The organism is Streptomyces sp. NPDC006512 (assembly GCF_040611935.1).
Lineage (GTDB): Bacteria > Actinomycetota > Actinomycetes > Streptomycetales > Streptomycetaceae > Streptomyces.
Genome location: NZ_JBEXPG010000006.1, coordinates 112,607 through 218,202, shown reverse-complemented (window position 1 = coordinate 218,202; position 105,596 = coordinate 112,607). Strand labels below are relative to the sequence as shown.

Annotated in this window: 102 protein-coding genes, 1 tRNA gene and 2 pseudogenes (1 of these 105 cut by a window edge); 54 read left to right on the top strand and 51 right to left on the bottom strand. The window is 72.4% G+C overall.

What is annotated here, in order from left to right; genetic code table 11:
• Window positions 1-407: 407 nt before the first annotated feature.
• Window positions 408-1,139 carry an SLATT domain-containing protein gene (locus tag ABZZ17_RS07025; protein WP_356872854.1) on the bottom strand — a complete coding sequence of 244 codons (732 nt, stop codon included), beginning with the start codon at window positions 1,137-1,139 and terminating at the stop codon, window positions 408-410.
• Window positions 1,140-1,395: 256 nt separating this feature from the next.
• On the opposite strand from ABZZ17_RS07025, the gene ABZZ17_RS07020 reads away from it, so the two are divergent.
• The 7 genes from ABZZ17_RS07020 to ABZZ17_RS06990 all read left to right on the top strand — a co-directional run bounded on the left by ABZZ17_RS07020 (window position 1,396) and on the right by ABZZ17_RS06990 (window position 7,579).
• Window positions 1,396-1,740, top strand: a complete 345-nt coding sequence (locus ABZZ17_RS07020) for a YbaB/EbfC family nucleoid-associated protein (protein WP_356872852.1) — start codon at window positions 1,396-1,398, stop codon at window positions 1,738-1,740.
• 63 nt (window positions 1,741-1,803) lie between these two features.
• Window positions 1,804-2,403, top strand: coding sequence for a recombination mediator RecR (recR, locus tag ABZZ17_RS07015; RefSeq protein ID WP_356872850.1), 600 nt, complete (start codon window positions 1,804-1,806; stop codon window positions 2,401-2,403).
• A complete protein-coding gene (locus ABZZ17_RS07010) occupies window positions 2,396-3,043 on the top strand; it encodes a DUF5063 domain-containing protein (protein ID WP_356872848.1) in 648 nt (215 codons plus the stop codon). The genes recR and ABZZ17_RS07010 overlap by 8 nt, the downstream gene beginning before the upstream one ends.
• A 133-nt stretch (window positions 3,044-3,176) precedes the next feature.
• On the top strand, window positions 3,177-4,451 hold the full coding sequence (locus ABZZ17_RS07005; protein ID WP_356872846.1) for an aspartate kinase: 1,275 nt from the start codon (window positions 3,177-3,179) through the stop codon (window positions 4,449-4,451).
• Entirely contained in the window at window positions 4,448-5,521 is a 1,074-nt protein-coding gene (locus ABZZ17_RS07000) for an aspartate-semialdehyde dehydrogenase (RefSeq protein WP_356872844.1), read from the top strand. Before ABZZ17_RS07005 ends, ABZZ17_RS07000 begins: the two co-directional genes overlap by 4 nt.
• Window positions 5,522-5,690: 169 nt before the next feature.
• A complete protein-coding gene (locus ABZZ17_RS06995; protein WP_356872842.1) occupies window positions 5,691-6,437 on the top strand; it encodes a SigE family RNA polymerase sigma factor in 747 nt (248 codons plus the stop codon).
• Window positions 6,434-7,579 (top strand): hypothetical protein, encoded by a 1,146-nt coding sequence (locus tag ABZZ17_RS06990; RefSeq protein ID WP_356872840.1) that lies wholly within the window; start codon window positions 6,434-6,436, stop codon window positions 7,577-7,579. Before ABZZ17_RS06995 ends, ABZZ17_RS06990 begins: the two co-directional genes overlap by 4 nt.
• On the opposite strand, the gene ABZZ17_RS06985 is transcribed toward ABZZ17_RS06990, so the two are convergent.
• A complete protein-coding gene (locus ABZZ17_RS06985) occupies window positions 7,557-8,384 on the bottom strand; it encodes an SURF1 family protein (protein WP_356872838.1) in 828 nt (275 codons plus the stop codon). The two genes, ABZZ17_RS06990 and ABZZ17_RS06985, sit on opposite strands and share 23 nt — an antisense overlap.
• A gap of 102 nt (window positions 8,385-8,486) precedes the next feature.
• Window positions 8,487-10,310 (bottom strand): prolyl oligopeptidase family serine peptidase, encoded by a 1,824-nt coding sequence (locus ABZZ17_RS06980; protein ID WP_356872836.1) that lies wholly within the window; start codon window positions 10,308-10,310, stop codon window positions 8,487-8,489.
• A 109-nt stretch (window positions 10,311-10,419) separates the two neighbouring features.
• Here ABZZ17_RS06980 and ABZZ17_RS06975 point away from each other — a divergent pair, with 109 nt between their 5' ends.
• The 3 genes from ABZZ17_RS06975 (at window position 10,420) to ABZZ17_RS06965 (ending at window position 12,624) form a co-directional block, all read left to right on the top strand.
• Complete coding sequence (locus ABZZ17_RS06975) at window positions 10,420-10,587, top strand: hypothetical protein (protein ID WP_356872835.1); 168 nt, start codon at window positions 10,420-10,422, stop codon at window positions 10,585-10,587.
• Window positions 10,588-10,650: 63 nt separating this feature from the next.
• Complete coding sequence (gene codA, locus ABZZ17_RS06970; protein WP_356872833.1) at window positions 10,651-11,994, top strand: cytosine deaminase; 1,344 nt, start codon at window positions 10,651-10,653, stop codon at window positions 11,992-11,994.
• Window positions 11,995-12,030: 36 nt separating this feature from the next.
• Window positions 12,031-12,624 carry an HD domain-containing protein gene (locus ABZZ17_RS06965; protein ID WP_356872831.1) on the top strand — a complete coding sequence of 198 codons (594 nt, stop codon included), beginning with the start codon at window positions 12,031-12,033 and terminating at the stop codon, window positions 12,622-12,624.
• A gap of 171 nt (window positions 12,625-12,795) precedes the next feature.
• Here ABZZ17_RS06965 and ABZZ17_RS06960 read toward each other — a convergent pair whose 3' ends face one another.
• From ABZZ17_RS06960 to ABZZ17_RS06945, 4 genes are read right to left on the bottom strand one after another with little or no spacing between them, the layout of a single operon-like run.
• Window positions 12,796-14,076, bottom strand: coding sequence for an aspartate kinase (locus tag ABZZ17_RS06960; protein ID WP_356872829.1), 1,281 nt, complete (start codon window positions 14,074-14,076; stop codon window positions 12,796-12,798).
• Window positions 14,077-14,090: 14 nt separating this feature from the next.
• Window positions 14,091-15,239, bottom strand: a complete 1,149-nt coding sequence (locus ABZZ17_RS06955) for a DMT family transporter (protein ID WP_356872827.1) — start codon at window positions 15,237-15,239, stop codon at window positions 14,091-14,093.
• Window positions 15,236-16,225, bottom strand: a complete 990-nt coding sequence (locus ABZZ17_RS06950) for a transketolase C-terminal domain-containing protein (protein ID WP_356872825.1) — start codon at window positions 16,223-16,225, stop codon at window positions 15,236-15,238. Before ABZZ17_RS06950 ends, ABZZ17_RS06955 begins: the two co-directional genes overlap by 4 nt.
• Window positions 16,222-17,052: a transketolase gene (locus ABZZ17_RS06945; protein ID WP_356872823.1), complete on the bottom strand. Its 831-nt coding sequence runs from the start codon at window positions 17,050-17,052 to the stop codon at window positions 16,222-16,224. Before ABZZ17_RS06945 ends, ABZZ17_RS06950 begins: the two co-directional genes overlap by 4 nt.
• A 771-nt stretch (window positions 17,053-17,823) precedes the next feature.
• On the opposite strand from ABZZ17_RS06945, the gene ABZZ17_RS06940 reads away from it, so the two are divergent.
• From ABZZ17_RS06940 to ABZZ17_RS06920, 5 genes are all read left to right on the top strand, one after another.
• Complete coding sequence (locus ABZZ17_RS06940; RefSeq protein WP_356872821.1) at window positions 17,824-19,173, top strand: ATP-grasp domain-containing protein; 1,350 nt, start codon at window positions 17,824-17,826, stop codon at window positions 19,171-19,173.
• Window positions 19,173-20,450 (top strand): MFS transporter, encoded by a 1,278-nt coding sequence (locus ABZZ17_RS06935; protein WP_356872819.1) that lies wholly within the window; start codon window positions 19,173-19,175, stop codon window positions 20,448-20,450. Before ABZZ17_RS06940 ends, ABZZ17_RS06935 begins: the two co-directional genes overlap by 1 nt.
• Before the next feature lie 175 nt (window positions 20,451-20,625).
• Window positions 20,626-22,149: a lyase family protein gene (locus ABZZ17_RS06930; RefSeq protein ID WP_356872817.1), complete on the top strand. Its 1,524-nt coding sequence runs from the start codon at window positions 20,626-20,628 to the stop codon at window positions 22,147-22,149.
• Window positions 22,118-23,113, top strand: a complete 996-nt coding sequence (locus ABZZ17_RS06925) for a kinase (RefSeq protein ID WP_356872815.1) — start codon at window positions 22,118-22,120, stop codon at window positions 23,111-23,113. Before ABZZ17_RS06930 ends, ABZZ17_RS06925 begins: the two co-directional genes overlap by 32 nt.
• A gap of 12 nt (window positions 23,114-23,125) precedes the next feature.
• The gene (locus tag ABZZ17_RS06920; protein WP_356872813.1) at window positions 23,126-25,393 is read left to right on the top strand and encodes a pyridoxal-phosphate dependent enzyme; all 2,268 of its coding nucleotides are present in this window, start codon (window positions 23,126-23,128) and stop codon (window positions 25,391-25,393) included.
• A 140-nt stretch (window positions 25,394-25,533) separates the two neighbouring features.
• Here the strand turns inward: ABZZ17_RS06920 and ABZZ17_RS06915 are convergent.
• A tRNA-Pro gene (locus ABZZ17_RS06915) sits at window positions 25,534-25,607 on the bottom strand.
• Window positions 25,608-25,723: 116 nt separating this feature from the next.
• On the bottom strand, window positions 25,724-26,662 hold the full coding sequence (locus tag ABZZ17_RS06910) for a metallophosphoesterase (protein ID WP_356872811.1): 939 nt from the start codon (window positions 26,660-26,662) through the stop codon (window positions 25,724-25,726).
• A gap of 69 nt (window positions 26,663-26,731) precedes the next feature.
• Here ABZZ17_RS06910 and ABZZ17_RS06905 point away from each other — a divergent pair, with 69 nt between their 5' ends.
• Window positions 26,732-27,193 (top strand): GatB/YqeY domain-containing protein, encoded by a 462-nt coding sequence (locus ABZZ17_RS06905; protein WP_356872809.1) that lies wholly within the window; start codon window positions 26,732-26,734, stop codon window positions 27,191-27,193.
• 69 nt (window positions 27,194-27,262) lie between these two features.
• Here ABZZ17_RS06905 and ABZZ17_RS06900 read toward each other — a convergent pair whose 3' ends face one another.
• On the bottom strand, window positions 27,263-29,623 hold the full coding sequence (locus ABZZ17_RS06900; protein WP_356872807.1) for a transglycosylase domain-containing protein: 2,361 nt from the start codon (window positions 29,621-29,623) through the stop codon (window positions 27,263-27,265).
• 396 nt (window positions 29,624-30,019) lie between these two features.
• Here ABZZ17_RS06900 and ABZZ17_RS06895 point away from each other — a divergent pair, with 396 nt between their 5' ends.
• Window positions 30,020-30,370 (top strand): WhiB family transcriptional regulator, encoded by a 351-nt coding sequence (locus tag ABZZ17_RS06895; RefSeq protein WP_030299276.1) that lies wholly within the window; start codon window positions 30,020-30,022, stop codon window positions 30,368-30,370.
• Between the two features lie 35 nt (window positions 30,371-30,405).
• Here ABZZ17_RS06895 and ABZZ17_RS06890 read toward each other — a convergent pair whose 3' ends face one another.
• Both ABZZ17_RS06890 and ABZZ17_RS06885 read right to left on the bottom strand, forming a co-directional pair.
• Window positions 30,406-31,638, bottom strand: a complete 1,233-nt coding sequence (locus tag ABZZ17_RS06890; protein ID WP_356872805.1) for an ArsA family ATPase — start codon at window positions 31,636-31,638, stop codon at window positions 30,406-30,408.
• On the bottom strand, window positions 31,635-32,621 hold the full coding sequence (locus ABZZ17_RS06885) for an ArsA-related P-loop ATPase (protein ID WP_356872803.1): 987 nt from the start codon (window positions 32,619-32,621) through the stop codon (window positions 31,635-31,637). Before ABZZ17_RS06885 ends, ABZZ17_RS06890 begins: the two co-directional genes overlap by 4 nt.
• Window positions 32,622-32,693: 72 nt before the next feature.
• Here ABZZ17_RS06885 and ABZZ17_RS06880 point away from each other — a divergent pair, with 72 nt between their 5' ends.
• From ABZZ17_RS06880 to ABZZ17_RS06860, 5 genes are all read left to right on the top strand, one after another.
• Window positions 32,694-32,855, top strand: a complete 162-nt coding sequence (locus ABZZ17_RS06880; RefSeq protein WP_007264966.1) for a DUF4177 domain-containing protein — start codon at window positions 32,694-32,696, stop codon at window positions 32,853-32,855.
• Complete coding sequence (locus ABZZ17_RS06875; protein WP_356872801.1) at window positions 32,852-33,325, top strand: RidA family protein; 474 nt, start codon at window positions 32,852-32,854, stop codon at window positions 33,323-33,325. Before ABZZ17_RS06880 ends, ABZZ17_RS06875 begins: the two co-directional genes overlap by 4 nt.
• A 191-nt stretch (window positions 33,326-33,516) precedes the next feature.
• The gene (locus ABZZ17_RS06870) at window positions 33,517-34,431 is read left to right on the top strand and encodes an NUDIX hydrolase (protein ID WP_356872799.1); all 915 of its coding nucleotides are present in this window, start codon (window positions 33,517-33,519) and stop codon (window positions 34,429-34,431) included.
• On the top strand, window positions 34,428-35,273 hold the full coding sequence (locus ABZZ17_RS06865; RefSeq protein ID WP_356872797.1) for an MBL fold metallo-hydrolase: 846 nt from the start codon (window positions 34,428-34,430) through the stop codon (window positions 35,271-35,273). Before ABZZ17_RS06870 ends, ABZZ17_RS06865 begins: the two co-directional genes overlap by 4 nt.
• Window positions 35,270-35,566, top strand: a complete 297-nt coding sequence (locus ABZZ17_RS06860) for a hypothetical protein (RefSeq protein ID WP_356872795.1) — start codon at window positions 35,270-35,272, stop codon at window positions 35,564-35,566. Before ABZZ17_RS06865 ends, ABZZ17_RS06860 begins: the two co-directional genes overlap by 4 nt.
• Window positions 35,567-35,792: 226 nt before the next feature.
• On the opposite strand, the gene ABZZ17_RS06855 is transcribed toward ABZZ17_RS06860, so the two are convergent.
• From ABZZ17_RS06855 to ABZZ17_RS06845, 3 genes are read right to left on the bottom strand one after another with little or no spacing between them, the layout of a single operon-like run.
• Window positions 35,793-35,987, bottom strand: a complete 195-nt coding sequence (locus ABZZ17_RS06855; RefSeq protein ID WP_356872793.1) for a DUF397 domain-containing protein — start codon at window positions 35,985-35,987, stop codon at window positions 35,793-35,795.
• A gap of 34 nt (window positions 35,988-36,021) precedes the next feature.
• Window positions 36,022-36,216, bottom strand: a complete 195-nt coding sequence (locus ABZZ17_RS06850; RefSeq protein WP_356872791.1) for a DUF397 domain-containing protein — start codon at window positions 36,214-36,216, stop codon at window positions 36,022-36,024.
• A complete protein-coding gene (locus tag ABZZ17_RS06845) occupies window positions 36,213-37,049 on the bottom strand; it encodes a helix-turn-helix transcriptional regulator (RefSeq protein ID WP_356872789.1) in 837 nt (278 codons plus the stop codon). Before ABZZ17_RS06845 ends, ABZZ17_RS06850 begins: the two co-directional genes overlap by 4 nt.
• A 106-nt stretch (window positions 37,050-37,155) precedes the next feature.
• Here ABZZ17_RS06845 and ABZZ17_RS06840 point away from each other — a divergent pair, with 106 nt between their 5' ends.
• From ABZZ17_RS06840 to ABZZ17_RS06830, 3 genes are read left to right on the top strand one after another with little or no spacing between them, the layout of a single operon-like run.
• Window positions 37,156-37,395 (top strand): hypothetical protein, encoded by a 240-nt coding sequence (locus tag ABZZ17_RS06840; protein WP_356872787.1) that lies wholly within the window; start codon window positions 37,156-37,158, stop codon window positions 37,393-37,395.
• Entirely contained in the window at window positions 37,392-37,700 is a 309-nt protein-coding gene (locus ABZZ17_RS06835; protein ID WP_356872785.1) for a hypothetical protein, read from the top strand. Before ABZZ17_RS06840 ends, ABZZ17_RS06835 begins: the two co-directional genes overlap by 4 nt.
• Window positions 37,697-38,080 carry a hypothetical protein gene (locus tag ABZZ17_RS06830; RefSeq protein WP_356872783.1) on the top strand — a complete coding sequence of 128 codons (384 nt, stop codon included), beginning with the start codon at window positions 37,697-37,699 and terminating at the stop codon, window positions 38,078-38,080. The genes ABZZ17_RS06835 and ABZZ17_RS06830 overlap by 4 nt, the downstream gene beginning before the upstream one ends.
• Before the next feature lie 50 nt (window positions 38,081-38,130).
• Here the strand turns inward: ABZZ17_RS06830 and ABZZ17_RS06825 are convergent, their stop codons facing one another.
• Entirely contained in the window at window positions 38,131-38,937 is an 807-nt protein-coding gene (locus ABZZ17_RS06825) for an HAD family hydrolase (protein WP_356872781.1), read from the bottom strand.
• Between the two features lie 141 nt (window positions 38,938-39,078).
• Between ABZZ17_RS06825 and fahA the strand changes: the two genes are divergently transcribed.
• The 9 genes and pseudogenes from fahA (at window position 39,079) to ABZZ17_RS06780 (ending at window position 49,076) form a co-directional block, all read left to right on the top strand.
• Complete coding sequence (gene fahA / locus ABZZ17_RS06820) at window positions 39,079-40,302, top strand: fumarylacetoacetase (RefSeq protein ID WP_356872779.1); 1,224 nt, start codon at window positions 39,079-39,081, stop codon at window positions 40,300-40,302.
• 266 nt (window positions 40,303-40,568) lie between these two features.
• Complete coding sequence (locus ABZZ17_RS06815) at window positions 40,569-41,339, top strand: GntR family transcriptional regulator (protein WP_356872777.1); 771 nt, start codon at window positions 40,569-40,571, stop codon at window positions 41,337-41,339.
• Window positions 41,340-41,382: 43 nt separating this feature from the next.
• The gene (locus ABZZ17_RS06810; protein WP_030710222.1) at window positions 41,383-41,610 is read left to right on the top strand and encodes a ferredoxin family protein; all 228 of its coding nucleotides are present in this window, start codon (window positions 41,383-41,385) and stop codon (window positions 41,608-41,610) included.
• Window positions 41,611-41,624: 14 nt separating this feature from the next.
• Window positions 41,625-42,977 carry an ABC transporter substrate-binding protein gene (locus tag ABZZ17_RS06805; RefSeq protein ID WP_356872775.1) on the top strand — a complete coding sequence of 451 codons (1,353 nt, stop codon included), beginning with the start codon at window positions 41,625-41,627 and terminating at the stop codon, window positions 42,975-42,977.
• A pseudogene (locus tag ABZZ17_RS06800) lies at window positions 42,974-43,729 on the top strand (ABC transporter permease); the annotation flags it as partial. The gene ABZZ17_RS06805 and the pseudogene ABZZ17_RS06800, both read left to right, overlap by 4 nt.
• 290 nt (window positions 43,730-44,019) lie before the next feature.
• The gene (locus ABZZ17_RS06795) at window positions 44,020-44,883 is read left to right on the top strand and encodes an ABC transporter ATP-binding protein (protein ID WP_356872773.1); all 864 of its coding nucleotides are present in this window, start codon (window positions 44,020-44,022) and stop codon (window positions 44,881-44,883) included.
• 33 nt (window positions 44,884-44,916) lie between these two features.
• Window positions 44,917-47,670, top strand: coding sequence for a fumarate reductase/succinate dehydrogenase flavoprotein subunit (locus ABZZ17_RS06790; RefSeq protein ID WP_356872771.1), 2,754 nt, complete (start codon window positions 44,917-44,919; stop codon window positions 47,668-47,670).
• 94 nt (window positions 47,671-47,764) lie between these two features.
• Window positions 47,765-48,367 carry a hypothetical protein gene (locus tag ABZZ17_RS06785; protein ID WP_356872769.1) on the top strand — a complete coding sequence of 201 codons (603 nt, stop codon included), beginning with the start codon at window positions 47,765-47,767 and terminating at the stop codon, window positions 48,365-48,367.
• A 109-nt stretch (window positions 48,368-48,476) separates the two neighbouring features.
• The gene (locus tag ABZZ17_RS06780; protein ID WP_356872767.1) at window positions 48,477-49,076 is read left to right on the top strand and encodes a Uma2 family endonuclease; all 600 of its coding nucleotides are present in this window, start codon (window positions 48,477-48,479) and stop codon (window positions 49,074-49,076) included.
• 67 nt (window positions 49,077-49,143) lie between these two features.
• On the opposite strand, the gene nuoN is transcribed toward ABZZ17_RS06780, so the two are convergent.
• The 14 genes from nuoN to ABZZ17_RS06710 are packed head-to-tail and all read right to left on the bottom strand — an operon-like array spanning window position 49,144 to window position 64,955.
• On the bottom strand, window positions 49,144-50,790 hold the full coding sequence (gene nuoN, locus ABZZ17_RS06775; RefSeq protein ID WP_356872764.1) for an NADH-quinone oxidoreductase subunit NuoN: 1,647 nt from the start codon (window positions 50,788-50,790) through the stop codon (window positions 49,144-49,146).
• The gene (locus ABZZ17_RS06770; protein WP_356872762.1) at window positions 50,787-52,382 is read right to left on the bottom strand and encodes an NADH-quinone oxidoreductase subunit M; all 1,596 of its coding nucleotides are present in this window, start codon (window positions 52,380-52,382) and stop codon (window positions 50,787-50,789) included. The genes nuoN and ABZZ17_RS06770 overlap by 4 nt, the downstream gene beginning before the upstream one ends.
• A 1-nt stretch (window position 52,383) precedes the next feature.
• A complete protein-coding gene (nuoL, locus tag ABZZ17_RS06765; protein WP_356872760.1) occupies window positions 52,384-54,279 on the bottom strand; it encodes an NADH-quinone oxidoreductase subunit L in 1,896 nt (631 codons plus the stop codon).
• Between the two features lie 12 nt (window positions 54,280-54,291).
• Window positions 54,292-54,591, bottom strand: a complete 300-nt coding sequence (gene nuoK / locus ABZZ17_RS06760) for an NADH-quinone oxidoreductase subunit NuoK (protein WP_030864698.1) — start codon at window positions 54,589-54,591, stop codon at window positions 54,292-54,294.
• The gene (locus tag ABZZ17_RS06755; RefSeq protein ID WP_356872758.1) at window positions 54,588-55,412 is read right to left on the bottom strand and encodes an NADH-quinone oxidoreductase subunit J; all 825 of its coding nucleotides are present in this window, start codon (window positions 55,410-55,412) and stop codon (window positions 54,588-54,590) included. The genes nuoK and ABZZ17_RS06755 overlap by 4 nt, the downstream gene beginning before the upstream one ends.
• Complete coding sequence (nuoI, locus tag ABZZ17_RS06750; protein ID WP_356872756.1) at window positions 55,409-55,996, bottom strand: NADH-quinone oxidoreductase subunit NuoI; 588 nt, start codon at window positions 55,994-55,996, stop codon at window positions 55,409-55,411. The genes ABZZ17_RS06755 and nuoI overlap by 4 nt, the downstream gene beginning before the upstream one ends.
• Entirely contained in the window at window positions 55,989-57,374 is a 1,386-nt protein-coding gene (gene nuoH / locus ABZZ17_RS06745) for an NADH-quinone oxidoreductase subunit NuoH (RefSeq protein ID WP_356872754.1), read from the bottom strand. The genes nuoI and nuoH overlap by 8 nt, the downstream gene beginning before the upstream one ends.
• Entirely contained in the window at window positions 57,371-59,878 is a 2,508-nt protein-coding gene (locus ABZZ17_RS06740) for an NADH-quinone oxidoreductase subunit G (protein WP_356872752.1), read from the bottom strand. The genes nuoH and ABZZ17_RS06740 overlap by 4 nt, the downstream gene beginning before the upstream one ends.
• A complete protein-coding gene (gene nuoF, locus ABZZ17_RS06735) occupies window positions 59,875-61,221 on the bottom strand; it encodes an NADH-quinone oxidoreductase subunit NuoF (RefSeq protein ID WP_356872750.1) in 1,347 nt (448 codons plus the stop codon). Before nuoF ends, ABZZ17_RS06740 begins: the two co-directional genes overlap by 4 nt.
• On the bottom strand, window positions 61,221-61,970 hold the full coding sequence (gene nuoE, locus ABZZ17_RS06730) for an NADH-quinone oxidoreductase subunit NuoE (protein ID WP_356872748.1): 750 nt from the start codon (window positions 61,968-61,970) through the stop codon (window positions 61,221-61,223). Before nuoE ends, nuoF begins: the two co-directional genes overlap by 1 nt.
• The gene (locus ABZZ17_RS06725; RefSeq protein ID WP_356872746.1) at window positions 61,967-63,307 is read right to left on the bottom strand and encodes an NADH-quinone oxidoreductase subunit D; all 1,341 of its coding nucleotides are present in this window, start codon (window positions 63,305-63,307) and stop codon (window positions 61,967-61,969) included. Before ABZZ17_RS06725 ends, nuoE begins: the two co-directional genes overlap by 4 nt.
• Complete coding sequence (locus tag ABZZ17_RS06720) at window positions 63,307-64,029, bottom strand: NADH-quinone oxidoreductase subunit C (RefSeq protein ID WP_356872744.1); 723 nt, start codon at window positions 64,027-64,029, stop codon at window positions 63,307-63,309. Before ABZZ17_RS06720 ends, ABZZ17_RS06725 begins: the two co-directional genes overlap by 1 nt.
• A complete protein-coding gene (locus ABZZ17_RS06715) occupies window positions 64,026-64,580 on the bottom strand; it encodes an NADH-quinone oxidoreductase subunit B (protein WP_007265818.1) in 555 nt (184 codons plus the stop codon). Before ABZZ17_RS06715 ends, ABZZ17_RS06720 begins: the two co-directional genes overlap by 4 nt.
• 15 nt (window positions 64,581-64,595) lie before the next feature.
• Window positions 64,596-64,955 carry an NADH-quinone oxidoreductase subunit A gene (locus ABZZ17_RS06710; RefSeq protein ID WP_030773548.1) on the bottom strand — a complete coding sequence of 120 codons (360 nt, stop codon included), beginning with the start codon at window positions 64,953-64,955 and terminating at the stop codon, window positions 64,596-64,598.
• 833 nt (window positions 64,956-65,788) lie between these two features.
• Here ABZZ17_RS06710 and ABZZ17_RS06705 point away from each other — a divergent pair.
• Window positions 65,789-66,688: a C40 family peptidase gene (locus tag ABZZ17_RS06705; protein ID WP_356872741.1), complete on the top strand. Its 900-nt coding sequence runs from the start codon at window positions 65,789-65,791 to the stop codon at window positions 66,686-66,688.
• A gap of 292 nt (window positions 66,689-66,980) precedes the next feature.
• Complete coding sequence (locus ABZZ17_RS06700; protein WP_356872739.1) at window positions 66,981-67,277, top strand: hypothetical protein; 297 nt, start codon at window positions 66,981-66,983, stop codon at window positions 67,275-67,277.
• Window positions 67,278-67,288: 11 nt separating this feature from the next.
• Here ABZZ17_RS06700 and ABZZ17_RS06695 read toward each other — a convergent pair whose 3' ends face one another.
• Window positions 67,289-68,572 carry a geranylgeranyl reductase family protein gene (locus tag ABZZ17_RS06695; protein ID WP_356872737.1) on the bottom strand — a complete coding sequence of 428 codons (1,284 nt, stop codon included), beginning with the start codon at window positions 68,570-68,572 and terminating at the stop codon, window positions 67,289-67,291.
• Window positions 68,573-68,669: 97 nt separating this feature from the next.
• On the opposite strand from ABZZ17_RS06695, the gene ABZZ17_RS06690 reads away from it, so the two are divergent.
• Window positions 68,670-69,200 (top strand): GNAT family N-acetyltransferase, encoded by a 531-nt coding sequence (locus ABZZ17_RS06690; RefSeq protein WP_356872735.1) that lies wholly within the window; start codon window positions 68,670-68,672, stop codon window positions 69,198-69,200.
• Between the two features lie 234 nt (window positions 69,201-69,434).
• Here the strand turns inward: ABZZ17_RS06690 and ABZZ17_RS06685 are convergent, their stop codons facing one another.
• Together ABZZ17_RS06685 and ABZZ17_RS06680 are read right to left on the bottom strand one after the other, a co-directional pair.
• Window positions 69,435-70,367, bottom strand: a complete 933-nt coding sequence (locus ABZZ17_RS06685; protein ID WP_356872733.1) for a glutaminase — start codon at window positions 70,365-70,367, stop codon at window positions 69,435-69,437.
• Window positions 70,368-70,372: 5 nt separating this feature from the next.
• Complete coding sequence (locus tag ABZZ17_RS06680) at window positions 70,373-71,065, bottom strand: demethylmenaquinone methyltransferase (RefSeq protein ID WP_356872731.1); 693 nt, start codon at window positions 71,063-71,065, stop codon at window positions 70,373-70,375.
• Window positions 71,066-71,267: 202 nt separating this feature from the next.
• Between ABZZ17_RS06680 and ABZZ17_RS06675 the strand changes: the two genes are divergently transcribed.
• Together ABZZ17_RS06675 and ABZZ17_RS06670 are read left to right on the top strand one after the other, a co-directional pair.
• Window positions 71,268-72,197: a DUF3152 domain-containing protein gene (locus ABZZ17_RS06675; RefSeq protein WP_356872729.1), complete on the top strand. Its 930-nt coding sequence runs from the start codon at window positions 71,268-71,270 to the stop codon at window positions 72,195-72,197.
• Window positions 72,198-72,229: 32 nt separating this feature from the next.
• Entirely contained in the window at window positions 72,230-72,523 is a 294-nt protein-coding gene (locus ABZZ17_RS06670; protein WP_356872727.1) for a helix-turn-helix transcriptional regulator, read from the top strand.
• Here ABZZ17_RS06670 and ABZZ17_RS06665 read toward each other — a convergent pair.
• The 3 genes from ABZZ17_RS06665 to ABZZ17_RS06655 all read right to left on the bottom strand — a co-directional run bounded on the left by ABZZ17_RS06665 (window position 72,489) and on the right by ABZZ17_RS06655 (window position 76,194).
• Window positions 72,489-73,133: a hypothetical protein gene (locus tag ABZZ17_RS06665; protein WP_356872725.1), complete on the bottom strand. Its 645-nt coding sequence runs from the start codon at window positions 73,131-73,133 to the stop codon at window positions 72,489-72,491. The two genes, ABZZ17_RS06670 and ABZZ17_RS06665, sit on opposite strands and share 35 nt — an antisense overlap.
• On the bottom strand, window positions 73,133-74,332 hold the full coding sequence (gene mqnC, locus ABZZ17_RS06660; protein ID WP_356872723.1) for a cyclic dehypoxanthinyl futalosine synthase: 1,200 nt from the start codon (window positions 74,330-74,332) through the stop codon (window positions 73,133-73,135). The genes ABZZ17_RS06665 and mqnC overlap by 1 nt, the downstream gene beginning before the upstream one ends.
• A gap of 95 nt (window positions 74,333-74,427) precedes the next feature.
• Complete coding sequence (locus ABZZ17_RS06655) at window positions 74,428-76,194, bottom strand: serine/threonine-protein kinase (RefSeq protein WP_356872870.1); 1,767 nt, start codon at window positions 76,192-76,194, stop codon at window positions 74,428-74,430.
• 100 nt (window positions 76,195-76,294) lie between these two features.
• Between ABZZ17_RS06655 and ABZZ17_RS06650 the strand changes: the two genes are divergently transcribed.
• A complete protein-coding gene (locus tag ABZZ17_RS06650) occupies window positions 76,295-76,645 on the top strand; it encodes a DUF4190 domain-containing protein (RefSeq protein ID WP_356872721.1) in 351 nt (116 codons plus the stop codon).
• Window positions 76,646-76,771: 126 nt separating this feature from the next.
• Here ABZZ17_RS06650 and ABZZ17_RS06645 read toward each other — a convergent pair whose 3' ends face one another.
• Window positions 76,772-77,635: a menaquinone biosynthesis protein gene (locus ABZZ17_RS06645; protein WP_356872719.1), complete on the bottom strand. Its 864-nt coding sequence runs from the start codon at window positions 77,633-77,635 to the stop codon at window positions 76,772-76,774.
• 237 nt (window positions 77,636-77,872) lie between these two features.
• Between ABZZ17_RS06645 and ABZZ17_RS06640 the strand changes: the two genes are divergently transcribed.
• Window positions 77,873-78,076: a cold-shock protein gene (locus ABZZ17_RS06640; protein ID WP_250977180.1), complete on the top strand. Its 204-nt coding sequence runs from the start codon at window positions 77,873-77,875 to the stop codon at window positions 78,074-78,076.
• Window positions 78,077-78,345: 269 nt separating this feature from the next.
• Here the strand turns inward: ABZZ17_RS06640 and ABZZ17_RS06635 are convergent, their stop codons facing one another.
• Window positions 78,346-80,112: a lytic transglycosylase domain-containing protein gene (locus ABZZ17_RS06635; RefSeq protein ID WP_356872717.1), complete on the bottom strand. Its 1,767-nt coding sequence runs from the start codon at window positions 80,110-80,112 to the stop codon at window positions 78,346-78,348.
• Window positions 80,113-80,515: 403 nt separating this feature from the next.
• Between ABZZ17_RS06635 and ABZZ17_RS06630 the strand changes: the two genes are divergently transcribed.
• Window positions 80,516-81,298 (top strand): SDR family oxidoreductase, encoded by a 783-nt coding sequence (locus tag ABZZ17_RS06630; protein WP_356872715.1) that lies wholly within the window; start codon window positions 80,516-80,518, stop codon window positions 81,296-81,298.
• Between the two features lie 40 nt (window positions 81,299-81,338).
• Complete coding sequence (locus ABZZ17_RS06625; RefSeq protein ID WP_356872713.1) at window positions 81,339-83,930, top strand: bifunctional FO biosynthesis protein CofGH; 2,592 nt, start codon at window positions 81,339-81,341, stop codon at window positions 83,928-83,930.
• Window positions 83,931-83,999: 69 nt separating this feature from the next.
• Here the strand turns inward: ABZZ17_RS06625 and ABZZ17_RS06620 are convergent, their stop codons facing one another.
• On the bottom strand, window positions 84,000-85,079 hold the full coding sequence (locus tag ABZZ17_RS06620) for a tyrosine-protein phosphatase (RefSeq protein WP_356872711.1): 1,080 nt from the start codon (window positions 85,077-85,079) through the stop codon (window positions 84,000-84,002).
• A gap of 415 nt (window positions 85,080-85,494) precedes the next feature.
• Between ABZZ17_RS06620 and ABZZ17_RS06615 the strand changes: the two genes are divergently transcribed.
• A complete protein-coding gene (locus tag ABZZ17_RS06615) occupies window positions 85,495-86,607 on the top strand; it encodes an ADP-ribosylglycohydrolase family protein (RefSeq protein ID WP_356872709.1) in 1,113 nt (370 codons plus the stop codon).
• Between the two features lie 4 nt (window positions 86,608-86,611).
• On the opposite strand, the gene ABZZ17_RS06610 is transcribed toward ABZZ17_RS06615, so the two are convergent.
• Window positions 86,612-88,054 carry a RodZ domain-containing protein gene (locus ABZZ17_RS06610; protein WP_356872706.1) on the bottom strand — a complete coding sequence of 481 codons (1,443 nt, stop codon included), beginning with the start codon at window positions 88,052-88,054 and terminating at the stop codon, window positions 86,612-86,614.
• A gap of 96 nt (window positions 88,055-88,150) precedes the next feature.
• Window positions 88,151-88,897 carry a hypothetical protein gene (locus ABZZ17_RS06605; RefSeq protein WP_356872704.1) on the bottom strand — a complete coding sequence of 249 codons (747 nt, stop codon included), beginning with the start codon at window positions 88,895-88,897 and terminating at the stop codon, window positions 88,151-88,153.
• A 93-nt stretch (window positions 88,898-88,990) separates the two neighbouring features.
• On the opposite strand from ABZZ17_RS06605, the gene ABZZ17_RS06600 reads away from it, so the two are divergent.
• Both ABZZ17_RS06600 and ABZZ17_RS06595 read left to right on the top strand, forming a co-directional pair.
• Window positions 88,991-89,851 (top strand): TIGR03619 family F420-dependent LLM class oxidoreductase, encoded by an 861-nt coding sequence (locus ABZZ17_RS06600; RefSeq protein WP_356872702.1) that lies wholly within the window; start codon window positions 88,991-88,993, stop codon window positions 89,849-89,851.
• A gap of 117 nt (window positions 89,852-89,968) precedes the next feature.
• Window positions 89,969-90,433, top strand: a complete 465-nt coding sequence (locus ABZZ17_RS06595) for a hypothetical protein (protein ID WP_356872700.1) — start codon at window positions 89,969-89,971, stop codon at window positions 90,431-90,433.
• A 163-nt stretch (window positions 90,434-90,596) separates the two neighbouring features.
• Here ABZZ17_RS06595 and ABZZ17_RS06590 read toward each other — a convergent pair whose 3' ends face one another.
• Both ABZZ17_RS06590 and ABZZ17_RS06585 read right to left on the bottom strand, forming a co-directional pair.
• Window positions 90,597-90,761 carry a hypothetical protein gene (locus tag ABZZ17_RS06590; protein ID WP_356872696.1) on the bottom strand — a complete coding sequence of 55 codons (165 nt, stop codon included), beginning with the start codon at window positions 90,759-90,761 and terminating at the stop codon, window positions 90,597-90,599.
• A gap of 198 nt (window positions 90,762-90,959) precedes the next feature.
• Window positions 90,960-91,298 carry a hypothetical protein gene (locus tag ABZZ17_RS06585; protein ID WP_356872694.1) on the bottom strand — a complete coding sequence of 113 codons (339 nt, stop codon included), beginning with the start codon at window positions 91,296-91,298 and terminating at the stop codon, window positions 90,960-90,962.
• Window positions 91,299-91,893: 595 nt separating this feature from the next.
• Between ABZZ17_RS06585 and ABZZ17_RS06580 the strand changes: the two genes are divergently transcribed.
• Entirely contained in the window at window positions 91,894-92,475 is a 582-nt protein-coding gene (locus tag ABZZ17_RS06580; protein WP_356872692.1) for a dihydrofolate reductase family protein, read from the top strand.
• Here the strand turns inward: ABZZ17_RS06580 and ABZZ17_RS06575 are convergent.
• On the bottom strand, window positions 92,472-92,843 hold the full coding sequence (locus ABZZ17_RS06575) for a VOC family protein (RefSeq protein ID WP_356872690.1): 372 nt from the start codon (window positions 92,841-92,843) through the stop codon (window positions 92,472-92,474). The genes ABZZ17_RS06580 and ABZZ17_RS06575 overlap by 4 nt on opposite strands.
• A gap of 682 nt (window positions 92,844-93,525) precedes the next feature.
• Between ABZZ17_RS06575 and ABZZ17_RS06570 the strand changes: the two genes are divergently transcribed.
• From ABZZ17_RS06570 to ABZZ17_RS06560, 3 genes are all read left to right on the top strand, one after another.
• Entirely contained in the window at window positions 93,526-93,897 is a 372-nt protein-coding gene (locus ABZZ17_RS06570; protein ID WP_356872868.1) for an SgcJ/EcaC family oxidoreductase, read from the top strand.
• Window positions 93,898-93,924: 27 nt separating this feature from the next.
• On the top strand, window positions 93,925-94,488 hold the full coding sequence (locus ABZZ17_RS06565) for a GNAT family N-acetyltransferase (protein WP_356872687.1): 564 nt from the start codon (window positions 93,925-93,927) through the stop codon (window positions 94,486-94,488).
• Window positions 94,489-94,688: 200 nt separating this feature from the next.
• Window positions 94,689-95,057 (top strand): hypothetical protein, encoded by a 369-nt coding sequence (locus tag ABZZ17_RS06560; RefSeq protein WP_356872685.1) that lies wholly within the window; start codon window positions 94,689-94,691, stop codon window positions 95,055-95,057.
• Between the two features lie 62 nt (window positions 95,058-95,119).
• On the opposite strand, the gene ABZZ17_RS06555 is transcribed toward ABZZ17_RS06560, so the two are convergent.
• The gene (locus tag ABZZ17_RS06555; protein ID WP_356872683.1) at window positions 95,120-95,587 is read right to left on the bottom strand and encodes a nitroreductase/quinone reductase family protein; all 468 of its coding nucleotides are present in this window, start codon (window positions 95,585-95,587) and stop codon (window positions 95,120-95,122) included.
• A 108-nt stretch (window positions 95,588-95,695) separates the two neighbouring features.
• On the opposite strand from ABZZ17_RS06555, the pseudogene ABZZ17_RS06550 reads away from it, so the two are divergent.
• Window positions 95,696-96,601, top strand: a pseudogene (locus ABZZ17_RS06550) (LysR family transcriptional regulator); the annotation flags it as partial.
• Between the two features lie 80 nt (window positions 96,602-96,681).
• Here ABZZ17_RS06550 and ABZZ17_RS06545 read toward each other — a convergent pair.
• A complete protein-coding gene (locus ABZZ17_RS06545; protein WP_356872681.1) occupies window positions 96,682-97,182 on the bottom strand; it encodes a peptidylprolyl isomerase in 501 nt (166 codons plus the stop codon).
• Between the two features lie 154 nt (window positions 97,183-97,336).
• Window positions 97,337-97,522: a hypothetical protein gene (locus ABZZ17_RS06540; RefSeq protein ID WP_356872679.1), complete on the bottom strand. Its 186-nt coding sequence runs from the start codon at window positions 97,520-97,522 to the stop codon at window positions 97,337-97,339.
• A gap of 178 nt (window positions 97,523-97,700) precedes the next feature.
• Here ABZZ17_RS06540 and ABZZ17_RS06535 point away from each other — a divergent pair, with 178 nt between their 5' ends.
• Complete coding sequence (locus ABZZ17_RS06535) at window positions 97,701-99,059, top strand: carbohydrate-binding protein (RefSeq protein WP_356872677.1); 1,359 nt, start codon at window positions 97,701-97,703, stop codon at window positions 99,057-99,059.
• A gap of 87 nt (window positions 99,060-99,146) precedes the next feature.
• Here the strand turns inward: ABZZ17_RS06535 and ABZZ17_RS06530 are convergent, their stop codons facing one another.
• The 3 genes from ABZZ17_RS06530 to ABZZ17_RS06520 are packed head-to-tail and all read right to left on the bottom strand — an operon-like array spanning window position 99,147 to window position 103,054.
• On the bottom strand, window positions 99,147-100,166 hold the full coding sequence (locus tag ABZZ17_RS06530; RefSeq protein ID WP_356872675.1) for a YdcF family protein: 1,020 nt from the start codon (window positions 100,164-100,166) through the stop codon (window positions 99,147-99,149).
• Window positions 100,167-100,183: 17 nt separating this feature from the next.
• Window positions 100,184-101,764: a D-aminoacylase gene (locus ABZZ17_RS06525; RefSeq protein WP_356872673.1), complete on the bottom strand. Its 1,581-nt coding sequence runs from the start codon at window positions 101,762-101,764 to the stop codon at window positions 100,184-100,186.
• A 9-nt stretch (window positions 101,765-101,773) separates the two neighbouring features.
• Complete coding sequence (locus tag ABZZ17_RS06520) at window positions 101,774-103,054, bottom strand: amino acid deaminase (RefSeq protein WP_356872671.1); 1,281 nt, start codon at window positions 103,052-103,054, stop codon at window positions 101,774-101,776.
• A gap of 159 nt (window positions 103,055-103,213) precedes the next feature.
• Between ABZZ17_RS06520 and ABZZ17_RS06515 the strand changes: the two genes are divergently transcribed.
• Both ABZZ17_RS06515 and ABZZ17_RS06510 read left to right on the top strand, forming a co-directional pair.
• The gene (locus ABZZ17_RS06515) at window positions 103,214-103,975 is read left to right on the top strand and encodes an IclR family transcriptional regulator (RefSeq protein WP_356872669.1); all 762 of its coding nucleotides are present in this window, start codon (window positions 103,214-103,216) and stop codon (window positions 103,973-103,975) included.
• Entirely contained in the window at window positions 103,972-104,382 is a 411-nt protein-coding gene (locus ABZZ17_RS06510) for a RidA family protein (RefSeq protein WP_356872667.1), read from the top strand. The genes ABZZ17_RS06515 and ABZZ17_RS06510 overlap by 4 nt, the downstream gene beginning before the upstream one ends.
• Window positions 104,383-104,462: 80 nt before the next feature.
• On the opposite strand, the gene ABZZ17_RS06505 is transcribed toward ABZZ17_RS06510, so the two are convergent.
• Window positions 104,463-105,596: the 3' portion of a M14 family metallopeptidase gene (locus tag ABZZ17_RS06505; protein WP_356872665.1), read on the bottom strand. It continues 201 nt past the right edge of the window; 1,134 of the gene's 1,335 nt are visible here — the last part of the coding sequence; the start codon falls outside the window, past its right edge; it ends in the stop codon at window positions 104,463-104,465.

Sequence of the window (105,596 nt, the reverse complement as noted above, 5' to 3'; positions counted from 1 at the left end):
GCGCGTGCGGCGCCGCTGCCGGGGGCTCCGCCCCCGGACCCCCGCGCCTCAAACGCCGGCGAGGCTGGGATGGGGCGGCGAGCCCGGGGCCCGCCTGTACCGGCGAGGCTGGGGTCGGCGGCGAAGCCGCAGCCCGCGCGCCGGCGGGGCCTGCGGTGGCTGGCGAGCCCGGCCCGCCTGCACCGGCGGGGCTGGGGTGGGAGCGAGCCCGGAGTACGCGCGCCGGCGGGCGAGGCCGGAGTGGCAAGGCAGGCCGGAGCACGCACGTGCCGGCACCGGTGGGGGTGGGCGGCGAGCCCGGGGCACGCATGTGCCGGCGGGGCAGGGCAGGCCGGAGCCGCCCGTACCGGCAGTGGTGGGGCGGGGCAGGCCAGAGCCCGCTCGTACCGGTAGTGGTGGGGCGGGGTTCAGCGGGGTTGTTCCGGGGGGCGTTGGCGGGGCATGTTCGGGCGGGTGCCCGGGGGGAGGGGGAAGCGGGTCGGGGGGATGCCGGGGTCGGGGCGGCCCGGGGAGCCGGCCAGGGACTGCATCACCAGCGGGGCCGGGCCCGCGCGGAACTCGACCATCCAGTCCGCGGTCTCCGAGCGCACGAGCTCCGTCACGTCCTCCGAGAAGCGCCGCAGCACGGTCAGGCAGCGCTCGGCGGCCTCGCTCGCGGTGCCCTCGGTCGGGCCCAGGACCTCCCGTACGTTCTCGGAGGCCCAGTCGAACTGGAGCGTCTGGAGGCGCCTCTGCACCGCCTGCGCCGTCGCCACGTCCCGCATCCACCCCGAGGTGAGCCCGAAGAACCGGTCGCAGGCCAGGCAGGCGGCCGCGAGCAGCAGGCACAGGTACCCGTAGGAGGCCGCGCCCGGGGTCGAGCCCGTCAGCTCCAGCAGCGGCATCGCGGCGCCCGTGACGGCGCCCGCGGCCGCGCCCGCGCGCAGGGCCCGCGCGCCCCGGCGCTTCCACGCCCGGTCGGACAGGTACCACTCGGCGGTGCGCAGCGCGTCCGCCTCCACCCGCCGGTAGAGCTCGTCGAGCCGCTCCGCGGGTTCGCCCCAGTCCCCGAGCGGGAACGGCCGGCCGGTCAGGTCGCCGTCGCCGTCCTCTGCGGGATCCCGGGGTGGCCCCTCGGGCTGCATCTCCGGCTGACTCACCCGGCACTCCCTCTGCCTGCGCTGACGTGTGGTGGTGCGCGTGTGCGTAATGGTGCGCATGCTCTTCCTACCTTCGAATGACACGCGATGGACGACGAATCCCCGGTTTTCCGCCCGCAAGGAGGGCCCCATCAGGTCCGTGCACGTCCCGTCTCTCACTCGAAAGAGTTGGTCCTCCCGGCGTAGGGCGCGGCGCGCGGGGAGCACGTAGGCTCGGATTGACCAAGCGTTCCGACGGTGACGGAGTGAGTGCCCAGTGATTCCCGGTGGTGGCCAGCCCGACATGCAGCAGCTGCTCCAGCAAGCCCAGAAGATGCAGCAGGACCTCGCCGCGGCCCAGGAGGAGCTGGCCCGGGCCGAGGTCGAGGGCCAGTCCGGCGGCGGGCTGGTCAAGGCGACCGTCACCGGTTCCGGTGAACTGCTGGCCCTGGTGATCGACCCGAAGGCCGTGGACCCGGAGGACACCGAGACCCTGGCCGACCTGGTCGTCGCCGCGGTGCAGGCGGCCAACGAGAACGCGCAGGCGCTCCAGGAGCAGAGGATGGGCCCGCTCGCCCAGATGCTGGGCGGCGGCAGCGGCATCCCCGGCCTGCCGTTCTAGCCGTTCCTTCGCAGTCCGGCACATCCCCCATACCGAGAAACCCGACCGAGAGAAGGCAGTCCGTTGTACGAAGGCGTGGTCCAGGAGCTGATCGACGAACTGGGCAGGCTGCCCGGCGTCGGGCCCAAGAGCGCGCAGCGGATCGCCTTCCACATCCTGCAGGCCGAGCCCACCGACGTCCGCCGCCTCGCGCACGCGCTGCTGGAGGTCAAGGACAAGGTCCGGTTCTGCGCGGTGTGCGGGAACGTGGCGCAGGAGGAGCGGTGCGGCATCTGCCGCGATCCGCGCCGCGACACCACGGTCATCTGCGTGGTCGAGGAGCCGAAGGACGTCGTCGCGATCGAGCGGACCCGTGAGTTCCGGGGCAAGTACCACGTCCTCGGCGGCGCGATCAGCCCGATCGAGGGCGTCGGCCCGGACGACCTGCGGATCCGCGAGCTGCTGACGCGCCTGGCGGACGGCACGGTCACCGAGCTGATCCTGGCGACCGACCCGAACCTGGAGGGCGAGGCGACCGCCACCTACCTCGCCCGCATGATCAAGCCCATGGGCCTCAAGGTCACCCGCCTGGCCAGCGGGCTCCCCGTCGGGGGAGATCTGGAGTACGCGGACGAGGTCACGCTGGGGCGGGCCTTTGAAGGAAGGCGACTTCTCGATGTCTGACGCAACGCTGCACGCCCTGGGTCAGGACCCGGACGACTTCGCCGCCTCGATCGCGGACCAGATCGAGTCGTTCATCGTCGCGGTCACCGAGGTGGCCAAGGGCGAGGACCCGGACAGCGCCGTTCCCTTCCTCCTGCTGGAGGTGTCCCAGCTGCTGCTGGCGGGCGGCCGGCTGGGCGCGTACCAGGACGTCCTGCCCGAAGAGCGCTACGAGCCCGACCTGGGCCCGGAGCCGGACGTGGACGACCTGCGCGAGCGGTTCGCGATCATGCTGGAGCCGGTCGACGTCTACTCCGAGGTGTTCGACCCGTACGAGCCGCGCAAGGCCCCGGTCCCGCACCGGATCTCCGACGACCTGGCGGACGTGGTCGCCGATCTGCGGCACGGCCTCATCCACCACCAGGCGGGCCGGATCACCGAGGCGCTGTGGTGGTGGCAGTTCTCGTACTTCACCAACTGGGGTCCGACGGCCTCGGCCACGCTCCGGGCCCTCCAGTCGCTGATCTCGCACGTCCGGCTCGACCAGCCGCTGGCCGCCCTGGACGGCCTGGACACGGACGAGGACCTGACCGAGGACGACCTCGCGGAGCAGGCCGGGCGGGTCATGGCGGAGGAACTCGGCGGGCTGGGACGTACCTGAGAGGGTGCCCCGCGGCGCCCGCGGGGCAACCGGTCCGATGATCTTTTCGTCTCATGATGTGGCACGGAGCGGTCGTATCCCGGCCGCTCGTTAGACTGCACCGGAAATGAGACGGACCGAGCGAGGAGCGCACGTGGGCCTTGTCGTGCAGAAGTACGGAGGCTCCTCCGTAGCCGATGCCGAGGGCATCAAGCGCGTCGCCAAGCGGATCGTGGATGCCAAGAAGAACGGCCACCAGGTGGTCGTCGTGGTTTCCGCGATGGGCGACACTACGGACGAGCTGATCGATCTCGCCGAGCAGGTATCACCGATGCCTGCCGGGCGTGAGTTCGACATGCTGCTGACCGCCGGAGAGCGGATCTCCATGGCCCTGCTGGCCATGGCGATCAAAAACCTGGGCCACGAGGCCCAGTCGTTCACCGGCAGCCAGGCGGGCGTGATCACCGACTCGGTCCACAACAAAGCGCGCATCATCGATGTGACGCCGGGCCGTATCCGCACCGCGCTGGACGAGGGCAACATCGCCATCGTCGCCGGTTTCCAGGGCGTGTCCGCGGACTCCAAGGACATCACCACCCTGGGCCGCGGCGGCTCGGACACCACCGCCGTGGCGCTGGCCGCGGCGCTGGACGCCGAGGTCTGCGAGATCTACACCGACGTCGACGGCGTCTTCACCGCGGACCCCCGCGTCGTGAAGAAGGCCAAGAAGATCGACTGGATCTCCTCCGAGGACATGCTGGAGCTCGCGGCCTCCGGCTCCAAGGTGCTGCTGCACCGCTGCGTCGAGTACGCGCGCCGCTACAACATCCCGATCCACGTCCGCTCGTCCTTCTCCGGACTGCCGGGCACCTGGGTCAGCAACGAGAATCCGCAAGGGGACGCGCAGGTGGAGCACGCCATCATCTCCGGAGTCGCGCACGACGTCTCCGAAGCCAAGATCACGGTCGTCGGGGTCCCGGACAAGCCGGGCGAGGCCGCGGCGATCTTCCGCGCCATCGCGGACGCCGAGATCAACATCGACATGATCGTCCAGAACGTGTCGGCGGCCTCCACGGGCCTCACGGACATCTCCTTCACCCTCCCCAAGGCCGAGGGCCACAAGGCCATCGACGCCCTGGAGAAGGCGAAGGGCCAGATCGGCTTCGACTCGCTGCGCTACGACGACCAGATCGGCAAGATCTCGCTGGTCGGCGCGGGCATGAAGACGAACCCGGGCGTCACCGCGTCGTTCTTCCAGGCGCTGTCCGACGCGGGCGTCAACATCGAGCTGATCTCCACCTCCGAGATCCGCATCTCGGTCGTGACCCGCCAGGACGACGTCAACGAGGCCGTCCGCGCCGTGCACACGGCCTTCGGACTCGACTCCGACAGCGACGAAGCCGTCGTCTACGGCGGCACCGGACGATGAACCAGCCCCGGTCCTCCGGCCCGGCGCTCGCCGTGGTCGGGGCGACCGGAGCGGTCGGTTCGGTCCTGCTCCAGATCCTGTCCCAGCGGGCGGACGTCTGGGGCGACATACGCCTGATCGCCTCCTCCCGCTCGGCCGGCCGCGTGCTGGCCGTGCGCGGGGAGGAGACCGAGGTGATCGCCCTCACCGAGGACGCCTTCGACGGCCTCGGGCCGGGCGACGTCGTGCTCTTCCTGACCCCGGACGAGGTCTCGGCGCGCTGGGCCCCCGTGGTGACCGCGCGCGGCGCCGTCGTGGTGGACCAGTCCGCCGCCTTCCGGGACGACCCCGAGGTGCCCCTGGTGGTGCCCGAGGTGAACGGCCGCGCCGTACGGATCCGGCCGCGCGGCATCGTCGCCGGCCCCGACTGCGTGACCGCCGCGATGATCGCCGCGCTGGGCGCGCTGCACGCCGAGTACGGGCTGGCCGACCTGGCCGTCTCCTCGTACCAGGCCGCCAGCGCGGCCGGCCGGGCCGGCACCGAGGCCCTGCGCCGTCAGCTGGCGCTCGTCGCCGGAAGCTCCCTCGGGGAGCAGCCCGGGGACGTCCGCCGGGCCGTCGGTGAGGACACCGGCCCCTTCGCGGCCCCGCTCGCGCTGAACGTCGTGCCCTGGTCCGGTGAGCTGCGCGAGGACGGCTGGTCCTCGCACGAGCTGGCCGTACGGGCGGAGACCCGGCGGATCCTGGACCTTGAGGCGCTGCCGGTCGCGGTGACCTGCGTACAGGTTCCCGTCGTCACCGCGCATTCCCTGACCGTACGGGCCCGCTTCGAGCGGGAGGTGGACGCGGTGCACGCCCGGGAGATCCTGGAGGCCGCGCCCGGGGTGGTCCTCGTCGACGAGCCGGCGGCGGGGGAGTTCCCGACCCCGGCGGACGCGGCCGGGACGGATCCGGCCTGGGTGGGACGGGTGCGGCGCTCGCTCGACGACACCCGCTCGCTGGAGTTCTTCGTGTGCGCCGACAACCTGCGCAAGGGCGCCGCCCTGAACGCCGCCCAGATCTCGGAACTGATCGCAGGTGAATTCGCGTAAATCGCTTTGTAGGATCGGTGGCGATCCCTTGATCAAGGTGATGGCCCGACTGCCGCCTGGACAAACGGGGCAACCGGGAAGAGCGGGTACGCATGAGGGCAACGGGAAAATCGCGAAGGACTCTGCCCCACGCGTACAACCCTGACGGGGGGACGCGTGTCATACGGGCGTGGCAGAGGCATTGCTCGACTTCGCCGTCGTACCCGCACGCACCGGTATCGTCCCGTCGCGGCGGCGCACCGGCACACCCGGCGGCTTCCCCGTGATCGTTCCCGTCCCGCCGGCCGGCGCCCCGCCCGCCACGCCCTCCGCCCTGCCGACCCCGGGCGGCCGCGTGCCCTCGCCGCGTGACGGCGCGGCGGACACGGCTGCCGCGGGAGCCGCGGGAGCCGAGGCGGCCGCCGCGCAGCCGGTCGTAGCCGGGACCACGGTCGACCACCTCACCGAGACCTACCAGGCCCACTACCGCTCGCTCCTCGGCCTGGCGGCCCTGCTCCTCGACGACACGGCCTCCTGCGAGGACGTGGTCCAGGAGGCCTTTATCCGCGTGCACTCGGCCCGCAACAGGGTCCGGGATCGGGACAAGACCCTGGCCTATCTCCGCCAGACCGTCGTGAACCTCTCGCGCTCCGCGCTGCGCCGCCGCATCCTCGGGCTGAAGCTGCTGTCGAAGCCCATGCCGGACATGGCGAGCGCGGAGGAGGGCGCGTACGACCAGCTGGAGCGCGACGACCTGATCAAGTCGATGCGCGGACTCCAGCGCCGCCAGCGCGAGGTCCTGGTGCTGCGCTACTTCGCGGACATGACGGAGGTCCAGGTGGCCGAGACGCTCGGCATATCGCTCGGCTCGGTCAAGGCGTACGGTTCGCGGGGCATTGCCGCGCTGAGGGTGGCGATGGAGGCTGCGCAGTCATGACGGACGACCGGAACAATCGCACGGACCCGGCCGGGCAGGCCGGGCCGGCCGGTGAGGAACAGGCGCTACGCAGCCTGCTGGCCGGGGCCGTACAGGGCCTGGAACCCGCCGAGGGCGCGCTGGAGCGGCTGCGCCACGCCGTGCCGGCCCGCCGGGCCCGCAAACGGCAGGCCCTCGTCGCGGCGGCCGCGGCGGCCCTGCTGGCCGGGACCGCGATCCCGGCGGCCCTGCACCTCGGCGGCGAGCAGGGAACCACCACCGACCGCCCGGCCATGGCCGGGCACGGCGAGGCGCAGAAGGGCAAGAGCGGAGACCCCTCGGAGCCGCGCCACAACGGCGCCGGAGCCGGGGCCCAGCCTGAGTCGACCCGGTCCGTCGGCCAGGCCCCGCAGGACGGCACCGGAGACCGGCCGGCCCCCCAGGCAGGCGGCTCCCCGTCCGGTGGCGTCACGGCCGGCCCGGACGGTACCGGAGCCACCGCCGGCGCGACGACGGGCACCGGCCCGGGCCCGGCCCAGCAGCCCCCGGTGGCGGCTCCCGGCGCGCCCGCCTGCACCGGCGAGCAACTGGGTGTGCGGGGCAGCGCCCGCGCCCCCGAGAGCGACGGCAAGGTGTACGGCAGCTTCCAGGTCACCAACGTCTCGGCGCGCGGGTGCACGGTCACCGGCCCGGACACGGTGACGGCGGCCTCGCTGGCCACGACCCCGCCGGCGCAGGGGCCCGCGGTGGCGGTGACGTCCCACACGGAGGGGGACCCGGCGAGCGGACTGCTCCCCGACCCGTCGGCCGAGACGCCGATGGTGGTGCTCCAGCCGAACGCCGCCTACGAGGTGCGCTTCGCCTGGGTGCCCTCGGCGCAGTCCTGCCCGGCCGCGACTCCCGGCCCCTCCGCCAAGCCCGCAGAACAAGGCGGCCCGGCGCAGGCCCCGGCGGGCGCCGCGGACCAGGAGCGGGCAGCGGCCGGTACGGACGCGGCGGTGGACCCGCTGAGCGGTACGACGGCACCGGACCCGGCCGGTGTGGAGGTGTCCCACACGCCCGGCACGCCGGTGGCGGGGGCCCCGGTCACGCAGACCACGATCCCGGCGGCCTGCGGCGGGACGGTCTACCGGACGGGCATCATTCCGCAGGCCGCGCCGTAGCGGAGGCGGCGGCCGGTACGTCGTCGTCGGCGGCGTCCGAGGCCGCGGCTTCCTGCGGCAGCAGGCCGGCCTCGGCGTCCCGCAGGGTCTCCACCTCGCGGCGGTACAGCCGGAACCACATGAAGAGCACGAAGGCGACGAAGACGAACCACTCGCCGGTGTAGCCGAGGTTCTGGAAGGCCTTCAGGTCCAGTCCGGTGTTGTTCGGCGCCTTCGCGGGCACCGGCGCCATCCCGTCCGCGGGTGTCTGCACCGTCAGCCAGGCGTCGTAGAGGGGGTCGGACACCAGGTTGACCAGCGTGGCCGACCCGATCACCCCGAGCTGCCCTTCCGGCAGCCCGCCCTGGGAGTGCACGCCCTTGGTCCCGGAGTTCTCCGAGGACTGCAGGGCGCCGGTCACCTCGACCCGGCCGGCCGGCGGTGCGGGGGCCTTCGCCGGGTCCGCGGCCCCCGGCAGCCAGCCCCGTACGACCGGGACGCTCTTGCCGGAGTCGGTGCGCAGCAGGGTCAGCACGTAGAAGCCGTCGCGGCCGTCGAGCCTGCGCTCGGGGACCAGGAGCTGGCGGCCGTACTCCCCGGCGGTGGACGCCAGGCGTCCGGAGGTCTCCGTGTCCACCGGCAGCAGCGAGTCCAGCGGGGCGGGCGCCTGGTCGGCGGGCCGCTCCGCGGTCGCCTCCCGGTGGCTGCCGACGCGGTCCTCGAAGCGGCCGAGCTGCCAGGACCCCATGAACAGGCAGAAGGGGATGGCGAGCGCGACGAAGACGTTGATCCCCCACCAGCGCGGGGTCAGGAGAAACCGGTGCACGCCACCACGGTACGGGGGGCCGGGTCCCGCCCGGCCCCCGGGGCTCGGGCCGGACCCGGTCCCGGCGGCCCCGGGGGCGGGGAGCCCCTCAGGCGGAGCTCCTCACCCGAGGTGCTTCAGGGCGAACTCCAGGTCCATGCGGACCTGCTTGATGCGCTCCTCGACGACCAGCGAGCCGTGTCCCGCGTCGTAGCGGTACACCTCGTGGACCGCGCCGCGGGCGGCGAGGCGGTCGACGTAGTTGTCGATCTGGCGGATCGGGCAGCGCGGGTCGTTGACCCCGGCGGCGATGTGGACGGGAGCCTTGACGGCGTCGACGTACGTCAGCGGGGAGGAGGCCTCGAAACGCTCGGGGACTTCCTCCGGGGTGCCGCCGAAGAGGGTGCGGTCGAGGGACTTCAGGGCTTCCATCTCGTCGTGGTAGGCCGTGACGTAGTCCGCGACGGGTACGCCCGCCAGGCCCACGGCCCAGGCGTCGGGCTGGGTGCCGAGCCCGAGCAGGGTCAGGTACCCGCCCCAGGAACCGCCGGACAGGACGAGGCGGGCCGGGTCGGCGAGGCCGGAGGTCACGGCCCATTCCCGGACGGCGGCGATGTCCTCCAGCTCGATCAGGCCGACGCGGTGCTTGAGGGCGTCGGTCCATTCCCGGCCGTAGCCGGTGGAGCCGCGGTAGTTGACGCGGACCACCGCGAAGCCGTGGTCCAGCCAGGCGGCCGGGGTGGCGAGGAAGGAGTCGCTGTCGTGCCAGGTGGGCCCGCCGTGGATCTCGAACACGGTGGGGAAGGGTCCGTCGCCGTGGCCGACGGGGCGCTGGGCGAGGGCGTGGATGCGCCCGCCGGGACCCTCCACCCACACGTCCTCCACCGCCACCGAGCCGGGCGGCCGGAAGCCGGGCGGGTCGAGGACGACGCCGCCCGCGGTGGAGCGTACGGAGGCCGGTTCGGCGGCCGAGGACCACTGGTACTCGACGGTGCCGTCCGGGCGGGCCGTCGCTCCGGACACCGATCCCGGGGGCGTGTCCACCCGGACGAGTTCCCGCGCGGCCAGGTCGTAGCGCCACAGCTCGCTGCGCGCCTCGAAGCTGTGCGCGATGAGCAGGGCGGACCCGTCCGGGTACCACTCGGCGCTGACGTCGCCAGGCAGATCGATCGCGAGGTCCTCCTGGGTGCCGGTGGTCACGTTCCAGACCATCGGTTCCCAGCGGCCGCGCCGCTGGTGGCCGACGAGGAGGCGGGTGTCCCCGGCGACGGGTGCGAAGCCGAGGACCTCCAGGCCCAGCTCCTGCGTGCCGTCCCGCGAGTCGTCGAGCTCGGCGACGGTGGCTCCGTCGAGGGTGACCACGCGCAGCGCCGAGTGCATGGCGTCGCCGTGCTCGGTGTGCTCGATGGCGATCAGGGTGCCGTCGCGGGAGAGGTCGCCGACGCCGGCCGATTCGCGGTGCCGGTAGATGACGGCGGGGGCGCTGCCGTCGGGCCGTACGACGTGGATCGTCGATCCGTCCTCGTCCGTGGACCGGCCGACCACGGCGGTGCCGTCCCGGCCGATGGCGAGGCCCGCGGGATAGGAGGGCTCCAGGCCGGGGGTGGCGGGTTCGTCGGGGCCGCCCGCGAAGGGCTGCCGGACCCAGGTGCCGAACTCGTCGCCGTCGGTGTCGGAGAACCACCAGATCCACTCGCCGTCGGGGGAGAGGGTGCCGTCGGTGGTGCCGTTGGGCCGGTCCGTGGCCTGCCGCTGGGAGCCGGTGGCGCGGTCCCAGGCGTAGAGCTCGTAGGTGCCGGTCGCGTTCGAGACGAAGAGCGAGCGGTCCGGGGCGTCCTCGGCCCAGTCGGGCAGGCCGACGCGCGGGGCCCGGAACCGCTTCTCCCAGTCGGGCATCTCTCGCGTTCCGTGGGCGTCGCCGGGGGTCAGGTCGCTGTCGCTGGTCATGCCCTCCATTCTTGCCGTACCGGCGGTGGTGACGCGTCGAGATGCCGACCGGCTGGAACGGGCGCAAGGTGGTGGGCGTACGCCGATCGCTTTCGAGAGGGTGTTGATCATGGCGAAGAAGGCGCGCACCGGTCACCACGGCCACCAGGATTCCGAGCGTGCGATGGCGAAGAACACGGCGGCCGAGGCACGTGCCAAGGCGGCGGTCAGGGACGTCCAGTCGATCGCCGCGAAGACGCGGGGCATGCAGCAGAAGGCCCAGGCGAAGCGTGGCTGAAGCCCTCCGCTCCCGCATGCTTGTTTCACGTGAAACACGACGACGCGTGCGTACGCTGGCCGCATGCGGATGATCGTCCGGGGTGCCCGGCTGCTCCACACACCAGGTGACGGCCTCTCCGACGTGGAGGTCGGTGAGGACGGCCGGATCGCGCGCGTGGTCCCGTACGACGACCAGAAGGAACCGCCCGCGACCGGCGTGCTGATCGAGGCGCACGGCGGTCTGCTCACCGCCCCCTTCGTCGAGCCCCACATCCACCTGGACACCGCCCTGACGGCCGGGCAGCCGCGCGCGAACGCCTCCGGCACCCTCTGGGAGGGCATCGCCTGCTGGAGCGAGCGCAAGAAGACCCTGAGCCGCGAGGACGTGATCGGCCGGGCGACCGAGGTGCTGCGCTGGCAGGCCGCCAACGGCGTGCTGCACGTACGCACCCACTGCGACGTCACCGACCCCTCCCTCACCGCGCTCGACGCGCTGCTGGAGGTCCGCGACCGGGTCCGGGACGTCATGACCGTGCAGATCGTCGCCTTCCCCCAGGAGGGCATCGTCTCCTTCCCGGGCGGTGCGGCGCTGTTGCGCGAGGCGGTGGCCCGCGGCGCGGACGTGGTCGGCGCGATCCCGCACTTCGAGGACACCCGCGAGGACGGGATCGCCTCGCTGCGGACCGCCTTCTCGCTGGCCGAGGAACACGGGTTGCGCGTCGACGTCCACTGCGACGAGATCGACGACGAGCAGTCCCGTTTCGTGGAGACGCTGGCGACCCTGGCCCTGCGCTCGGGCCTGCGCGACCGCGCGACCGCCTCGCACACGACCGCCATGGGCTCCTACAACGGCGCCTACGCCTTCAAGCTCCAGCGGCTGCTGTCGCGTTCGGGCATCAGCCTCGTCGCCAACCCGTTCGCCAACCTCAACCTCCAGGGCCGGTTCGACGCCTATCCCAAGCGGCGCGGCCTCACCCAGGTCAAGGAGATGCTGGCGGCCGGGGTCAACGTCGCCTTCGGCCACGACGACGTGATGGACCCCTGGAACGCGCTGGGCACGGCCAACCCGCTCCAGACCGCCCTCGTCGGCGTCTACGCCGCCCAGCTGACCGGCGCGGACGAGATCCCGCTCGCCTTCTCGATGGTGACGGACCGTGCGGCGCGGGTCCTGGGGCTCGACGCCTCCGAGTACGGGATCCGGGAGGGCGCCCCCGCGTCCTTCGTGCTGCTTCCCGCCCCGACGCCCGAGGAAGCCGTCCGCCGTCAGGTCCGGCCCCGGTACGTTGTCTCGCGCGGCAGCGTCCTCGCCGAGACCCGGCCGCAGCCGGCCCGGCTGAACTGGCCGGGGGAGCCCCCGTCGGAAGTGGACTTCACCCGGGCACCCCAGGCACCCCGGACACCCCAGGCACCCCGGGCGCACGGGTGACGACACGACGTCGACGACACCGCCTAGGGTGCGGCCATGACGTGGACCCTTCACAACCTTGACTCCGGCCCGGCCCGTTCCGCCTTCGAGATCGCCTCGGAGTACGCGGACGCGGCCCTGCTCAACCACTCCGTCCGCTCCTACGCCTTCGCCGCCGAGCACGCGCGCGTGCACGGCATCGCGTACGACGCGGAACTCCTCTACGTCAGCGCCCTGCTGCACGACCTGGGCCTGACCGCGCCGTTCGACAGCCACACCTTGCCCTTCGAGGAGGCGGGCGGGCACGTGGCCCGGATGTTCACGGCCGGGCTGGGCTGGGCGCCGGCCCGGCGGGCACGGGCGGAAGAGGTGATCGTCCTGCACATGCGGGACGACGTCGACGCCGCCGAGGACGCCGAGAGCCACCTCCTCCAGGTGGGCACCAGCGCCGACGTCTCGGGGCTGCGCGTCACCGACTTCGACCCGGAGTTCACGGCCGGGCTGCTGGCCGCGTACCCGCGCCTCGGTTTCGGCGCGGCCTTCCTCGGGCTGGTCGAGGACCAGGCCGTGCGCAAGCCGCAGTGCGCCGCCGCGGCCTACGTCGCGGGCGGCGCGGCGAAGCGCATCGCGGCGAATCCCCTGGACCACTGAGGCCCCGGCCGGACCCGATCCGGCCCGGCCCCGGCCCGTCGCGAAGGCCCGGGGCGAAGGCCCAGGGCGAAAACCCGTCGCGACGGCCCATGGCGAAGGCCCAGGTCACCGACCTGGGCCTTCATCGTGCGGTGTCGGAGCGCCGGGAGGAGGTCACCGCGGCCGCCCGGGCTACACGGCTACGGCGTGCTCGACCGCTTCCAGGGGCCGGTCCAGCTGGAACTCGCGGTGCAGCAGGTCCACGGCCCGCCCGCAGTGGGCCTTGGCCAGCGTGAACGACGTACGGACCTGGGAGGTCGACACCGAGTAGGCCTCGATGCCCGCCTCGCCCAGCGCGGCCAGCATGCGGCCCGTGGTCCGGGGCTGGCTCAGCAGGCCGGCTCCGACGAGGGACACCTTCGCGACGCGCTCGTGGATGTCGGCCTCGCACTCCAGCCGGGCGAGCACCTCGCGGAGCGCCTCCACGTGGCCGCGCGCGATGGTGAAGTCCCATCCGTAGCCGATGTCCCGGTCGCCGACGCGGGCGACGAGGTCCACGGCGACGGAGGCCTCGGCGAGGGCGGCGAAGAGCTCCAGCCCGCGGTGGGCCAGGCTGCCCGGGTGGATCACCACGCGGGCCACGTCGGTGTCATGGGCGATGCCGGTGACGGGCTGGGCGTTCTCGAGCACTTCTCCTCCAGTTTCATCGGAAATGACGGTGGTGCCGGGCGCGTCGGAGAACGCCGAACGCACGTGGATGCTCACGCCCGCCCGCGCCGCGAGTTCGACGGACCGCGGGTGGAGCACGCGCGCCCCGGAGTAGGCCATCTCGGCCATGACGCCGCTGCCGATCGTGCGCAGCAGCCGGGCGTCCGGGGCGATCCGCGGATCGGCGTTGTAGACGCCGTCCACGTCGGTGTAGATCTCGCAGGTCGTCGCCCCGAGCGCGGCGGCGAGCGCGACGGCCGTCGTGTCGGATCCGCCGCGGCCGAGGGTGACCACGTTGCCCGAGGCGTCGACGGCCTGGAAGCCGGCGACGACCGCGACCGTGCCGCTGCGGAGCACGTCACGGAGCCGGGTGCACTCGATGTCGGAGATGCGGCCGTCCCCGTGGTGGCCGAAGGCGGCGATCCCGGCCTGTGCGCCCGTCAGGGAGGTGGCGGGTACGTCCATGCCGTGCAGGGCGATGGCGAGGAGGGCCGCCGAGGCGACCTCGCCGGTGGAGAGCAGTTGGTCCATCTCCCGGGCCGCCGGCGCGGTCGAGGTCGACCGTGCGTCCGCCACGAGTTCGTCGGTGGTGGAGCCGCGTGCCGAGACCACGACGACGACCGGGTGTCCCGCGGCGTGGATGCGGGCGATCCGCTCGGCCACCGTCCGCATGCGCGCGGGTGTGGTGCCCATCGAGGTGCCGCCGAACTTCAGGACGCGGATCGTCTGCTCGGGCGCGGGTACGGGTGCTACTGGGCTGTGCACCGGGCTTCTCCTTCTCAGGCCGTCGAGGCGACACCGCTGGGCTGCGCCGCGGCGTCGTCGGGGAGCTGGGGACGTTCGCGCTGTACGGGAAGGCCGGCCGGAGGCGCCGCGGCCGCTGGCGCGGGTTCCGGCGCGGGCTCCGGCGCGGGCGGGGCGTCCGGCGCCGCCGCGGGAGCCGTGGTCCGGGCGGCCCCGGCGCCGCGCCGTGCGCGCCGGGTACGCGCTCCGCGTGCGGACGGGCCCCCGCTGCCCCGGGTCGCCATCAGAACCCCGGCCAGCAGGATCGCGACGCCGACGAGCTGCTCGGCGGAGGGGTCCTCACCGAAGACGGCCGCGCCGAGCGCGACCGCGCCGACGGGCTGGACGAGGAGCAGGGTGCTGGTCAGCGCCGCGGGCAGGGCGGACAGGGAACGGGAGATCAGCAGCCAGCCGACCACCTGGGAGGACAGGGCCAGCAGGAGCAGCCAGCCCAGGGACGGCCACGGTGACTCGATGTGGGCGTCGCCGATGAGGAGGGAGACGACCCCGGCGCCGACGGCCGCGCCGAGGGTCGCTTCGTAGAGGGGCGCGATGATGCCGACGTCGCCGCTCTTCGCGGTGGTCTTCCCGGCGGCACGCAGGATCAGGATGTAGCCGGCGTAGAAGAGGGACGTGCCGGTGCCGAGGAGCACTCCGAGGGCCGGGCTGGCACCGTAGGTGTCGCTGCCGAACACTCCGGCGATGAGCGCCACGCCCACCAGCATCGGCGGCAGGGCGATCATCAGGGACCGGGCGGGCCGTTCGCCGAGCACCGCCCAGGCGATGAGGGCGACGAACAGCACCTGGAGGTTGCCGAGGACGGTGGCCAGGCCGGCGCCGACGGCGTTGATGGTGTGGCTCCACATCATGAGGTCGCCCGCGAGCGCGAGGCCCGCGAGACGGGCGAGCCAGCGCGCCTTGCGGGGGAGCGGCCGGCGGCCGGCCCGCTTGCGGTCGGCGACCATCAGGGCCCAGAGGACCGGTACGGCGAGGGCGCAGCGAAAGAAGGCCGCCATGCCCGCGGTCGTGTCGGCGAGCCGGACCATGGGCGCGGACGCGGCGATGAAGCCGGCTCCGGCCAGTACGGCGAGCATGGGACGCCGGGACGCGGCCGATGCGGGAACGTGCGCGTCGGCGTTCGTCATGCCAGGACGTCCAGTGCCTGGGTGATCGCGTTGCTGACGTTGATCCCGGCGTGGTCCAGCAGGTACTGCTCGCCGCCGACGAGGTCGTAGTGGATGTCGGGGACGCCGATCCGCCGCACGGGCGGGCCGCCGATCTCGGCGACGACCTCGCAGACGGCCCCGCCGAGGCCGCCGACGGCGCGGTGGTCCTCGATGGTGACGACGACCTCCGCGACGGCGCTCGCGTCGAGGAGGGCTGCCCGGTCGAGGGGCTTGACCGTGTGCATGTTCAGGTGTCCGGCGCTGATGCCCTTGGTGGCGAGTTCGCGCGCGGCCTCGGCGGCGACGAGGTTCGGGTAGGGGCCGGTGGCGACGAACAGGACCCGGCCGGGCTCCCGCAGGACGCGGGCCTTGCCGAGGACGAACTCGGTGGGCTCGTCGTAGAGGGTGGGGGTGGCCATCCGGCCGAGCCGCATGTAGGCGGGGCCGGGGTCGTGGGCCAGGGCCACCGTCGCCTGGACGGTCTCCCAGGCGTCGGCGGGCGCCACCACCGTCATGTTCGGCAGCATCCGGGTGACGCCGATGTCCTCCAGCGAGTGGTGGGTCGGGCCGTAGTGGCCGGAGGCGAGACCGGCGTGCGTGCCGACGATCTTCACGGGGAGGTTCGCCCCGGCCACGTCGATCTTGATCTGTTCGAAGGCGCGGGCGATGGCGAACGGGCTCATCCCGTTGGCGAACACGGGCCGCGCGGCCACCGTCATGCCGGCGGCGACGCCGATCATGTTCTGTTCGGCGATGCCGAGGTCCACGTACTGGCGTGGCAGTTCCTTCGCGAAGTGGTCCTCGTAGTCCATGTCGGTGGCGAGGCAGGCCAGGAGCGGGTTCTCGCGGCCGAGGGCGAGCAGCATCATGGCGTAGGCGTCGCGGCTCTGGATCGTCGAACGGTTCTCCCAGACGTGGTCGAAGACCTCCGCCACGGAGCGGTGGGTGGCGATGTCCGTGCTCATTCCTGCTCACTCTCCAGTGCCGCGAGCGCCATCCGCCGTGCGTCCTGGCCGAGGGTCGCGGAATGGCTCTTCTTGGTGTCCTGGAGGCCGGGGACGCCCCGGGCCTTGACGGTGGTGGCGATGACGGCCGTCGGCCGGCCCGGTTCCACGGGCCCGTCCAGGGCCTTCCTGATCTGCTCGTGGTCGTGTCCGTCGATGGTGAGGACGCGCCAGCCGAAGCTCGCCCACTTGTCGGTCAGGGGCTCCAGCGCCATGGTGTCCTCGGTGCGGCCGCTGATCTGCCAGCTGTTGCGGTCCACGATCGCGATGAGGTTGTCGGCCCCGAGGTGGGCCGCGGCCATGGCCGCCTCCCAGTTGGAGCCCTCCTGCAGTTCCCCGTCGCCGAGGATCACGAAGGCCCGCTTGTCGTACCCGTAGCGGCGTCCGGCGAGGGCGACGCCCAGGCCCAGCGAGAGCCCGTGGCCCAGCGCGCCCGTCGAGAACTCGACGCCGGGCAGGCGCTTCATCGGGTGGCCGCCGAGCCGGCTGCCCTCCTCGGCGTAGGTCGCGCACTCCGACTCCGGGATCACGCCCGTCGCGGCGAGCGCCGCGTACAGCCCGGCGGACGCCTGTCCCTTGCTCAGGATCAGGTAGTCGCGGTCGCCCGGGGACGCTTCGCCGGCCGGCTGCCGCAGCACCTCGCCGTAGAGGACGGCGAGCAGGTCGGCGATCGACATGCTGCCGCCGATGTGGACGCCGTTGGGCGAAGCGCTCATCTCGATGACCAATCGCCGGATGTCCACGGCGAGTCGTGTGGCCACGTCGTTCGGTGGCGCCTGTGTGAGCATGGTTGATCCTTCCGAAGCCGTCTGCTTCCGGTTCATCGCCCGCTCAGCGAGTCACATCCCGGTCCGTTGAGCAGGAGTCCGCGCAGTTGCCGTCGCGGCGTTCCGCGACCAGACGACCGCTATAACAAACCAACTGGGCTGTTTTGTCAATCGGCCTTTCGGTGGCGTGGCCGGATCCCATAAGTCTTTTGTTTCAGGCATGTGTTGGCGGACTTCCCGCACCCCTCGGATGACCTGGCCCTTCCCGTCCGCCGGGTCAGGCGGAATCCCTCCGCGGCCCTGTCCGGCTTTCGCCCCCACTGTCCACCAGGTGGACGATCAACCCCCAACAGGCAAGGTGATAACGCGCGTTCACCTGCGATGTGGATCGGAGAGTGACTGGAGAACCGCTCTTTCGCAGCTGCCCGAAAGTGCCATCCGGAGGGCACTTCGAGCAACGCGGTGCTGCCCGGCGCGTACGTACCCGGCCACGCCGGCGCCGGACCCGCCGGGGGCACTCCTTGCCCTTGGCGTGCGGGTTCCTCCAATTTCCCTTTCCAGGCTGGGAGTTGGAATCCGGCCAGCGCCTCGCGGACCGGTCCGGAATTGCCGCTCCGGGCCCCCGGATTCCCGGTCTGGAACCGTCTTGACAAAACCAAATGGTTGGTTTTTTCTTCGTGTGGCTGGTCGTTCGCCCCACGGTGCCGAAGCCCGGTATCCGCTCGGCCGGCGTCGCCAACTGTTGGTCATCTGCCGATCCAAGGGATCGATCCAAAGGATTGTGAGGACCTGATGAGTGAACTGTCCGAAGGCGTGCGGTCCGAGCCGTGGAACCCCTCCGGCGAAGCGGCGGCCGGGGCCGGCGAGCGCCCCGTGGGCGTCCTGGTCGACGCGTACGGCACCGGCAACTACCTGCCGGCCGCCTTCAACAAGTACGGGATCGACGTGGTCCACCTCCAGGGCTCGCCCGAGAAGATCGCCCGCATGCAGACCTGGGAGCGGTCGAGCTACGTCGACGGCCTCACCTACTACCCGGACGGAAGCACCGAGCTCGCGCTCAAGGAGCTCCAGCCCGCGTTCGTCATCCCCGGCCAGGAGCCGGGCGTCCGCCTCGCGGACCAGCTCAGCGAGGCCCTGGGCCTGCGCACCAACGGCACCGGGCTCTCCGAGGCCCGCCGCAACAAGTACAAGATGATCGAGACGGTGTCCGCCGCCGGACTGCGCACCGCGGCCCAGCTGGTCACCCGCGACGCCGACGAGGCCGTCGCCTGGGCCGCGGACAGCGGCTTCTGGCCCTGCGTCGCCAAACCGCTGTCCTCCGCGTCCACGGACGGGGTCTTCATCTGCCGCGACGCCGACGCGCTGCGCGCCGCGTTCCCCTCGATCCTCGGCAGCACCACCGTGTTCAACGGCACGAACACCGAGGTCCTCGTCCAGAGCTTCCTGGAGGGCACGGAGTACATCGTCGACACCGTGAGCGTCGACGGCCGCGCCTACGCCTGCGGCGTCTGGCAGTACGAGAAGCGCGTGCTGCCCAACGGAAAGCCCATCTACAACCGCGACATCCTCATCGACCCGGCCGACCCGGTCGCCGTCGCACTGATCGACTACACCCGCGCCATGCTGAAGGTCCTGCGCATCGACAACGGCCCGGCCCACACCGAGGTGATCATCACCGCGGACGGACCCGCCCTCGTCGAGGTCGGCGCCCGCGTCAACGGCCACCTGCACCCCGCCTTCCACGACGCCTGCCTCGGCACCAACAGCGCCGACCTCACCGCGATGGCCTACGCCCGCCCCGACCGCTTCCTCGCCCAGTACGCCGACCGCGTCTACCGCAAGCACCAGCCCGCGGTCGTGTACAACGCCCCCACGGTCCTCCACGGCGAGGTCCTCTCCGTCAACCGGTCCCTCGTCGAGGAGATCCGCCGCCTGCCCTCCGTCGTGGACCTCGTCGTCAAGCGCCGGCCCGGCGACGTCATCGTCCCGACCGAGGACCTGCTCACCAGCCCGCTGCGCGTCTTCCTGACCGCTCCCGACCAGGCCACGGTCGACGCCGACTACCGGTTCATCGAGTCCGTCCGCGAGTCGCTGTACGAGGTCCGGCCGGTCCGCTCCCGGGTCGCCTGCGGAGTGGTGTGATGTCCGCTCCGCAGACCGCCGCGCCGCACAAGCCCGGACTGCGCGAGAACATCGCGGGCCTGCGGCCGATCGCCGGCCTCCTGGCGACGGTGGCCCTCTCGCGCAGCGCCGTCGTCCTGTACCCCTTCTACGGGGTCTACCTCGCCACCGAGCGGCACGGCCTGTCCGTCGAGGTGATCGGCCTCGTCGTCGGCATGTTCGGCGTCGGCGCCCTGATCGCCGGCGTCGCCAGCGGCGCCCTCGCGGCCCGGGTCCGCGAACAGCGGCTCGCGGTCATGGGCCTCGCCGGCGTGGCCGTGATCGTCCTGGTCATCGCGATGACCACCGAGCTGTGGATGCTCGCCGTACTGACCGCCCTCTGGGGCTTCTGCTACGAGCTGGTCAACCCGATCGCCTACACCCTGGTCGCCCGGGTCATGCCGGAGGCCCAGCGCCGGTTCGCCTTCTCCGCGGTCCGCCTCGCCATCAACCTGGGCATGGGCATCGGCCCGGTCATCGCCGGCATCCTCTTCAACGTCAGCCCGGGCCTGCTGCCCTGGGGAACCGCCATCGGCTACGTGGTCTCCGCGTTCATCCTGGCCCGCGCCCGCATCACCGCGGGCTCCGCCGCCGACGCCACCGAGGACACCACCGCCACCGGCGTCGCCGACGCCGGGCCGGGCCGGGACGGCGTGCGCTTCTGGAGCTTCATCGCGGTGACGACCCCGATCCACCTCGCCTACGCCCTGCCGTCCACCGTCGCCAGCGTCTACGTCATCCACGTCCTCGGCGAGTCCGCCGCCTGGGCGAGCGCGATCTTCGCGGTGAACGCCTTCCTGGTCCTCACCGTCGAGATCGCCCTCAACCACGCGATGCTCGACCTCACCCGCCGCACCAGCCTCCTCATCGGCTACGCCTGCGCGATCGTCGGCTTCGTCCTGATGGGCTTCGGCTCGTACCAGACCTGGCTGCTGCTCGTCGCGACGGCCGTCTGGACGGTCGGCGAGATGATCGTCTACCCGGTGATGCCCGACCACATCAGCGCCATCACCCCCGACCGCCTCCGGGTCCGCAACATGGGCTTCTACACGGCCCACTTCAACCTCGGCGTCGTCCTCGCCCCGCTGATCTTCCTGCCGCTCGTCAGCGGCATCGGCCCGGTCGCCTCCTGGTCGCTCGTCGGCGGCGTCCTGCTGACCGGCCTGATCGCCACCGCCGCGATCAGCAACTCGCCCCGGATCTGGGGCCACGAGAAGACCCCCAAGCCGGCCCCCGTCCCCGTCCCGGCCGGCACGTAACCGCGCACCGACCCGCCCCCCACGTCACCCCCACGCCCCCACGACGCACCCCACCGGCCGGGGCCCCACCCGAAGCCGGCCCCTCCCCCCACCCGGACGCGGCCCGAACCGCGCGGCACGGCACGACAGCGGCGCTCTGCCGATCCCCGCCCCCGACGAGAGAAACGGATTCCAGGTGCACCCCGACCACGACACCGGTGCGAGCGACGCGCTCCCGCTGAGCGGACGCATCGGCCGAGGGCCGAGCGAACTGCTGCGGGAGGAAGTCCTCGACCCCCAGTTCCGATACGAGGCGGACCACCTCCTCCCGCACTACATCGCCATCGAGCAGGCCCTGGTCGCCGAGTACCTGCGCATGGGTCTCGTCACCGCCGACCAGGCCGCCGAACTGGACGGCCTGCTCGGCTCGGCGACCCGCGAGGAACTCCTGGCCGGCCGGGAGGCGAGCATGTCCGACATCGCCTTCTCCCTGGAACGCCACGTCGAGGCGCGGCTCGCCGAGCCCATCGCCGCCTGGCACGTGGACCGCAGCCGCAACGACCTCCAGTCCTGTGCCCAGCTGATGAACGGCCGCGCCCGCCTCGTCGAAGCCGCCGGCACGCTCCTGGAATTCGGCCGCGCCGCACACCGCCTGGCCGCCCGCCACGCCGACGACCCCATGCCCGGCTACACCCACCTCCAGGCCGCGCAGATCATCTCGCCGGGCTTCTACCTCGCGGCCCTTTCGGAGCAGGTGCTGCACACCGCGCGCCGACTGCTCGCCACGTACGACGGCATCGACGCCTGCCCCCTCGGCGCCGGCGCCATGGCGGGCCAGGAACTCCCCTGGGACCGCGACCGGCTCGCCGCCCTCCTCGGCTTCGGCCGGGTCCAGCCCCTCGCCCTCACCTCGGTCGCCTACCGCGGCTGGGCCCTGGAGATCACCGCCGAGTTCGGCGTCTTCGGGGTGGCGCTCAGCCGCTTCACCACCGACCTGATGGCCTGGGGCAGCAGCGCCTACGGCTACCTGGACCTGCCCGACGAGCTCTCCGGCATCTCCTCGGCCATGCCGCAGAAGAAGAACTACCCCGTCCTCGAACGGATCCGCGGCAGGTCCGCCCACCTGGCCTCGTGTCACCTGGACGCCGTCCTCGGCCAGCGCAACACGGCCTTCTCCAACTCCGTCGAGGTCTCCAAGGAAGCCGGCTCACAGCTCTCCGTCGCCTTCGACACCTTCGGGAGCGTCCTGCGCCTCGCCACGGCGGTACTCGACCACGTTCGCTTCGACACCGAGCGCATGGCCGCGGCCTGCGAGAAGGAGTTCCTCGGCGGCTTCAGCCTGGCCAACGCCCTCACCCTCACCGAAGGCGTGCCCTGGCGCCGCGCCCAGGTGATCGCCGGCCGGTACGTCGTCGCAGCCACCGGCGCCGGCCTCGCCCCGGCCCAGACCGACCCGGCCCTGCTGAAGCGGGCCGCGGCAGAGCTCGGCTTCGACCTGAAGGCGCCGGAATCGGTGCTGGCGGGCGTCTTCGACGTACGACGCGCCCTGCACGCACCGCGATCCGAGGGCTCGGCCCGCCCGGACGCGGTCGAGACCGTGCTGCGCGCACAGGACAAGGAATTCGAACGACTGGGCGCCGCATGGGCGGCCCACGACCGGACCACGCGTGGCGGAGAAGGAGGAAACGGTGACCGTGCAGGCGTACACACAGGAGCTTGAGGGACTGGCCGGGGAGACGGGTGCGCTGCTCACGCGCAGCGCCGGCGTCGGCAGGGCCTTCGGTACGTTCGGAGAGCTCCTCCAGGGCGTACTGCCCGGCACCGGGGAGCACTTCATGGTGACCTCGCCGGTGGCGGCCTGGTCCACCGCGACCTTCGCCCACCAGCCGGACGCCACGTCCATCCACGTGGCCCCCGCCCACAAGCGCAAGGCGGCCCGGCTGGCCGAACGGGCCCTGCGCGCCGCCGGCCACACCGGCGGCGGCCAGCTCCGCATCGGCAGCGAACTGCCCGAGGGCAAGGGCATGGCGAGCTCGTCGGCCGACCTCGTCGCCACGGCCCGCGCGGTCGCCGACGCCGTGGGCGTCCGCTTCACCCCGGCCGACATCGAGACGCTGCTGCGGGACATCGAGCCCACCGACGGCGTCATGTACGACGAGATCGTGGCGTTCAGCCACCGCGAGGTCCGGCTCCGCGAACGGCTGGGCACCGTACCCTCCATGACCGTCATCGCCTACGACGAGGGCGGCCAGGTCGACACCATCAGCCACAACCACGCGGCCACCGCCCGCAGCGCCGAGGAGCAGCAGGAGTACGCGCGCCTCCTCGACCGGGCGCGCGAGGCGATCCGCGACGGGGACCTGCCCTCCCTGGGCCGCGTCGCCACCCGCAGCGCCGAGCTGAACGCGCGCCACATGCCGCGCCCCTCCCTGCCCGCCCTCCAACGCATCTGCCGCGACATCGACGGCCTCGGCATCGCCTGCGCCCACAGCGGCACCGTGCTCGGCATCCTCCTGCCGCACGACGATCCCGACAGCGCCCTGAAGGCCGAGGTCGCCCTCGCCGCCTGCGCCTCGCTCCCCGGAACCACCATGCTCTACCGCTCCCTTGGCCACGGCGACGACTGGTCCTACGGACGCCTGCGTCCCCGCCCGCTCGCCGCCCCCGCCCACACCACAGCCTGAGGAAGTGTGAAGATGCTCTTTCAAACCGTCTACGACATGGTCGGGCACACTCCGCTCGTACGGCTCCGGCTGGACGTGCCGGAGGGCACCGAGGTGTACGCGAAGCTGGAGCTCGCCAACCCCTTCGGCATGAAGGACCGCGTCGCGAAGAGCGCCATCGAGGAAGCACGGCGCATCGGCACGCTCCTGCCCGGCGCCCCGATCGTGGAGAGTTCGTCCGGCACGATGGCCCTCGGCGCCGCCCTCGTGGGCCGCTCCCTGGGACACCCGGTGCACATCGTCACCGACCCCCGCATCGACCCCATGACCCTGGCGAAGCTGAAGTCCCTCGGCGCCGAGGTCCACATCGTCCCCAAGATGACCGACCAGGGCTGGCAGGGCGCCCGCCTGGAGCGCCTCTACGAGCTGATGCGCGAACTCCCCGGCGCGTTCTGGCCGCGGCAGTACACCAACCCCGACAACCCGCGCGCCTACCGGATCCTCGCCGACGAACTGCTCCGCGACCTCGGCACCGTGGACGTGCTGGTCGGCGCGGTGGGCAGCGGCGGCTCCCTCTGCGGAAGCACCCGGGCCCTGCGCCGGCACCTGCCGCGGCTGCGGGCGGTCGGCGTGGACTGCGTCGGCAGTGCCCTCTTCGACCAGCCGGACGTACCCAAGCGCCTCCAGAGCGGCCTCGGCAACAGCCTGTTCCCGCACAACCTCGACCGCTCCGTCATCGACGAGGTGCACTGGCTGAACGACCGCGAGGCGTTCGTGGCCGCCCGGGACCTCGCCGCCGACCAGCAGATCTTCGCCGGCAACACCTCCGGATCGGTCTACCGGGTCCTCGCCGACGTGGCCCGCCGCGCCGAGCCGGGCAGCCGCATCGTCGGCATCTTCCCGGACCGCGGCGACCGCTACACCGACACCGTGTACAGCGACGAGTACTGGGCCGAACACCGCGTCGCCGACCTCCCGCTGGCCTCGCGGCCGACCCCCGTCGTCTACGGGACCCCGGTCAGCCAGTGGTCCCGCAGCGAGGTCCGGCAGCCCGCCGAACGGCCCCGCCGGCTGCTGTTCGTCGAGTCCAACACCACCGGCACCGGCATGATCGCGCTGTCCACGGCGCGCGAGCTCGGCTTCGTCCCGGTCCTGCTGACCGGCAAGCCGGAACGCTACGCGGGCCTCGACGAGACCGGCGCCGAGATCCTGGTCTGCGACACCAACTCCCTCTCCGAACTGCGGTCCGTCATCCAGCAGCGCTACCCGCGCGAAGAACTGGCCGGCGTGACCACGACCAGCGACTTCTACGTCCCCGCGGTGGCCGAACTGGCCGACTGGCTGGGCCTGCCGGGCAACCCGGCGTCCGCCGTCGCCGCCTGCCGCAACAAGGCCACGATGCGCGGGGTGTTGCGCGACGCGGGCGTTCCGCAGCCCCGGTACGCGGTCCTCACCGACCCGGCGGACCTCGCGGACGCGGTCCGCGCCGTGGGCCTGCCGTGCGTGGTGAAGCCCGCCGACGACTCGGGCTCGAACAACGTGCTGCTGTGCGCCACCGCCGAGGAGGCCGCCGCGCACGCCCGGGGCATCCTCGCGGTGGAGACGAACGTACGGGGCCTGCCGACCGCGCGGACCGTCCTGCTGGAGGAGTACCTCGACGGGCCCGAGTACAGCGTCGAGGTGTTCAGCCACGACGGCGTCGCCACCACGGTCGGCGTCACCGCCAAGCAGGTCACGGCCGGCCCGTACTTCGTGGAGACCGGGCACCTCTTCCCCGCCCCCCTCAGCGCGGCGGCGGCCGGCGAGATCGCCGGGGTGGTGAGCAGCGCCCTCAAGGCCATCGGATGGGAGCTCGGCCCGACCCACACGGAGGTCAAGGTGACCGAGGGCGGCGGTGTCGCCGTGGTGGAGATCAACCCGCGCCTCGCGGGCGGCATGATCCCGGAGGCGATCCGCCGGGCCACCGGCACCGACCTGCTGGAACAGCAGCTGCGGGCCGCGACCGGCACCCCGCTCGACCTGGAACCGCGCCACACCGCCTCGGCCGGCATCCGCTTCCTGCTCGCCGAGGCCCGGGGAACGCTGCGGGCCGTCGAGGGCACGGAGGCCGCCCGCGCGGTCGCGGGCGTCACCCGCGTCACGGTCACCGCCGCGGACGGCGCCCCCGTACGGCCGGCCGAGAACGCCTACGACCGGCTGGGCCACGTGATCGCCACCGGCCCCGACACCACCGCCGTGACCGCGTCCCTGGACGCGGCCCTGACCGCCCTCGCCATCCGGATCACCCCCACGGAGGCCTGACCCCACCGACCAGGGGCCTGGTCCCTCCCCCGCACCAGGCCCCTGCCCCCAGGGCAGTTAACCCCCGCACCCCTGGGGCCAACGAAAACAGGTCAGGCCACCTACTTCGAAAGTAGGTGGCCTGACCTGGTACTACAGCGTCGGGGTGGCGGGATTTGAACCCACGACCTCTTCGTCCCGAACGAAGCGCGCTGCCAAGCTGCGCTACACCCCGATCGTCGCTTCGGGCGGCTTTCCTCCGTGGCGACATCGATTACTTTAGCGGACCCTCGCGCTGAGGCGAAATCCGGTTTCGCGGGGGCCGGGGCCAGGCGCGGGCGGAGGGTGCTCCTACGCCTTCGGCGTCAGGGTCAGGAGGGTCGCCTCCGGCGGGCAGGCGAAGCGGACCGGGGTGAAGCGGTTGGTGCCGCAGCCCGCCGAGACGTGCAGGTAGGAGCGCTCGCCGTCCGTCTCGTACGTCGACAGGCCCTTCACCCGCTTCGTGTCCAGGTCGCAGTTGGTGACCAGGGCCCCGTAGAAGGGGATGCACAGCTGTCCGCCGTGCGTGTGGCCGGCGAGGATCAGCGGGTACCGGTCGGCGGTGAAGGATTCGAGCACCCGCAGGTACGGGGCGTGCACGACGGCCATCGAGAAGTCCGCGTCCGTCTCGGGCCCGCCCGCGACCCGCTCGTAGCGGTCCCGCTTGATGTGCGGGTCGTCGAGGCCGGTGAAGGCGAGCTCCAGCCCGTCCAGCTTCAGCCGGGCCCGGGTGTTGGTGAGGTTCAGCCAGCCCGCCGCGTCGAAGGCGTCCCGCATCTCCTCCCACGGGTTGTGGACCGCGCCGACGACCGGCTTGTTGCCGTTGAGCCCGTGCCGGCCCTGCGCCTTCTCGATCAGGTAGCGGCCGGGGTTGCGCAGCCGCGGCCCGTAGTAGTCGTTCGACCCGAAGACGTACACGCCGGGGAAGTCCATCAGCGGGCCCAGCGCGTCGAGCACCTCGGGCACGCCCTCCGTGTCGGAGAGGTTGTCTCCGGTGTTCACGACGAAGTCGGGGCGCAGGCCGGCCAGGGACTGAAGCCAGGCGCGCTTCTTGCGCTGCCCGCCGACCATGTGGATGTCGGAGACCTGGAGGACGCGCAACGGCCGCATCCCCTGCGGGAGCACGGGCACGGTGACCCGGCGCAGCCGGAAGGAACGGGCCTCGAATCCGGCGGCATAGGCCACTCCGGCGGCCCCCACCGCGGCGATCGAGGCAGTGACCTTCAGGGGGACTCCGTAACGCGCGCGCATGCCCCCTATCGTCGCAGACGCGATAAACCGGCGGGCGCCACCGCCCCCGCACCTGGCAGACTCATGGGCATGACCACGCTCAAGGCCAAGCTCCAGGAAGACCTCACCAACGCCATCCGGGCACGCGACGAGCTCGCTTCGTCGACGCTGCGCCTGACCCTTTCCGCCATCACCAACCAGGAGGTCGCGGGCAAGGAAGCGCGCGTGCTCTCCGACGACGAAGTCCTCAAGGTGATCGCGAAGGAGGCGAAGAAGCGCCGCGAGGCCGCGGAGGCCTTCGCGCAGGGCGGCCGCGCCGAGCAGGCCGCGCGGGAGACCGCGGAGGGCGAGTTCCTCGACGCGTACCTGCCCAAGCAGCTGGGCGACGACGAGCTCGACGCGATCGTGGCGCAGGCGGTCGAGGAGGCCAAGGCGGCGGGTGCCGAGGGGCCGCGGGCCATGGGCGCCGTCATGAAGATCGTGAACCCGAAGGTGGCGGGCCTGGCGGAGGGCGGCCGCGTGGCCGCCGCCGTGAAGCGCCGGCTCTCGTAACCGTCGGAGCAAAGGGGAGGGCCCCGGCCGGATGATCCGGCCGGGGCCCTCCCCTTCTTCGTGCGCGTCCTACTGGTCGTCCCGGCCGCCGATCAGGCCGGGCTCCCCGGTGATCCCGCCGAACGGCGGGGTGGGCGTGTCGCCCGTGCCGCCGGTGCCGCCCGTGGCGGCCGCGCCGCCGGTGGCTCCTGCGGCCGTCGTGCCGCCGGGCCGCCCGCCGGGCTTGCCGTCACCGCCGGGCTTGTTCGGCTTGCCGGGCTTGTTCGGGACGGGCGGGTTGGGGTTGCCCCCGTTGCCGCCGTTCGCGTTGCCCCGGCCGCCGTTGTTGCCGTTGCCGCCGCTCGGAACCTGCGGCTCCGGGATGCTGACCGTGGTGAAGCCGGGGGCCTCGCGGCCGGACAGGGCGCCGGACACCGCGTCCCGCCAGATCGGGCCGGGCAGTCCGCCACCGAAGACCTTCGGGTAGTACTGACCGCCGATGGTGATGTCCTCCATCGAGATCTTCTTCGCGCCGCCCGAGCCGACCCACACCGCGCCGGACATGTTCGGGGTGTAGCCGACGAACCAGGCGTTGTAGCGGGAGTCCGTCGTACCGGTCTTGCCCGCGTTGTCGCGGTCGCTCAGACCGGCCTTCTCACCGGTACCCGAGTCGACCACGCCGCGCAGCAGGGTGTTGATCGTGTCGGCGGTGTCCTGGCTCATCGCCCGCTCGCACTTGGTCTTCGGCACCGCGAGGGCCTTGCCGTGGGCGTCGGTGATCGACTCCAGGGCGATCGGGGTGCAGTACGTGCCCCGGTTGGCGAAGGTCGCGTACGCGTTGGCCATCGTCAGCGGCGACAGTTCGGCGGAGCCGAGCGCGATGGAGGGGGCCTCGGGCAGCTTCGAACCGTCGGCCGGGACCACGCCGAGCTTCTGCGTCATCTCGGTCACCGGGCAGAGCCCGATCTCGCCGATCATCTGCACGAAGTACGTGTTGATGGACTTCTCCATCGCCGTCCTCAGCGCGTACGGACCGACCTCGTCCTCGGTCTCGTTCTCGGCGGTCGCGAGCTTCTTCTTGCCCTCGGGCAGGTTCACCCACTGGCTGCCGTCGCACTTGGGGATCGGGCTCGGGTAGTCGATCTTGTTGGGTGCGGAGTAGACCTTGGTGGGCGCCATGCCCTGCTCGATGGCCGCGGCCGCGATGAACGGCTTGAACGTGGAGCCGACCTGGAAGCCGAAGTTGGAGCCGCCCATCCGCTTGTCCACGGAGTAGTTGATCTGCGTCTCGTTCTTCCCGAAGCCGTACGGCTTCGACTGGCCCATCGCCAGGACCCGGCCGGTGCCCGGCTGGATCATGGTGACGGCCGTGGCGATCGTGTCGTCCTCGTTGACGTGGTCCTTGATCGAGGCGTTCGCGGACTCCTGCGACTGCGGGTCCAGGGTCGTGCGGACGGTCAGACCGCCCTGGTTCCAGATCTTCGCCCGCTCCTCGCGCGTCTTGCCGAACACCGGGTCTGACAGGAAGGTGTTGCGCACGTAGTCGCAGAAGAAGCCCGCGCCCTTGACCGCGGTGATGCAGCCGTTCTTCGGCCGGGTCACCTTCAGCTGGACCGGCTTCTTCTTCGCCTCCTCCGCCTCGGCCTGCGAGATGTCCTTCATGTCGGCCATCCGCTGGAGGACGGTGTTGCGGCGCTTCATCGCCTCCTGCGCGTCGTTGACCGGGTCGTACCGGCTCGGCGACTGCACCAGGCCGGCCAGCAGCGCCGACTCGTCCATGGTGAGGTCCTTGGCGGGCTTGCTGAAGTAGCGCTGCGCCGCCGATTCGATGCCGTAGGCCTGCTGGCCGAAGTAGGTGATGTTGAGGTAGTTCTCGAGGATCTTCTTCTTCCCGAGCTCCTCCTCGACCTGGATCGAGTACTTGAGCTCGCGGATCTTGCGGCCGAGGCTCTTCTCCTGGGCCTCGCGCACCTTCGTCTCGTCGTCGCCGGCTTCCTCGACGAACACGTTCTTCACGTACTGCTGCGTCAGCGTCGAGGCGCCCTGCGCCGCTCCGCCCTCCTGCGCGTTGCGGTTCACCGCGCGCAGGATGCCCTTGAGGTCGACCGCGCCGTGCTCGTAGAAGCGCGAGTCCTCGATGGCGACGATCGCCTTCTGCATGTACGGGGAGATCGACGTCAGGGGGACGACCTGCCGGTCACGTGAATAGACGGTGGCGATCAGGCCACCCTCCGAGTCCAGAATCGTGGTGCGCTGGCTCAGCGGAGGTGTCTTGAGATTGGCCGGGATCTCGTCGAAACCCTCGACCGTGCCCTTGGCCGCGAGTCCCAGCGCGCCGGCGCCCGGGATCGCGATGCCGGCGAGTACGACTCCCGAGAGAACGGACACCCCGAGGAACTTGGCGGCCTGCTGTGGCCCGGTGAGCCCGCCGCCCGAGCGCTTCTTTCCCATGAGGGGCAGCCTACGTTCTCATTCGCCGGACACGCGCGAATGCCTTGGCCTAAGCTGACCCCAACTGTCACAGCAGTGTGGTGCGACATCAACCCCTCGGCTTGAATTTCACCCTTCCCGAATGGGGTGGACACATGTCCGAATCTCGCCCTTCCCTCTGACGGCCGCTTACCGGCAGCCCCCGATTTCACCCGAATCGCCGGAATGGCCGGGCATGTCGCCGGATCACTCCGTCGGGTGATCTGCCGCTTACCCATAGTCCGTTCGGACCATTCAAGATTGGGCCCGTCGGGGGTGTTGCACTGTGCTCGCCTTCCGTAACGTCCTCAACTGGCAGCGGTGAATATGCCGCTACCGCCGTGGGGGAGCCTCGATTCGGGAGAGGACGGCGCCGGGATGGGCTGGGTTACCGACTGGAGTGCGCAGGCAGCCTGCCGCACTACCGATCCGGATGAACTGTTCGTTCAAGGAGCGGCACAGAACAGGGCCAAGGCGGTGTGCACCGGATGTCCGGTGCGGACCGAGTGCCTGGCCGACGCGCTCGACAATCGTGTCGAGTTCGGAGTGTGGGGCGGAATGACCGAGCGGGAACGACGTGCGCTGCTGCGCCGGCGTCCCACCGTCACCTCGTGGCGACGGCTGCTCGAAACGGCCCGCACGGAGTACGAACGCAGTACGGGCATCCTCACCGTGGATGTCGACGCGGAGATCGACGTTCCGTACGAGACGTACGCGGCAGCCGGGTAGATCACCCGGGCGCCACGTCGTACGCACGCCGACGCCTACGCTCCGGCCGGCACCCCGGCCGCGAGGCGCTCTCCGATGGCCCGCAGCCCGGCGAGGTCGTGCACATCGCCGGGCAGGGCGGCCACTTCGGTCACCGCCACTTCGGGGTGCAGCGAGGTGAAGCGATCGCGTGTGCGTCGTTCGCGCGCGATCACCTGCATCCGTTCGGCATGCAGGCGCAACAGTCCTGCCGTGATCTCGTCCACGTCGGGGGAGCCGTCGTCGGCGGCGTCACGAAGTCGAGCTTTCCCGGACTCCTGATCGACAATGCCGCCTTCTTCAAGATTCTCTGCGGCGGCCAGGGCCCGTTCCGCGGAGAGCCGGCCGGCCCCGCTGCCGTGGACCCGGTTCAGCACCAGACCGGCCAGCGGCATCCGTTCGGCCGCGAGCCGCTCCACGAAGTACGCCGCCTCGCGCAGGGCGTCCGGCTCCGGGGCGGCGACCACGAGGAAGGCCGTACCGGGCGCCTGGAGCAGCCGGAACGTCGCGTCCGCCCGCGTGCGGAACCCGCCGAACATCGTGTCCATCGCGGCCACGAAGGTCTGTACGTCCTTCAGCAGCGAGGCGCCCATCAGCTTGCTCAGCGTGCCCGTCATCAGCGACATGCCGACGTTGAGGAACTTCATGCCGGCGCGGCCGCCGACCTTCGCCGGAGCCATCAGCACCCGGATGAACTTCCCGTCCAGGAAGGACCCGAGGCGCTTCGGCGCGTCGAGGAAGTCCAGCGCGGACCGGCTCGGCGGGGTGTCCACGATGATCAGGTCCCAGTCGTCCTGCGCCCGCAGCTGGCCCAGCTTCTCCATCGCCATGTACTCCTGCGTGCCCGCGAACCCGGCCGACAGGGACTGGTAGAAGGGGTTCGCCAGGATCGCCCGCGCCCGCTCGCCGTCCGCGTGCGCCTCGACGATCTCGTCGAAGGTCCGCTTCATGTCCAGCATCATGGCGTGCAGTTCGCCCGTCCCCCCGTCCACGGGGACCCGGCGCGGGGTGTTGTCCAGCGAGTCGATCCCCATCGACTGGGCCAGCCTGCGGGCCGGGTCGATGGTCAGCACGACCGCCTTGCGGCCGCGTTCGGCCGCCCGTACGCCGAGCGCCGCGGCGGTGGTGGTCTTGCCGACCCCGCCCGCGCCGCAGCACACGATGATCCGGGTCTCCGGATCGTCCAGCAGCGCGTCGACCGCCAGTTCCGGCGGAGTGTCCAGGCCCATGTCGTCCCCACCCTCGCTCATTCGGCGTCCGCCTGCTTGCGCAGCTCCGAGGCCAGCTCGTACAGCCCGGCCAGCTCCATCCCCGAGCCCAGCAGGGGGAGTTCGTACGCCGGCACGTCCAGCCCCGCCAGTACCGCGCGCTGCTCCCGCTCCAGGCGGACGCGGCTCGCGTGCTCCGCGGCCTGCGCGAGCAGCGGCTCCACCAGCCGCTCGGCCAGCCCGCCCCGGCGCGCCCCGCCCAGCCCCGCCCGGGACAGGGCCTGCGCGATCTCCCCGCGGTGCTCGCCCGCGGCCGCGCGCAGGGTCTCCTCGTCCAAGTGGTGCGGGCGCACCATGTTGACGACGACGCGGCCCACCGGAAGCCCCGCCTCCCGGAGTTCCGCGATGCCGTCGGCGGTCTCCTGGACCGGCATCTCCTCCAGCAGCGTCACCAGGTGCACGGCCGTCTCCGGGGACTTGAGCACCTTCATGACGGCCTGCGCCTGGTTGTGGATCGGCCCGAACCGGGCGAGCCCCGCGACCTCGTCGTTGACGTTCAGGAAGCGGGTGATCCGCCCGGTCGGCGGGGCGTCCATGATCACGTGGTCGTAGACGAACCGGCCGGCCTTGTCCTTGCGCCGCACGGCCTCGCACGCCTTGCCGGTCAGCAGCACGTCCCGCAGACCGGGTGCGATGGTCGTCGCGAAATCGATCGCGCCGAGCTTCTTGAGCGCGCGCCCGGCCGAGCCCAGCTTGTAGAACATCTGGAGGTAGTCCAGCAGCGCCCGTTCGGCGTCGATGGCGAGCGCGTACACCTCGCCCCCGCCCCCGCCGGGCGCGACGGCGATCTTCCGCTCCTCGTAGGGGAGCGCTTCCGTGCCGAATAGCTGTGCGATGCCCTGCCTGCCCTCGACCTCCACGAGAAGAGTCCGCCTGCCCTCGCGTGCGAGGGCGAGCGCGAGTGCCGCGGCGACCGTGGTCTTGCCGGTGCCGCCCTTGCCGCTGACCACCTGGAGCCTGCTCACAGCGTCCGAGCCTAACGACTCGGTTCCCGGGCCGCGCATGAGGCCCGCACGACAGGCATTACGCTCGCCCCCATGACCAAGAAGTTCGAATACGCGACGGTCCCCCTGCTGGTCCACGCCACCAAGCAGATCCTGGACACCTGGGGCGAGGACGGCTGGGAGCTCGTCCAGGTCGTGCCCGGCCCGAACAACCCCGAGCAGCTCGTCGCCTACCTCAAGCGGGAGAAGGCATGAGCGGCGTCGTCGAGGCGAGGCTGGCCGAGCTCGGCCTGACCCTGCCGGAGGTCGTTCCGCCGCTGGCCACCTACCAGCCGGCCGTGCGCTCGGGTGCCTACGTGTACACGGCGGGCCAGCTGCCGATGGTCAAGGGCAGCCTGCCGGTCACCGGCAAGGTCGGGGCCGAGGTCTCCGCGGAGCAGGCCAAGGAGCTCGCCGCGACCTGCGCGCTGAACGCCCTGGCCGCCGTCAAGTCCGTGGTCGGTGACCTCGACAAGATCGCCCGGGTCGTCAAGGTCGTCGGCTTCATCGCCTCCGCCCCCGACTTCACCGGCCAGCCGGGCGTGCTGAACGGCGCGAGCGAGCTGCTGGGCGAGGTCCTCGGCGAGAAGGGCGTCCACGCCCGCAGCGCGGTCGGCGTGGCGGTCCTCCCGCTCGACGCCCCCGTCGAGGTCGAGTTCCAGGTGGAGCTGGTCGCGGGCGCCTGACGCGCCGCGCACCCTTCCCTCCCTGTCCGTTTCCGTCCCGCCCGGCCCCGCCAGGACCCCGTCCGGCGCGGCCGGGCGCGGGCCGGACCGCGCAGTCGTCACCTCCGCCCGGCGCCTTCCGCTTCCGCCGTCGGGGCAGGTCACAGCGGGTGCCCCTCGAACATCGGGCCGGATGGCCGTAGCATCCGGCCATGCCGAATGGTCAGCACGGTCAGTCGTCGCCCAGCCAGCCCGCCGGGGGCCAGTGGTACCCCCCGGAGTGGCCCGACCGGATCCGCGCGCTCGCGGACGGCTCCCTCACCCCGGTCGCGCCCAAACGCGCCGCCACGGTGATGCTGCTCCGTGACACCCCCGCCGGACCGGCCGTGCACATGCTCCGCCGCCGCACCTCCATGGCCTTCGCCGGAGGCGCGTACGCCTACCCGGGCGGCGGGGTCGACCCCCGCGACGAGGACCACCGCACCGGCTGGGCCGGCCCGGACCAGGACGCGTGGGCCGCACGCCTCGGCACCGACGCCGCCTCCGCCCAGGCCATCGTGTGCGGGGCCGTCCGCGAGACCTTCGAGGAGGCCGGGGTCCTGCTCGCGGGCGAGACCGCGGACACCGTCGTCGGAGACACCACCGGGGACGACTGGGAGGCCGACCGGCAGGCCCTCGTGGCCCGCGAACTGTCCTTCGCCGAGTTCCTCGACCGGCGCGGCCTGCTGCTGCGCTCCGACCTGCTCGGGGCCTGGGCCCGCTGGATCACCCCGGAGTTCGAGCCCCGCCGCTACGACACCTGGTTCTTCGTCGCCGCCCTCCCGGAGGGCCAGCGCACCCGCAACGCCTCCACCGAGGCCGACCGGACCGTCTGGATCCGCCCCGCCGACGCGGCCGCCGGGTACGACAAGGGCGAGCTGCTGATGATGCCGCCCACCATCTCCACCCTGCGCTCGCTGGAGCCGTACGGGAGCGCCGCGGACGCGCTCGCGGGCGCCGCCGCGCAGGACCTGACCCCCGTGCTCGCCCGGGCCGCCCTGGAGGACGGGGAAGTGGTGCTCAGCTGGCCGGGCCACGACGAGTTCACCAAGCGCGTCCGCTCCGCACGTCCCGGAGGCCCCGCATGACCGACGCCGCAGCCCTGCCCGGCCAGCCCCGCGGAGTGGTCTCCTCCGGGCCCGCCACCACCCGCGCCGTCAACATCCTGGCCCCCAACGCCTCGGCCATGACCCTGGACGGCACCAACACCTGGCTCGTATCCGAACCGGACTCCGAGCTGGCCGTCGTCATCGACCCCGGACCGCTGGACGAGACGCACCTGCGGGCCGTCATCGCCGCCGCCGAGCAGGCCGGCAAGCGGATCGCGCTGACCCTCCTCACCCACGGCCACCCCGACCACGCCGAGGGCGCCGGCCGGTTCGCCGAGCTGACCCGGACGAAAGTACGCGCCCTCGATCCCGCCCTGCGCCTGGGCGACGAGGGACTGGCCGCCGGGAACGTGATCCGCACCGGCGGTCTGGAACTGCGGGTGGTGGGCACCCCCGGCCATACCTCCGACTCGCTCTGCTTCCACCTGCCCGCCGACCGGGCCGTCCTGACCGGCGACACCGTCCTGGGCCGCGGTACGACCGTCGTCGCCCATCCCGACGGCCGCCTCGGGGACTACCTGGACTCCCTGCGCCGCCTGCGCTCCCTCACCGTCGACGACGGGGTCCACACCGTGCTCCCGGGCCACGGTCCGGTCCTGGAGGACGCCCAGGGGGCCGTCGAGTTCTACCTGGCCCACCGTGCGCACCGGCTCGCCCAGGTCGAGACCGCGGTGGAGGACGGCCTGGTCACCCCCGAGGCCGTCGTCGCCCGGGTCTACGCCGACGTGGACCGTTCCCTGTGGCCGGCGGCGGAATGGTCCGTCCGGGCGCAGCTCGAATACCTTCAGGAGCACGGGCTGATCCCCGGGGGGCCCGAATGAACACGCTCTACGTACTGCTCGCCGTGCTCGCCGCCGCCGGCTGGATCACCTCGACCGTGACCCTGCGGGTCAGGGCCCTGGAGGACAAGGCCGACCGGCTGGAGCGCCGGCTGGGGCTGGTCCTGGACCACTTCGGCATCGAGGAGCCGGAGCCGGCCCGGCTGGACGAGGTGCGCGCCCTGATGCGCGACGGCCGCACCGTCTCGGCCGTCAAGCTCTACCGCGCCATCACCGGCGCGGGCCTCCTCGAAGCCAAGCAGGCCGTCGAGTCCCTCGACCTGACGCGGCGCTAGGGCCTGTCGTCAAACTCCCGTCGTCGCCCGGAGGGCGGCCCTGCGGCGTCTGGTGCGTGCTCTCGGTGCGCCGGGCGGAAGCCCGCGTACTGGACGTACTTGGCTTTCGCCCGGTGCGGCGAGAGCGCGTGCCAGGCGTCGCGGGGCAGACGGGAGTTTGACGACAGGCCCTAGGCCGTCTCTTCCGGAACCCCGGGCGTCCCGCCCGGGGTTCCGGCCGGGACGGTCAGCCGGCCTTGACGCCGTCCACGAACGCGGAGAACGCGGCGGCGGCGAAGCCGAGCACGGGGCTGTCATCACGCTTGGAGTCCCGGACGGGGACGATCCCGCGCGAGGCGACGAGGTTGGTGGCGACCTCGACGCACTGGCCGCCGTTTTCGCTGTAGGAGGACGTGAACCAGCGGGGCAGTTCGGTCATCACGGAGTGCCCTTTCGTAGCCCGATGGTGCGGGAGGTCAGCCGGCCTTGACGCCGTCCACGAACGCGGAGAACGCGGCGGCGGCGAAGCCGAGCACGGGGCTGTCGTCGCGCTTGGAGTCCCGGACCGGGACGACACCGCGCGAGGCGACGAGGTTGGTGGCGACCTCGACGCAGGCGCCGCCGTTGTCGCTGTAGGAGGACGTGAACCAGCGGGGGGATTCGGTCGTCACGAGGTGCCCTTTCGTAGCTGATCGATCATGGCTACCGATGCCGCCTGGGTGCATGCCTCGGCCTGGAGCTGATGGTAGGCCGTCAGCATGGGCACCACTGAGTTGTTGTCCCGCTCCAGATGGCCCCGTTGGGCGGATTCGGCGTAGGACATGATCGAGCGATCGGGCAGCGTCAGGATGTAGAGCGGCAGGTTGAACGGCCGCCGCTCCCCCATGTCGAACGGCGCGACCTGGAGCACCGTGTTCGGCAGTTCGGCGAATTCGAGCAGTCGCGTGAACTGGTCCCGCATCAGGGCGGGTCCGCCGAGGGGCCGACGGATGCAGCTCTCGTCGAGTACCGCGAGGATCAGCGGCGGAGGGGTGCGCAGCAGTACGGCCTGCCGGTCCGCGACGACGCCGATCCGCTCGGCCGCGTGATCGGCGGTGATGGCGCCCCGCTTGACGGCGCTTTCGGCGAGCACGGTCGCGTACTCCGGCGTCTGGAGCAGCCCCGGTATGACGCCCACCTCGTACAGGCGGATCTCGACCGCCCGGCTCTCGTACCCGAGGAACTCCGGGAAGCCCTCCAGCAGTACGCCGTGCCGGATCTCGCGCCATTCGCGCTCGAACGACTTCTCGCTCTGCCCGGTGCCGAAGACCTCATCGGCACTGCGCGAGAAACGCAAAGTCGGCACTTTCCGTCCAGTTTCGACTGCCGAGACGTGCGTACTGGAGTACCCCAGCCGTCCACCCAGGGCCTCCTGCGTCCAGCCCCGCTCCTCCCGCCAGCTGCGTAAACGCGCCCCGAAGGCCGCCTGGGGCCCGCGCTCGGGATTCAACTCCTTGCGGTTCAAGGGCTCCTGACCAATCTTCCGTTCCGATCCGACAGGTTGAAGCCTCCCCCGGTCAGGGCCACCCTGAACCCGTTCGGTAGCGACTCGGCTACGGAGAGGGACATCCATGTGCGAAGCGAACCACCCCCAGCCCCCGCCCCCCGGCACGGTCGTGGTGGACGCCGGACGGGACGGGCGGGTCGGGGAGTTCCGGGGGACCGCCGGCCCGTACTGGTCCCTGCGGCCCCTGCACGGCGGGCCGGAGTGGGAGGCGGAGCCGCGTGACGTCCGCCCCGCCGACCCGATGGAACGGCTGCGCGCCGAGATCGCCCGGCGCAACGCCCTGAGCGCGCGGAGGCTGCGGTGACGGCCCGCCCGGACCCGGAGGCTTCCGCGGGCGAGCTGCGCCGCATCGAGGGGGATCCCGCGTACCGGGCGGCGTTCCTCGCCCTCCTGGACGCCGCCCTCGTACGGCGGGAGGCCGAGCGGGCCGCCTTCGCGGCCGGGGCCGCCGCGGCCGCCGACCGGCTCCGGGGCCTCCTGGAGCACCCCGGCGACCCGGCGGCCGGCCGGGCCCGGGCCGAGCGGCGGAGCGCGGTGGCCGTGACCGTGGGGGCCGTCGCGTGGACCTGCTGCGTGGCGGGCATCGTCGCCCGGGGGTGGCTCGCGTGACCGACGGGCCGCCCCCGCCACCCCTCCCCTGCGCCACACCCGGCACCCTCTCCGCGACCCACCTGGACGCACTGACCCGCCTCCTCCCCGCAAGGGCCCTCCGAGAGGTCCTCGCGGCCGGCCCCGAGCTGCGCTGCCCCCTCGAACGTCACGCCGGCCCGCACCTTGACGTCGTCCACGACCCCGGATCCGGCGAAGCCCTGTGGGCCCGCTGGTCCGGCACGGACGGGCCCGGCGCCGAACCCGACGCGATCCTCGCCCTCCCCGACTGCCCGGTGACCACCGGCCCCGACGCCTGCGCCCACCCCCTCGGCCACCCCGGCGGCCACAGCCGGGAACGCACGGACCCCGCACCCCTCGGCCCGTCGATGCCGGCATAGCGTCAAGCGTGGGCGACGGTTGATGCTCGAATGCTGCGAGCACCGAGCGATCAGGCGTACAGGCGTTCCAGGACCACCGCGATGCCGTCCGCTTCGTTCGACAGGGTGACCTCGTCGGCGACGGCCACCAGCTCGCGGTGGGAGTTGGCCATGGCCACCCCGTGGGCGGCCCAGGCGAACATCGGGATGTCGTTCGGCATGTCGCCGAAGGCGATCGTCGAGGCGGCGGCCACCTCCAGGACGTCCGCGGCCCGCGCGAGCCCGCTCGCCTTGTCGATGCCCGGCGGCTGGAGCTCCACGGTGTGCTCCCCCGCCATGGTGACGTTGACCAGGTCCCCGACCACCGACCGCGCCACCCGGGTCAGCTCGTCGTCGTCCAGCCGCGGATGCTGGAGCAGGACCTTGTTGATCGGCTCCGACCAGAGGTCGCCGCGCCGCGGCACGCGCACGGTCGGCAGGTGCGGGTGCCACATGCGGTAGCCGGGCCCTATCAGCATCTCCGCGTCCAGGCCCTCCTGGTTGACGGCCGTGTAGACCTCACCGATCTCCGCCTCGATCTTGCCGAGGGCCACCTCGGCCAGCCCCCGGTCCATGGAGACGGAGTGCAGCAGGAGTCCGCGCGCCGCGTCGTACACCTGCGCGCCCTGCCCGCACACCGCGAGCCCCGTGTAGCCGAGGCCGTCCAGGACGTGTCGGACCTGTGGAACCGGTCGCCCGGTGACGACGATGTGCTGGGCGCCCGCGGCCCGGGCCGTCGCGAGGGCCGTGTGGGAGCGGGCCGAGACGGTGTCCCCGGCGCACAGCAGAGTCCCGTCCAGGTCGGTGGCGATCAAGGCATAGGGGAGGGCGGAAGTCACGGCACCAAGGATACGGACCCCGTTGGACAAGTCCTACAAATAGCGCCCGAATCCGGCCTCCCACAGACCCCACCTGGCACGTAACGTGTCAACAAGCCCCCGGGACACCCCCGGCCCGCGTCGAAAGCGAGGCAGCACCCCATGCCCCAGCAGAGCCCCCTCGATGTTCCCGAGGGCGACCCGTTCGGGCCGCACAACCTCCCCTACGGCGTCTTCTCGACCGCCGGGGAGGACCGCCGCCGCATCGGCGTGCGGATCGGCGGGCACGTGCTCGACGCGGGGGCGGCCGCGGCCGCGCTCGGTTCCCCGTACGCCGGACTCCTCGGCCGGACTTCCCTCAACCCGCTGCTGGCCGCCGGGCGCACCGCCTGGCGCGACGTGCGCCGCGCGCTGACCGCCTGGGTCACCGACCCCGGCCACCGCCCCACCGTCGAGCCGCACCTGCTGCCGCTCGACGCGGTCACGCTGCACCTGCCGTACGAGGTCGCCGACTACGTCGACTTCTACGCGAGCGAGCACCACGCCACCAACGTCGGGAAGATGTTCCGCCCCGACGGGGACGCGCTGACCCCCAACTGGAAGCACCTGCCCATCGGTTACCACGGCCGCTCGGGCACGATCGTCGTGTCCGGCACGGACGTCGTACGCCCCTCCGGGCAGCGCAAGGCCCCCGCCGACCCGGCGCCCGTCTTCGGGCCGTCCGTGAAGCTCGACATCGAGGCCGAGGTCGGCTTCGTCGTCGGCACGCCCTCCGAGCTGGGCCGCCCGGTGCCGCTGGGCGACTTCGAGGACCACGTCTTCGGCCTGTTCCTCCTCAACGACTGGTCCGCGCGCGACATCCAGGCCTGGGAGTACGTGCCGCTCGGCCCGTTCCTCGGCAAGTCCTTCGCGACCTCCGTCTCCGCCTGGGTGACCCCCCTGGAGGCCCTGGACGCGGCCCGTGTCGCCCCGCCCGCCCGGGACTTCCCGCTCCTGCCCTACCTCGACGACGCCGACAGCGACCGCCCCGGCGGCTTCGACCTGCACATCAGCGTCGCCATCAACGGGCAGGAGGTGGCGCGGCCGCCGTTCGCCGGCATGTACTGGACCGCCGCCCAGCAGCTGGCCCACATGACCGTCAACGGCGCCTCCCTGCGCACCGGCGACGTGTTCGGCTCCGGCACCGTCAGCGGCCCCGAGGTGGACCAGCGGGGCTCCCTGCTGGAGCTCACCTGGAACGGCCGCGACGCCATCGAGCTCGCCGACGGCAAGCGCACCTTCCTGGAGGACGGCGACACCGTCACCCTGACCGCCTGGGCGCCCGGCGCCGACGGCACCCGCGTCGGCCTCGGCGAGGTCACCGGCCGGATCGCGGGCTCCCGCTAGGAAGCGCGGGCTCCCGCCAGGGAGCGTCACGGACGAGGAGCCGGTCCCCGACCGGCTCCTCGGTCGTGGACCGCTCCCCGTCCCCGCAACGCGCCTCCGGGCGGGTGCGCAGGGCGTCCCCGATCGCGTCGAAGCGCTCGCCGGCCGGTGGCGGTTCCTCCCGACGGCCGCCCGGAACCGCAGGTCACAGCCCTGCGCGCGGGGCGGCCGGTGGCGCAACACCGCCGCAACACCACGACCGCCCCGCCCCCGGTACGTTCCCTGCCATGCCAGCCGAACGCACCGCCACGCACACCGTCCCGGTCGCCGCCGCGCGCCGCCGGCGGCTGCGCGCGGACCAGGCGCGCCAGCTCGCCGACCTGCTGCGCCGCCAGATCCTGACCGGCGGATACCCGGACGGCGTCCTCCCCCTGGAGGACGCCCTCGCCACCGACTACGGAGCCGGCCGCAACACCGTCCGCCAGGCCCTCGACCTGCTGCGCGGCGAGGGGCTCGTGGAACGCCGGCCGGGGGTGGGGACCCTCGTCGTCGGCGAGAAGTACCCGCACGGCCTGGACCGCCTCCAGGGCCTGGCCGAAACCCTCCACGAGCACGGCGAGGTGACCAACGAGGTCCGCGGCGCCGGACCCGTCCGCGCCCCCGCCCCCGTCGCCGTACGGCTCGGCCTACCCGAGCACTCCGAGGTGCTCTACATCGAGCGGCTGCGCCGCCTGAACGGCCTGCCGCTCTCCCTCGACCTCACGTACGTCCCCCTCGACATCGGCGCCGGTCTCCTCGGCTGCGACCTGGAGCACACCGACGTGTTCCGGCTGCTGGAACAGCTGACCGGACAGCCCCTCGGACAGGCCGAGATCACCCTGGAGGCCGTCAACGCGGACGCGCACTCCGCCGCCGTGCTCCAGGCCCCGCGCGGGGCCGCCGTCCTGATGCTGGAGCGGCTCACCCACCTCGCCGACGGCCGGCCCGTGGACCTGGAGTTCATCCGCTTCCGCGGCGACCGCATCACCATGAGCGGCCTGCTGCACCGCTCGCTGTAGCCCACCGCGCAGCCCCTCCGCCCCCCCCTTCCTGGAGACAGCCATGCCTCTGGTCCCCCAGCGCGGCGACGTGCCCGTGACCATCGACGAGTCCCTGTGCATCGACGGCTGCACCCTGTGCGTCGACATGTGTCCCCTCGACTCGCTCGCCATCCGCGAGGACAACGGCAAGGCGTACATGCACGTCGACGAGTGCTGGTACTGCGGCCCGTGCGCCGCCCGCTGCCCCACGGGCGCGGTCACCGTCAACATGCCCTACCTGCTCCGGTGAAAGGCCCCGCCCCCATGCGCACCCCGCCCGCGAAGGCCCTCGCGCCCGCGCTCGTCCTGCTCCTCGCCCCGCTCGCGGCCGCCTGCGGCGACGCCTCCGGGGCGGACTCCCCGAAGACCGTCACCGTGACCGTCGGCTACCAGTCCAAGACCATCAACACCGTCACCGCCGGCACCCTGCTGCGCTCCCTCGGCTACTTCGAGCAGGAGCTCGCCGCCCGCGGCGCACGGGAGGGCGTCACCTACGAGGTGGACTGGCAGGACTACGCCACCGGTGCGCCCATCACCGCCCAGATGACCGCCGGGAAGATCGACATCGGTTCCATGGGCGACTTCCCCCTCCTCATCAACGCGGCCCGCGGCAAGGAGCTGAAGCAGCCCACGAGCCTCGTGTCGGTGACCGGCTACAACCTGCGGGGCGGCCTCAACACCGTCGTCACCGCCCCGGGTTCACCCCTGGAGTCGCTCGCCGACCTGCGCGGCAAGAAGGTCTCCACCAGCGTCGGCTCCGCCGCCGACGGGACCCTCGTACGCGCCCTCCAGCGGGCCGGGATCGACCCGGACAAGGGCATCCAGAAACTCAACCAGCAGCCCAGCGTGGGCGCTTCGGCCCTCCAGGCGGGCAGCGCCGACGCCCTCTCCCAGTTCGTGGCCTGGCCCGGACAGCTGGCCTACGAGGGCAAGGCGAAGGCCCTGTACGACGGCGCCGAACTGAACCTGCCGACCTTCCACGGCGTCACCGTCCGCCAGGACTTCGCCCGCGAGCGGCCCGGCGTCCTCGACGACTTCCTGCGCTCCCAGCTCAGGGCGACCGACCACCTGCGCGCCCGGCCGGTCGCCGCCGCCGAAGCGGTGGCGAAGGAGACCGGACTGCCCGCCGAGGTGGTCTACCTCTACAACGGCGCCAACGGCATCGCCACCTTCGACCCGGCGCTGCGCCCCGAACTGACCGGGGCGCTGAAGCAGGACGTGCCCGTACTGAAGGACGCCGGGCTGGTCGGCGACGTCGACGTGGACGCCTTCGTGGACCCGGAGCCGCTGCGCCGCGCCACCGCGGGCCGGGCCCCCCTGCCCGCGGCGGCCCCCGCCCGCAGCGAACTGTGGCTCAAGGGACAGCAGGAGACCCGGACCTACGACTCCCCCCGCGAGCTCCTCAAGGCGGCCCGCGGGGCCGACGTCCGCGCCGCGTACGTACCGGACGCGGTGACCGGCACCCTCTGGTTCGCCGACCGGGCCGTGTGGGTGGCGGAGGGCGCCGAGCTGCGCGCGTTCGTCACGGCGGCGGGCGCGAAGGCCTACGCGGAAGCGCACCGGGACTCCGGAGCGCGGATCGTGAGCTACTCCGAAGCCACCGGGCTCGCCGCGTGAGCGCCGGCCGCCGGGTGCTGCGCGTGGCCTCGCTCGGGGCGGCGCTGCTGCTGTGGCAGGTGCTGACCGCGCTGGACGTGAACCTCTGGCTGCGGTTCGAGCAGTTCCCGACGGCCGTCGAGGTGGCTTCGAAGCTCGCCGAGCGGGCGACGGCCGGCCCGTACTGGGAGGACCTGGGCTCCAGCCTGAGCCGGATCGTGACGGGCTTCGCGCTGGCGGCCGTCCTGGGCGTGGCGGCGGGTACGGCCATCGCGCGGTCGCGGATCGCGGCCGACGTGCTGGGCCCGCTGGTGGAGGTGCTGCGGCCGGTCCCCGCGATCGCGCTGGTCCCGGTCGCGATCCTGCTGTTCCCGTCCAACGAGCAGGGGATCGTGTTCATCACCTGCACGGCCGCCTTCTTCCCGGTGCTGGTCTCGACCCGGCACGCGGTGGCAGCGCTGTCCCCGGTGTGGGAGGAGGCCGTCCTGACGATGGGCGGCGGCCGGCGGCGGGTGCTGTTCTCGGTGGTGCTGCCGGGGGCCCTGCCGGGCGTGTTCGGCGGGCTGTCGGTGGGCATCGGGGTGTCCTGGATCTGTGTGATCTCCGCCGAGATGATCTCCGGGGAGTACGGGGTCGGCTACCGGACCTGGCAGGACTACACGGTGGTGGACTACCCCGGGGTCTTCGTCGGCATGGTCACGATCGGCGCCCTGGGCTGGCTGACCTCCACGGCCGTGGAACGCGCGGGCCGCCGCCTGACGCACTGGCTGCCGGCCCGCGACACGACGGCGGCCCCCGCCCCCGGACCCCGCCCGGGCCGCCACCCGGGCCGCCGCCCAGGCCGCCGCCCGAGCCCTATCCGCACGCCCCGCCGGAACGCCCCGCCCTCCGGCCCCGCGGACACCTCCGCGCCCACCGCCACGCCCGCCCCGGCTCCCGGGGCGGCGGCCGGGCCGGCCGAGGACCGGGAGCCCGGGCCGGAGGGCTCCCGGCCCCGCCCGGGGTACGGCCCCCGCCCCGGCACCGCCGACGCCGTGACCACCCCCGACCGAGAGGCGGCCCCGTGAGCCTGACCACCGACACCCTGACCGGTACCGTCGCCCGCCCCGCCCGCGGAGCGGCCCTCACCCTGCGCGGCGTACGGCTCGGGCACCGCGGGAGCCCCGTCCTCGACGGGGTCGACCTCACGGTCGCGGCGGGAGAGGTCCTGACCGTCGTAGGCCCCTCCGGGTGCGGGAAGTCGACGCTGCTGCGGGCCCTCGCCGGACTGCTGCCGCCGCTCGGCGGCACCGTCGAGCAGGACGGGCGGCCCGTCAGCGGGCCGGACGCCGACCGGGCGCTGGTGTTCCAGGACGACGCCCTGCTGCCCTGGCGGACCGTACGGGCCAACGTCGAACTCCCGCTCGCGATCAAAGGATCCACGAACCCGGACGCGGACCCCGGCGGCGACCCTGTCCCCGGCGACCCTGCGGACCCCGGCGCCCCCGCGGGCCGCCCCCGCGGCCGGTCCTTCCCGGCCCGGCGGCGGGCCGCCCGGCGGCGCACCGCCACGGACTGGCTGGACCGGGTCGGGCTCGCGGAGCACGCGCACAAGCTCCCGCACCAGCTCTCGGGAGGCCAGCGCCAGCGCGTCCAGCTGGCCCGCGCCCTCGCCGCGCGCCCCCGCGCCGTCCTGATGGACGAACCCTTCGGCGCGCTCGACGCCCAGACCCGCGCCGGGATGCAGGACCTGCTCGTCACGGTCCTCTCCGGGACCGGGGCCACCGTCGTCTTCGTCACCCACGACGTGGACGAGGCCCTGTTCCTCGGCGACCGCGTCGCGCTCCTCGGCTCCGGCCGGATCCTCGACGTCTTCGACGTCCCCCGCCCCCGGGACCGTACGGCGGCGGACCCCGCGCTCCGGCGCCGGGTCCTCGCCTCCCTCTGACTCCGCCCGCTCCACCCCGAAAGGCAGCGCACCGTGGACATCCCCCCGATCGGCGACGCCGAGGAACTCTCCTGCGACGTCCTCGTCATCGGCGGCGGCACCGCCGGCACGATGGCGGCCCTGACGGCCGCCGAGCGCGGCGCGCGCGTCCTGCTGCTGGAGAAGGCGCACGTGCGTCACTCCGGCGCCCTCGCCATGGGCATGGACGGGGTCAACAACGCCGTCATCCCCGGCCGCGCCGAACCGGACGACTACGTCGCGGAGATCACCCGCGCCAACGACGGCATCGTCGACCAGTCCACGGTCCGCCAGACCGCGACCCGCGGCTACGACATGGTGCGGCGCCTGGAGTCGTACGGGGTGAAGTTCGAGAAGGACGAACACGGCGAGTACGCGGTCCGCCAAGTGCACCGCTCCGGCTCGTACGTGCTGCCGATGCCGGAGGGCAAGGACGTCAAGAAGGTCCTCTACCGGCAGTTGCGGCGCCGCGAGATGCGCGAGCGGATCCGCATCGAGAACCGGGTGATGCCGGTCCGGGTCCTCACCTCGCCCGAGGACGGCCGCGCGATCGGCGCGGCCGCCTTCAACACCCGTACGGGCGCCTTCGTGACGGTCCGCGCGGGGGCGGTGGTCCTCGCGACCGGGCCGTGCGGCCGGCTCGGACTGCCGGCCTCCGGCTACCTGTACGGGACGTACGAGAACCCGACCAACGCCGGGGACGGGTACGCGATGGCCTACCACGCGGGCGCCGCGCTCACCGGGATCGAGTGCTTCCAGATCAACCCGCTGATCAAGGACTACAACGGTCCGGCGTGCGCGTACGTCGCCAACCCGTTCGGCGGCTACCAGGTCAACCGGCACGGCGAACGCTTCGTCGACTCCGACTACTGGTCGGGCCGGATGATGGCCGAGTTCGCGGCCGAACTCGCCTCGGACCGGGGCCCGGTGTACCTCAAGCTCAGCCATCTCCCGGAGGAGACGGTGGCCTCGCTGGAGTCGATCCTGCACACGACGGAACGGCCCACGCGCGGCACCTTCCACGCGGGCCGCGGCCACGACTACCGCACCCACGACATCGAGATGCACATCTCGGAGATCGGCCTGTGCGGCGGCCACTCGGCCTCCGGCGTACGCGTCGACGACCACGCCCGCACCACGGTGCCCCGGCTGTACGCGGCGGGCGACCTGGCCTCCGTACCGCACAACTACATGATCGGGGCGTTCGTCTTCGGGGACCTGGCGGGCGCGGACGCCTCCCGGTACACGGCCTACGAGGGACCCCTGCCGGCCGGTCAGGTGGCGGCGGCGCACGAGCTGATCTACCGGCCTCTGCGGCATCCGGACGGTCCGCCGCAGCCGCAGGTGGAGTACAAGCTGCGGCGCTTCGTCAACGACTACGTCGCCCCTCCGAAGACGGGGGCGAAGCTGTCGCTGGCGGTGGCGGCGTTCGACCGGATGAGCGGGGAGATCGCGGAGATGGGCGCGGCCACCGCGCACGAGCTGATGCGGTGCGCGGAGGTGTCCTTCATCCGGGACTGCGCGGAGATGGCGGCGCGGTCCTCGCTGGCGCGCACGGAATCCCGCTGGGGGCTGTACCACGAGCGCCTGGACCATCCCGAGCGCGACGACCAGGGCTGGCTGCACCACCTGGACCTGCGCAAGTCCGCGTCGGGGGCGATGGTGTTCACCGCCCGGCCGGTCGAGCCGTACGTGGTGCCGGTGCCCGGCTTCGAACCGTCGCCGTTCCCGTCCCGCGAGCTGGGCGAGGTCGCCCTCGTCCCGGTGGCCACGGCGGGCCCCCGCAGCACCGCCCCGGCGGCCGTCCCCGGCACCGGCCACACCGGCACCGGGCCCGCCGCCGCACCGGGCCCGGACGGGGACGCCGCCGCCGGCCCCGACACCGGCCCCGACACCGGCGAGCGGCTGCTGCGGCTGGTCGGGCTCGCCGAGGAGGAGCCGGACCTGGACGCCCTGCTGCCCTACCTCACGGACCCCGACCCGGCCCTGCGGGCGGCGGCCGTGGCCACGCTGGGCGAGACCCTGCCCGCCGGGGCCGGCCCGGCCCTCGCGGCACGGCTCGCGGACCCGGCCGGGCAGGTCCGCGCGGTCGCGGCGGCCGCGCTGCGGGAGCTCCTCGAAGTGCTGCCCGCCGAGCCCGCGCTGGCGGCCGGCCTGCGGACGGCCCTCACGGTCGCCGACCCCGCCGTCCGCTCGGCGGCCCTGGAGGCCCTGCGCGCCCTGCGGCTCGGCGACGCCGTGCTGTACGCCGCCTCGCTCGCCGACCCCGACATCGAGGTCCGGATCCACGCCGTGCGGGCCCTGGTCTCCGTCGACGCGGTACCGGACCTGGCGGCGGCCGCCGCCGATCCGGCGCGCGAGGTACGGGTCGCGGTGGCCAAGGGGCTCGCCGCGGTGCACGCCCCGGCGCCAGAGCCGCTGGACCCGCTGCTGGACGACGCCGATCCGCTGGTCCGGGGCGCCGCGCTGGCCGCCCTCGCGCGGGCGGGCTGCCCCGGCGGGTACGCGGTACGGGCCGCGGCCGCGCTGGACGATCCGGCGTGGCAGGTCCGGGCGGGGGCGGCCGGCGCCCTCGGGTCCGCCCCGGCGGAACCGGCCGTCCCGGCCCTCGCGAAGGCGCTGGCCGCCGACGCGAACGCCGACGTCCGCAAGGCCGCGGTGCTCGCGCTGCTGCGCCACCGGGACGCGGAGGGGGCCCGTACGGCGCTCGCCGGGGCGACCGGTGACCCGGACGCGGACGTCCGCGCGTACGCCGCCCGGGCCCTCTAGCTCATCCGTCCGGCCCGCCCGCGTGGCGGGCCGGAGCGGGCCGGACGCATGCTGCTCGGACAGCCGAAGTCCCCGCAGCGCAGGAGGCCCTGCCATGCTCGTGTCCACCCGCACCCTGGCCCTCGCCGCCGCCGCGGCGGTGGCGCTCGCCCTCGCCCCGGCCGCCTCGGCCGTGGAAGGTCCGGCGCCGGACCCGCGCAACGGGAAGGCGATGCGCGACATTGCGACGGCGATCGCCGTGACGGCCAAGTACGTGGACGAACGGCAGGCCCTCAAGGACGGGTACGTGCCGCACGGCGAGGCCTGCATGAACAATCCGTTCGGCGCGGGCGCCATGGGCTACCACTACGTCAAGCAGGCCAACTGGGGTTCGACGGACCCCGCGAAGCCCACCGCGCTCCTGTACAGCACCGAGAAGGACCGGCACGGCCGCCGCACGCTCCAGACCGTCGAGTGGATGGCCACCGACCGGGACCAGGACCTGAAGACCACCGACGACCGGCCGTCGATGTTCGGCCTGCCCTTCGACGGCCCGATGCCGGGCCACTGGGCGGGCATGCCGAAGCACTACGACCTGCACATGTGGGCGTACAAGGACAACCCGGCGGGCCGCTTCCACAACTGGAACACGGCCCTGACGTGCCCGAAGAAGACCACCACGGGCACCGCCACCACCCCGGCCCACGGCCACCACTGACGGGTCCGGACCGCTCATCGATGTGCCCCGGGCATATGACTCACTCATAAGGGCGACTTCTCCCGGGGATCCCGGCGATACGCTGGTCGGGCTTGCGAGGATCCCGCCCATGGGAGCACTGATGAACCCGGAACACAGCTGGCCGATCCCGCCTCCGGGCGGCTGGACCGCGGACGACCTGGACACGCTTCCGAATCTGCCTCCGCACACGGAGCTGATCGACGGGAGCCTGATCTTCGTGAGTCCGCAGACCCTTTTCCATTCCCGCGCGGTCGACTTCTTCACGTGGCAACTTCAGTCGATGGTGGCCCCGGGCCTGGAGGTCGTCCGCGAGTTCACCATCGACATCGACCGCCGCAACCGCCCCGAACCCGACGTCATCGTGTGCCGCGATGACGTCCTCACCGACCTGACACAGACCAGGTTTCCCGCCGAGGCCGTCCTCCTGGCCATCGAGGTGGTCTCCCCGGAGTCGGTCGACCGCGACCGCGAGACCAAGCCGCTCAAGTACGCCCGTGCGGGTATCCCCCACTACTGGCGGGTCGAGAACAAGGACGGCCGCGCCGTCGTGTACGTCTTCGAGCGGGAGCCGGCCGGTGGCGGCTACGTCGCCACCGGCATCTTCCACGACCGCCTGAAGGTCTCCGTGCCCTTCCCCGTCGACCTCGACCTCACCACCATCACGGCGAAGCGGCAGCGGCCCGCATAGCCCGCGGACGACATCAGGGCCCGGCTCCCCCCGTGGGAAGCCGGGCCCTGATGGTGTTCCGGACCGGTCAGCGGACGAACGTGCTCGCCTGCCCCGCCAGGTCCAGGAAGTACTGCGGGGCCAGGCCCAGGACGAGGGTGACCGCGACGCCGACGGCGATGGTCGTCATCGTCAGCGGAGAGGGCACCGCCACCGTCGGGCCGTCGGCCTTCGGCTCGCTGAAGAACATGAGCACGATCACCCGGATGTAGAAGAACGCGGCGATCGCCGACGAGATGACGCCGACCACCACCAGGGCTCCCGCGCCGCCCTCGGCCGCCGCCTTGAACACGGCGAACTTGCCGGTGAAGCCGGAGGTGAGCGGGATACCGGCGAAGGCCAGCAGGAACACCGCGAAGACGGCCGCGGTGAGCGGCGACCGCCGCCCGAGGCCCGCCCACTTGGACAGGTGGGTGGCCTCGCCGCCCGCGTCCCGCACCAGCGTGACCACGGCGAAGGCGCCGATCGTCACGAAGGAGTAGGCGCCCAGGTAGAACAGGACGGACTGGACGCCCTCCGCCGAGGTCGCGATGACACCGGCGAGGATGAAGCCCGCGTGCGCGATCGACGAGTACGCCAGGAGCCGCTTCACGTCGGTCTGGGTCACCGCGATCACCGCACCCGCCAGCATGGTGACGATCGCGACGCCCCACATCACCGGCCGCCAGTCCCAGCGCAGGCCCGGCAGGACCACGTACAGCAGCCGCAGCAGCGCGCCGAAGGCGGCCACCTTCGTCGCCGCGGCCATGAAGCCGGTGACCGGGGTCGGGGCGCCCTGGTAGACGTCCGGGGTCCACATGTGGAAGGGAACCGCGCCGACCTTGAACAGCAGGCCCGTCAGGATCAGCGCGCCGCCGATCAGCAGCAGCGCGTCGTTGCCCATGGTCGCGGCGAGCGCCGGGTCGACCTTGGTGACGGTGCCGTCCACGACGTCCGCGATCACCGCGTACGAGACGGAGCCCGCGTACCCGTAGAGCAGGGCGATGCCGAAGAGGAGGAACGCCGAGGAGAAGGCGCCCAGCAGGAAGTACTTGACCGCCGCCTCCTGCGACATCAGCCGCTGGCGGCGGGCGACGGCGCAGAGCAGGTACAGCGGGAGGGAGAAGACCTCCAGCGCGATGAACAGGGTCAGCAGGTCGTTGGCCGCCGGGAAGATCAGCATGCCGGCGATCGCGAAGAGGGCCAGCGGGAACACCTCGGTGGTGGTGAACCCGGCCTTGACGGCGGCCTGCTCGCTCTCGCTGCCCGGTACGGACGCGGCCTGCGCGGCGAAGGAGTCCACCCGGTTGCCGTGGGCCTCCGGGTCCAGGCGCCGCTCGGCGAAGGTGAACACCGCCACGATCGAGGCGAGCAGGATGGTGCCCTGGAGGAACAGGGCCGGGCCGTCCACCGCGACGGCGCCCATGGCCGCGATGTGGGCCTTGCTGCTCCCGTACCCGCCGGCCGCGAGGCCGACGACCGCCGCGAAGGCCGAGGCCAGCGCGGCGACGGCGAGGAACACCTGGACGTAGTAGCGGGACTTGCGCGGGACGAAGGCCTCGACGAGGACGCCGAGGACGGCCGCGCCGACCACGATCAGCGTGGGCGCGAGCTGCGCGTACTCGATGTGCGGGGCCGGGATCCGGTCGACCGGTTCCGCGGCCAGTCCCCAAAGGCCTACAGCTGTCGTGCTCACTTGGCCGCCTCCACCTCGGGCTCGGGGTCGGTCTGCTGCACATCCGACATGGTGTGCTTCACCGCCGGGTTGATGATCTCGGTCAGGGGCTTGGGGTAGACGCCCAGGCCGATCAGCAGCGCGATGAGCGGGGCGACCACCAGCACCTCCCGCAGGCGCAGGTCCGGCATGGTGCGGACCTCCTCCTTCACGGGACCGGTCATCGTGCGCTGGTAGAGCACCAGGGTGTACAGCGCGGCGAGCACGATGCCGACGGTGGCGATGACGCCGACCACCGGGTAGCGGGCGAACGTGCCGACCAGGACGAGGAATTCACTGACGAACGGTGCGAGGCCCGGCAGGGAGAGGGTGGCGAGGCCGCCGATGAGGAAGGTCCCGGCGAGGACCGGGGCCACCTTCTGGACGCCGCCGTAGTCGGCGATGAGCCGCGAGCCGCGCCGCGAGATCAGGAAGCCGGCCACCAGCATCAGCGCCGCCGTCGAGATGCCGTGGTTGACCATGTACAGCGTCGCGCCGGACTGTCCCTGGGAGGTCATCGCGAAGATGCCCAGGATGATGAACCCGAAGTGGGAGATCGAGGCGTAGGCGACGAGCCGCTTGATGTCGCGCTGCCCGACCGCGACCAGCGCGCCGTAGACGATGCTGATCAGGGCCAGTACGAGGATCACCGGCGTGGCCCACTTGCTGGCGTCGGGGAACAGCCCGAGGCAGAAGCGGAGCATCGCGAAGGTGCCGACCTTGTCGACGACCGCGGTGATCAGTACGGCGACGGGCGCGGTGGCCTCGCCCATCGCGTTGGGCAGCCAGGTGTGCAGCGGCCACAGCGGGGCCTTCACCGCGAAGGCGAAGAAGAAGCCGAGGAACAGCAGCCGCTCGGTGTTGGTCGCCATGTCGAGCGTGCCCGCGGCGCGGGCCGCGGTGATCTCCTGGAGCGAGAAGTTCCCGGCGACCACGTACAGCCCGATGACGGCGGCCAGCATGATCAGGCCGCCGGCCAGGTTGTAGAGGAGGAACTTGACGGCCGCGTACGAGCGCTGCGCGGCCGCGTTCTCTTCGGACCCGGAGTGGGCCCGGTCCCCGAAGCCGCCGATGAGGAAGTACATCGGGATGAGCATGGCTTCGAAGAAGATGTAGAAGAGGAAGACGTCGGTGGCCTCGAAGGAGATGATCACCATCGCCTCGACCAGCAGGATCAGGGCGAAGAAGCCCTGGGTCGGCCGCCAGCGCGAGCCCGCGGCGAAGCTGCTCTTGGCCGCTTCGGTCTCCAGCGGGTCGGCGTCGTTCCAGCCGGCCGCGATCACGAAGGGGATCAGCAGGGCGGTGAGCGCGATGAGCGCCACCCCGATGCCGTCCACGCCGAGTTCGTAGCGGACGCCGAAGTCGGCGATCCAGGAGCGGGATTCGGTGAGCTGGTAGCGGTCACCGCCCGGTTCGAAGCGGACCGCGACGAGCACGGCGAGGGCCAGGGTCGCCAGGGAGAAGAGCAGGGCGAGCCACTTGGCGACGGTCCGGCGGGCGGCCGGGACGGCCGCCGTCAGGATCGCGCCGACCGCGGGTACCGCGGCCGTCACCGTCAGAAGCGGGAAATTCATCTCACACCGCCCTCATCAGCAGGGTCGCGGCGATGAGGATCGCCGTGCCCCCGAACATCGAGACCGCGTAGCTGCGGGCGTAGCCGTTCTGCAGCTTCCGCAGCCGGCCCGAGAGCCCGCCGACCGAGGCGGCCGTGCCGTTGACCACTCCGTCGACCACGCTGTGGTCGAGGTAGACGAGCGAGCGGGTCAGGTGCTCGCCGCCGCGGACGAGGACGACGTGGTTGAAGTCGTCCTGGAACAGGTCCCGCCGGGCCGCCCGGGTGAGGAGCGAGCCGCGCGGGGCGACGACCGGGACGGGCTTCTTGCCGTACATGCCCCAGGCGATGCCGACGCCGATGACGAGGACGACCATGGTGGCCGCGGTCACCGTCATGGCGCTGACCGGCGGGTGGCCGTGCTCGTAACCGGTGACGGGCTCCAGCCAGTTCAGGAAGCGGTCGCCGATCTCGAAGAAGCCGCCGGCGAAGACCGATCCGAACGCCAGGATGACCATCGGGACGGTCATGGACTTCGGCGACTCGTGCGGGTGCGGGGCGTGGCCCTCACCGTCCGGCTGCCAGCGCTTCTCACCGAAGAAGGTGAGGAGCATGACGCGGGTCATGTAGAAGGCGGTGATGCCCGCGCCGAGCAGGGTCACTCCGCCGAGGATCCAGCCCTCGGTGCCGCCCTTCGCGAAGGCCGCCTCGATGATCATGTCCTTGGAGAAGAAGCCCGACAGGCCCGGGAAGCCGATGATCGCGAGGTAGCCGAGGCCGAAGGTGACGAAGGTGACCGGCATGTACTTCCGCAGGCCGCCGTACTTGCGCATGTCGACCTCGTCGTTCATCCCGTGCATCACGGAACCGGCGCCGAGGAAGAGGCCCGCCTTGAAGAAGCCGTGCGTCACCAGGTGCATGATCGCGAAGACGTAGCCGATGGGGCCGAGGCCCGCGGCGAGGATCATGTAGCCGATCTGCGACATCGTGGAGCCCGCGAGGGCTTTCTTGATGTCGTCCTTCGCGCAACCGACGATCGCACCGAACAGCAGCGTGACCGCGCCGACGACGGTGACCACCAGCTGTGCGTCCGGCGCCCCGTTGAAGATGGCGCCCGAGCGGACGATCAGGTAGACGCCCGCGGTGACCATGGTGGCGGCGTGGATGAGGGCCGAGACCGGGGTCGGGCCCTCCATCGCGTCCCCGAGCCAGGACTGAAGCGGCACCTGCGCCGACTTGCCGCAGGCGGCGAGCAGCAGCATCAGGCCGATCGCCGTCAGCGTGCCCTCGGAGGTCTCTCCCACGGAGCCGAGGACCGGCCCGAACGCGAAGGTCCCGAAGGTGGTGAACATCAGCATGATCGCGATCGAGAGGCCGATGTCGCCGACGCGGTTGACGAGGAAGGCCTTCTTCGCGGCGGTGGCCGCGCTGGGCTTGTGCTGCCAGAACCCGATCAGGAGGTAGGAGGCGAGGCCGACGCCCTCCCAGCCGAAGTACAGCAGCAGGTAGTTGTCCGCGATGACCAGCAGCAGCATGGCCGCGACGAACAGGTTGAGGTAGCCGAAGAAGCGGCGGCGGCGCTCGTCGTGCTCCATGTACCCGATCGAGTACACGTGGATGAGCGTGCCGACCCCGGAGATCAGCAGGACGAAGGTCATCGACAGCTGGTCCAGCTGGAAGGCGATGTCCGCCTGGAAGCCCTCCACGGGGATCCAGGTCCACAGCCGCTGGTGCAGGGTCCGGTCGTCGGCGCTCCGCCCGAGCATGTCGGCGAAGAGGGCGACGCCGATGCCGAAGGAGACGGCGGCGAGCAGGGTGCCGAGCCAGTGGCCGGCCTTGTCGAGGCGGCGGCCGCCGCACAGCAGCAGCACCGCCCCGAGCAGGGGCGCCGCGACCAGCAGCGCAATCAGGTTCTCCACTGTGAGCGCCCCTTACAGCTTCATCAGGCTGGCGTCGTCGACCGAGGCCGAGTGGCGGGTACGGAACAGCGACACGATGATCGCGAGGCCCACCACGACCTCCGCGGCGGCGACGACCATCGTGAAGAACGCGATGATCTGGCCGTCGAGGTTGCCGTGCATCCGGGAGAAGGCCACGAACGCGAGGTTGCAGGCGTTGAGCATCAGCTCGACGCACATGAACAGCACGATCGCGTTCTTCCGGATGAGCACCCCGGCCGCGCCGATGGTGAACAGCAGGGCCGCCAGGTACAGGTAGTTGACCGGATTCACTTGGATGCCTCCTCGCGGCCGAGGCGCTCCGAGGACGCCTGTTCCAGCGCCTTCAGGTCGTTCAGCGCCTCGCTGGACACGTCGCGGATCTGGCCGCGGGCCCGCAGCGTCTTGTTGACGGTCAGCTCGGACGGGGTGCCGTCCGGCAGCAGACCGGCCACGTCCACGGCGTTGTGCCGGGCGTAGACGCCGGGTGCGGGCAGCGGCGGGAGCTGCACGCCCTCGCGTACGCGCTTCTCGGCGAGCTCGCGCTGCGTGGCGGCCCGCTCGGTGCGCTCGCGGTGGGTGAGCACCATCGCGCCGACGGTCGCGGTGATCAGCAGGGCGCCGGTGAGCTCGAAGGCGAAGACGTACTTGGTGAAGATCAGCGTGGCCAGGCCCTCGACGTGTCCGCCGGAGTTGATCCGGCCGAGCCCGTTGAAGTGGCTGAGTCCGGCCTGGCCGATGCCGGCGATCAGCAGGGTGCCGAAGCCGAGCCCGCACAGGGCGGCGAGCCAGCGCTGTCCCTTGATGGTCTCCTTCAGGGAGTCGGCGGCGGTGACGCCGACGAGCATGACCACGAAGAGGAACAGCATCATGATGGCGCCGGTGTAGACGATCACCTGGACGACGCCGAGGAAGTACGCCCCGTTGGCGAGGTAGAAGACCGCCAGGATGATCATGGTCCCGGCGAGGCTGAGGGCGCTGTGCACGGCCTTCTTCATCAGGATCGTGGCCAGCGCGCCGATGACGGCGACGGTGCCCAGGATCCAGAACTGCACGGCCTCGCCCGTGGAGGTCAGGGAGCCGGCAGCGAGGGTGCCGGCGGCGAGGGCGCTCATGCCTGCACCTCCTCGGCGGGTTCCGCTACCTCGCCCTTGGAGACGGCGACCTGCCGGACCGTGTCCGGGGCGGCCCCCGTCACCAGCCCCCGGTAGTAGTCCTGCTCGTCGGTGCCGGGGAAGACGGAGTGCGGGGCCTCGACCATGCCCTCGGTCAGCCCGGCGAGGAGCTGCTCCTTGGTGTAGATCAGCGACTCACGGCTGGAGTCGGCCAGTTCGAACTCGTTCGTCATGGTCAGTGCCCGCGTCGGGCACGCCTCCACGCACAGTCCGCACAGGATGCAGCGGGCGTAGTTGATCTGGTACACCCGCCCGTACCGCTCGCCCGGGGAGTAGCGCTCCTCCTCCGTGTTGTCCGCGCCCTCCACGTAGATCGCGTCGGCGGGACAGGCCCAGGCGCACAGTTCGCACCCGATGCACTTCTCCAGACCGTCGGGGTGGCGGTTGAGCTGGTGCCGTCCGTGGAAGCGCGGAGCGGTGGTCTTCTGCTGCTCCGGGTACTGCTCGGTGAGGCGCTTCTTGAACATGGCCTTGAAGGTCACGCCGAAGCCGGCCACCGGGTTCTGCCACTTCTCGTCAGACATTCTCTGCACCCTCCTCTCGGTCACTGTCAGTATTCGTGCCGCCACTGACAATCAGCTCCCGCTCGCTGCGAGGCCGTCGGCGCGGTACGGGTGCCAGGTGCTGGCCGGGCTTGGGCGGTACGGGGAACCCGCCCGCCATCGGGTCGAACGGCTCGGCCGCGGCGGCCTCGCCGGCCTGCTCGGCGGCCGCCTTCTCGCGCTTGTCCCGGAACAGGTCGGCGACGAAGGACAGCAGCAGGATCGCGACGACGGCCCCGCCGACGTACAGGACGATCTCGCTGAAGTCGTAGGCCTCGTTGCGCAGTGCGCGGACCGTCGCCACCAGCATCAGCCAGACGACGGAGACCGGGATGAGGACCTTCCAGCCGAGCTTCATCAGCTGGTCGTAGCGCACGCGCGGCAGGGTGCCGCGGAGCCAGATGAAGAAGAACAGCAGCAGCTGCACCTTGAGGACGAACCAGAGCATCGGCCACCAGCCGTGGTTCGCGGCCTCCCAGTACGTGGAGATCGGCGCCGGGGCCCGCCAGCCGCCCAGGAACAGGGTGACGGAGACCGCGGAGACGGTGACCATGTTGACGTACTCGGCCAGCATGAACAGCGCGAACTTGATGGACGAGTACTCGGTGTTGAAGCCGCCGACCAGGTCGCCCTCGGACTCCGGCATGTCGAAGGGGGCGCGGTTCGTCTCGCCGACCATCGTGATGACGTAGATGATGAAGGAGACCGGGAGCAGGATGATGTACCAGCGGTCGGCCTGCGCCTCCACGATCGCCGAGGTCGACATCGACCCGGAGTAGAGGAACACCGAGGCGAACGCGGCGCCCATCGCGATCTCGTAGGAGATCATCTGGGCGCAGGAGCGGAGCCCGCCGAGGAGCGGGTACGTCGAGCCGGAGGACCAGCCGGCGAGGACGATGCCGTAGATGCCGACCGAGGCCACCGCGAGGATGTACAGCATCGCGATGGGCAGGTCGGTCAGCTGCATCGTGGTGCGCTGGCCGAAGATGGAGACCTCGTCGCCCGGGGGGCCGAAGGGGATCACCGCGATGGCCATGAAGGCCGGGATCGCCGCGATGATCGGGGCCAGGACGTAGACGACCTTGTCGGCCCGCTTGACGACGAGGTCTTCCTTGAGCATCAGCTTCACGCCGTCGGCGAGCGACTGGAGCATGCCCCAGGGGCCGTGCCGGTTGGGGCCGATGCGCAGCTGCATCCAGGCGACGACCTTGCGCTCCCACACGATGGAGAAGAGCACGGTCACCATCAGGAAGGCGAAGCAGAACACCGCCTTGACGACGACGAGCCACCAGACGTCCTTGCCGAACAGGGACAGGTCCTCCGCGGCCAGCTGGACGAGGTCACCGGGTACCGCGCTCACGCTTCCACCTCCGCAGTGGTGTCACCGGCGGCGGCCGGGGTCGCCGGGCCGATGCGTACGAGGTTGCCGGGGCGGGCTCCGGTGTCGGAGAACACGCCGGAACCGGTGGAGTTCAGCGGCAGCCACACCACCCGGTCGGGCATCTCGGTGATCCGCAGCGGGAGTTCGACCGTCCCGGCGGGGCCGGTGACGGCGAGGACGTCGCCGTTCTTGACGCCGGTCTCGGCGGCGGTGGCGGCCGAGAGCCGGGCGGGCGCCTCGTGCCGGGTTCCCGCGAGGGCGTCGTCGCCCTCCTGGAGCCGGCCGAGGTCCAGCAGCAGCCGGTGGCCGGCGAGGACGGCCTCACCGGCGCCGGGGCGCGGCGGCGCCACCGGATCCGTGGACTGCTCCGCGGCGAGTTCCCCTTCCCAGGGGCCGAGCCGGTCCACTTCCCGGCGTACGGCGTGTACGTCGGGCAGGGCGATCGGCCGGTCCGCGGCGTCGGCCAGCATGTGCAGCACGCGGGCGTCGGCGGGGGCGAGGCGGCGGGTCATCTGGTCGGGCTTGAGTGCGGCCTCGAAGGGCCGGACCCGGCCTTCCCAGTTGATGAAGGAACCCGGCTTCTCGGCGACCGCGGCGACGGGCAGGACCACGTCCGCGTGGTCGGTGACCTCGCCGGGCCGCAGTTCCAGCGAGACCACGAAGGCTTCCTGGAGGGCGGTCCGGGCGCGGGCCGGGTCGGGCAGGTCGGTGACGTCGACGCCGCCGACGAGCAGGGCGGAGAGTTCGCGGGTGGCGGCGGCCTCGACGATCTGGCCGGTGTCGCGTCCGTAGCGGTGCGGGAGTTCGTCCAGCCCCCAGGCGGCGGCGACCTCGGCGCGGGCGCGCGGGTCGGTGGCGGGGCGGCCTCCGGGGAGCAGGGAGGGCAGGGCGCCCGCCTCGACGGCGGCCCGTTCCCCGGCCCGGCGCGGGATCCACACCAGGCGGGCCCCGGTCGCGGTGGCCGCCCGTACGGCGGCGGTCAGCGCGCCGGGCACGCCGGCGAGGCGCTCCCCGACGACGATGACCGCGCCGGGCTTGCGCAGTGCCTCCGCGGCTGCGGATCCGCCGGCCTCCAGGCCGCTGCGGGTGGCGAGGGCGTCCAGCCACTCGGGTTCGGTGCCGGGTGCGGCGGCCAGCAGGATGCCGCCCGCCTTCTCCAGGCCCCTTGTGCTGAAGGGGGCCAGCGCGAAGGTCTGCTGCTTGTGCTTGCGGTGCGCCTTGCGCAGCCGCAGGAAGACACCGGGGGCCTCTTCCTCGGCCTCGATGCCGGCGAGCAGCACGGTCGGCGCGGCCTCCAGCGAGGCGTACGTGACTCCGGTGCCGTCGAGGTCCTTGCCGGTGCCGGCGACGGAGGCGGCCAGGAAGTCGGCCTCCTCGGCGCTGTGCACGCGGGCCCGGAAGTCGATGTCGTTGGTGTCGAGGACGACGCGGGCGAACTTGGCGTAGGCGTAGGCGTCCTCGACGGTGAGCCGGCCACCGGTCAGCACGCCGGTGCGGCCGCGTGCGGCGGCGAGGCCCGCCGCGGCCGCCTCCAGGGCCTCGGGCCAGCTCGCCGGGGCGAGGATCCCGTCGGCTCCGCGCACCAGCGGGGTGGTGAGCCGGTCCGGGCGCTGCGCGTAGCGGAACCCGAAGCGGCCCTTGTCGCAGACCCACTCCTCGTTCACCTCGGGGTCCTCGGCGGCGAGGCGCCGCAGGACCTTGCCGCGCCGGTGGTCGGTGCGGGTCGCGCAGCCGCCCGCGCAGTGCTCGCACACGCTCGGGGAGGAGACGAGGTCGAAGGGGCGGGAGCGGAACCGGTAGGCGGCCGAGGTGAGGGCGCCGACGGGGCAGATCTGGATGGTGTTGCCGGAGAAGTACGACTGGAACGGGTCGCCCTCGCCGGTGCCGACCTGCTGGAGCGCGCCGCGCTCGACCAGTTCGATCATCGGGTCGCCGGCGACCTGGTTGGAGAAGCGGGTGCAGCGGGCGCACAGCACGCACCGCTCGCGGTCGAGGAGGACCTGCGTGGAGATCGGGACGGGCTTCTCGTAGGTCCGCTTGCGGCCCTCGAAGCGGGATTCGGCGTTGCCGTGCGACATGGCCTGGTTCTGGAGGGGGCATTCGCCGCCCTTGTCGCAGACGGGGCAGTCGAGGGGGTGGTTGATGAGCAGCAGCTCCATCACCCCGCGCTGGGCCTTGTCGGCGACCTCGGAGGTCAGCTGTGTGCGGACGACCATGCCGTCGGTGCAGGTGATGGTGCAGGAGGCCATCGGCTTGCGCTGGCCCTCGACCTCGACGATGCACTGGCGGCAGGCGCCGGCGGGGTCGAGGAGGGGGTGGTCGCAGAAGCGGGGGATCTCGATGCCGAGCTGTTCGGCGGCCCGGATGACGAGGGTCCCCTTGGGCACCGACAGTTCGATGCCGTCGATGGTGAGGGACACCGTGTTCTCCGGCGGTACCGCGGCCTCTCCGCCACCGGCGGGGGCGTGAGTGGTGACGGTCATGCGTTCACCTCCGTGTCAGCCCAGAGGGTCGACTTCTTGGGGTCGAAGGGGCAGCCCTTGCCCGTGATGTGCTGCTCGTACTCCGCGCGGAAGTACTTGAGCGAGGAGAAGATCGGGCTGGCCGCGCCGTCGCCGAGCGCGCAGAACGACTTGCCGTTGATGTTGTCGGCGATGTCGTTCAGCTTGTCGAGGTCGGACATGACGCCCTTGCCCGCTTCGATGTCGCGCAGCAGCTGGACGAGCCAGTACGTGCCTTCGCGGCAGGGCGTGCACTTGCCGCAGGACTCGTGGGCGTAGAACTCGGTCCAGCGGGTGACGGCCCGGACGACGCAGGTGGTCTCGTCGAAGCACTGGAGGGCCTTGGTGCCGAGCATCGAGCCGGCCGCGCCGACGCCCTCGTAGTCCAGGGGGACGTCGAGGTGTTCGTCGGTGAACATCGGGGTGGAGGAGCCGCCCGGGGTCCAGAACTTCAGCCGGTGCCCGGGGCGCATCCCGCCGCTCATGTCGAGGAGCTGGCGCAGGGTGATGCCGAGCGGGGCCTCGTACTGGCCGGGGCCGCTGACGTGCCCGGACAGCGAGTACAGCGTGAAGCCGGGGGACTTCTCGGTCCCCATCGCCTTGAACCAGTCCTTGCCCTTGTTCAGGATCGCGGGAACCGAGGCGATGGACTCGACGTTGTTGACGACGGTGGGGCACGCGTAGAGCCCCTCGACGGCAGGGAAGGGGGGCCGCAGCCGGGGCTGCCCGCGCCGGCCTTCGAGGGAGTCGAGCAGCGCCGTCTCCTCGCCGCAGATGTACGCGCCCGCGCCCGCGTGCACCGTGATGTCGAGGTCGAGGCCGCTGCCGAGGGCGTCCTTGCCGAGGTATCCGGCGGCGTACGCCTCGCGCACGGCCTCGTGCAGGCGCCGCAGGACGGGCACGGTCTCGCCGCGCAGGTAGATGAAGGCGTGCTGCGAGCGGATCGCGTAGCAGGCGATGATCATTCCCTCGATGAGGGAGTGCGGGTTGGCGAACAGGAGCGGGATGTCCTTGCAGGTTCCGGGCTCCGACTCGTCCGCGTTCACGACGAGGTAGTGCGGCTTCCCGTCGCCCTGCGGGATGAACTGCCACTTCATGCCGGTGGGGAAGCCCGCGCCGCCACGGCCGCGCAGGCCCGAGTCCTTCACGTAGGCGATGAGGTCGTCCGGGGTCATGGCGAGGGCCTTGCGCAGGCCCTCGTAGCCCTCGTGGCGCCGGTAGGTCTCCAGCGTCCAGGACTGCGGCTCGTCCCAGAACGCCGACAGGACGGGGGCGAGGAGCTTCTCCGGGCTTCCGTTCTTGCTCAGCTCGGTGGACACGGACATCACTCCCCTCCCTCGGTGCCGGTCTCGCCGCGGGCCTCGCCCCGCGGGTGCACGATCGAGGCGTGCGGGCTCTCGCCGCGGGCGATGCGCAGGCCGATCAGGGAGGCGGGGCCGGCGCCGCCGGTCGCCTCCACCGCGCCCTCGCGTTCGTCCGGGAACCCGGCGAGGATCCTGGCCGTCTCCTTGTACGTGCACAGCGGCGCGCCCCGGGTCGGTTCGACCGGGCGGCCGGCGCGCAGGTCGTCGACGACGGCCTTGGCGGATTCGGGGGTCTGGTTGTCGAAGAACTCCCAGTTGACCATCACGACGGGGGCGTAGTCGCAGGCCGCGTTGCACTCGATGTGTTCGAGGGTGACCTTGCCGTCGGGGGTGGTCTCGTTGTTGCCGACCCCGAGGTGTTCCTTGAGCTCGTCGAAGATGGCGTCGCCGCCCATGACGGCGCACAGGGTGTTCGTACAGACGCCGACCTGGTAGTCCCCGGAGGGCTTGCGCCGGTACATCGTGTAGAAGGTGGCGACGGCGGTGACCTCGGCGGTGGTCAGGCCCAGCACCTCGGCGCAGAAGCGGATGCCGGTGCGGGAGACGTAGCCCTCCTCGGACTGCGTCAGGTGCAGCAGCGGCAGCAGCGCGGAGCGGCTGTCGGGGTAGCGGGCGATGACGTCCGCGGCGTCGGCTTCGAGCCGGGCGCGCACCTCGGCCGGGAAGTCGGGGGCGGGGAGCTGGGGCATCCCCAGCTGGATGTCTGTCATCGGTCGACGCCTCCCATCACGGGGTCGATGGAGGCGACGGCGACGATGACGTCGGCGACCTGGCCGCCCTCGCACATCGCTGCCATGGCCTGCAGGTTGGTGAAGGACGGGTCGCGGAAGTGGACCCGGTAGGGGCGGGTGCCGCCGTCGGAGACGACGTGGACGCCGAGCTCGCCCTTGGGGGACTCGACGGCCGCGTAGGCCTGTCCGGCGGGGACCCGGAAGCCCTCGGTCACCAGCTTGAAGTGGTGGATGAGGGCCTCCATGGAGGTGCCCATGATGTTCTTGATGTGGTCGAGGGAGTTGCCGAGGCCGTCGGGGCCCATGGCGAGCTGGGCGGGCCAGGCGATCTTCTTGTCGGCGACCATGACCGGTCCCGGCTCCAGCCGGTCCAGGCACTGTTCGACGATCCGCAGGGACTGGCGCATCTCCTCCAGGCGGATCAGGAAGCGTCCGTAGGAGTCGCAGCTCTCGGTGGTGGGCACGTCGAACTCGTAGTTCTCGTAGCCGCAGTACGGGTCGGACTTGCGCAGGTCGTGCGGCAGGCCGGCGGAGCGCAGGACCGGGCCGGTGGCGCCGAGGGCCATGCAGCCGGTCAGGTCGAGGTAGCCGACGTCCTGCATGCGGGCCTTGAAGATGGGGTTGCCGGTGGCGAGCTTGTCGTACTCCGGCAGGTTCTTCTTCATGGTCTTCACGAACTCGCGCAGCTGGTCGACCGCGCCCGGGGGCAGGTCCTGGGCGAGGCCGCCGGGGCGGACGAACGCGTGGTTCATGCGCAGGCCGGTGATCAGCTCGAAGACGTCGAGGATCAGCTCGCGGTCCCGGAATCCGTAGATCATGATCGTGGTCGCGCCCAGCTCCATGCCGCCGGTGGCGATGCACACCAGGTGGGAGGAGAGCCGGTTGAGTTCCATCAGCAGGACGCGGATCACGGTGGCGCGGTCCGGGATCTGCTCGGTGATGCCGAGGAGTTTTTCGACGCCGAGGCAGTACGCCGTCTCGTTGAAGAACGGCGTCAGGTAGTCCATGCGCGTCACGAAGGTGGTGCCCTGCGTCCAGTTCCGGAATTCGAGGTTCTTCTCGATGCCGGTGTGGAGGTAGCCGATGCCGCAGCGGGCTTCGGTGACCGTCTCGCCGTCGATCTCCAGGATCAGGCGGAGCACTCCGTGGGTGGACGGGTGCTGGGGCCCCATGTTGACGACGATCCGCTCGTCGTCCGCGCGGGCCGCCGACCGGACGATCTCGTCCCAGTCGCCGCCGGTGACGGTGTAGACGGTGCCCTCGGTCGTCTCGCGCGCGGAGGCGGGGTGGGCTGCGTGGTTCGAGGTGGGGGACATCAGCTGTACGACCTCCGCTGGTCGGGAGCCGGGATCTGGGCGCCCTTGTACTCGATGGCGATGCCGCCGAGCGGGTAGTCCTTGCGCTGGGGGAAGCCCTGCCAGTCGTCCGGCATCATGATCCGGGTGAGGGCCGGGTGGCCGTCGAAGACCAGCCCGAAGAAGTCGTACGTCTCGCGCTCGTGCCAGTCGTTGGTCGGGTAGACGGTGACGAGCGAGGGGACGTGCGGGTCGCCGTCCGGGACGGACACCTCCAGCCGCACGATCCGGCCGTGGGTGAGCGAGCGCAGGTGGTAGACGGCGTGCAGTTCGCGGCCCTTGTCCCCGGGGAAGTGCACCCCGCTGACGCCGGTGCAGAGCTCGAAGCGCAGCGCCGGGTCGTCGCGCAGGGTGGAGGCCACCCGTACGAGGTGCTCGCGGGCGATGTGGAGCGTGAGCTCCGCCCGGTCGACGACGACCTTCTCGATCGCGTTGCCGGGGACCAGGCCCTGCTCCTCCAGGGCGCCTTCGAGCTCGTCGACGACCTCGTCGAAGTACGAGCCGTAGGGCCGGCCCGTCTCCCCGGGCAGGGCCACGGTGCGGACGAGGCCGCTGTAACCGCTGGTGTCGCCGCCGTTCGCGGCGCCGAACATGCCCTTGCGGACGCCGATCACCTCGGGCCCGGCGGTGCCCCTGGGAGCAGGGACGTTATTGCCGTTCTCCACGGCCGGGTCGTCGCTCACCGAAGGAGCCCCTTCATCTCGATGGTGGGGAGCGCCTTGAGGGCTGCCTCCTCCGCCTCGCGCGCCGCCTCTTCCCGGTTCACGCCGAGCTTCGAGCCCTGGATCTTCTGGTGGAGCTTGAGGATCGCGTCCATCAGCATCTCGGGGCGCGGCGGGCAGCCGGGGAGGTAGATGTCCACCGGAACGATGTGGTCGACGCCCTGGACGATCGCGTAGTTGTTGAACATTCCGCCCGAAGAGGCGCAAACGCCCATGGAGATGACCCACTTGGGAGCGGGCATCTGGTCGTACACCTGCCGCAGTACCGGCGCCATCTTCTGGCTGACCCGCCCGGCCACGATCATCAGGTCGGCCTGGCGCGGGGAGCCGCGGAAGACCTCCATGCCGAAGCGGGCCAGGTCGTAGCGGCCGGCTCCGGTGGTCATCATCTCGATGGCGCAGCACGCCAGGCCGAAGGTCGCGGGGAAGACGGATGACTTGCGCACCCAGCCCGCGGCCTGTTCGACGGTGGTCAGCAGGAAGCCGCTCGGCAGCTTCTCTTCCAGTCCCATGGAGAATTCAGCCCCTCAGTCCCATTCCAGGCCGCCGCGGCGCCAGACGTAGGCGTAGGCGACGAAGACGGTGAGCACGAAGAGCAGCATCTCGACGAGCCCGAAGATCCCCAGGGCGTCGAAGGTGACGGCCCAGGGGTAGAGGAAGACAACTTCGATGTCGAAGACGATGAAGAGCATCGCCGTCAGGTAGTACTTGATGGGGAAGCGACCGCCGCCGGCGGGCATCGGGGTGGGTTCGATGCCGCACTCGTAGGCTTCGAGCTTCGCCCGGTTGTACCGTTTTGGGCCGATCAGCGTGGCCATGACCACGGAGAAGATCGCAAACCCTGCGCCGAGGGCGCCGAGCACGAGGATGGGTGCGTACGCATTCACGCTCCTCGCTCCTTCCAGTCGTCCTTGACCGTTGGACCGCTGTGCCGGCGCCGCGTGCACCGCCCCCGCGAAGATCGCCCCGAAGATCGGGACGGGGGCATGTGAGGCAGTTCACAAGCCGGACTGCTGCGCATCTTATGCCTGCCGGTCTGTGATCTGCGACACGGGTAACAACACCGAGTTTGTGATCTCCACCACCTGACGAACGATCATGAAGTCCGATGAGTGGTGATCTTCGTACGCAAGGCATCCACATGATCACCAAAGGTGACATCCGGGCCCGTCACCGCAGGTGGAAGGCGTGCTGCTCTATCAAATGGTGGCCGTTGCAGGCAAATTGGCACCAGCGCGGCCTCAGTGATAAAGGAACCGCCGTCGCCCGGTCGGGGGAAGCCGGCGGGACGGGAGTGGACGCGAGGGGGAATACGGGTGCCGCGAGGGGGCACGAGGGGGGCCGGTGGCCGGAAGTCGACGGCGGGATGAAAGGGGAGCGGATGCTGTGCATCCGTTCACTAACCGCACGGCACGTTCACAGTCGGATCACGGACCGGCCACAGCGCCCGCACGGCAGGAGGTAACTGTGATCTGTGTCACACGGAATGAGCGCCGCCGAAAGAGGGCTTGGCCATCTGTGCGGGCCGATGGTAGGCCCTGGATCAATTCGGACTTAATTCTGAAACCCCATGATCACAGGCTTGTGAAAGTGTGTCCGATACGCCCGTTACGGCGTCAATAAGAGGCGCGACGCGCCCGGTTCGGACCCTCCGCGCGCAACTGTGGCGCAGACCACGTTTCTTGAAGCGGACGTCCACCCCCTGATAGCGGTTGTTCCCATGTCCCACACCGCTCACATACCCAGCCACCGGAAGCCCCGCCGCAGCGCCTCGAAGCTCGCGGTCCGCGCCGGAGTTGCCGGTGGCGTTCTCAGCACCCTGGCCATGGCCGGCACCGCGAGCGCGTCCCCGTCCGCAGAGCCCGTGGCCGAGACGACGCTGGAAATGCCGGTCCTCGACCTGGACCTCGGCGCCGAGGTGTCCTCGGCCGTCACCACGGCCGCCGAGACCACCCGCGTCGCCGCCGTCGAGGCCGCCGTGGAAGGCGAACTGAACGCCCAGGAGGAGAGCGCCCGTACGGGAGCCGCCGCCGAGGCGAAGCAGTCCAAGGAAGACGCCCAGAAGGCGGCGGAGAAGAAGGCGAAGGAGGAAGCGGACCGCAAGGCCGACGCCGAGCGCGCCACCCGCAACGCCGAGCGCACCTCCCTCCAGACCGCCTCCGGCTCCGACGACTCCGACGGCGGGTCCTCCTCGACCCCCTCCAAGGGCTCCAGCGCGGGCAGCGGCTCGGGCCAGGGCAGCGGCACCGTCACGGCGCCGGTCAAGGGCTCGGCCTCCGCGATCCTCAACTTCGCCCGCGCACAGCTCGGCAAGGCGTACGTCCTGGGCGGCACCGGCCCGTCCTCGTTCGACTGCTCGGGCCTCGTGCAGGCGGCCTACCGCCAGGCCGGCGTCTCCCTGCCGCGCACCTCGCAGGCACAGTCCACCGCCGGCCGCTCGGTGTCCCTGAGCGCCCTTCAGCCGGGCGACATCCTGTACTGGGGCTCCAAGGGCAGCGCGTACCACGTCGCCCTGTACGTCGGTGGCGGCAACTTCATCGGCGCGCAGAACCCCAACACGGGCATCGTCGAGCGCCCCATGAACTACGACAAGCCCACGGGCGCCGTCCGCCTTCTCTGATCGACTCGATCGCCACGCAGGGCCGGTGCTCCCCCGCTCGGGGGAGGAGCGCCGGCCCTGCGGCATGCCCGGAGCCGGGGGCCGGTCCCCCAACGCCCCCGTACGGCACTTCGCTTCCCCCCGGGAGGACGCACCGCACGGGAACCTCCCCGCCGCCGGGAAGCCCGCGGGAAGGCGCGCCTGCCGGCCCCAGGGCCCCGGACACCGCCGTTCCCCACCCGGCCGGGGCCCTGCGAAGATGGCCGCGTGCACCCGGCCGTGCGGCCGGACCGATCCTGGAGGCGGTGGTCCCGTGAGCGCGAACCCGTACGAAACGCACGGCGCCGGCGACCCCGCCGCCGCCCCCGCGGCCGGAGGCCTCGCCCTCCTCGCCGTCGGCGGCTGGCTGTTGGGCACCGTCCGCCCCTGGCAGAAGCCCGGCCCCCCGCTCGCCCTCGGCCTGGCATGGGCGCTCTCCGCCGCCCTGCTGCTGTCCGGCCTCGTCCTCCTGGCCCGCTGCGTGCGCGCCGTCCACGGCGCCCCGGACGGCCCCGGGAACGCCGGAGCGGACCGGGACGGGGACACCCCGCACCGGCCCGCCGGCCTCTGACCCCGCGCCGCTCAGGCCTTCGGGGCCACCTTGCTCAGCCCGTTGATGATGCGGTCCATCGCGTCCCCGCCCGTCGGGTCGGTCAGATTGGCCAGCATCTTCAGCGTGAACTTCATCAGTACGGGGTGGGTCAGGCCGCGCTGCGTGGCCACCTTCATCACCCTCGGGTTGCCGATCAGCTTCACGAAGGCGCGGCCCAGCGTGTAGTAGCCGCCGTACGTCTCCTTGAGCACCTTCGGGTAGCTGTGGAGCGCCAGCTCCCGCAGCGCCGGCGTGGACCGGGCGTGCGCCTGCACGATGACCTCGGCGGCGATCTGCCCGGACTCCATCGCGTAGGCGATGCCCTCGCCGTTGAACGGGTTGACGAGCCCGCCCGCGTCACCGACCAGCAGCAGGCCCTTGGTGTAGTGCGGCTGCCGGTTGAAGGCCATCGGCAGCGCGGCCCCGCGGATCGGCTGCGTCATGTTCTCCGGGGTGTAGCCCCAGTCCTCCGGCATGGACGCGCACCACGCCTTGAGGACCTCGCGCCAGTCCAGTTCCTTGAACGCCGAGGAGGAGTTCAGGATGCCGAGGCCGACGTTGGACGTACCGTCGCCCATGCCGAAGATCCAGCCGTAGCCGGGCAGCAGCCGGTCCTGCGGACCGCGCCGGTCCCACAGCTCCAGCCAGGACTCCAGGTAGTCGTCGTCGTGCCGAGGCGAGGTGAAGTACGTGCGCACCGCGACGCCCATCGGGCGGTCCTCACGCCGGTGCAGGCCCATCGCGAGCGACAGCCGCGAGGAGTTGCCGTCGGCCGCGACGACCAGCGGGGCGTGGAAGGTGACCGGGGTCTTCTCCTCGCCCAGCTTCGCCTGCACGCCCGTGATGTGCCCGGTGCGCGGATCGCGTACGGGCTCGCCCACGTTGCAGCGCTCGTACAGGCGGGCGCCGGCCTTCTGCGCCTGCCGGGCCAGCGTCTCGTCGAAGTCGTCGCGCTTGCGGACGAGTCCGTAGTCCGGGTAGGAGGCGAGTTCCGGCCAGTCCAGCTGGAGCCGCTGCCCGCCGCCGATGATCCGCAGACCCTTGTTGCGGAGCCAGCCCGCCTCTTCCGAGATGTCGATGCCCATCGACACGAGCTGCTTGGTGGCACGCGGGGTCAGACCGTCGCCGCACACCTTCTCGCGCGGGAACGCCGTCTTCTCCAGCAGCAGGACGTCAAGTCCGGCCTTGGCGAGGTAGTAGGCGGTCGTGGAGCCGGCGGGCCCGGCCCCGACGACGATCACATCCGCGGAGTGTTCGGAGAGGGGCTCGGTCACTGCGGGGTCTCCCGAAGGCTCGATATAGGGTGCCAGGCGGCACCGGACAAGTGCAGTCTAAGCAGCGAGAGAGATCACGATCCGAAGGGCTGCCCCTATGACCACCTCGCCGACCCGGCCGCTCCCCGACGTACGCCTGCGCGTACCCACCGACGAGGACGCCCACGCCTGGCACGGCGTCTTCGACGACCCGGACGTGATGGAGTTCCTCGGCGGGCCCGCGGAACTGTCCTCGTACGTCGAATTCACCGCGCGGCAGCGGATGCACGACGCGCAGCGCGGCTACTGCCTGTGGACGCTGCTCGACGGGGACGGCGAGGTCATCGGCTTCACCGGCGCGCAGCCGTGGCCGGCGGAGAAGGCGTGGGGGCCGGTCGGCGAGATCGAGATCGGCTGGCGGCTGGGGCGCTCCGCGTGGGGGCGCGGGTACGCGTACGCGGCTGCGCTGGCCGCGCTGGAGCGGGTACGGGAGGCGGGGGTCCCGCACGTGGTGGCGATGATCGACGACGAGAACCAGCGGTCGATCGCGGTCGCGGAGCGGCTCGGAATGACGCTGGCGGAACGGTTCCCGCTCCCGAGCGGCACCCGCTACGGCCGCCGCTACGAACTCACACTGGCGACGCCCTGACCCCACCCGGGGCGACACCTGGCCGGGGGCGGGGCCGGGGTGGGGGGTCGGCCGGGGCTAAAACGTGATTTGTTGGCGCCCTGCCCCGCCGGCAAGGCGCTCCGGACAAGGCGCCATAAATCATGCCCGCCCCGGCCGACCCCCCACCCCGGCCCCGCCCCCGGCCCCGACCCCGGCCCACCCGCAGCCACCCCACCCGCCCCCCGCCCGGCCAGGGCAGAGGCAGAGGCAAGCTCAGAACACCGAAAGCCCCGTCAACGTGGTGAAGCGGTCCAGAGCCGCCACACCCGCCACCGAGTTGCCCTGCGCGTCGAGTCCAGGGCTCCAGACCGCGAGGGTGCACAGGCCCGGGACGACCGCGACGATGCCGCCCCCGACGCCGCTCTTGCCCGGCAGCCCGACCCGGTACGCGAACTCGCCCGCCGCGTCGTACGTCCCGCAGGTCAGCATCACCGCGTTGATCTGCTTGGCCTCGCTGCGCGTCAGCAGCCGCGAGCCGTCCGCGCGCAGCCCGTGCCGGGCCAGGAACCGCCCGGCCAGGGCGAGATCGGCGCAGCTCATCTCGATGGAGCACTGCCAGAAGTAGTGGTCCAGCAGCGCCGGCACGGGGTTGTCGATGTTCCCGTACGAGGCCATGAAGTGGGCGACGGCCGCGTTCCGGTCGCCGTGTTCCTGCTCGGACGCGGCCACCTCCGCGTCGAAGCCGATGCCGGGGTTGCCGCTCTCCTGCCGCAGGAACTCCAGCAGTTCGCTGCTCGCGTCGCCCGTCAGGGTCTGGAGCCGGTCGGTGACGACGAGCGCGCCCGCGTTGATGAACGGGTTGCGGGGGATGCCGTTCTCGTACTCCAGCTGCACGAGCGAGTTGAACGGGTTGCCCGACGGCTCCCGGCCCACCCGCTCCCACAGGCTGTCGCCGCCCTCGGCCAGCGCCAGCGCCAGCGCGAACACCTTGGTGATCGACTGGGTGGAGAACGGGGTCCGCCAGTCACCGACCCCGTAGACGTTCCCGTCGAGGTCGGCGAGCGCCATCCCGAAGCTGCCGGGGTCCACGGTCGCGAGGGCCGGGATGTACTCGGCGGGCGTGCCGCTGCCGACGAGGGACGCGATGTCGGCCGCGACCCGCTCCAGCAGGGCCGCGTAGTCGAAGGGCCCGGCCTCCACCGCCACTCCTGTTACGCCTTGGTGCCGCGGTGCAGGGCGACGACGCCGCCGGTCAGGTTCCGCCAGGCGACCTTGCCCCAGCCGGCCTTCTGCAGCAGCGCGGCCAGCGCCGGCTGGTCCGGCCATTCGCGGACGGACTCGGCGAGGTACACGTACGCGTCCGGGTTCGAGGCCACCACACGGGCCACCGGCGGCAGCGCGCGCATCAGGTACTCCATGTAGACGGTGCGGAAGGGCGCCCAGGTCGGCTGCGAGAACTCGCAGATCACGACCTGGCCGCCGGGCTTCGTCACCCGGTACAGCTCGCGCAGCGCGGCGTCGGTGTCCTGGACGTTGCGCAGGCCGAAGGAGATCGTCACGGTGTCGAAGACGTCGTCCTTGAACGGCAGCTTCGTCGCGTCACCGGCGGTCAGCGGCAGCCAGGCGTGCTTCTTCTTGCCCTCGCGGAGCATGCCGAGGGAGAAGTCGCAGGGGACGACGTACGCGCCGCTCTCGGCGAAGGGCAGCGAGGAGGTCGCGGTTCCGGCGGCGAGGTCGAGGACCTTCTGGCCGGGGCGGGCGGCGACCGCCTTGGCGACCTCCCTGCGCCACAGGCGCGCCTGGCCGAGGGAGATCACGTCGTTGGTGAGGTCGTAGTTCGCCGCCACACCGTCGAACATGGACGCGACTTCGTGCGGCTGCTTGTCCAGGGAAGCCCTTGTCACTGGTGTGTGCCCCTCGGTGTGCGGGTCGACAGATACGGAGCCATCCTCTCAGGCCGCCGCCGCGCCACCCGCCCGGGACTGGCCCCGGGGACAGTTGTGGTGTGGCGTGCGGGTGGGTTGACTGGACGCGGGCCGACCCGGACCGACGACCCGGCAGGGCGAGGGGCACACTGGGTGCCCTCGTCTAGCAAAGGGCTCCAGCATGCCGGCAGGGCGTTCCACCGGTCGTTCCACGGACGGTTCCCGAGGAGGCCTGCGCGCGCTGCGCCGGGCCGAGCGGCGCCGGCGGCTGCGCCGGACGGTCCTCGGGGCGACGGCGCTGATCGTGCTCTCGGTGTCCGCCTACACCCTGGCCCCCGGGGACCCGGAGGTCGCCACCGTCGCCGACGGCCGGGGCGCCGGGCCGGCGGAAGAGGTCCCGGCGGACCCCTCCGTCACGGCCCCGCACGCCTCCTCCCCCGCTTCGCGCACGACCCGCCGCCCCTCCGGCCCGGCCTCCCCGAAGGCGCCCGCGGCCTCCCCTTCCGCCCCGGCCTCCCCGAAGGCGTCCACGGGCCCGTCCGCGCCCGCCGCGGGGCCGGGGACGTTCACCGCGTCGACGGTGACGGGGCAGCCCCAGGGCAAGGGGCCCGTACGGAGCTGGCGGATCGAGGTCGAACAGGGCAGCGGGGTCGACCCGGAGGCCGCCGCCCGCTCCGTCGAGGCGATCCTCGGGGACCCGCGCGGCTGGATCCGCGACCCGGCGTACGGCTTCCGGATGGCCGGGCCCGGGCAGCCGGTGGACTTCACCGTGAAGATCGCCACGCCGTCGACCACCGACCGGCTGTGCGAGGTGGTCACGCCCGAGCTGATCGGGGAGACCAACTGCCGGGCCGGGCACACCGTCGTGGTCAACCTCAAGCGCTGGCTGGAGGGGTCCCCGCAGTTCAGCGGCCCGGTGGAGGAGTACCGGGCCCTGATCGTGAACCACGAGGTGGGCCACGAACTGGGCCGGGAGCACGAGACCTGCCCCGGGCCCGGGCGGCCGGCGCCCGCGATGATGCAGCAGATCAAGGGACTGCTCGGCTGTACGTCCAACGCCTGGCCGTTCGACGGAGCGGGAACCTACCTGGCCGGTCCGCGCGTCCCCTGACACAGCAGTGGCCGGGGTGAGGAGCGGGAACCGTGCGCGTCGTCAGCTTCAGCGTCCCCGCCTGGTTCCCGTCGTACGGGCCCCAGCGGCCGCGGGTGCGGCTCACCGAACAGGAGTCGGCGGTGTTCCTGTGCCTGGCGACCGGGGCGTCCAACGCGGAACTCGCCGCGGAGCTCCACCTGTCGGTCAGCACCGTCAAGTTCCACGTGGGCAACATACGGGCCAAGCTCGGCGGGATCAGCCGCCTCCAGGCCTGCCTCCTGGCGGCCCTCGCCCGCGACGGCCGGCGGCTCAGCGACGGCGGTGCAGGAGACGGCCCCCGATGACCGTGGCCACGCAGGTGTCCGCGCCGAGGGCCGGGAGCTCCGCCGGGGACGGCACCGCGAACACCGCGAAGCGGGCCGGGGCGCCGGCTTCCAGGACCCCGTGGAAGGCCTCCTCGGCCGTCTCCCGGCCCGCGAGCGGGTCGAGGGCGGGCGGGCCCTCGTAGGGGACGGGCGCGAGCACGGCCAGGCCCGAGCGGACCACCGCGGTGCGCACCGACGCCACCGTGAACCGGCCCGCGACGGCCACCACCCCGCGCGCCAGCAGCTTCTGCGTGCCGCGCCGGGCGCTGTTGCCCCAGCGGGCCTCGGTCATCTTCAGGGCGTCCAGGGCGGCCGCCCCGGTGATCGGGCCGGCGCCGAGCTCGGTGATCTCGTACGGGTCGTCCGGGTAATACGTCCGCTCCAGCAGCTCGTCCGCGCCGCGCGCCAGCAGCCCCGGGGTCAGCACGCCGGGCCAGCGGCGGACCCGGGCGTGCGGGGCGTCCGCGGCGAGCTCCGCGTACGGGCCCGCGCGGACGATCCGGTCGCCCTCGACCAGGACGGCGCCGCCTTCCAGCGGCGTCGATCCCGGGCCGGTGACGAGGAGTTCGGCCGTGTGCAGCGTGAGCATCAGTTCGTGGAGATGAGCTTCAGCTCGGGGTGCGCGGTGCCGCCCTCGATGGCGATGGAGGAGATGTGCGAGGCGACGCGGTGGTCGGCCGGGTCGTTCGCCGGGTCGTCGTGCACGAGGAGGTGCTCGTACGTCGTGGCGCGCTGCGCCGGGACGCGGCCCGCCTTGCGGATCAGGTCGATGATCTCCTGGCGGTTCGAGCGGTGCTTGGCACCGGCCGAGGAGACGACGTTCTCCTCCAGCATGATCGAACCGAGGTCGTCCGCGCCGTAGTGCAGGGAGAGCTGGCCCGCCTCCTTGCCGACGGTGAGCCAGGAGCCCTGGATGTGGGCGACGTTGTCGAGGAAGAGCCGCGCGATGGCGATCATGCGCAGGTACTCGAAGACCGTCGCCTGGGTGCGGCCCTTGAGGTGGTTGTTCTCGGGCTGGTACGTGTACGGGATGAACGCGCGGAAGCCGCCGGTGCGGTCCTGCGTGTCCCGGATCATCGCGATGTGCTCGATGCGTTCGGCGTTGGTCTCGCCGGTGCCCATCAGCATGGTGGAGGTGGACTCCACGCCCAGCCGGTGGGCGATCTCCATGATCTCCAGCCAGCGTTCGCCGGACTCCTTGAGCGGGGCGATCGCCTTGCGGGGCCGCGCGGGCAGCAGTTCGGCGCCCGCGCCGGCGAAGGAGTCCAGGCCGGCGGCGTGGATCCGCTGGATGGCCTCCTCGGCCGAGACGCCCGAGATGCGGGCCATGTGCTCGACCTCGGACGCGCCGAGGGAGTGGATGACCAGCTGCGGGAATTCCTTCTTGATGGCCCCGAAGTGGTGCTCGTAGTACTCGACGCCGTAGTCGGGGTGGTGGCCGCCCTGGAACATGATCTGCGTGCCGCCGAGCTCCACGGTCTCCGCGCAGCGGCGCAGGATGTCGTCGAGGTCGCGCGACCAGCCCTTCTTCTTGTCCTTGGGGGCCGCGTAGAAGGCGCAGAACTTGCACGCCGTCACGCACACGTTCGTGTAGTTGATGTTGCGCTCGATGATGTACGTCGCGATGTGCTCCGTACCGGCGTAGCGCAGCCGGCGCGCGGCGTCGGCGGCCTGGCCGAGCGCGTGGAGCGGGGCGTGCCGGTAGAGGTCGAGGGCCTCTTCCTGGCTGATCCGGCCCCCTGCGGCGGCACGGTCGAGGACAGACTGGAGAGCGGCCTGGTCGGTCACCGGTGCGTCACCTTTCGGCGGTGTGTCAAGGGTCCGGACCGATCCAGCCTACGCCAGGGCCCGTCCGCGGGTTTCAGGGGCCGGGCCCCCGCGGTTCAGGGGCTGCGGGTGAGGTCGCCCTCGGGGTTCCCGGCGGGACCGTCGCCCGACTTGTAGTGGAGGGTTCCGTTCTCGTTGAGGGTGAAGCGCTCGTCGGCGGAGCCGTTGGAGCAGACGCCGGGCGCCGGGTTCGGACCACCGGAGGTGTCGAGGACGAGCGAGCGGTCGGTGGCGGAGGCCAGCTTCCAGTCGCCGCTGCAGTCGGTGCCGAGGAGGTCGATGACCGACTTGTCGCGGGCGACGACCTCGCCGACCTTGCCGCCCTTGATCGTGATCTCGAACGCGCTCGGGACGCCCAGGCGGGCGGTGGTGACCGTGCCCTTCCAGGTTCCGGTCAGCTCCTTCGGCACGTCGCCCCGGGTCCCCTTCGGCGGGGCCGACGAGGCCGCGGACGGACTGCCGGTGGGCGTGGTCGCCGGCGAGGACGCGGCCGGGTCGGTGTCCGCCGGCGTCGACGCCGAGGGCCGCGGGCCGCTGCTCGCCGCGTCCCGGCCCTCGCCCTGTCCCGGCAGCAGCCCCATCCCGTACAGCCCGCCGGTCACCCCCGCGAGGACGGCCGCCGCCGCGAGGACGACCGTGCAGCTGAACCGCCGGCCGGCCGCGCTGACCGTCACCCGGCGCCCTTCCGGGGCTTCGCGCGGACCCGGCACACCGCCGCCGCCCGCCGTCCCGGTCACCGCGTCGTGCGGCGCGGCGTTCGACGCCCCCTGCCGCGCGGCGCCCGAACCGTACGGGCCCGCCGGGCCCGAAGCCCCGTACGGGCCCCCGTACGAGGGGTCCGGCGCCCCGAACCCGCCGCCCGCCGGAGCCCCGTACGGGGCCGCGGGCAACGGCACCGGCCCGGACCCGGCCCGCCCTGCGGGATCCCCGGCGGGCTCCGCGTCCAGGTCCAGCAGGGCCACGGCCGCCCGGCTCGCCTCCTCCACCAGCGGAGCCGGCAGCCACCCCGGCGCGCCCAGGGCGCCGCCCAGGGCCACCGCCAGCTCCTGCGGCGCGGGACGCTCCGGGGCCGCCTTGGCGAGGCAGGACGCGATCAGCTCGCGGAGCTCCCCGGCCGGGATCCCGTCGAGCTCCGGCGGCTCGTGGACCACCTTGTAGAGGAGCGTCGCCGAGTTGTCCCCGGTGAAGGGGGGCCGCCCGGTCGCCGCGAAGGCCAGCACCGCGCCCAGCGAGAACACGTCCGCCGCCCCGCTGATCCCCTTGCCGAGGATCTGCTCGGGCGACATGTAGCCGGGCGAGCCGACGGACACCCCCGTGGAGGTCAGCGAGGCCGTCCCGTCCGTGGCCCGGGCGATCCCGAAGTCGATCAGCCGGGGCCCGTCGAGGGTCAGCATCACGTTCGACGGCTTCACGTCCCGGTGGACGAGGCCCAGCGCGTGCACCGCCACCAGCGCCCGGGCCAGCCCCGCTCCGACGGCCCGCACCGATGACCCCGGCAGCGGCCCGTGCCCGGCCACCGCCCGGTCCAGGGAGGGGCCCGCCACGTAGCCCGTCGCCACCCACGGCACGGCCGCCTCGGGGTCGGCGTCCAGCACCGGCGCCGTCCACTCCCCGCCGACCCGGCGGGCGGCCTCCACCTCGCGCCGGAACCGCTCCCGGAACTCCCCGTCCGCCGCGAAGTGCGGGTGCACGATCTTCACCGCGACGGTCCGGCCGCCCGCGCTGCGCCCCAGGTAGACCCGGCCCATGCCGCCCGCGCCGAGCCGGCCGAGCAGCCGGTACGCCCCGATCGTCCGCGGTTCACCGGCTTCGAGCGGCTGCATCGCTTCCCCGTCCCCCGAGTCGTCTGATGTCACCAGCACCTTAGGGCCTCGGGCATCGCCTACGGTGGGCCGCCGGAAACCGTACGAGGGGGGAAGAAAGATGAACGGCACCGGCACCACCGGGACGACGAGCCTGACCGGGCGGAACCGGACGGCGCGGGTCGCCCTCGGCTTCGCGCTGGCGTCCGTGGGCTTCCTCGGGAACTTCGCCGGGCCGATCGCCTGGCTCAACCCGCCGCTCTTCGTCGCGCTGGCGCTGCTGTGCGCGCTGCTGGCGATCCCCTCCGGGCACGCGGCCCGCTTCCGGGGCCGCCGGCTCGGCGGCGACGGCCGGGGCGCCGCGCTGGCCGCCCTCCTGATCGGCTGGCTGTGCCTGCTGGTGACGCTCCTGGCCGTCGCCGCCCTCTTCGGCCTGGCGGCCGGCCTGGGCTTCGTCATGGAGCACGGCTGAACCGAAAGCCCCGGGCGAATGCATGCATTCCGCTTCGCGGTACACGAGGGCGAATGGGGAACGAATTCCCGGATAACGCACGCATTCGCTTTCCGGTGTGCGCGGCGGCGGCGGGCATAAGCCCGCTCAATGATCCGCGGCGCCCACCTTGAGGAGCTCCACGGCGACATCCGTGGGGTAGCCCGTCGTGGAACCCGTACGGCGCGCGAATTCGCGGACGCCGGCCAGTTGTTCCGGGCCGAAGCGGAAGTCGAGCGTGGTGAAGTAGCGCTCCAGCAGCTCGGCGTCGAAGGCCTCCCAGCGGGCGGCCTGCTTGGCGACCTTGGTGACCTCCCGGAGGGAGACGTCCATGGAGGACAGGAAGGCCTCGTGGACCTTGGAGACGACGACCGGCTCGCGGGCGAGGTAGTCCTTGCGGGCGGCCCAGACGGCGAAGACGAACGGCAGTCCGGTCCAGTCCTTCCACATCTGACCGAGGTCGTGGACCGCCAGCCCGAGCCGGGGGGCGTCGTGCAGCGAGGCGCGCAGCGCGGCGTCGCCGATCAGCACCGCCGCGTCGGCCTCCTGCATCATGACGCCCAGGTCAGGGGGGCAGGAGTAGTAGTCGGGCTGGACTCCGTACTGCTCGGCGAGGAGCAGCTGGGCGAGGCGTACGGAGGTCCGGGAGGTCGATCCGAGGGCGACCCGGGCGCCGTCGAGCTGCTCCAGCGGGACCTGGGAGACGATCACGCAGGACATCACGGGGCCGTCGCAGCCGACCGCGATGTCGGGGAAGGCGACGAGCTCGTCGGCGTTGCGGAGGTACTCGACGAGGGTGATGGGCGCGATGTCGAGTTCGCCGCTGACGAGTCTTTCGCTGAGTTTCTCGGGGGTGTCCTTGGTCAGCTCCAGGTCCAGCAGCGTGCCGGTTCGGGCCAGCCCCCAGTAGAGGGGCAGGCAGTTCAGGAACTGGATGTGGCCGACGCGGGGCCGGCTGCGGTAGACGTCCACATCGCGAGACTAGCCCCCGGCTCTCCGTCAGCCATCGAGCGGGTCTCAAACGTCCGGGTGACGTGATCTTTCCCTCTGGTCTCGGCCGCGGGGTGCGTGCTAGGCTCGACGCAAGTTGCAGTTTGGTTTCCCTTGCAGTACGAAGCCTGCGGAGAATGTGACCCGCAGGCTTTTGTAGTTTTCAGACTTCTTAGCAGGTTCTGGAGCAGGGCGACCCTTTGGCCCATAGGAGGGCTCATGGCTACCGGAACCGTGAAGTGGTTCAACGCTGAAAAGGGCTTCGGCTTCATCGCCCAGGACGGCGGCGGCCCGGATGTCTTCGTCCACTACTCCGCGATCAACGCTGCTGGCTTCCGCTCCCTGGAGGAGAACCAGCAGGTGAACTTCGACGTCACGCAGGGTCCGAAGGGCCCGCAGGCGGAGAACGTCACCCCGGCCTAGTCGCCTGGCCGACCGGATCGCGGTTGGATTAGCAGTACCCAAGGAGCCCTGCCTCCTCCGTGCGAGCGGAGGGGGCGGGGCTCCTGCCTTTTCACCCCCGGCTCTCACCCCCGGCTCTCACCCCCGGCTCTCACCCCCGGCTCTCACCCCCGGCTTTCAGCGCCGCTTTCAGCGCCGCTTTCACCGCCGGCGAAGCGGAAGGCCGCCGGCCGGTCACCGTGCGGGACGGTGACCGGCCGGCGGCCTTCTCGTGTGTCCGGGGCCCAGGATCAGGGCTTGAGGGCCGGCTGGGAGGTGGTCGGGGCGGGCTTGGTACCCGTCCCCGGCTGCGTCTCAGGGGTTCCGGGCGCGGGGTCCGGCTTGGTCTCCGCCTTGGGGGCGATCGTGATCTCCAGGAGCAGGACCGACTTCTCGGGCGTGATCAGGCGCAGGTGGTAGGTGCCCGGGGCGACGTCCTTGGTGAGGAGGTCCGGCAGGGCGGTCTTGCCGTCGGCGCCGGTCTTGGGCAGGTCCAGTGCGAACAGCTTCTTGCCGTCCTCGCCCGCGAAGTACGGGCCCTTCGCCGTCTTCGGGTCCACGGGGACCCAGGCGCCGGCCTGGTCCTTCTCGACGAGGGCGGCGGTGAGCTGCGCACCGGCGACGGGCGTGTTCCCGGCGGCGGCGAGGAACTGCAGGCCCTTCACGGCGGTGCCGGTCTCGGCCCGCACGGGGGCCGTGCCGTCGGTGCGGGTCAGCACGACCGGCTTGGCGGTGACCTTGCCGTCCAGGGCCACGGTGAACTGGCTCTTGGAGTCGTAGGCCGTGGCGCGGAGGGTGAAGGCGCCGGCCGTCGGGCCCGCCTTCAGCTTGGGGGCGGTGGCGATGCCCTGGGCGTCCGTACGGATCACCACGCTGGGCTCGTTCAGCGGGGAGAAGCGGGTCCCGCCGGTGGTGTCCCCCTCGACGGCGATCACGACGGCCTGGCCGACGGCCGGCTTTCCGTCGCTGAGGACCGCCTTGAAGCGGGTGCCCTCCGCGAAGACGCCGCCCGTCTCGGCCTCCAGCTTCGCCCCGCCGACGCGCTCCAGCTTGGCGAGCGCGGCCGGCGCCGGGGTCGGCTTGGTCGGCTCGGTGGGCGGGGTCGTCGGCTTGGTGGGCGTGGTCGGGTTCGTCGGCGTGGTGGGGTTCGTCGGCGTCGTGGGCGTGGTCGGCCTGGTCGGCGTCGTCGGGAACGTGGGCTGCGGGGCGGGCAGGGTGCCCGAGGGCGGCGGGGTGGGGAAGTTCCCGGCGGGCGGGTTCGGTACCCCGGCGGCGCCGTTCTGGTACTGCCGCATGTAGCCGAGTACGGAGTTCACGTACTCGCGGGAGTTGTTGTAGCTGAGGATCGCCTTGTCGAGCTTGGCCGGGTCGGAGAGGTCCCGGTCGCCCGCGCACAGGTAGAGGCCCGCGCCCAGGGCCGCGTCGTAGATGTTGTTCGCGTCGCGCTTGCCGTCGGCGTTGCCGTCGGCCTTCCAGTCCTTCCACGTGGACGGGATGAACTGCATCGGGCCGAAGGCGCGGTCGTACTCGGTGTCCGCGTCCCACTCGCCCTTGTCGGTGTCGCTGATCTTCGCGAAGCCGTTGCCGTCGAGGCGGGGGCCGCGGATCGGCTTCTCCGTGTACCCGTCGGACTGGAGCCCGTACCCGGAGGCGTGGACGGACTCGATGCGGCCGATGCCCGCCAGCAGTTCCCAGGGCAGCTTGCAGTTGGGCAGGGCCGCGCCCACCGACACCGCGGCGCGCTGGTAGGCGTCGAGGGCGGTCGCGGGTATGCCGCCGGCGCCTTCGGGAGCGTTCGCTCCGGGCGGCGGCGTGGGGTCGGCGAGCGTGGGCGGCAGGTCGAGCCGCGCGTCGCCGCGGTCGGTGGCCTGCGGACTGTCCGGGGTCGGTTCGGACTCCCCCGCGCCCGCGGTCGACGGGTTGGTCACGACGGCGGCGGTGGTCAGGCTGGCCGCGAGGGCGGCCGTGCACAAGACCTTGCGCGAGGTGTTGACTACATGACGGTGAAGCGGCTTCACAGTGCGGCGATCCCCCCAAGGCGGCCAGCTAAGGTTTGCGGCCGGTCGAGCCGTGATTCTTCTGTCTATCAGGTATTCCGACGCGACTCGCCGTCGCCCCCGCAGATATGACGCACCATTCGTCTCGGCTTCACCGCCCTGTGGCCCAGGACGTCCAGGACGCGGCCCCCGGGGCGACCGGCGGCGCCGCCGGGGTGCGCCTTCCCTGCCGGTAACACCGCAATGACCCGTTCCGGCACGCCTGATGACCCTTTGCATCCGTTTTCGCCATCGCGGAGCGCGCCGGCGGGCCGGGCGCGGCCCCACGGCCGGCCCCTTCCCCGGCCCCTCGGCGGACCTTCCCATCCGCGCCCCCGCACCCTACCCTGACGGCCCGTCAGATCGAGTCGCCAGGGAGCGCCGCATGCTGTTGCGAGGGAAGACCGTCATCGTCTCCGGCGTCGGGGCCGGGCTCGGCCACCAGGTGGCCGCCGCCGTGGTCCGCGACGGCGGGAACGCCGTCCTCGGCGCCCGGACCGAGGCCAACCTGGCCAAGTCCGCCGCCGAGATCGACCCGGACGGGCACCGCACCGCCCACCTCCCCACCGACATCACCGACGAAGCCCAGTGCGAGGCCCTCGTGGCACTGGCCCGCGAGCGCTTCGGCGGCGTGGACGCCGTCGTGCACGTCGCCGCCTGGGACTCGTACTTCGGCGGTCTGACGGACGCCGACTTCGGGACCTGGCAGCAGATCCTCGACGTCAACCTCCTGGGCACCCTGCGCATGACCCGGGCCTGCCTCCCCGCGCTCAAGGAGAACGGCGGCTCCGTCGTCATCATCGGCACCCAGTCCGCCGTCGCCGCCCCCAACGAGGTCCAGCAGGCCGCCTACGCCGCCTCCAAGGGCGCGCTGACCTCCGCGATGTACTCCATGGCCCGCGAGCTGGGCCCGCACCGGATCCGCGTCAACACCGTGCTGCCCGGCTGGATGTGGGGCCCGCCCGTCCAGGCCTTCGTGACCTTCACCGCGCACACCGAGGGCGTCCCCGAGGCCGAGGTCCACGCCCGCCTCACCGAGCGGATGGCGCTGCCCGACCTCGCCACCGACGGGGACGTCGCCGACGCCGCCGTGTTCCTCGCCTCGGAGCGGGCCCGGGCGATAACCGGCCAGTCCCTGCTGGTCAACGCCGGTGAACTGATGCGATGACGCCCTCCGTGCGGCGACCCGCGGATCGTATGCTCCCCGTATGACCACTCCGAGTGACGCTCCGACCGAAAACGCGATGCGCCGCGCGCTCCGGCGGGCCCGTGACGGCGTCGCGCTGGACGCGACCGAAGCGGCCGTGCTCCTCCAGGCGCGCGGCGAGGCCCTGAAGGACCTCGCCGCCTCCGCCGCCCGGGTGCGGGACGCCGGGCTCGCGGCCGCCGGCCGGCCCGGCGTCATCACGTACTCGCGCAAGGTCTTCATCCCCCTCACCCGCCTGTGCCGCGACAAGTGCCACTACTGCACCTTCGTCACCGTGCCCGGCAAACTCCGCCGCGCCGGCCACGGCATGTACCTGTCCCCCGACGAGGTCCTCGCCATCGCCCGCGAAGGCGCCGCGATGGGCTGCAAGGAAGCCCTCTTCACCCTCGGGGACCGCCCCGAGGACCGCTGGCCCGAGGCCCGCGAGTGGCTCGACGCGCACGGCTACGACGACACCCTCGCCTACGTACGGGCCATGGCCATCCGGGTCCTGGAGGAGACGGGCCTGCTCCCCCACCTCAACCCGGGCGTCATGACCTGGTCCGAACTCCAGCGCCTCAAGCCCGTCGCCCCGTCGATGGGCATGATGCTGGAAACCACCGCGACCCGCCTGTGGTCCGAGCCCGGCGGCCCCCACCACGGCTCCCCCGACAAGGACCCGGCCGTGCGCCTGCGGGTGCTGGAGGACGCCGGACGCTCCAACGTCCCCTTCACCACCGGCGTCCTCATCGGCATCGGGGAGACCTACGAGGAGCGCGCCGAGGCCTTCTTCGAACTGCGCCGCGTCCAGCGCAGCTACCACGGCGTCCAGGAGGTGATCGTCCAGAACTTCCGCGCCAAGCCGGACACCGCGATGCGCGGCATGCCCGACGCGGAGCTGGAGGAGCTGGCCGCGGCCATCGCCGTCGCCCGGCACATCCTGGGCCCCGGCGCCCGCATCCAGGCCCCGCCGAACCTGGTCGACGCCGAGTACGCCCTGCTCATCGGCGCGGGCATCGACGACTGGGGCGGGGTCTCCCCCCTGACCCCCGACCACGTCAACCCCGAGCGGCCCTGGCCGCACATCGAGGAGCTCGCCGAGCGGACCGCTGCCGCCGGCTTCGAGCTGCGCGAACGGCTCACGATCTACCCGGAGTTCCTGCGGCGCGGCGAACCCTGGCTGGACCCCCGGCTGCTGCCGCACGTCCGCGCCCTGGCCGATCCGGACACGGGCCTGGCGAACGAGTCCGCGAAGGTCGAGGGCCGGCCCTGGCAGGAGCCCGACGAGGGATTCGCCGCGTACGGGCGCACCGACCTGCACACCGCCATCGACACCGAGGGCCGCACCGGCGACCGCCGCGAGGACTTCGACCACGTCTACGGCGACTGGGAGGCCCTGCGCGAGGCCGCCGCGCCCGGCATGGTGCCCGAGCGCATCGACACCGACGTACGGGCCGCCCTCGCGCAGGCCGCCGACGACCCGACCGCGCTCACCGACGCCCAGGCCCTGGCCCTGCTCCACGCCGACGGCCCCGCCCTCGACGCGCTGTGCCGGATAGCGGACGACCTGCGCAAGTCGGTGGTGGGCGACGAGGTCACGTACATCGTCACCAGGAACATCAACTTCACCAACGTCTGCTACACCGGCTGCCGGTTCTGCGCCTTCGCGCAGCGCCGCACGGACGCCGACGCCTACACCCTCTCCCTCGACCAGGTCGCCGACCGGGCCGCGCAGGCCTGGGACGTCGGCGCGGTCGAGGTCTGCATGCAGGGCGGCATCCACCCCGACCTGCCCGGCACCGCCTACTTCGACATCGCGCGGGCGGTCAAGGAGCGGGTCCCCGGCATGCACGTGCACGCCTTCTCCCCGATGGAGGTCGAGAACGGCGCCACCCGTACCGGAATGTCCGTACGGGACTGGCTGACGGCCGCCAAGGAGGCCGGGCTGGACTCCATCCCGGGCACGGCGGCGGAGATCCTGGACGACGAGGTCCGCTGGGTCCTCACCAAGGGCAAACTGCCGACGGCGGACTGGATCGACGTCATCTCCACGGCGCACGAGCTCGGCATCCGCTCCTCGTCCACGATGATGTACGGCCACGTCGACCAGCCGCGGCACTGGCTCGGCCACTTCCGCACGCTGGTGCGGATCCAGCAGGCCGCCCTCGACAAGGGCGTCGCGGGCTTCACCGAGTTCGTGACGCTCCCCTTCATCCACACCAACGCCCCCGTCTACCTGGCGGGCATCGCCCGGCCCGGCCCCACCGTCCGCGACAACCGGACGGTGACGGCCATGGCCCGGCTGCTGCTCCACCCGCACATCACCAACATCCAGACCAGCTGGGTGAAGCTGGGTGCGGAGGGCGCGGCCGAGATGCTCCGCTCCGGCGCCAACGACCTCGGCGGGACCCTGATGGAGGAGACCATCTCCCGCATGGCCGGATCGGGTTACGGCTCGTACAAGTCGGTCCGGGACCTGATCGCGGTCGCGGAGGCCGCCGGACGGCCCGCGAAGGCCCGCACCACCCTGTACGGGGAAGTCCCGCAGGAGCGCCAGGACGCGGCCCGCGCCTCCGACGGACACCTGCCGGAACTGCTCCCCGTACTGGACTGACCCCGGGCGCGCGGCGGAGCCCGGCCGGGGTTGCCGGCCGGGCTCCGGGCGCGTCCCGCCGGGCGCGGTTCAGCCGACGAGCAGGTCCTCGCGGAGCTCGCGCAGCTCGCGGGAGTCGATGCCGAGGCCGTCCTTCAGGTAGCGGTCGAAGGAGCCGTACTTCGCCTTGGCCTCCTCGTAGCCCGCGTTCAGGTACTCGGGGCGGACGTCGAGCAGCGGCTTGTAGACGGCGGCCTGCTGGGGCGGCAGGTGGGAGAGGACCGCGTCGTTGGCGGCCTTGCGGTAGTCGTTGCTGGCCAGGTAGTCGGCCTCGACGGTCTCGCGGGGGACGCCGAGGGCGGTCAGCAGCGCGGCGTTCGCCCAGCCCGTACGGTCCTTGCCGGCGGTGCAGTGGAAGAGGACGACGCGGGCGCGGTCCTTCTGGATGCCCTGGAAGACCTGGGTGTAGGCCTTCTTCCCGCCCTCGCCGGAGACCATGGTCCTCTCGGCGTCGGTCATGGCCTTGACGGCCTCGGCGGGGGTCTTGGGCAGGGTCTGGAAGGAGCCGGAGCCGGCGAAGACGTCGGCGACGACGTACGCGGCGCCCGCCGGGACCTTGTCGGCGTCCTTGGTGCGCTCGTCCTCCATGCGCAGGTCGAAGACCGTCTTGACGCGCAGGCGCTGGAGCTTGGCCAGGTCGTTCGCGGTGAGCTTGTTCAGGGCGTCGGAGCGGTAGACCTCGCCCATCTTCACCCACTGGCCGTTGGTGGTGCGGTAGCCGCCCGCGTCACGGAAGTTGGCGGTGCCCTCCAGCGCGATGAGGCGGTCGGCGAGGCGCAGGCCCTGGCCGCGCCCGGGCTTGAAGTCGAACCACTGGCGGTCGGCGGCGGGCAGCCCCTTGACCACGGCCCGGCCCCGGGCGCCGCCCTGGGCGACGACCTTGCCGTTCGCCTTGATCTCGACGCGCCTGGTGCCCTCGGCGTTCCACGTCAGCGTGTACGAGCCGTCGCCGGCGGCGGTGACGGTGGCCTCGGTGAAGGGGATGGCGGACTGGCCCCGGTGGTGGTTCCAGGGGAGGTCCCAGCCGGCGGCGGAGGCGGCGGGGGTGACGGCCAGGGAGGCGGTGAGTGCGGAGGCGACGACGGTCGCGGCGAGGAGTGCCTTCTTCATGTCCCCGAGGCTGTGGGCCGACGGAGAACGCCGCGTGAACGAGGCGTGGCCGAAACCGGCCGCCCCGAAGGCGACTGACAAAACGTGCCACTGGACGGTCGACGGCTGAAAATATTCGCATTCCGGCCGTTCTCCGGTCACTTACGGGCGACGTGACGAACTCCTTCCGGATTCGACCGAACCTGTCCACTACAGTCGCGCCAAAGCCTGGGGGGAAACTGCGATGGACACAGCCATGTCGAGAACTGCGGCACCGGCGACCGTGGGGGCGGCACCGGAATCCGCGGCGGCAGCGGGGGCGGATACCGCGCCGGACGGCCGACCGGCCACGAATCCGCCGGTCACGGCCCCGGCGCCGGTGGCCGCGGGCCCCGCGGGCGCTTCCGCCGGCCCGGCCGGGGGTGCCTCCGTCGGCGTGGCCACCGCCCTGTGGGGCCGCGTCGAACAGCAGGACTTCCGCAGCCGGGTCCGCGGCACCCTCCTCGGCTCCGCCATCGGCGACGCCCTCGGCGCACCCGTCGCCGGCCTCTCCCTGGACGGCATCCGCGAAACCCACGGCCTGGCCGGGCTGACCGAACCCGCCCCCGCCCACGGCCGCCGGGGCACCGTCACCGCCTCCACGCAGCTCACCCTGTTCACCGTCGACGGGCTCATACGCGCCCACGTGCGCCGCGACACCGGCGGCTGGCACCCGCCCACCGACGTCCACCGCGCCTACCTGCGCTGGGCCGCGACCCAGCACGACTGGGGCCCGGACGAACGCCGCAAGGACAACGGCTGGCTCGCCCGCGAGGAATGGCTCTACGCCCGCCGCGGCCCCGACCGCGCCTGCATGACCGGCTTCGCCGACGACATCCTCGGCACCCTGGAACAGCCGAAGAACCCCACCGCCCGCGACGCGGCCGCCACCGTCCGCTCGGCCCCCTTCGGCCTGCTCGTCGGCTGGGAACCCGCCCTCGTCCTCCAGCTCGCCGTCGAATGCGCCACCCAGAGCCACGGACACCCCACCGCGTACCTGTCCGCCGGCGCCCTCGCCGTGATCATCCACGGCCTGACCCGGGGCGAGACCCTCGACGCCGCCATCCAGCGCGCCCTCGGCCTCCTCGGCACCCGCCCCGGACACCAGCCCGTCACCGACGCCCTCCAGCGGGCCGTCTCCGCCGTCACCCTCCAGGCACCGAGCCCCCGGGCCGTCGAGTCCCTCTCCCCGGGCGACGGACGCGACGCCGAGGACGCCCTGGCCGTCGCCGTGTACTGCGCCCTCGTCGCCGAGGACGTTCCGCACGGGCTGCGCCTCGCCGTCAACCACGGCGGCGACTCCACCGCCACCGGCGCCCTGTGCGGGTCCCTCCTCGGCGCCCTGCACGGCGAGACGGCCCTGCCGGCCGCCTGGCTCGCCGACCTGGAGGGACGCGCCACGATCCTGGAACTCTCCGACGACTTCGCCCTGGAGATGACCCAGGGCCCGGCCCTCCACGGCCCCTCCGCCTCCGCCCCCGGCTGGCTGGCCCGCTACCCGCGCGCCTGAGGGGTCAGCCGCGCACGGGGTCGTCCTTCGTGTAGGTGAGGCGCTCCACCTGACCGGACTGGAAGTCGTCCGCGATCTCCTTGCCGTTGACGACGAGGTCGACGGCGCCCGCGTCACCCAGGACCAGGTCGATCGACTGGCCGTCCGTGAAGGTCTTGCTCTCGCCCGGCTGGATCGTCCCGTCGAAGACCAGCCGCCCACCGTGGTCCTTGACGGAGAGCCAGCTCGACTCCCGGGCGCTGACCACGACCGTGACCCGGTCCCCCGGCGCGTCGCCGGGAGCCGCGGCCGCGGCGTCCCGCCCGGCGGGCGGAGCGGCCGACGCCTGCCGGGAGGCGGAAGCGGCGGGGGACGCGGACGACGAGGCCGGCGGGGAGGCCGACGGGGACCGCAGCGCCCCGGCCTCGCCGCCCGGGTCGTCGCCCCGGCTGGCGACGACGACCAGGACGGCGGCCACGACCGCGACGACGGTACCCGCGAGCACGGTCACCACCCGCGAACGCCCGCCCCCGCCACGAACGGACCGTTCCGGCCCCGGCTCCCGCCCCTGCCCCTGCTCCTGCTCAGCCGGGGCGACCACGGTGTCCGGGACGAGGGGCGCCGTCCGGACCGGCACGTCCACGGGCACGGTCGGACCGGAATCCGATACGACCGGGCCGGGGGCGAACCGTTCGAGGAGCTCCTCCGGGGACGGGCGGCGGGCCGGGTCCTTCACGAGGCAGGCGGCGACGGCCGCCCGCAGCCCCTCCGGTACCGCGGACACGTCCGCCGGCTCGTGCACCGACCGGTACATCAGTCCGAGGGGCGTACCCTCCCCGAAGGCGCTCCCGCCCGCCGCCGCGACCAGTACCGCGCCCAGTGCGAACACGTCCGCGGCGCCGCTGACGTCCAGCCCCTGCGCCTGCTCGGGCGCCAGGAAGCCGGGCGTGCCGAACGCGGCCCCCGTGAAGGTCAGCCGGGTCGACTCGACGGCCCGTGCGATGCCGAAGTCGAGGACCCGGGGTCCGTCCTCCGCCATGATGATGTTCCCCGGCTTCAGGTCCCGGTGGACCAGACCGCACGCGTGCACGGCGTGCAGCGCCTCCGCCAGCGCGGCGCCCAGCAGCCGCAGCCGGTCCTCGTCCATCGGACCGCGCTCCGCCAGCAGCCCGGACAGCGTGGGCCCCGGAACGTAGGCCGTCGCCAGCCAGGGCACGTCCGCGTCCGGATCAGCGTCCACGACCGGGGCCGTGTGGAAACCCCCGACCTTGCGGGCCGCCGCCACCTCCGCGCGGAACCGCTCCCGGAAGTGCGGATCTGCGGCCAGTTCGGGCCGCACCACCTTCACCGCCACCGCGCGGCCGCCCCGCGACCGGGCCAGGTACACCGTCCCCATGCCGCCCGCGCCCAGCTCCCGCTCGACGGCGTACGCACCGATCCGCTCCGGCAGACCCGTCCCGAACCCCACCCGCACGCCCCCTCCGCGATACCCGCCGCCCAGTATGACCCCGCGCCGGCCCGCCCCGGCCCGCGGCGCGGACCCGGCAAGATCCGGAAGGACGGCCTACACCGGGCGCGGCCGGATCCACAACGCCTCGGCGTACGCGTACGGTTCACCGCCCGGCGCGGCCAGGGCCGTGCCCACCCTGCACTTGCGCCCCTCCACCCCGAGCAGCCATGCGTACGAGAGCAGCCCCTCCCCCGCCACCGGGACCGGCCGCAGCAGCCGCGCCGTCAGCGAGGCCGTGACGGCGCCCCCCGGACCCTCCGCGAGGAGCCGGCCGGCCGCGTTGCCCGGGCAGTCCAGCGCACCCCACACCAGCTCGGGCAGCAACATCCCGTCCGGGCCCGCCAGTTCGGGGCCCGGCGTCCAGGCCGTGGCGACGAGGTCCCGGCCGGGCACCCGCCCGCAGTGCAGGCGCAGCCCCGTCGCCGGGGTCCGGTCCAGGCCGCAGCCGAAGCAGTCGACCTGCCCGTCCGGCGGATCCGCCCGGTAGGCGTCGGCGGCCTTCACGGCCTCCGCCCAGGAGGGCGCCGCGGGCGGTACCCCGTCCGGTGCGGCCACCGCCGCCGCGGCGGCGAGCAGCACCCCGTCCCCGTCCAGCAGCCCCGCCCCGCCGGGCCCGCCGTCCGGGTCCAGGCGGACCGGGGTCCGGGTCGGCACGGGCCGCCGGAAGTCCACCCGTACCGCCTGCCCGGCGTGCCGGCCCGCCGTCCGCGCGGCCAGCAGCCCGGCCACGTAGCCGCCGAAGGCCACCCCCGGGTAGCCGTGCAGCGCCTCCGGCACCGTGATCGTCTCCGTACTGTTCACGCCATCCACCTCACCACGCGCCGTGTGCCCCTGCCACCCTCGCCCGCGAAGCCGTACCTTGGCCCTCCCCACGTCTCGGAGGTGCACGCGCCCATGCGGATCGCCACGACCATCTTCCTCACCGACCTGACCATCTCCCCCACCCGCCTGGCCCGTTCCCTCGAAGAACGCGGCTTCTCCGGCCTGTACCTCCCCGAGCACACCCACATCCCCGTCAGCCGCACCACGCCCGCCCCCATGGGCGGCGACCTCCCCGAGCAGTACGGGCGCACCCTCGACCCCTTCGTCGCCCTCGGCCAGGCCGCCGCCGTCACCGAGCGGCTCCACCTCGGCACCGGCATCACCCTCGTCGCCCAGCACGACCCGGTCGGCCTCGCCAAGCAGGTGGCCACCCTCGACCACCTCAGCGGCGGCCGCTTCACCCTCGGCATCGGCTACGGCTGGAACGTCGAGGAGGCCGCCGACCACGGCGTGGACTGGCCCACCCGCCGCGAACGCGTCCGCGACCACATGGCCCTCATGCGCGCCCTGTGGGCCCCGCAGCCGACCGCCCACGAGGGCCCGTACGGCTCCGTCCGGGCCAGCTCGGCCCACCCCAAGCCGGTCCAGCCCCCGCGCGAACTCGGCGCCGGACGACCCCTGTACGGTCCGCGCACCCTGATCGGCGGATCCGCCGGCCCCAAGCTGTTCGCGGCGATCGCCGACCACTCCGACGGCTGGCTCCCCATCGGCGGCCGCGGCCTGACCGAGTCCCTGCCGGTACTGCGGCAGGCCTGGGAGACGGCGGGCCGCGACCCCAAGACCCTCCAGGTCGTCCCGTACGCCGTCCAGCCCAGCCCGGGCAAACTGGGGCACTACGCGGAACTGGGCATCGAGGAGGTCGTCCTCCAACTCCCCTCGGCCCGCGAGGCGGAGATCCTGCGCACCCTGGACGACTTCGCCCAGTACCTGTGACGGGACCTGCCGCGCACCCATGACACGCCGTCCCCCGACGGTGTTCCGCCGGTCACCCGAACGGCTGGTAGTTTGGCGCGTTCCGCCGATCAACTCGCCTTATCTGGGGGACTTCCCGTGCTCAGCCACCTGCGCCTTTCCGTAGCCGCCACGACCGCCGCCGTAGCCGTACTCGCCCTGACCGGCTGCGGCAGCGACTCCACCCCGGCCGCCGACAAGCCCGGCCCCGGCGCCTCCTCCACCCCCGCGCCCTCCACCCCGGCCACGGGCGGCGACACCAAGGGCGGCAGCCTGGAGGGCGGCTGGATCAGCATGGCCAACCCGGGCAAGGGCGTCATCCTGACCGTCAAGGGCCAGATCGCCTTCGTCGTCGAGGCGGCCACCGGGCTGACCTGCGAGGGCACCACCAACGGCAAGACCTTCGACCTCAAGTGCCCGGCCGGTGCCCAGCGTTCGAAGGGCAAGGTCGACTCCGTCGACGCCACCACCCTGAAGGTCACCTGGGAGGGCGCCGCCGGCACCGACACCTTCCAGAAGAACGAGCCGGGCAAGCTCCCCTCGCTCCCGGCCCTCCCGAAGTAACGGCCGCGGCGGGGCGGGAACCGTCCGCCCCGAAGACCTCCGCCTGGACGTCCGGTGCGGCCGCCTGACCCACCCGACGAGCCACCAGGTCAGCGCCTGGGTGCCGGACGAGACGTAGCGAGGGTCCGCCTCCCCCGAGGGGAGGCGGACCCTCGCTTTCATGTCAGCTGCCGCTGCGACGGTAGCCGCGACGCGGCGACGGCACGGTACGCAGCCGGTGCGCACCGGCGCCGCCGGGGGACGGATTCCGCTTCACGGGCACGGAAGGCGCGGCCGCCAGCAGGGCGATGAGGGCAGCGACCGCGACGAGGATGAACGCGGTGACCATGGCCATCTCCTTCTCTTTCGCCGGGTACTGAGTGCATGTCACTACCAAGTGTTACCGAAACGGGCTGGCTTAAACACGTGGGGTAGTCGGGGATGGGTGTGGGCGCCCATGGGCGGGGCGTAAGTGGGCCGCGTGGTGTGGGGGGTTGGGGTGCCGTGGGTGCCCTGGGAACCGTGATCGCGACGTTTCACATGCGGGTCAGGGAGGCGGAATCGGCCCCGGGGAGATCGCACCCGCGGCCGGACGCCAAAAACGCCCGTCAGGCAGGGCCTGACGGGCGCCGAGGAAGTAGTCGACGTCACGATCGAACCGGACACCCGGCACGACACCGCGCACGTGCGCCCATATGCCCGGCGCCACGCGGTACTCGCCCGCCACCATCCAGGGATCGTCACCCAGCACGAAGAGGTGCCTGATCGCCAGGAACTGCTCCCGGGAGAGGGAAACGGACTCGACCAGCTCTTCGTCCGCGCCACCGAAGCCGGTCAGATCCCAGGCAAGGTTGTAGCCGTCGGCGAATGGATAGTCGCTGCTCACCGCCTCAAGCTAGGCGCCCCCCGAGCCCACCCGCACCTGCTTTTACGGCGGATCGGGGCCGGGGGTGGGCGGTACCCACTCGATGGGATCGGGTGTGTGTCGGGGGCTGCCCGTCAGTCCACTGTCCTTCCGTTTCGGTCCGGTCCCTCAAGGGCGCTCACTTCGTTCGCGTCGCTTCGCGATGGCCTTCGGCCACCCTTGACCGACCGGCCCGAAACGAAATGCCAAAGACTGCCGGGAAGCCCCCGAAGGAGGGCAGGGGGGAACTCAAGCCTCAAAGGTTCCGTCAGGGATGAGCCGAGGGGCCGGGGGCCGCCCGACCGGGCACACGGCCCCCTCGCGCCCCCTTCCGGGACCAGACCGCCGCCTACCCACCCGAAATGACGACCACATCAACCTGGGGCGCCGTCAGGCGCATCAGATCGCTACGCGCTCCTCTCGGCATAGCGTCCGACGACCGTCTGGGGCTGGATGACCGCCATGCGGCAGTGAATGTGGCGGGGTGACGTGGATCACAGGGGCGGGGCGATCATTTACGGGAAGTGGTGCGGTCCTTATTGCCGTACAGCCCACGTGAGGAAGAGGAGCGGTTCCCATGCGCATCGTCATCAGCGAGTTCATCAGCCTCGACGGAGTCGTTCAGGCGCCGGGCGGTCAGGGCGAGGACAACGACGGTGGCTTCGCCCACGGCGGCTGGTCCCACCCCTTCTTCGAGCCGGAGGTCGTCGGTGGTGCCTTCGCCGACGCCACGTCCAAGGCCGAGGCGCTGCTCTTCGGGCGTCGTACGTGGCAGACCATGGCGGCGGCCTGGCCCGAGCGGGCGGGCGACCCGTTCGCGGACCAGATGAACTCCATCCCCAAGTACGTCGTGTCCGAGACGCTCGGCGCGGACGACCTCACGTGGCACAACTCCACGCGCATCGACCTGGAGCAGGTCCGTGACCTGCACGCGAAGGACGGCGGCGACCTGCTGGTCATGGGAAGCCCCACGCTCGTACGCAGCCTGCTGGGCGAGGGGCTCTTCGACGAGCTGAGGCTCATCGTCATGCCGGTGCTCCTCGGCGGCGGGAAGTCGATCTTCCCCGAGGACGGCGGGCTGCGCACGCTCGAACTCGTCTCCACCGTCACCAGCAGCACCGGCGTGAACGTCTGCACCTACAGGCCGGCCAAGAGCTAACCCCGCTCGGCGGCGCTGCGCTCGATGCAGAACTCGTTGCCCTCCGGATCTGCCAGGGTCACCCAGCCCGTCCCGTCGGCCTTCCGGTGATCGCCGACGACGGTCGCGCCCAAGGCGAGGATGCGTTCGACCTCCTCATCGCGCGACCGGTCCTGCGGCTGGAGATCGAGGTGCACGCGGTTCTTCACCGTCTTGCCGTCGGGCACCGTCACGAACAGCAACTGCGTACCGGCAGCCGTGACCGAAGCCTCCGGGTCCCCGGGGAAGTCGTCGTCAGCCAGGGACCCGTCGAGGGCGGCAGCCCAGAACTGCCCCAGCAGGTAGGCGTTGGAACAGTCGATGGTGATGTGTCGTATGAGTGAGGCCATGGGCCGCACTATCGATCAGCCGTCCAGCCCGTGTCCACAGACTTGATCCCGCAATGGCAGCTCCCCCACCCAGCGGTCGTGGGCTGCCTTTGTCCAGCCCCAGACGGTCGTCGGACGCTATGCCGAGAGGAGCGCGTAGCGATCTGACGCGCCTGACTGCACCCCAGGCTGATCTGGTCGTCATTTCGGGTGGGTAGGGCTCGGGTGTGGTCCCGGAACGGGCCGCGAGGGGGCCGTGTGCCCGGTCGGGCGGCCCCCGGCCCCTCGGCTCTTCGCTGACGGAACCTTTGGGCAGTCGTTCCCCCCTGCCCTCCTTCGGGGGCTTCCCGGCAGTCTTTGGCATTTCGTTTCGGGCCGGTCGGTCAAGGGTGGCCGAAGGCCATCGCGAAGCGACGCGAACGAAGTGAGCGCCCTTGAGGGACCGGACCGAAACGGAAGGACAGTGGACTGACGGGCAGCCCCCGACACACACCCGACCCCATCAAGGGAGCACCGCCCACCCCCGACCCCGACCGCCCGACACCCCCCGCCCCACCCCCGCCCCACTGAGGCTTGACCTCAACTCGGGTTGAGGTATGAGTATTTCGGCATGACGACGGAATCCCAGCCCCAGTCCCAGTCCCACCCCCAGTCCCACCCCCAGTCCCAGACCCACCCCCAGACCACGTCGCACGCGGCGGACATGGAAGCGATCCACCGGCTCGTCGCCACCGTCGAGCGTTCCCAGCGGAACAAGGACCCCGAGGAGTTCCTCGCCCTCTTCCACCCGGAGGCGATCTGGACGACCGCCCACGGCAAGGTCCTCATCGGGTTCGACGCCATCGCGGAGTTCACCCGCAAGGTTCTCCCCGACGCGAGCTGGGACGGTGAGGTCACCTACGAGGTCGCCCATGTGCTCTTCATTCGTCCCGACGTCGCGGCCGTCAAGGTCCGGCAGGTCTACCGGTCGCCGGAGGGGGAGAGCAAGGGCGCCCCGCTGTACGTGATCTCCAAGCAGGACGACGGCCGCTGGCTGCTCACCGCCTGCCAGAACACGGGTGTCGTCGCCGACTAGCCCCGGCGGCGGTGGGAGCATCGGCCCATGCGCTACCGATACGCCACCGAGGCCGACGCGCCCGCCATGGCCGCGCTCTTCGCGGCCAACCACCACGACGCCCTGACGCCGGAGCAGCGCTCCCGTCAGGGCTTCGTGCAGGGGGCCTTCGGCGTCGGGGCCCTGCGGGCCATGGCCCGGGGCGGGGAGCTCCTCGTGGCGGACGACGGCGACGGGGAGGCGGCGGTCGTGGGGCTGCTGGCCCTCTCGGTGGCCGGGGACCTGCCCGACCCGCCGGCTGCGGTCCTGGGGCTGCTCCGGGCCCAGGACGTGCTCCTGTGGGAGGGCCGTCCGCTGCGCGAGGTGCGGTGGCTGCTCTACGGGCCGGTCGTCGTCGATGCCGCCCACCGCGGGCGCGGGGTGGCCCGGGGGCTGTTCACGATGGCCGTCGCGGCGGCGGCGGAGCGTGCCGAGGCGGTCGTGGCGTTCATCGAGGCGGGCAACGTCCCGTCCTGGAAGGTGCACGTCGACGGGTTCGGCATGACCCCGCTGGGCGACTACGTCGCGGGGGGCCGCACCTACAGCGCGGTGGCCGCCGCGACCGGGGTGTAGGGCGCCGTCCGGTCCGGCGCCGTTCGCGTGCCCGGCCGGGGCGGCATGAGGTGACGCGCGGCCGGGGTCCTGCCCGAACGGGTGATGGTGCGCGGCGCGCCGTGGCCGGTGGTCGTGGCGGATCGATTCTCCTCGGCGGGCGCTCCTAGGGTCGGGCCCGCAACACCCCTTGATCATCTTCGGAAGGGACCCACCCCGTCATGAAGCTCCGCAGCACCGTCGCCGCCGCCCTCGGCGCCCTCACCCTGGTCCTCGCGCTGCCCGGCTCGGCCGTCGCGGCCACGGGCGAGTTCTCGTACAAGTACGTCACCGACCTCGGACACGAGGAGGTCATCGTCCTGACCGACCCGCACAGCGGCAAGTGCATCAACCTCCGTGCCGTCGGCGACGACAAGCTGCTCCCGGGCTACGCCCCGCACAACCGGACCGACACCCCCGTGGTCGTCTACCGCGGCGCGAGCTGCACGGGTGCCGAGTGGCGGCTGCGGGCGAACGGCAACCCCACCCGCGACGACCTCCTCGTGCGCTCCGTGCGCTTCGAGGACCCGAGCACCGCGCAGGAGTCCTAGCCGACGCGCTCGGCAGCCCTGGCCGACGCGCTCGGCAGCCCTGGCCGACGCGCTCGGCAGCCCTAGCCGACGCCCCCGTCGCGCTCGACGATCACCAGCGGCAACTCGCGCGGCCACGCCGTCGCCTGGTGGTCGTCGAAGAGCGGCCACAGGGCCGTCATCGCCTCCCAGTACGTCTCCCGCTCCGCCCGGTCCGCCGTGCGCGCCCGGCCGGGGAAGACGGCCGGGCCCACCTGGAGGCGGACCTCCGGGTGGGCGGTGAGGTTCAGGTACCAGGCGGGATGGCGCGGTCCGCCCGAGGCGGCGGCCACGAGGAGGTGGCGGCCCGCGTCCGTCCCGTAGATCAGCGGGGTGCGCACCGTCCGCCCGGTGGCGCGGTCGAGGGTGGTCAGCAGGAGGGTCGGGACCCCGTGCCACAACTGGCCGTCGGCGCCGCCGCTGGTCACGTAGGTGCGGACGTGGTCGAGGCGCGGGCCGGGGCGCGGGTCGGTGGGGTGCTCCCAGTCGACGGCGACGGTGACGCTGTGCATTTTTCCTGACCTCCGTAGGGCGGCCCCCGGACGGCTAACGAGCCTCCCTCGATTCTGGATGCGGCAGACCCGTAGCGCATGCGCACAGGTCTGGACCAAGCTCGGAGCATGGATCTGGAGCTGAGACACCTCAAGATCGTCCGGGCCGTCGCCGACGCCGGGAGCCTGACCCGCGCCGCCACCGCGCTCGGACTCGCGCAGCCCGCGCTGAGCGCCCAGCTCAAGCGGATCGAGCGGGCGCTGGGCGGCGCGCTCTTCGTGCGCGGGCGCGACGGCGTACGGGCCACCGCGCTCGGCGAGCTGGTGCTGGAGCGGGCCCGGGTGGTGCTGCCCGCGGTGTGCGAGCTCCAGGAGGAAGCGGTGCGCTTCGCCCGGCAGGGGGCGGCCGGCTACCGGCTCGGGGGGACGCACGGGCCGCTGCTCGGCGGGCTCGTCGACCGGATCGCCCGGCAGGAGCCCGGGGTCTCCGTGACCACGTACACCTCCTGGTCGGAGCGCGAGGTCGCGGGCGGCGTCGCCGCCGGGCGGCTGGACTTCGCGCTGGTGGGGGTGTGCGGGGAGAGCCCGCCGCCCGAGCCGGGGCGGCTCGCCTGGATGGAGGTGGCCCGGGATCCGGTGCACGTGATGCTGGCCGAGGACCACCCCCTCGCCCACCGGGCCGAGATCGAGCTGGCGGAACTGGCCGCCGAGGCCTGGACCGACGTACCGGGCGACGGCTGCTTCGGGGACTGCTTCGCGGCGGCGTGCGTGCGCGCCGGGTTCGCGCCCGCCTGCGTGTACGAGACGGACACCGCTTCGTGCGTGCACCTCGTCCAGGTCGGGCGGGCCGTCGGCCTGTGCCGGGCGACGTTCCCGGTGACCCCCGGGGTGCTGACCAGGCCGCTCGCCGGGAGCCCGCTCGTGTGGCGGCACCTGCTGGGCTGGCATCCGGCCGCGCCCGCGGCGGTCCGGGCCCCGGCCGTCCTGGAGCAGGCCCGGGCCGCGCACGCGGACGCCCTGGCCCGGTCGGCGGCGGCAGCGGCAGCGCCCCCGGTCAGGGCCCCCGCCGCGGGCGCCCCGGTCAGGGCCCCCGCCGCGGGCGCCGCCGTCACGGCTCAGCCCAGCAGCGCGGCCTTCTCGATCACGACCGGGACCAGCGGGACGTCCCCGTGCCCGCCGGCGCGGCCGGTGCGCACCCCGGCGATCGAGTCGACCACGTCCTGGCCCTCCGTGACCACGCCGAAGACGGCGTAGCCGTAGCCGCCCGGGGTGGCGGAGGTGTGGTCCAGCGCCGGATTGTCGGCGGTGTTGACGAAGAACTGCGAGGTCGCCGAGTGCGGAACGCTCGTACGGGCCATCGCGACCGAGTACCGGGTGTTCTTCAGGCCGTTGTCGGCCTCGTTGCGGACGGGCTCGCGGGTCGGCTTCTGCCGCATGTCCGCGGTGAAGCCGCCGCCCTGGTTCATGAAGCCGGGGATCACCCGGTGGAAGACCGTGCCGTCGTAGTGGCCGCTCTCCACGTAGGCGAGGAAGTTCGCGACCGAGGCCGGGGCCTGCTGCTCGTAGAGGTCGATGACGATGGCGCCGAGGCTGGTGGTCAGCTTCACCTGAGGCATGCGGGTCGGGTCCCTTCTGGGGCTGGAACGTGCCACACAGCATCGCAGAGGGTGACGAACAGGCCACGGCCCGGGGTGTCCGCCCCGGGCCGTGAACCACAGCAGCGTCATCGGCCGCCCGACCGGTGCTCCGGCTTAGGCCGAAAGAGGCGACCTAGGGCAGGTAGCGCTCGATGACCTGCGGACCCTCCTTCTCGATCATCTGGCGCGCCTTCTCGACCCGCTCCGGAGTCGGGTCGTGGCCGGTCGCCATCACAAGGTCCTCAGGGTCGTAAGGCCGCTCACCGCCGGTGAAGAGCTTGTCCGACCGGGTGGGCTGCTGGTCCGATTCACTGTCCATCGCGTACCCCTTCCACTGCCCCCTTGGCCCCCATCCTCCGGCGGCCGGCCCAAGAACGCACCTCGGCCGGACGCCCGGCCCGGCCATACCACCGGGGGAGGGGCCAACCGACGGCTCCCGTACGCCGGTTCGGATTCCTACGGTGTCGAACACCCCCACCGAACCGAGGAGATCCCCCATGCTCAAGCGACACGCCCGCGCGGCGTGTACCGCCCTGGCCGCCGCCGGGCTGCTGCTGGCCGGCACCGGCGGAGCCACCGCCGCGGACGCGCCGCAGCCCCCCGCCGCCGCCTCGGCCGCGGAAACCCTGCGCACCGCCGACGCCCAGCCCGAACTGCTCGCCGCCATGCAGCGCGATCTCGGCCTGACCCCCACGCAGGCCCGGACGCGGCTCGCCCACGAGGCCGAAGCCGGGGCCACCGCCGCCCGGCTCCGGGCCCGGCTCGGCTCCGCCTTCGCCGGAGCCTGGCTCGACGGGGCCGACGCGGGCACCCTGACGGTCGCCACCACCCGCGCCGCCGACACCGCCGCGATACGCGCCGCCGGCGCCGAGGCGAAGCTCGTGGGCCGCTCGCTGGCCGACCTGGACGCCGCGAAGGCCGCGCTGGACCGGGCCGCCACCGCCGAGACCCCGGTGCGCTACGTCGACACCCGCACCAACACCGTCGTCGTCGAGGAGACCCGGCCGGGCGCGGCCGCGCGGCTGCTCGCGGCCACCGGTACCGCCGCGGCGCCGGTCAGGGTCGTCGCTATCGCCGAGGCTCCGCGCCCGCTGTACGACCTGCGGGGCGGGGACGCGTACTACATGAACGGCAGCGGCCGCTGCTCCGTCGGTTTCCCGGTCACCAAGGGCACCACCCAGGGCTTCGCGACGGCCGGCCACTGCGGCCGGGCCGGGACCACGACGAGCGGCTTCAACCAGGTCGCGCAGGGCTCGTTCCAGGCGTCCGTGTTCCCCGGCAACGACATGGCCTGGGTCGCCGCGAACAGCAGCTGGACGGCGACCCCGTTCGTCAAGGGCAGTGGCGGGGCGAACGTCCAGGTCACCGGCTCGGTGTTGCAGCCCGTCGGCTCCTCCGTCTGCCGCTCCGGCTCGACCACCGGCTGGCACTGCGGGACCGTCCAGCAGCACAACACCAGCGTCACCTACCCGGAGGGCACGATCTCGGGCGTGACCCGGACGACGGTCTGCGCCGAGCCCGGCGACTCGGGCGGCTCCTACATCTCCGGCAGCCAGGCCCAGGGCGTGACCTCGGGCGGCTCCGGGAACTGCTCCAGCGGCGGGACCACCTTCTTCCAGCCGCTGAACCCGATCCTGTCGGCGTACGGCCTCACCCTCAAGGTCAGCGGCAGCGACCCGGGCCCCGGCCCCGGCCCCGGCGAGCCCGAGCCGGGCGGTACCTGGAAGGCCGGCGCCGTGTACGCGACCGGCGCCACCGTCACCCACGGCGGCGCGAGCTACCGCTGCCTCCAGGGCCACCAGGCCCAGACGGGCTGGGAGCCGCCCGCGGTCCCGGCGCTCTGGCAGCGGCTGTAGCCGCCCCCGCGCGACCCGCGCGGACAGGAGGTGCCGTGACTGCCGAGGGGGGAGTCACGGCACCTCCGCACACCCGCCCCCGTGCCGTCAGACGGTCAGGGCCGCCGTCACGGTGGCCGCGGCGCCGACGGCGACCAGCGCCCCGCAGATCCCCAGGTTCACGGCCCGGTGCTCCCAGAACACGGCGACGAACTCGCGCAGCGTGGCGGTCGGCAGGAAGTAGCGGGCCGTCGGCGAGCCCAGGACCTGCCCGTTGACCCCGGCCTTGCGGGCCATCATCGCGGCGCGGAAGGCGTGGAAGTTGTTGGTGACGACCACGCACCGGTACCCGGGGTCGTCCGCCTCCATGATCTCCCGGCTGAACAGCATGTTCTCCTCGGTCGTCCGCGAGCGGTCCTCCAGCCGGACGTGCTCGGGCGCGACGCCCTCCGCGATCAGCCAGTCCGCCATCGCGCGCGCCTCGGAGACCTTCTCGTCGGAGCCCTTGCCGCCGGAGACGAGCAGCACCGGCGGCCGTCCGCCGCGCGCCACCTGGGCCTCGTGGATCTGCTGCCCCTTGCGCAGGCGCGACGCCAGCAGAGGCGGCACCCGGTCCCCGCCGATCAGGCCCGAACCCAGCATCACCACGTGGTCGACGTCGCCGCGCACCTTGATCCGGCCGTAGAGGAAGGCGTAGCCGAGGAAGGACAGGAAGACGAAGGTGACGTACCCGACGACCAGCGCCAGGGTCCCCACCGCCCCGGCGAGCACCGCGGATCCGGAACGCCCCACGACGACGAGCAGCGCGATCATCGCGAAGATCCCGAGGCCGGCGAGCAGCGACAGCAGGTTCGGCAGCCGGGTGCCCTCCCTGCGGACCATCGTCACGCCGTTGGCGACGAGGAAGACCCCGGCGGCCACGAGGCCGAGGGTGGGCACCGCGAAGACCAGCAGCAGGGCGACGGGGGCCAGCCAGCCCGGCAGCGTCGCGACCTTGAGGAGCAGGGCGAAGGAGAAGGCGATGCCGGTCAGTCCGAGCAGTACGGCGTTGCGGAAACGGCGGCGGTCCCTCCGGGCGCTTATGCACAGGACGAGGAAGAGCAGGGCGGCGGGGGCGAAGGCGACCATGGCGCCCATCGTAGGTGTCAGCCGCGAACGGCCGTACGGCGTACGGAACGCCCGGCCAGGACCTGGGTCCTGCGGCCGTCCCGCATGACGAAGCGTCCGTCGACCAGGACGTGCGGGATGCCGGTGGGCAGCGCCCGCGGCTGCTCGTACGTGGAGCCGGCCGCGACCGTGTCCGGGTCGAAGAGCACCAGGTCGGCGCGGTACCCCACACGCACCAGGCCCCGGTCGGGCAGCCGCAGCCGGGCCGCGGGGCGGCCGGAGAGGTGGGCGACGCACTCCTCCAGGCCGAGCACGCCCAGTTCGCGGACGTACCGGCCGAGGTAGTGCGGGAAGGTGCCGTAGGCGCGGGGGTGGGGCTTGGCCCCCTGGAGGATGCCGTCGGAGCCGCCGGTGTGGACGCGGTGGCGCATGATCGCCCGGACGTTGTCCTCGTGGCCGACGTGCTGGAGGACGGTCGGCGCGAGCCGGTCCCGCAGGAGCAGTGCGCGGGCGGTGTCCCAGCCGTCGAGGCGGGTGCCGACGTGTCCGGCGAGGGCCGGGTCGGTGACGCCCGAGATCTCGATCGTGGACCAGTCGACGGGGACGCCGTGGCAGCCGTCCGATCCCTCCACCTCCATTGCGTGGCGGATCCGTCCGGCCTCGGCGTCGTCGCGCAGCCGGGTGAGGACGGCCTGCGGGCCGCCCTCGCCCGCCCAGCTGGGCAGGAGCGCGACGAGGGTGGTGCAGCCCGGGGTGTACGGGTACGTGTCGAGGGTGATGTCGGCGCCGTCGGCGAGCGCCGCGTCCAGCAGGGCCAGGAGTTCGGGGGCGCGGCCCTCGTTCTCGCCGAAGTTCATCGTGGCGTGCGCGAGGTGCAGGGCGCAGCCGGCCCGCCGGGTGAGTTCGACCATCTCGGCGTAGGCGGCGAGGGCGCCGTGGCCGTAGCTGCGGTGGTGGGGGCAGTAGTAGCCGCCGTACGAGGCCACGACCCGGCACAGTTCGGTCAGTTCGGAGCCGGAGGCGTACATGCCGGGGGTGTAGGTGAGGCCGGAGGACATGCCGACGGCGCCCTGGGCGAGGCCGTCGGCGACGAGCTGCCGCATCCGGTCGAGTTCGGCGGGGGTGGCGGGCCGGTCGTCCCAGCCGACGGCGTACGCGCGGACCGTGCCCTGGGGGACGAGGTAGGCGGCGTTCACGGCGCAGCCCTGCCCGCCGTGGGCCCGGTCGAGGCGGTCGAGGTAGCCGCCGACGGTGTGCCAGTCGAAGTCGACGTCGTCGCCGGGGCCGTTCCAGCCGGCGATGGCGGCCCGTACCCCGGCCAGGGTGCGGTCGTCGGCGGGCGCGTACGAGAGGCCGTCCTGGCCGAGGACTTCGAGGGTCACGCCCTGGGCGGCCTTCGCGCTGTGGTCCGGGTCGCGGAGCAGCGCGAGGTCGCTGTGGGCGTGCATGTCGACGAAGCCGGGGGCCAGGACGAGGCCGTGGGCGTCGAGGGTGTGCCGTCCGCCGCCGGGGATCCGGCCGATCTCGGCGATCCGCCCCTCGTGCACGCCGACGTCCGCGGTGTACGAGGGGCCGCCCGTGCCGTCGGCGACGCGGGCGCCCCGGATGACCAGGTCCACGGCCGCCGCCTAGAAGAAGGTGCGGACGTAGTCGGTGACCGTTCCGTCGGCCTGCACGACCGGGATCAGTGGCCACTTCTCGAAGATGGTGCAGGGGTGGGACATGCCGAGCGCCACCCAGTCGCCGACCTGTACGTCCTCGGCGGAGTCGGTCTCCAGCCAGGTGTGCTGGTCGGAGAGCTTGACGACGCGTACCCCGGTCGCGGGCCGCTCCTCGCCGGTGAGGGCGTCGCGGACCAGCTCGGCCTGGGGCAGGCCGAGGTCGTAGGCGACGTCGCGCTTGCCGGCGTTCACGAAGGCCTGGGTGGGGGTGGGGCGGGAGACGACCTGGGTCCACAGCCGGAAGGCGGGGCGCAGGCCGCCTTCCTCCGGGATCCGGTTGAAGGGGGTCAGGCGGGTGTACCAGCCGTGGTCGTGGGAGACGTACGCGCCGGAGCGCAGCAGCTTCAGGACGGGCCGGGAGAGCTCCGGGAGTTCGGCGAACACGTCGGCGACGGCGTCGAACCAGGCGGAGCCGCCCGCGCTGACGACGATCTCCTCGACGTCGGGGGAGTAGCGCCCGGCCTTGTCGAACTCGACGGCGAGGGAGGTGAGGCGGCGCAGGTAGGCGTGGACGCTCGAAGGGTCGGCGCCGGGCACCTCGGCCTCGTAGCCGGCGATGCCGACGAGGCGCAGGGTGCCGGCGTCGGCGACGGCGTCGGCGACGGCGCGGCAGTCCTCGTCGGTACGGGCGCCGGTGCGGGCGCCTTCGCCGGCGCCGAGTTCGACGACGACGTCGATGACGGACGGCTGGCCGCGCAGGGCCCGGTCCATGAGCTGGACGCCGCGCACGGAGTCGACGTAGCAGACGAACCGGAACGCGGGGTCGGCGGCGAGTTCGGCGGCGACCCAGCGCAGGGCGGCGGGGTCGACGAGCTCGTTGGCGAGGAAGATCCGCTGGATGCCGAAGGCGCGGTAGACGCGGGCCTGGTGGGGGACGGCGGCGGTGATGCCCCAGGCGCCGTGTTCCAGCTGGCGCCGGAAGAGCTGCGGGGACATGCAGGTCTTGCCGTGCGGGGCGAAGGCGAGGTGGTGGCGGCTCGAGTACGCCCCGAGTGCGGTGAGGTTGTGTTCCAGCGCGTCCGCGTCGAGGGTGAGCACGGGCGTGGTGAACCCGCCGGTGTACAGGTCGCGGGCCTCGGCGGCGAGGGCGCCGACGGTCAGGCCGGCGTGCTCGGCGTCCGGGGGGAGGCCCTTGAACCGGTGGTCGACCGGTTCGTCGGCGAGGGCCTGGACGGGGTCGCTGGGCATGTGCGGGTGCCTCCCGGAGCTGTTGCGCGTACCGCAACGGTCGTTGCGTATGCCGCTGCATGCTGTCTAACATCCCGGATGACGGCGGGTCAACGGGCGGAGCCCGGTGCGCCGCCGGAGCCGGTCATCCCGCAGACGGACGGTAGGAGAGGACACGGCGTGAGCCAGTCGGTGGAGCGGGCGCTGCAGATCCTGCCGGCCCTCGCGAAGGGCCCCGCCGGGCTCGGGGACGTGGCCGACGGTCTCGGCGTGCACAAGAGCACCGCGCTGCGGCTGCTGCGGACCCTGCACGCGCACGGCTTCGTGTACCGGCAGCCGGACGGCCGCTACCGGCTCGGCGCGGGCCTGTTCGCGCTGGCCGCCGAGGCGGTGGAGAACCTGGACGTGCGCGAGGTCGCGCACCCGCACCTGGTCGAGCTGAACCGGCTCACCGGGCACACGGTCCACCTGGCGCTGCACCAGGACGACGAGGTCGTCTACATCGACAAGGTCGACAGCCGCTACCCGGTGCGGATGTACTCCCGCATCGGCCGGCCGGTCCCGCTGACCGTGGCCGCCGTCGCGAAGGTGATCCTCGCCGACCTGCCGGAGGCCGACCGGCGGAGCCTGGCCGCGCGCATCGACTACCCCCGCTACACCGCCCGCTCGACCGCGGACGCGGAGGCGTTCCTGACCGAGCTGGCCCTCGTGCGCCGGCAGGGCTGGGCCGCCGACCTGGGCGGTCACGAGGAGGCGCTCAACTGCGTGGGCGCGCCCGTGCGCGGCCCGGGCGGGCGGGTCGTCGCCGCGATGTCCGTCTCGGCGCCCGGCGTGGTCGCGGGCCCCGACGAACTGCTCGAACTGCTGCCCCTGGTACGCCGTACCGCCGACACCATCAGCCGGGAGTACTCCGGCTCCGAACCCAGCAAGGACGCCTCGTGACCGAGAAGACCGCCGTCACCCCCGGTACCCACACCGCGCCGCCCGCGAAGTTCTCGCACGGCGTGCGCAAGGGCAACATCCTCCAGGTAGCCGGCCAGGTCGGTTTCCTGCCGCACGTCGAGGGCCGGGCGCCCACCCCGGCGGGCCCGACCCTGCGCGAGCAGACCCTCCAGACGCTGGAGAACGTCCGGTCCGTGCTGGAGGCGGGCGGCGCGGAATGGGACGACGTGATGATGATCCGCGTGTACCTGACGGACACGGGCCACTTCGCCGAGATGAACGAGATCTACAACGCGTACTTCGAGGAGCAGGGCCTCAAGGAGGCCCCGGCCGCCCGCACCACGGTCTACGTGGGCCTGCCGGCCGGGCTGCTGGTCGAGATCGACGCCCTCGCCGTCCTGGGCTGAGCGCGCCGAGGGGGCGCCCCCCTGGCGGTGGGGCGCCCCCGGCCGGCGACCGGCCGGCCTTCCGGCCGGTCAGCCGGGGATCACGTGCAGTACTGGGCTTCCTTGCCGATCGAGCGGTACATGCAGTCCGCGTTCTCCAGGAGCTGGAGCACCGCCTCCTTGTTGCGGGAGGTCTCGCGGTCGATCACCTCGTCGGGCGGGTAGAAGCCGCCCGCGCCCGCGCTCGACGGGTACATCTCGAAGGTGTAGGCGAAGATCTTCTGGTTGCCCCACAGCCAGTCGTCGATCGTGCCGTCGGTGATGTACAGGTCGCTCGACTGCTCGGGCGTGTAGCCGTTGCTCGCCGCCATGCCGGTGCCGACCTTCTTGAAGGCGGCGAGGTCGTCGGCGGTCAAGCCGGGCGCGGTGTCGTTGTAGGTCCAGCCGAAGGGCCACAGGACCAGCTGGCTGTAGGTGTGGAAGTCGATCGAGGCCTTGATCTGCTGCTTGCCGCCGATCACGCGGCTGCGGACGAAGTCGGAGACCACCTTCACCTCGGGGGCGGACTCGGCGGCCGCGCCGCGGTAGGTCTCGGAGCTCTTGCTGCCGCTGGAGCCGCCGCAGCAGCCCCACTTGTAGTTCCAGTTGCGGTTCTGGTCCGTGCCGACGTAGGAGGAGCCGGAGTTCGGCTGCCGGTTCTTGCGCCAGGAGCGGTAGGAGCCGGTGGCGATGTCGTACTCGCCGCCGTCCGGGTTGAGGTCCGGGACGATCCAGATCTCGCGGCCGTTGACGGCGTTGGTGATCCGGGACTCGGTGCCGTACTTGGAGCCGAACTCCTTGAGCAGGTACAGCGCCATCTCGACGGTGAGGTGCTCGCGGGCGTGCTGGTGCGCGGTGAAGAGCACCTCGGGTTCGGCCTCGTCGGTGGCGACGTTGTCACTGATCTTGATCGCGAAGAGGTCGCGGCCCTGGTAGGACTTCCCGATGACCTTCTTGCTCATGATCCCGGGGTACTGGGCGATGCGCTGGTCGATCTCCGCGGTCGCCTCGGCGTAGTTGTGGTACTTCGAGTCGGCGGACGGGAAGTCCATGGTGCCGGCGGCGATGCCCGGCTCGGAGCGGTCCGGGGGCCCGGGCAGGGCGGTCAACTGGTAGCCGCGCTTGCGGAGGTCCTTGGCCTGCATGGTGTCGGCGCTGACGACCACGGTGTGGTCGTCCACCTCGTCGATCGACAC

Coding starts and splice junctions, on each gene's coding strand:
- ABZZ17_RS06705 (WP_356872741.1), top strand. CDS start 65,789: ATGTCCCACACCGCTCACATACCCAGCCACCGGAAGCCCCGCCGCAGC.
- ABZZ17_RS06935 (WP_356872819.1), top strand. CDS start 19,173: ATGTCCGCTCCGCAGACCGCCGCGCCGCACAAGCCCGGACTGCGCGAG.
- ABZZ17_RS06665 (WP_356872725.1), bottom strand. CDS start 73,133: ATGCTCACGCTGCACACGGCCGAACTCCTCGTCACCGGCCCGGGATCG.
- codA (WP_356872833.1), top strand. CDS start 10,651: ATGCGGATGATCGTCCGGGGTGCCCGGCTGCTCCACACACCAGGTGAC.
- ABZZ17_RS06810 (WP_030710222.1), top strand. CDS start 41,383: ATGCCTCTGGTCCCCCAGCGCGGCGACGTGCCCGTGACCATCGACGAG.
- nuoF (WP_356872750.1), bottom strand. CDS start 61,221: ATGTCCGTGTCCACCGAGCTGAGCAAGAACGGAAGCCCGGAGAAGCTC.
- ABZZ17_RS06675 (WP_356872729.1), top strand. CDS start 71,268: ATGCCGGCAGGGCGTTCCACCGGTCGTTCCACGGACGGTTCCCGAGGA.
- ABZZ17_RS06590 (WP_356872696.1), bottom strand. CDS start 90,761: ATGGTCACCGCGTTCATCCTCGTCGCGGTCGCTGCCCTCATCGCCCTG.
- ABZZ17_RS06805 (WP_356872775.1), top strand. CDS start 41,625: ATGCGCACCCCGCCCGCGAAGGCCCTCGCGCCCGCGCTCGTCCTGCTC.
- ABZZ17_RS06945 (WP_356872823.1), bottom strand. CDS start 17,052: ATGCTCACACAGGCGCCACCGAACGACGTGGCCACACGACTCGCCGTG.
- ABZZ17_RS06620 (WP_356872711.1), bottom strand. CDS start 85,079: ATGAAGAAGGCACTCCTCGCCGCGACCGTCGTCGCCTCCGCACTCACC.
- ABZZ17_RS07000 (WP_356872844.1), top strand. CDS start 4,448: ATGAACCAGCCCCGGTCCTCCGGCCCGGCGCTCGCCGTGGTCGGGGCG.
- ABZZ17_RS06870 (WP_356872799.1), top strand. CDS start 33,517: ATGCCGAATGGTCAGCACGGTCAGTCGTCGCCCAGCCAGCCCGCCGGG.
- ABZZ17_RS06570 (WP_356872868.1), top strand. CDS start 93,526: ATGGAAGCGATCCACCGGCTCGTCGCCACCGTCGAGCGTTCCCAGCGG.
- ABZZ17_RS06725 (WP_356872746.1), bottom strand. CDS start 63,307: ATGTCCCCCACCTCGAACCACGCAGCCCACCCCGCCTCCGCGCGCGAG.
- ABZZ17_RS06890 (WP_356872805.1), bottom strand. CDS start 31,638: ATGAGCGAGGGTGGGGACGACATGGGCCTGGACACTCCGCCGGAACTG.
- ABZZ17_RS06910 (WP_356872811.1), bottom strand. CDS start 26,662: ATGCGCGCGCGTTACGGAGTCCCCCTGAAGGTCACTGCCTCGATCGCC.
- ABZZ17_RS06690 (WP_356872735.1), top strand. CDS start 68,670: ATGACCACCTCGCCGACCCGGCCGCTCCCCGACGTACGCCTGCGCGTA.
- ABZZ17_RS06900 (WP_356872807.1), bottom strand. CDS start 29,623: ATGGGAAAGAAGCGCTCGGGCGGCGGGCTCACCGGGCCACAGCAGGCC.
- ABZZ17_RS06965 (WP_356872831.1), top strand. CDS start 12,031: ATGACGTGGACCCTTCACAACCTTGACTCCGGCCCGGCCCGTTCCGCC.
- ABZZ17_RS06575 (WP_356872690.1), bottom strand. CDS start 92,843: ATGGCCTCACTCATACGACACATCACCATCGACTGTTCCAACGCCTAC.
- ABZZ17_RS06555 (WP_356872683.1), bottom strand. CDS start 95,587: ATGCACAGCGTCACCGTCGCCGTCGACTGGGAGCACCCCACCGACCCG.
- fahA (WP_356872779.1), top strand. CDS start 39,079: ATGCCCCAGCAGAGCCCCCTCGATGTTCCCGAGGGCGACCCGTTCGGG.
- ABZZ17_RS06770 (WP_356872762.1), bottom strand. CDS start 52,382: ATGAATTTCCCGCTTCTGACGGTGACGGCCGCGGTACCCGCGGTCGGC.
- ABZZ17_RS06655 (WP_356872870.1), bottom strand. CDS start 76,194: ATGCAGCCGCTCGAAGCCGGTGAACCGCGGACGATCGGGGCGTACCGG.
- ABZZ17_RS06905 (WP_356872809.1), top strand. CDS start 26,732: ATGACCACGCTCAAGGCCAAGCTCCAGGAAGACCTCACCAACGCCATC.
- ABZZ17_RS06880 (WP_007264966.1), top strand. CDS start 32,694: ATGACCAAGAAGTTCGAATACGCGACGGTCCCCCTGCTGGTCCACGCC.
- nuoI (WP_356872756.1), bottom strand. CDS start 55,996: ATGTCTGACGAGAAGTGGCAGAACCCGGTGGCCGGCTTCGGCGTGACC.
- ABZZ17_RS06865 (WP_356872797.1), top strand. CDS start 34,428: ATGACCGACGCCGCAGCCCTGCCCGGCCAGCCCCGCGGAGTGGTCTCC.
- ABZZ17_RS06545 (WP_356872681.1), bottom strand. CDS start 97,182: ATGCCTCAGGTGAAGCTGACCACCAGCCTCGGCGCCATCGTCATCGAC.
- ABZZ17_RS06840 (WP_356872787.1), top strand. CDS start 37,156: ATGTGCGAAGCGAACCACCCCCAGCCCCCGCCCCCCGGCACGGTCGTG.
- ABZZ17_RS06540 (WP_356872679.1), bottom strand. CDS start 97,522: ATGGACAGTGAATCGGACCAGCAGCCCACCCGGTCGGACAAGCTCTTC.
- ABZZ17_RS06560 (WP_356872685.1), top strand. CDS start 94,689: ATGAAGCTCCGCAGCACCGTCGCCGCCGCCCTCGGCGCCCTCACCCTG.
- ABZZ17_RS06600 (WP_356872702.1), top strand. CDS start 88,991: ATGCGGATCGCCACGACCATCTTCCTCACCGACCTGACCATCTCCCCC.
- ABZZ17_RS06990 (WP_356872840.1), top strand. CDS start 6,434: ATGACGGACGACCGGAACAATCGCACGGACCCGGCCGGGCAGGCCGGG.
- ABZZ17_RS06920 (WP_356872813.1), top strand. CDS start 23,126: ATGCTCTTTCAAACCGTCTACGACATGGTCGGGCACACTCCGCTCGTA.
- ABZZ17_RS06715 (WP_007265818.1), bottom strand. CDS start 64,580: ATGGGACTGGAAGAGAAGCTGCCGAGCGGCTTCCTGCTGACCACCGTC.
- ABZZ17_RS06785 (WP_356872769.1), top strand. CDS start 47,765: ATGCTCGTGTCCACCCGCACCCTGGCCCTCGCCGCCGCCGCGGCGGTG.
- ABZZ17_RS06520 (WP_356872671.1), bottom strand. CDS start 103,054: ATGCCCAGCGACCCCGTCCAGGCCCTCGCCGACGAACCGGTCGACCAC.
- ABZZ17_RS06975 (WP_356872835.1), top strand. CDS start 10,420: ATGGCGAAGAAGGCGCGCACCGGTCACCACGGCCACCAGGATTCCGAG.
- ABZZ17_RS06640 (WP_250977180.1), top strand. CDS start 77,873: ATGGCTACCGGAACCGTGAAGTGGTTCAACGCTGAAAAGGGCTTCGGC.
- ABZZ17_RS06530 (WP_356872675.1), bottom strand. CDS start 100,166: ATGGTCGCCTTCGCCCCCGCCGCCCTGCTCTTCCTCGTCCTGTGCATA.
- ABZZ17_RS06630 (WP_356872715.1), top strand. CDS start 80,516: ATGCTGTTGCGAGGGAAGACCGTCATCGTCTCCGGCGTCGGGGCCGGG.
- ABZZ17_RS06875 (WP_356872801.1), top strand. CDS start 32,852: ATGAGCGGCGTCGTCGAGGCGAGGCTGGCCGAGCTCGGCCTGACCCTG.
- ABZZ17_RS07010 (WP_356872848.1), top strand. CDS start 2,396: ATGTCTGACGCAACGCTGCACGCCCTGGGTCAGGACCCGGACGACTTC.
- ABZZ17_RS06625 (WP_356872713.1), top strand. CDS start 81,339: ATGACCACTCCGAGTGACGCTCCGACCGAAAACGCGATGCGCCGCGCG.
- ABZZ17_RS06650 (WP_356872721.1), top strand. CDS start 76,295: ATGAACGGCACCGGCACCACCGGGACGACGAGCCTGACCGGGCGGAAC.
- ABZZ17_RS06565 (WP_356872687.1), top strand. CDS start 93,925: ATGCGCTACCGATACGCCACCGAGGCCGACGCGCCCGCCATGGCCGCG.
- ABZZ17_RS06860 (WP_356872795.1), top strand. CDS start 35,270: ATGAACACGCTCTACGTACTGCTCGCCGTGCTCGCCGCCGCCGGCTGG.
- nuoE (WP_356872748.1), bottom strand. CDS start 61,970: ATGACAGACATCCAGCTGGGGATGCCCCAGCTCCCCGCCCCCGACTTC.
- ABZZ17_RS06740 (WP_356872752.1), bottom strand. CDS start 59,878: ATGACCGTCACCACTCACGCCCCCGCCGGTGGCGGAGAGGCCGCGGTA.
- ABZZ17_RS06815 (WP_356872777.1), top strand. CDS start 40,569: ATGCCAGCCGAACGCACCGCCACGCACACCGTCCCGGTCGCCGCCGCG.
- ABZZ17_RS06895 (WP_030299276.1), top strand. CDS start 30,020: ATGGGCTGGGTTACCGACTGGAGTGCGCAGGCAGCCTGCCGCACTACC.
- ABZZ17_RS06940 (WP_356872821.1), top strand. CDS start 17,824: ATGAGTGAACTGTCCGAAGGCGTGCGGTCCGAGCCGTGGAACCCCTCC.
- ABZZ17_RS06980 (WP_356872836.1), bottom strand. CDS start 10,310: ATGACCAGCGACAGCGACCTGACCCCCGGCGACGCCCACGGAACGCGA.
- ABZZ17_RS06950 (WP_356872825.1), bottom strand. CDS start 16,225: ATGAGCACGGACATCGCCACCCACCGCTCCGTGGCGGAGGTCTTCGAC.
- ABZZ17_RS06535 (WP_356872677.1), top strand. CDS start 97,701: ATGCTCAAGCGACACGCCCGCGCGGCGTGTACCGCCCTGGCCGCCGCC.
- ABZZ17_RS06780 (WP_356872767.1), top strand. CDS start 48,477: ATGGGAGCACTGATGAACCCGGAACACAGCTGGCCGATCCCGCCTCCG.
- ABZZ17_RS06755 (WP_356872758.1), bottom strand. CDS start 55,412: ATGAGCGCCCTCGCCGCCGGCACCCTCGCTGCCGGCTCCCTGACCTCC.
- ABZZ17_RS06580 (WP_356872692.1), top strand. CDS start 91,894: ATGCGCATCGTCATCAGCGAGTTCATCAGCCTCGACGGAGTCGTTCAG.
- ABZZ17_RS06955 (WP_356872827.1), bottom strand. CDS start 15,239: ATGACGAACGCCGACGCGCACGTTCCCGCATCGGCCGCGTCCCGGCGT.